General features: G+C 65.1%; 110 protein-coding genes, 1 tRNA gene and 2 pseudogenes (2 of these 113 cut by a window edge). 65 read left to right on the top strand and 48 right to left on the bottom strand.

Annotated elements, in window-relative coordinates; translation table 11 throughout:
• The 3 genes in view from fdxA to KVF90_RS02665 are tightly spaced (at most 10 nt apart) and all read right to left on the bottom strand, a layout consistent with a single transcriptional unit that may run on beyond the window.
• Positions 1-157, bottom strand: the 5' portion of a protein-coding gene (fdxA, locus tag KVF90_RS02675) for a ferredoxin FdxA (protein ID WP_264393304.1). 182 nt of this gene lie to the left of the window's left edge; only the first 157 of its 339 coding nucleotides appear in the window; the start codon lies at positions 155-157; its stop codon lies off the left edge, out of view.
• 10 nt (positions 158-167) lie between these two features.
• Positions 168-533 (bottom strand): RNA-binding S4 domain-containing protein, encoded by a 366-nt coding sequence (locus KVF90_RS02670; RefSeq protein WP_264393303.1) that lies wholly within the window; start codon positions 531-533, stop codon positions 168-170.
• On the bottom strand, positions 530-3,202 hold the full coding sequence (locus KVF90_RS02665; RefSeq protein WP_264394634.1) for a helicase-related protein: 2,673 nt from the start codon (positions 3,200-3,202) through the stop codon (positions 530-532). The genes KVF90_RS02670 and KVF90_RS02665 overlap by 4 nt, the downstream gene beginning before the upstream one ends.
• A 374-nt stretch (positions 3,203-3,576) precedes the next feature.
• Here KVF90_RS02665 and KVF90_RS02660 point away from each other — a divergent pair, with 374 nt between their 5' ends.
• From KVF90_RS02660 to KVF90_RS02645, 4 genes are read left to right on the top strand one after another with little or no spacing between them, the layout of a single operon-like run.
• Entirely contained in the window at positions 3,577-5,334 is a 1,758-nt protein-coding gene (locus tag KVF90_RS02660; protein WP_319641048.1) for a peptidoglycan DD-metalloendopeptidase family protein, read from the top strand.
• Positions 5,335-5,378: 44 nt separating this feature from the next.
• The gene (gene hemB / locus KVF90_RS02655) at positions 5,379-6,374 is read left to right on the top strand and encodes a porphobilinogen synthase (RefSeq protein ID WP_264393301.1); all 996 of its coding nucleotides are present in this window, start codon (positions 5,379-5,381) and stop codon (positions 6,372-6,374) included.
• Positions 6,367-6,933: a GNAT family N-acetyltransferase gene (locus KVF90_RS02650; RefSeq protein WP_264393300.1), complete on the top strand. Its 567-nt coding sequence runs from the start codon at positions 6,367-6,369 to the stop codon at positions 6,931-6,933. The genes hemB and KVF90_RS02650 overlap by 8 nt, the downstream gene beginning before the upstream one ends.
• Complete coding sequence (locus KVF90_RS02645; RefSeq protein WP_264393299.1) at positions 6,930-7,496, top strand: gamma carbonic anhydrase family protein; 567 nt, start codon at positions 6,930-6,932, stop codon at positions 7,494-7,496. Before KVF90_RS02650 ends, KVF90_RS02645 begins: the two co-directional genes overlap by 4 nt.
• On the opposite strand, the gene KVF90_RS02640 is transcribed toward KVF90_RS02645, so the two are convergent.
• The 3 genes from KVF90_RS02640 to KVF90_RS02630 all read right to left on the bottom strand — a co-directional run bounded on the left by KVF90_RS02640 (position 7,493) and on the right by KVF90_RS02630 (position 10,429).
• Positions 7,493-8,137 (bottom strand): YoaK family protein, encoded by a 645-nt coding sequence (locus KVF90_RS02640; RefSeq protein WP_264393298.1) that lies wholly within the window; start codon positions 8,135-8,137, stop codon positions 7,493-7,495. The two genes, KVF90_RS02645 and KVF90_RS02640, sit on opposite strands and share 4 nt — an antisense overlap.
• Entirely contained in the window at positions 8,137-8,652 is a 516-nt protein-coding gene (locus tag KVF90_RS02635) for a DUF1993 domain-containing protein (protein WP_264393297.1), read from the bottom strand. The genes KVF90_RS02640 and KVF90_RS02635 overlap by 1 nt, the downstream gene beginning before the upstream one ends.
• A 178-nt stretch (positions 8,653-8,830) precedes the next feature.
• Entirely contained in the window at positions 8,831-10,429 is a 1,599-nt protein-coding gene (locus KVF90_RS02630; RefSeq protein WP_264393296.1) for a cisplatin damage response ATP-dependent DNA ligase, read from the bottom strand.
• Positions 10,430-10,527: 98 nt separating this feature from the next.
• On the opposite strand from KVF90_RS02630, the gene KVF90_RS02625 reads away from it, so the two are divergent.
• Positions 10,528-10,833 carry a hypothetical protein gene (locus KVF90_RS02625; protein WP_264393295.1) on the top strand — a complete coding sequence of 102 codons (306 nt, stop codon included), beginning with the start codon at positions 10,528-10,530 and terminating at the stop codon, positions 10,831-10,833.
• Positions 10,834-10,990: 157 nt separating this feature from the next.
• Here KVF90_RS02625 and KVF90_RS02620 read toward each other — a convergent pair whose 3' ends face one another.
• From KVF90_RS02620 to KVF90_RS02605, 4 genes are all read right to left on the bottom strand, one after another.
• Positions 10,991-11,998 (bottom strand): ligase-associated DNA damage response exonuclease, encoded by a 1,008-nt coding sequence (locus tag KVF90_RS02620; protein WP_264393294.1) that lies wholly within the window; start codon positions 11,996-11,998, stop codon positions 10,991-10,993.
• Between the two features lie 136 nt (positions 11,999-12,134).
• A complete protein-coding gene (locus KVF90_RS02615; protein ID WP_264393293.1) occupies positions 12,135-12,635 on the bottom strand; it encodes a hypothetical protein in 501 nt (166 codons plus the stop codon).
• A gap of 14 nt (positions 12,636-12,649) precedes the next feature.
• Positions 12,650-15,010, bottom strand: a complete 2,361-nt coding sequence (clpA, locus tag KVF90_RS02610; RefSeq protein WP_264393292.1) for an ATP-dependent Clp protease ATP-binding subunit ClpA — start codon at positions 15,008-15,010, stop codon at positions 12,650-12,652.
• Between the two features lie 129 nt (positions 15,011-15,139).
• Positions 15,140-15,343 carry a DUF1192 domain-containing protein gene (locus KVF90_RS02605; RefSeq protein WP_264393291.1) on the bottom strand — a complete coding sequence of 68 codons (204 nt, stop codon included), beginning with the start codon at positions 15,341-15,343 and terminating at the stop codon, positions 15,140-15,142.
• A 101-nt stretch (positions 15,344-15,444) separates the two neighbouring features.
• On the opposite strand from KVF90_RS02605, the gene KVF90_RS02600 reads away from it, so the two are divergent.
• On the top strand, positions 15,445-16,473 hold the full coding sequence (locus KVF90_RS02600; RefSeq protein WP_264393290.1) for an NAD(P)H-quinone oxidoreductase: 1,029 nt from the start codon (positions 15,445-15,447) through the stop codon (positions 16,471-16,473).
• On the opposite strand, the gene KVF90_RS02595 is transcribed toward KVF90_RS02600, so the two are convergent.
• Positions 16,428-17,444: a helix-turn-helix domain-containing protein gene (locus tag KVF90_RS02595; RefSeq protein WP_264393289.1), complete on the bottom strand. Its 1,017-nt coding sequence runs from the start codon at positions 17,442-17,444 to the stop codon at positions 16,428-16,430. The two genes, KVF90_RS02600 and KVF90_RS02595, sit on opposite strands and share 46 nt — an antisense overlap.
• 98 nt (positions 17,445-17,542) lie before the next feature.
• Between KVF90_RS02595 and KVF90_RS02590 the strand changes: the two genes are divergently transcribed.
• The 5 genes from KVF90_RS02590 to KVF90_RS02570 all read left to right on the top strand — a co-directional run bounded on the left by KVF90_RS02590 (position 17,543) and on the right by KVF90_RS02570 (position 22,970).
• The gene (locus KVF90_RS02590) at positions 17,543-18,169 is read left to right on the top strand and encodes a glutathione S-transferase family protein (RefSeq protein ID WP_264393288.1); all 627 of its coding nucleotides are present in this window, start codon (positions 17,543-17,545) and stop codon (positions 18,167-18,169) included.
• An 88-nt stretch (positions 18,170-18,257) separates the two neighbouring features.
• Positions 18,258-19,175, top strand: a complete 918-nt coding sequence (locus tag KVF90_RS02585; RefSeq protein WP_264393287.1) for a UDP-2,3-diacylglucosamine diphosphatase — start codon at positions 18,258-18,260, stop codon at positions 19,173-19,175.
• A gap of 14 nt (positions 19,176-19,189) precedes the next feature.
• Positions 19,190-20,278, top strand: a complete 1,089-nt coding sequence (locus KVF90_RS02580; RefSeq protein ID WP_264394633.1) for a glycosyltransferase family 4 protein — start codon at positions 19,190-19,192, stop codon at positions 20,276-20,278.
• Positions 20,279-20,376: 98 nt separating this feature from the next.
• Positions 20,377-21,114: a DUF1013 domain-containing protein gene (locus tag KVF90_RS02575; RefSeq protein WP_264393286.1), complete on the top strand. Its 738-nt coding sequence runs from the start codon at positions 20,377-20,379 to the stop codon at positions 21,112-21,114.
• 191 nt (positions 21,115-21,305) lie between these two features.
• Positions 21,306-22,970, top strand: a complete 1,665-nt coding sequence (locus KVF90_RS02570; protein WP_264393285.1) for an AMP-binding protein — start codon at positions 21,306-21,308, stop codon at positions 22,968-22,970.
• 114 nt (positions 22,971-23,084) lie between these two features.
• On the opposite strand, the gene KVF90_RS02565 is transcribed toward KVF90_RS02570, so the two are convergent.
• Positions 23,085-23,453 carry a bactofilin family protein gene (locus KVF90_RS02565; RefSeq protein ID WP_264393284.1) on the bottom strand — a complete coding sequence of 123 codons (369 nt, stop codon included), beginning with the start codon at positions 23,451-23,453 and terminating at the stop codon, positions 23,085-23,087.
• 13 nt (positions 23,454-23,466) lie between these two features.
• A complete protein-coding gene (locus tag KVF90_RS02560) occupies positions 23,467-24,570 on the bottom strand; it encodes a M23 family metallopeptidase (protein ID WP_264393283.1) in 1,104 nt (367 codons plus the stop codon).
• A 313-nt stretch (positions 24,571-24,883) separates the two neighbouring features.
• Between KVF90_RS02560 and KVF90_RS02555 the strand changes: the two genes are divergently transcribed.
• From KVF90_RS02555 to KVF90_RS02515, 9 genes are all read left to right on the top strand, one after another.
• Entirely contained in the window at positions 24,884-26,161 is a 1,278-nt protein-coding gene (locus KVF90_RS02555; protein ID WP_264393282.1) for a glutamate-5-semialdehyde dehydrogenase, read from the top strand.
• Positions 26,125-26,850 carry a nicotinate-nucleotide adenylyltransferase gene (locus KVF90_RS02550; RefSeq protein ID WP_413677001.1) on the top strand — a complete coding sequence of 242 codons (726 nt, stop codon included), beginning with the start codon at positions 26,125-26,127 and terminating at the stop codon, positions 26,848-26,850. The genes KVF90_RS02555 and KVF90_RS02550 overlap by 37 nt, the downstream gene beginning before the upstream one ends.
• A gap of 174 nt (positions 26,851-27,024) precedes the next feature.
• Positions 27,025-27,378, top strand: coding sequence for a ribosome silencing factor (gene rsfS / locus KVF90_RS02545; RefSeq protein ID WP_264394628.1), 354 nt, complete (start codon positions 27,025-27,027; stop codon positions 27,376-27,378).
• A 139-nt stretch (positions 27,379-27,517) separates the two neighbouring features.
• Positions 27,518-27,940: a 23S rRNA (pseudouridine(1915)-N(3))-methyltransferase RlmH gene (locus tag KVF90_RS02540; protein WP_264393281.1), complete on the top strand. Its 423-nt coding sequence runs from the start codon at positions 27,518-27,520 to the stop codon at positions 27,938-27,940.
• A gap of 7 nt (positions 27,941-27,947) precedes the next feature.
• Positions 27,948-29,174, top strand: coding sequence for a murein hydrolase activator EnvC family protein (locus tag KVF90_RS02535; RefSeq protein WP_264393280.1), 1,227 nt, complete (start codon positions 27,948-27,950; stop codon positions 29,172-29,174).
• Positions 29,175-29,307: 133 nt separating this feature from the next.
• Complete coding sequence (locus KVF90_RS02530) at positions 29,308-30,669, top strand: S41 family peptidase (RefSeq protein ID WP_264393279.1); 1,362 nt, start codon at positions 29,308-29,310, stop codon at positions 30,667-30,669.
• 10 nt (positions 30,670-30,679) lie between these two features.
• Positions 30,680-31,132 carry a disulfide bond formation protein B gene (locus KVF90_RS02525; RefSeq protein ID WP_264393278.1) on the top strand — a complete coding sequence of 151 codons (453 nt, stop codon included), beginning with the start codon at positions 30,680-30,682 and terminating at the stop codon, positions 31,130-31,132.
• A 22-nt stretch (positions 31,133-31,154) separates the two neighbouring features.
• Positions 31,155-31,676 carry a demethoxyubiquinone hydroxylase family protein gene (locus KVF90_RS02520; protein WP_264394626.1) on the top strand — a complete coding sequence of 174 codons (522 nt, stop codon included), beginning with the start codon at positions 31,155-31,157 and terminating at the stop codon, positions 31,674-31,676.
• Positions 31,677-31,781: 105 nt separating this feature from the next.
• Complete coding sequence (locus KVF90_RS02515; RefSeq protein WP_264393277.1) at positions 31,782-32,333, top strand: hypothetical protein; 552 nt, start codon at positions 31,782-31,784, stop codon at positions 32,331-32,333.
• Between the two features lie 7 nt (positions 32,334-32,340).
• On the opposite strand, the gene KVF90_RS02510 is transcribed toward KVF90_RS02515, so the two are convergent.
• Genes KVF90_RS02510 through KVF90_RS02495 form a run of 4 tightly spaced genes read right to left on the bottom strand, consistent with a single transcriptional unit; the run spans position 32,341 to position 36,116 of the window.
• Positions 32,341-33,354, bottom strand: coding sequence for an NAD-dependent epimerase/dehydratase family protein (locus tag KVF90_RS02510; RefSeq protein ID WP_264393276.1), 1,014 nt, complete (start codon positions 33,352-33,354; stop codon positions 32,341-32,343).
• A 38-nt stretch (positions 33,355-33,392) separates the two neighbouring features.
• Complete coding sequence (gene fabI, locus KVF90_RS02505; protein ID WP_264393275.1) at positions 33,393-34,199, bottom strand: enoyl-ACP reductase FabI; 807 nt, start codon at positions 34,197-34,199, stop codon at positions 33,393-33,395.
• Positions 34,200-34,205: 6 nt separating this feature from the next.
• Positions 34,206-35,096 (bottom strand): YihY/virulence factor BrkB family protein, encoded by an 891-nt coding sequence (locus KVF90_RS02500; protein ID WP_264393274.1) that lies wholly within the window; start codon positions 35,094-35,096, stop codon positions 34,206-34,208.
• Positions 35,097-35,126: 30 nt separating this feature from the next.
• Complete coding sequence (locus KVF90_RS02495; protein WP_264393273.1) at positions 35,127-36,116, bottom strand: DnaJ C-terminal domain-containing protein; 990 nt, start codon at positions 36,114-36,116, stop codon at positions 35,127-35,129.
• A 182-nt stretch (positions 36,117-36,298) separates the two neighbouring features.
• Here KVF90_RS02495 and pdxH point away from each other — a divergent pair, with 182 nt between their 5' ends.
• Positions 36,299-36,955: a pyridoxamine 5'-phosphate oxidase gene (gene pdxH, locus KVF90_RS02490; protein ID WP_264393272.1), complete on the top strand. Its 657-nt coding sequence runs from the start codon at positions 36,299-36,301 to the stop codon at positions 36,953-36,955.
• Between the two features lie 28 nt (positions 36,956-36,983).
• Positions 36,984-37,790: a PhzF family phenazine biosynthesis protein gene (locus KVF90_RS02485; RefSeq protein ID WP_264393271.1), complete on the top strand. Its 807-nt coding sequence runs from the start codon at positions 36,984-36,986 to the stop codon at positions 37,788-37,790.
• A gap of 104 nt (positions 37,791-37,894) precedes the next feature.
• On the opposite strand, the gene KVF90_RS02480 is transcribed toward KVF90_RS02485, so the two are convergent.
• Complete coding sequence (locus KVF90_RS02480; protein ID WP_264393270.1) at positions 37,895-39,040, bottom strand: serine hydrolase domain-containing protein; 1,146 nt, start codon at positions 39,038-39,040, stop codon at positions 37,895-37,897.
• A 48-nt stretch (positions 39,041-39,088) separates the two neighbouring features.
• Between KVF90_RS02480 and KVF90_RS02475 the strand changes: the two genes are divergently transcribed.
• Positions 39,089-39,439, top strand: coding sequence for a hypothetical protein (locus KVF90_RS02475; protein WP_264393269.1), 351 nt, complete (start codon positions 39,089-39,091; stop codon positions 39,437-39,439).
• Here KVF90_RS02475 and mnmA read toward each other — a convergent pair.
• Positions 39,436-40,605, bottom strand: a complete 1,170-nt coding sequence (mnmA, locus tag KVF90_RS02470; protein WP_264393268.1) for a tRNA 2-thiouridine(34) synthase MnmA — start codon at positions 40,603-40,605, stop codon at positions 39,436-39,438. The genes KVF90_RS02475 and mnmA overlap by 4 nt on opposite strands.
• 146 nt (positions 40,606-40,751) lie before the next feature.
• On the opposite strand from mnmA, the gene KVF90_RS02465 reads away from it, so the two are divergent.
• The 6 genes from KVF90_RS02465 to KVF90_RS02440 all read left to right on the top strand — a co-directional run bounded on the left by KVF90_RS02465 (position 40,752) and on the right by KVF90_RS02440 (position 48,198).
• On the top strand, positions 40,752-41,201 hold the full coding sequence (locus KVF90_RS02465; RefSeq protein WP_264393267.1) for a hypothetical protein: 450 nt from the start codon (positions 40,752-40,754) through the stop codon (positions 41,199-41,201).
• Positions 41,198-41,497 carry a DUF1153 domain-containing protein gene (locus KVF90_RS02460; protein ID WP_264393266.1) on the top strand — a complete coding sequence of 100 codons (300 nt, stop codon included), beginning with the start codon at positions 41,198-41,200 and terminating at the stop codon, positions 41,495-41,497. Before KVF90_RS02465 ends, KVF90_RS02460 begins: the two co-directional genes overlap by 4 nt.
• A 133-nt stretch (positions 41,498-41,630) precedes the next feature.
• Entirely contained in the window at positions 41,631-41,900 is a 270-nt protein-coding gene (locus tag KVF90_RS02455; RefSeq protein WP_264394624.1) for a GlsB/YeaQ/YmgE family stress response membrane protein, read from the top strand.
• A gap of 169 nt (positions 41,901-42,069) precedes the next feature.
• A complete protein-coding gene (locus tag KVF90_RS02450) occupies positions 42,070-43,260 on the top strand; it encodes an efflux RND transporter periplasmic adaptor subunit (protein ID WP_264393265.1) in 1,191 nt (396 codons plus the stop codon).
• Positions 43,261-43,335: 75 nt separating this feature from the next.
• On the top strand, positions 43,336-46,857 hold the full coding sequence (locus KVF90_RS02445) for an efflux RND transporter permease subunit (RefSeq protein WP_264393264.1): 3,522 nt from the start codon (positions 43,336-43,338) through the stop codon (positions 46,855-46,857).
• A gap of 48 nt (positions 46,858-46,905) precedes the next feature.
• Positions 46,906-48,198 (top strand): DUF445 domain-containing protein, encoded by a 1,293-nt coding sequence (locus KVF90_RS02440; RefSeq protein ID WP_264393263.1) that lies wholly within the window; start codon positions 46,906-46,908, stop codon positions 48,196-48,198.
• 10 nt (positions 48,199-48,208) lie between these two features.
• Here the strand turns inward: KVF90_RS02440 and KVF90_RS02435 are convergent, their stop codons facing one another.
• The 4 genes from KVF90_RS02435 to sucC all read right to left on the bottom strand — a co-directional run bounded on the left by KVF90_RS02435 (position 48,209) and on the right by sucC (position 52,313).
• The gene (locus KVF90_RS02435; RefSeq protein WP_264393262.1) at positions 48,209-49,105 is read right to left on the bottom strand and encodes a hypothetical protein; all 897 of its coding nucleotides are present in this window, start codon (positions 49,103-49,105) and stop codon (positions 48,209-48,211) included.
• A gap of 71 nt (positions 49,106-49,176) precedes the next feature.
• On the bottom strand, positions 49,177-50,106 hold the full coding sequence (locus KVF90_RS02430; protein WP_264393261.1) for an electron transfer flavoprotein subunit alpha/FixB family protein: 930 nt from the start codon (positions 50,104-50,106) through the stop codon (positions 49,177-49,179).
• Between the two features lie 108 nt (positions 50,107-50,214).
• Entirely contained in the window at positions 50,215-50,961 is a 747-nt protein-coding gene (locus tag KVF90_RS02425; RefSeq protein WP_264393260.1) for an electron transfer flavoprotein subunit beta/FixA family protein, read from the bottom strand.
• Between the two features lie 152 nt (positions 50,962-51,113).
• On the bottom strand, positions 51,114-52,313 hold the full coding sequence (gene sucC, locus KVF90_RS02420; RefSeq protein WP_264393259.1) for an ADP-forming succinate--CoA ligase subunit beta: 1,200 nt from the start codon (positions 52,311-52,313) through the stop codon (positions 51,114-51,116).
• A gap of 126 nt (positions 52,314-52,439) precedes the next feature.
• Between sucC and KVF90_RS02415 the strand changes: the two genes are divergently transcribed.
• Positions 52,440-53,216: a 3'(2'),5'-bisphosphate nucleotidase CysQ gene (locus KVF90_RS02415; protein ID WP_264393258.1), complete on the top strand. Its 777-nt coding sequence runs from the start codon at positions 52,440-52,442 to the stop codon at positions 53,214-53,216.
• A 186-nt stretch (positions 53,217-53,402) separates the two neighbouring features.
• On the opposite strand, the gene KVF90_RS02410 is transcribed toward KVF90_RS02415, so the two are convergent.
• Entirely contained in the window at positions 53,403-54,098 is a 696-nt protein-coding gene (locus KVF90_RS02410; protein ID WP_264393257.1) for an OmpA family protein, read from the bottom strand.
• A gap of 199 nt (positions 54,099-54,297) precedes the next feature.
• On the opposite strand from KVF90_RS02410, the gene KVF90_RS02405 reads away from it, so the two are divergent.
• Positions 54,298-55,602: a hemolysin family protein gene (locus KVF90_RS02405; protein WP_264393256.1), complete on the top strand. Its 1,305-nt coding sequence runs from the start codon at positions 54,298-54,300 to the stop codon at positions 55,600-55,602.
• A 132-nt stretch (positions 55,603-55,734) separates the two neighbouring features.
• On the opposite strand, the gene KVF90_RS02400 is transcribed toward KVF90_RS02405, so the two are convergent.
• The 8 genes and pseudogenes from KVF90_RS02400 to gpmA form a co-directional block, all read right to left on the bottom strand.
• Positions 55,735-56,148, bottom strand: a complete 414-nt coding sequence (locus tag KVF90_RS02400) for a DUF3035 domain-containing protein (protein WP_264393255.1) — start codon at positions 56,146-56,148, stop codon at positions 55,735-55,737.
• A complete protein-coding gene (lspA, locus tag KVF90_RS02395) occupies positions 56,141-56,677 on the bottom strand; it encodes a signal peptidase II (RefSeq protein ID WP_264393254.1) in 537 nt (178 codons plus the stop codon). The genes KVF90_RS02400 and lspA overlap by 8 nt, the downstream gene beginning before the upstream one ends.
• The gene (gene ileS / locus KVF90_RS02390) at positions 56,674-59,577 is read right to left on the bottom strand and encodes an isoleucine--tRNA ligase (protein ID WP_264393253.1); all 2,904 of its coding nucleotides are present in this window, start codon (positions 59,575-59,577) and stop codon (positions 56,674-56,676) included. Before ileS ends, lspA begins: the two co-directional genes overlap by 4 nt.
• Positions 59,578-59,765: 188 nt before the next feature.
• Positions 59,766-60,693 (bottom strand): annotated as a pseudogene (locus KVF90_RS02385) (bifunctional riboflavin kinase/FAD synthetase).
• Positions 60,693-61,181 (bottom strand): dihydrofolate reductase, encoded by a 489-nt coding sequence (locus KVF90_RS02380; protein ID WP_264393252.1) that lies wholly within the window; start codon positions 61,179-61,181, stop codon positions 60,693-60,695. The pseudogene KVF90_RS02385 and the gene KVF90_RS02380 overlap by 1 nt, the downstream one beginning before the upstream one ends.
• Positions 61,178-62,245, bottom strand: coding sequence for a 5-(carboxyamino)imidazole ribonucleotide synthase (locus tag KVF90_RS02375; protein ID WP_264393251.1), 1,068 nt, complete (start codon positions 62,243-62,245; stop codon positions 61,178-61,180). Before KVF90_RS02375 ends, KVF90_RS02380 begins: the two co-directional genes overlap by 4 nt.
• Entirely contained in the window at positions 62,245-62,748 is a 504-nt protein-coding gene (gene purE / locus KVF90_RS02370) for a 5-(carboxyamino)imidazole ribonucleotide mutase (RefSeq protein ID WP_264394622.1), read from the bottom strand. The genes KVF90_RS02375 and purE overlap by 1 nt, the downstream gene beginning before the upstream one ends.
• Complete coding sequence (gene gpmA / locus KVF90_RS02365) at positions 62,748-63,434, bottom strand: 2,3-diphosphoglycerate-dependent phosphoglycerate mutase (protein ID WP_264393250.1); 687 nt, start codon at positions 63,432-63,434, stop codon at positions 62,748-62,750. The genes purE and gpmA overlap by 1 nt, the downstream gene beginning before the upstream one ends.
• A 407-nt stretch (positions 63,435-63,841) precedes the next feature.
• Here gpmA and KVF90_RS02360 point away from each other — a divergent pair.
• The 7 genes from KVF90_RS02360 to KVF90_RS02330 all read left to right on the top strand — a co-directional run bounded on the left by KVF90_RS02360 (position 63,842) and on the right by KVF90_RS02330 (position 68,906).
• Positions 63,842-63,916 (top strand) — tRNA-Thr (locus KVF90_RS02360).
• A 258-nt stretch (positions 63,917-64,174) separates the two neighbouring features.
• The gene (locus KVF90_RS02355; protein ID WP_264393249.1) at positions 64,175-65,365 is read left to right on the top strand and encodes a hypothetical protein; all 1,191 of its coding nucleotides are present in this window, start codon (positions 64,175-64,177) and stop codon (positions 65,363-65,365) included.
• 139 nt (positions 65,366-65,504) lie between these two features.
• Positions 65,505-66,269 (top strand): SDR family NAD(P)-dependent oxidoreductase, encoded by a 765-nt coding sequence (locus KVF90_RS02350; protein ID WP_264393248.1) that lies wholly within the window; start codon positions 65,505-65,507, stop codon positions 66,267-66,269.
• Between the two features lie 28 nt (positions 66,270-66,297).
• Complete coding sequence (locus KVF90_RS02345; RefSeq protein WP_264393247.1) at positions 66,298-67,266, top strand: thiamine pyrophosphate-dependent dehydrogenase E1 component subunit alpha; 969 nt, start codon at positions 66,298-66,300, stop codon at positions 67,264-67,266.
• Positions 67,266-68,252: an alpha-ketoacid dehydrogenase subunit beta gene (locus KVF90_RS02340; protein WP_264393246.1), complete on the top strand. Its 987-nt coding sequence runs from the start codon at positions 67,266-67,268 to the stop codon at positions 68,250-68,252. Before KVF90_RS02345 ends, KVF90_RS02340 begins: the two co-directional genes overlap by 1 nt.
• A gap of 1 nt (position 68,253) precedes the next feature.
• A complete protein-coding gene (locus KVF90_RS02335) occupies positions 68,254-68,487 on the top strand; it encodes a biotin/lipoyl-containing protein (RefSeq protein ID WP_264393245.1) in 234 nt (77 codons plus the stop codon).
• Positions 68,487-68,906 (top strand): nuclear transport factor 2 family protein, encoded by a 420-nt coding sequence (locus KVF90_RS02330; RefSeq protein ID WP_264393244.1) that lies wholly within the window; start codon positions 68,487-68,489, stop codon positions 68,904-68,906. Before KVF90_RS02335 ends, KVF90_RS02330 begins: the two co-directional genes overlap by 1 nt.
• 340 nt (positions 68,907-69,246) lie before the next feature.
• Here the strand turns inward: KVF90_RS02330 and KVF90_RS02325 are convergent, their stop codons facing one another.
• A complete protein-coding gene (locus tag KVF90_RS02325; protein WP_264393243.1) occupies positions 69,247-69,630 on the bottom strand; it encodes a hypothetical protein in 384 nt (127 codons plus the stop codon).
• Positions 69,631-69,702: 72 nt separating this feature from the next.
• On the opposite strand from KVF90_RS02325, the gene KVF90_RS02320 reads away from it, so the two are divergent.
• Complete coding sequence (locus KVF90_RS02320; protein ID WP_264393242.1) at positions 69,703-70,236, top strand: TetR/AcrR family transcriptional regulator; 534 nt, start codon at positions 69,703-69,705, stop codon at positions 70,234-70,236.
• A gap of 300 nt (positions 70,237-70,536) precedes the next feature.
• On the top strand, positions 70,537-71,400 hold the full coding sequence (locus tag KVF90_RS02315) for a sterol desaturase family protein (protein WP_264393241.1): 864 nt from the start codon (positions 70,537-70,539) through the stop codon (positions 71,398-71,400).
• 55 nt (positions 71,401-71,455) lie between these two features.
• On the opposite strand, the gene KVF90_RS02310 is transcribed toward KVF90_RS02315, so the two are convergent.
• The gene (locus KVF90_RS02310; RefSeq protein WP_264393240.1) at positions 71,456-72,232 is read right to left on the bottom strand and encodes a 2-keto-4-pentenoate hydratase; all 777 of its coding nucleotides are present in this window, start codon (positions 72,230-72,232) and stop codon (positions 71,456-71,458) included.
• Positions 72,233-72,399: 167 nt separating this feature from the next.
• Between KVF90_RS02310 and KVF90_RS02305 the strand changes: the two genes are divergently transcribed.
• The 5 genes from KVF90_RS02305 to KVF90_RS02285 all read left to right on the top strand — a co-directional run bounded on the left by KVF90_RS02305 (position 72,400) and on the right by KVF90_RS02285 (position 77,459).
• Positions 72,400-73,419: a LacI family DNA-binding transcriptional regulator gene (locus tag KVF90_RS02305; RefSeq protein ID WP_264393239.1), complete on the top strand. Its 1,020-nt coding sequence runs from the start codon at positions 72,400-72,402 to the stop codon at positions 73,417-73,419.
• Positions 73,420-73,522: 103 nt separating this feature from the next.
• Positions 73,523-74,155: an RpiB/LacA/LacB family sugar-phosphate isomerase gene (locus KVF90_RS02300; RefSeq protein ID WP_264393238.1), complete on the top strand. Its 633-nt coding sequence runs from the start codon at positions 73,523-73,525 to the stop codon at positions 74,153-74,155.
• A 24-nt stretch (positions 74,156-74,179) separates the two neighbouring features.
• Positions 74,180-74,935, top strand: a complete 756-nt coding sequence (gene kduD, locus KVF90_RS02295) for a 2-dehydro-3-deoxy-D-gluconate 5-dehydrogenase KduD (protein WP_264393237.1) — start codon at positions 74,180-74,182, stop codon at positions 74,933-74,935.
• Positions 74,936-74,944: 9 nt separating this feature from the next.
• Complete coding sequence (locus KVF90_RS02290) at positions 74,945-75,949, top strand: sugar kinase (RefSeq protein WP_264393236.1); 1,005 nt, start codon at positions 74,945-74,947, stop codon at positions 75,947-75,949.
• Positions 75,936-77,459 (top strand): carboxylesterase/lipase family protein, encoded by a 1,524-nt coding sequence (locus KVF90_RS02285; RefSeq protein WP_264393235.1) that lies wholly within the window; start codon positions 75,936-75,938, stop codon positions 77,457-77,459. Before KVF90_RS02290 ends, KVF90_RS02285 begins: the two co-directional genes overlap by 14 nt.
• A gap of 10 nt (positions 77,460-77,469) precedes the next feature.
• Here KVF90_RS02285 and KVF90_RS02280 read toward each other — a convergent pair whose 3' ends face one another.
• Positions 77,470-78,810 (bottom strand): polysaccharide lyase family 1 protein, encoded by a 1,341-nt coding sequence (locus KVF90_RS02280; protein ID WP_264393234.1) that lies wholly within the window; start codon positions 78,808-78,810, stop codon positions 77,470-77,472.
• A gap of 178 nt (positions 78,811-78,988) precedes the next feature.
• Here KVF90_RS02280 and KVF90_RS02275 point away from each other — a divergent pair, with 178 nt between their 5' ends.
• The 4 genes from KVF90_RS02275 (at position 78,989) to KVF90_RS02265 (ending at position 84,238) form a co-directional block, all read left to right on the top strand.
• Complete coding sequence (locus tag KVF90_RS02275; protein WP_264393233.1) at positions 78,989-81,763, top strand: TonB-dependent receptor; 2,775 nt, start codon at positions 78,989-78,991, stop codon at positions 81,761-81,763.
• Between the two features lie 76 nt (positions 81,764-81,839).
• A complete protein-coding gene (locus tag KVF90_RS02270) occupies positions 81,840-82,643 on the top strand; it encodes an alpha/beta hydrolase (RefSeq protein WP_319641047.1) in 804 nt (267 codons plus the stop codon).
• A 4-nt stretch (positions 82,644-82,647) separates the two neighbouring features.
• Positions 82,648-82,827, top strand: coding sequence for a hypothetical protein (locus KVF90_RS17370; protein ID WP_319641046.1), 180 nt, complete (start codon positions 82,648-82,650; stop codon positions 82,825-82,827).
• A gap of 115 nt (positions 82,828-82,942) precedes the next feature.
• Entirely contained in the window at positions 82,943-84,238 is a 1,296-nt protein-coding gene (locus tag KVF90_RS02265) for an MFS transporter (RefSeq protein ID WP_264393232.1), read from the top strand.
• Positions 84,239-84,272: 34 nt separating this feature from the next.
• Here the strand turns inward: KVF90_RS02265 and KVF90_RS02260 are convergent.
• A pseudogene (locus tag KVF90_RS02260) lies at positions 84,273-84,881 on the bottom strand (HNH endonuclease).
• A 143-nt stretch (positions 84,882-85,024) separates the two neighbouring features.
• On the opposite strand from KVF90_RS02260, the gene gluQRS reads away from it, so the two are divergent.
• The 5 genes from gluQRS to KVF90_RS02235 all read left to right on the top strand — a co-directional run bounded on the left by gluQRS (position 85,025) and on the right by KVF90_RS02235 (position 88,146).
• Entirely contained in the window at positions 85,025-85,855 is an 831-nt protein-coding gene (gene gluQRS, locus KVF90_RS02255) for a tRNA glutamyl-Q(34) synthetase GluQRS (protein ID WP_264393231.1), read from the top strand.
• 24 nt (positions 85,856-85,879) lie between these two features.
• The gene (locus tag KVF90_RS02250; protein ID WP_264393230.1) at positions 85,880-86,110 is read left to right on the top strand and encodes an HIG1 domain-containing protein; all 231 of its coding nucleotides are present in this window, start codon (positions 85,880-85,882) and stop codon (positions 86,108-86,110) included.
• 12 nt (positions 86,111-86,122) lie between these two features.
• Positions 86,123-86,698: a cob(I)yrinic acid a,c-diamide adenosyltransferase gene (locus tag KVF90_RS02245; RefSeq protein WP_264393229.1), complete on the top strand. Its 576-nt coding sequence runs from the start codon at positions 86,123-86,125 to the stop codon at positions 86,696-86,698.
• A gap of 79 nt (positions 86,699-86,777) precedes the next feature.
• Positions 86,778-87,647, top strand: a complete 870-nt coding sequence (locus KVF90_RS02240; RefSeq protein WP_264393228.1) for a 3-hydroxyacyl-CoA dehydrogenase NAD-binding domain-containing protein — start codon at positions 86,778-86,780, stop codon at positions 87,645-87,647.
• An 85-nt stretch (positions 87,648-87,732) separates the two neighbouring features.
• On the top strand, positions 87,733-88,146 hold the full coding sequence (locus KVF90_RS02235) for a hypothetical protein (protein ID WP_264393227.1): 414 nt from the start codon (positions 87,733-87,735) through the stop codon (positions 88,144-88,146).
• 44 nt (positions 88,147-88,190) lie between these two features.
• Here KVF90_RS02235 and KVF90_RS02230 read toward each other — a convergent pair whose 3' ends face one another.
• The gene (locus tag KVF90_RS02230) at positions 88,191-88,613 is read right to left on the bottom strand and encodes a hypothetical protein (RefSeq protein WP_264393226.1); all 423 of its coding nucleotides are present in this window, start codon (positions 88,611-88,613) and stop codon (positions 88,191-88,193) included.
• Positions 88,614-88,654: 41 nt separating this feature from the next.
• Complete coding sequence (gene mutS / locus KVF90_RS02225) at positions 88,655-91,327, bottom strand: DNA mismatch repair protein MutS (RefSeq protein WP_264393225.1); 2,673 nt, start codon at positions 91,325-91,327, stop codon at positions 88,655-88,657.
• Between the two features lie 146 nt (positions 91,328-91,473).
• Between mutS and KVF90_RS02220 the strand changes: the two genes are divergently transcribed.
• Positions 91,474-93,735: an NADP-dependent malic enzyme gene (locus KVF90_RS02220; RefSeq protein WP_264393224.1), complete on the top strand. Its 2,262-nt coding sequence runs from the start codon at positions 91,474-91,476 to the stop codon at positions 93,733-93,735.
• 132 nt (positions 93,736-93,867) lie between these two features.
• Here the strand turns inward: KVF90_RS02220 and KVF90_RS02215 are convergent, their stop codons facing one another.
• Positions 93,868-94,368 carry a ferritin-like domain-containing protein gene (locus tag KVF90_RS02215; RefSeq protein WP_264393223.1) on the bottom strand — a complete coding sequence of 167 codons (501 nt, stop codon included), beginning with the start codon at positions 94,366-94,368 and terminating at the stop codon, positions 93,868-93,870.
• A gap of 141 nt (positions 94,369-94,509) precedes the next feature.
• Here KVF90_RS02215 and KVF90_RS02210 point away from each other — a divergent pair, with 141 nt between their 5' ends.
• Together KVF90_RS02210 and KVF90_RS02205 are read left to right on the top strand one after the other, a co-directional pair.
• Positions 94,510-94,896 carry a hypothetical protein gene (locus tag KVF90_RS02210; RefSeq protein WP_264393222.1) on the top strand — a complete coding sequence of 129 codons (387 nt, stop codon included), beginning with the start codon at positions 94,510-94,512 and terminating at the stop codon, positions 94,894-94,896.
• A gap of 123 nt (positions 94,897-95,019) precedes the next feature.
• On the top strand, positions 95,020-95,784 hold the full coding sequence (locus KVF90_RS02205) for a DUF3108 domain-containing protein (RefSeq protein WP_264393220.1): 765 nt from the start codon (positions 95,020-95,022) through the stop codon (positions 95,782-95,784).
• Here the strand turns inward: KVF90_RS02205 and trmB are convergent.
• Positions 95,757-96,497: a tRNA (guanine(46)-N(7))-methyltransferase TrmB gene (trmB, locus tag KVF90_RS02200; RefSeq protein WP_264393219.1), complete on the bottom strand. Its 741-nt coding sequence runs from the start codon at positions 96,495-96,497 to the stop codon at positions 95,757-95,759. The two genes, KVF90_RS02205 and trmB, sit on opposite strands and share 28 nt — an antisense overlap.
• A gap of 125 nt (positions 96,498-96,622) precedes the next feature.
• Here trmB and KVF90_RS02195 point away from each other — a divergent pair, with 125 nt between their 5' ends.
• Positions 96,623-97,450, top strand: a complete 828-nt coding sequence (locus tag KVF90_RS02195; RefSeq protein ID WP_264393218.1) for a helix-turn-helix domain-containing protein — start codon at positions 96,623-96,625, stop codon at positions 97,448-97,450.
• A gap of 165 nt (positions 97,451-97,615) precedes the next feature.
• Here the strand turns inward: KVF90_RS02195 and ctrA are convergent, their stop codons facing one another.
• The 3 genes from ctrA to lptB form a co-directional block, all read right to left on the bottom strand.
• The gene (ctrA, locus tag KVF90_RS02190) at positions 97,616-98,311 is read right to left on the bottom strand and encodes a response regulator transcription factor CtrA (protein ID WP_054119309.1); all 696 of its coding nucleotides are present in this window, start codon (positions 98,309-98,311) and stop codon (positions 97,616-97,618) included.
• A 204-nt stretch (positions 98,312-98,515) separates the two neighbouring features.
• Positions 98,516-100,018: an RNA polymerase factor sigma-54 gene (gene rpoN / locus KVF90_RS02185; RefSeq protein WP_264393217.1), complete on the bottom strand. Its 1,503-nt coding sequence runs from the start codon at positions 100,016-100,018 to the stop codon at positions 98,516-98,518.
• A gap of 10 nt (positions 100,019-100,028) precedes the next feature.
• Complete coding sequence (lptB, locus tag KVF90_RS02180) at positions 100,029-100,805, bottom strand: LPS export ABC transporter ATP-binding protein (protein ID WP_264393216.1); 777 nt, start codon at positions 100,803-100,805, stop codon at positions 100,029-100,031.
• 252 nt (positions 100,806-101,057) lie between these two features.
• Between lptB and KVF90_RS02175 the strand changes: the two genes are divergently transcribed.
• Positions 101,058-101,435, top strand: coding sequence for a hypothetical protein (locus KVF90_RS02175; protein ID WP_264393215.1), 378 nt, complete (start codon positions 101,058-101,060; stop codon positions 101,433-101,435).
• Positions 101,436-101,667: 232 nt separating this feature from the next.
• Here KVF90_RS02175 and ppa read toward each other — a convergent pair whose 3' ends face one another.
• A complete protein-coding gene (gene ppa / locus KVF90_RS02170; protein ID WP_264393214.1) occupies positions 101,668-102,198 on the bottom strand; it encodes an inorganic diphosphatase in 531 nt (176 codons plus the stop codon).
• Between the two features lie 105 nt (positions 102,199-102,303).
• On the opposite strand from ppa, the gene hisS reads away from it, so the two are divergent.
• The 6 genes from hisS to metK all read left to right on the top strand — a co-directional run bounded on the left by hisS (position 102,304) and on the right by metK (position 109,549).
• Entirely contained in the window at positions 102,304-103,650 is a 1,347-nt protein-coding gene (hisS, locus tag KVF90_RS02165; RefSeq protein WP_264393213.1) for a histidine--tRNA ligase, read from the top strand.
• The gene (gene prfA, locus KVF90_RS02160) at positions 103,647-104,717 is read left to right on the top strand and encodes a peptide chain release factor 1 (RefSeq protein ID WP_413677000.1); all 1,071 of its coding nucleotides are present in this window, start codon (positions 103,647-103,649) and stop codon (positions 104,715-104,717) included. Before hisS ends, prfA begins: the two co-directional genes overlap by 4 nt.
• A gap of 10 nt (positions 104,718-104,727) precedes the next feature.
• Positions 104,728-105,549, top strand: a complete 822-nt coding sequence (prmC, locus tag KVF90_RS02155; RefSeq protein ID WP_264393212.1) for a peptide chain release factor N(5)-glutamine methyltransferase — start codon at positions 104,728-104,730, stop codon at positions 105,547-105,549.
• Between the two features lie 271 nt (positions 105,550-105,820).
• Entirely contained in the window at positions 105,821-106,621 is an 801-nt protein-coding gene (locus KVF90_RS02150) for a DUF4167 domain-containing protein (protein ID WP_264393211.1), read from the top strand.
• A gap of 6 nt (positions 106,622-106,627) precedes the next feature.
• Positions 106,628-108,238 (top strand): apolipoprotein N-acyltransferase, encoded by a 1,611-nt coding sequence (gene lnt / locus KVF90_RS02145; RefSeq protein WP_264393210.1) that lies wholly within the window; start codon positions 106,628-106,630, stop codon positions 108,236-108,238.
• Between the two features lie 99 nt (positions 108,239-108,337).
• Positions 108,338-109,549 (top strand): methionine adenosyltransferase, encoded by a 1,212-nt coding sequence (metK, locus tag KVF90_RS02140; RefSeq protein ID WP_264393209.1) that lies wholly within the window; start codon positions 108,338-108,340, stop codon positions 109,547-109,549.
• A 24-nt stretch (positions 109,550-109,573) separates the two neighbouring features.
• On the opposite strand, the gene KVF90_RS02135 is transcribed toward metK, so the two are convergent.
• The 4 genes from KVF90_RS02135 to KVF90_RS02120 form a co-directional block, all read right to left on the bottom strand.
• Positions 109,574-109,993 carry a hypothetical protein gene (locus tag KVF90_RS02135; protein WP_264393208.1) on the bottom strand — a complete coding sequence of 140 codons (420 nt, stop codon included), beginning with the start codon at positions 109,991-109,993 and terminating at the stop codon, positions 109,574-109,576.
• A 60-nt stretch (positions 109,994-110,053) separates the two neighbouring features.
• Complete coding sequence (locus KVF90_RS02130) at positions 110,054-110,452, bottom strand: hypothetical protein (RefSeq protein WP_264393206.1); 399 nt, start codon at positions 110,450-110,452, stop codon at positions 110,054-110,056.
• A gap of 75 nt (positions 110,453-110,527) precedes the next feature.
• Positions 110,528-111,070, bottom strand: coding sequence for a GbsR/MarR family transcriptional regulator (locus KVF90_RS02125; RefSeq protein WP_264393205.1), 543 nt, complete (start codon positions 111,068-111,070; stop codon positions 110,528-110,530).
• 83 nt (positions 111,071-111,153) lie between these two features.
• Positions 111,154-111,204 carry the 3' end of a CaiB/BaiF CoA transferase family protein gene (locus tag KVF90_RS02120; RefSeq protein WP_264394619.1) on the bottom strand. Its footprint extends 1,122 nt past the window's final position, so the window shows 51 of its 1,173 coding nt (coding positions 1,123-1,173); its start codon lies off the right edge, out of view; it ends in the stop codon at positions 111,154-111,156.

Raw genomic sequence — 111,204 nt, 5'->3', positions numbered from 1 at the left:
CGGCCGGGCATTCCGGCTCGCACACGCCGCAATCGATGCACTCGCTGGGATTGATCACCAGCATGTTCTCGCCTTCATAGAAGCAGTCGACCGGGCACACTTCCACACAGTCGGTGTACTTGCACTTTATGCAGTCTTCAGTGACGACGTAAGTCATTGCGGCTCTTTCAAAGGAAGTCTTCGGGTTCGTCCGGCGGATGATCCGCCAAGGAAGGCGACGCTGCTATGGTCATTTGCCCTTTACGGTCAAGCCCGTCAGAATCAACCTCCCGATAATGCGAAGCCGCCTGTGCGGGAGAGCCGCGCCGATCGGGCAGGGCGGTAAGCTCGATCACCCGTACGTTCGTGCCCAGCGCCAAAGTCAGCACGTCCCCGATACGGGCCTGCTCCGATCCGCGCAGCACATGCTTTCTGTTGCGGCGCAAAGCGTGGGTATCGATCAGTGCCTGCGCAGCAGACCGGGTGCGGGCGAAGCGGAGATAGACCAGCAGGCGGTCGATCCTGAGCGACTGTCCCGCACCCTCCGCCGTCATCCCTTGAGCAGGTCCGCCAGCTTGTCGAAGGCACCCCCGGCGCGGGCCGGGCCGGTGTCTGCGACGGGTCTAGGGGGGGTCTGGGCCGGTCTGGCGGGCCGCTGACCGCCTTCACGCGGGGGTCTGGATTTGTTGTCCGGCCGGTCGCCGCCCTTGCGTTCCTTGCCGTCGGCACTCTTGTCGGGACGCCCCTTGCTGCGGGGCCGGGCGCGTTCCTGGGCGCGGTCGGGGCGACCATCCTTGCGATCCGGACGGCGCTCCTCGCGTTCACCGGGGCGGCGCGGGCGCCAGTGCCAGCGATCGGGCGCGGCGGGGCCGTGTGCGCCTTCAGGCAGAGTGCGGGCGCGGTCGCAGCGGAAGCCTGCGCTGCCGAGCAAGCGGCGCGCATTCTCCGCCTCCAGCCCGACCGAAACGGCCAGCGACAGGTCGACCCGGAAGGGCCGGTTGCGCTCCTTGGGGTGGGCCGCCGTTACCGCAGCACGCGCCTCGAAAGCGGCACGCAGAATCTTCTCGGCCAGATCGACGCGGATCGCCTGCGCGCCGGCATAGCGGTATCCTGCGGGAAGGCGTCCCTTGGCCCAGCTCCCCTCGGCGAGCACCGGCAGCATCGCGTCCTGCACCGGGCGCAGATCAAGGCCCAGTGCGTGGAGCAGCTTGCGCGGCGCGGGCTTCAGCAGCGGCGCATCGAAGATATCGAGCGCGCCGAAGGTGATCCCGAGCTTGCGCAGATAGGGGCGCATTTCCTTGGGCAGGTTTTCCAGCCCCGCTTCCTCGCGGCTGATCACGCCGCGCGCTTCGATCAGGGTGATGACCAGCGCGCGCGCCTGCGACCCGGCATTGGGATCGCGCGCGGCTTCGGCCAGCTTGCGCAAGGGTTCAAGCGGTTCGAGCTGCTTGTCGAGCCATGCGGCAAGGCCCGCCTCCAGCTTGGCCTTCGCGGCTTCTGGCAGCAGCACGACATCGCGGGTCAGGGCGAGCTTCGGTGTGCCGAAATTGCCCGAACCGGGATGCCCGGGGAAGGAGATGTCGGCCAGCGCGCGGCTTTGCCAGCGGATCGCCCCGCCCGAGATTTCCAGTTCGGTGATGCCCTGCGACAGCAGCCAGTCTGCGCGGCGTTCCAACAATGCGGGCAGCGCTTTCTCTCCGGCGGCCAGCAGCATCCGCCGGTCGGCGACGCCCGCATTCGGGTCGACATGGAAACGGAAGCCTTCAAGCCGGCCGATGCTTTCCCCTTCCACGGTGAGGTGGCCATCGGGTTCAAGCGTGACGGGCAGCGCGCTTGCGTCCTGCCCCAGCGATTTCATCAAGAGTGTCGTCCTTCGGTTCACGAAGCGCTCGGTCAGCCGCGCGTGCAGCGCATCCGAAAGCTTCGCCTCGACCGCGCGTGCGCGTGCGGCCATTTCGTCGCGTGCCAGCACCCAATCGGGCCGCTGGCAAATGTAAGCCCAGCTGCGAATCGCCGCAATCCGCCCTTGCAGCGTGTCGATGTCGCCTTGCATCCGGTCAAGCTCGGCGATGCGTGCGGCGACGAAATCCGCGCCGAGATAGCCGCCGCGCAAGTCCTCCCACAGCCGCGCGACAAAGCGTGCATGCTGTTCGACGCCGAGGCTGCGGAAATCGGGGAGCGAGCACGCCTCCCAGAACCGTCGCACCGATCCAGCGCCACGCACGGAATCGGCGATGGGGTCTGCGGCGAGACGGCGCAGCACCGCCATGTCGATGGCCTCGGGCGCGGCTTTGAGCACGGCGTGATCGGGCCGCGCCTCCAGATCGGCGATCAGCGTTTCAAGCCGGTCGAAGCGCGGATCGGCATCACGCCAGAACAGGTGGGTGAGGGGCGCGAACTTGTGCTCCTCGATCGCGTAGACTTCCTCGTCGGTGAATTCGAGTGGTTCGCCATCACCTTTTCCGGTGCCCGAGAGTGTTCCGAAGGTGCCATCGCGCTGGTGCCGCCCCGCGCGTCCGGCGATCTGCGCCATCTCCGAGGGGGTGAGCCGCCGCTTGCGCCGCCCGTCGAACTTGCTCAGCGCGGCGAAGGCGACATGATCGAGATCGAGGTTCAACCCCATGCCGATAGCATCGGTGGCGACGATGTAATCGACCTCACCCGACTGGAACATGGCGACCTGCTTGTTGCGCGTTTCGGGCGAGAGCGCCCCCATCACCACCGCCGCCCCGCCGCGGAAGCGCCGCAAGGCTTCGGCCATAGCGTAGACCTGCTCGACGCTGAAAGCGACGACGGCAGAGCGCTTGGGCAGGCGCGACAGCTTGCAGACCCCCGCATGGCTCAATGTCGAGAAACGCGGGCGGCTGGTCACTTCCGCCTTGGGGATCAGCGCCTTGACCATCGGTTCCAGGGTGGCCGAGCCGAGGATCATCGTCTCCTCCCGCCCGCGTGCGTGGAGCAGCCGGTCGGTGAAGATATGCCCGCGTTCGGGATCCGCGCCCAACTGCGCCTCGTCGATCGCGACGAAGGCGACGTCTCCCGCCGTGCGCGGCATGGCTTCGGCGGTGCAGAGGAAATAGCGCGCGTCGGGCGGTTCGATCCGTTCCTCGCCGGTGATCAGCGCCACCTGCTTGTCGCCCTTGATCGCGCGCACCCGGTCATAGACCTCGCGCGCCAGCAGCCGCAGCGGAAAGCCCATCATGCCAGAGGAGTGGCCGCACATCCGTTCGATGGCGAGGTGCGTCTTGCCGGTATTGGTCGGCCCGAGCACCGCACGCACCCGCTCGTCGCGAGCGGCGTCTCTGGCGGTGTTGCCCCGCAACGAAGCGGGACGGGCGGGCGGGGGAACTGGCACAGTGCGGGCGGTTCTGTCAGGCTTGACCGGAGCGGGCAAGGCCATGCGTGGGGGGCAGACCCATCTACGCACAACACCTTACCGCATGCGCAATGCGGCTGGTCGCTGGTTAACGCCGGATTTACTTTGTTCTGGCAGAAAAATGCGACAAGGCGGGTTCCGGGGTGCGCCCTCGGGTCGTGTCATGATCGCCCCGACAGGGCACCGCTTTCGGGGCAGGAATGTTGGATCAAGCGCGCAAAGTGAATGACGGAGGCGATCCGGACGACGCCGCGCTCGTGGATGGTGACGCGTCGGAAAGCCGCGCCCTCGTGCCTGTTACGCCCGGTGCGATCGATCCGGAAACCGCGCGCGACCTCCTCCCCTATCTGCGCAATTCGCGGCAGCTCGCCAAGCCGACCCAGGCGCAGAAGGCGAAGCGCAAGCTTGCCGCGCGGTTCGATGCGCTGGCCGCGCGCTATGAAACATGGCGTCTTGACGCCTCCGGCTGGTTCGACCGGCTCGACCTTGCCCCTGACCTTGCCGAGCAGATCGGCAGCCGCCGCTGGTTGCGCGGGCTGGGCACGATGGTGGGGCTGGGCGTGGTGGCGCTTGCCTTCTGGCCCGATCTCACCCCGCTGGAAGCCCGCCCCGCGATGCCGCAGGGCGATGCCATCCAGAGCGAATTGCGCAGCCAGATGATCCTGCCGCTCGCACTCGGCGCAGACAGTGGCCGGCGAATGGGGCCGACCACCGCGGTGATCCCGCTCAAGAGCGCGCCCGAACGGCCGCAGATCCAGTTCGTCGTCACGCTCGCGCCGGGCGACAGCTTTGCCTCGATGCTGCGCCGCGCCGGGGTTGCCCCCGGGGATATCGACCGTGCCGCTGCGCTGGTCGGGCAGGCGGTGGCGGTTGGCGACATCGCGCCCGGCACGCAGATGGACCTGGTGCTTGGCCGCCGTCCGGGGCCGAATGTGCCGCGCCCGCTCGACAGTCTTGCCTTCCGCGCGCGGTTCGATCTGGAACTTGAACTCGCACGCTCCGGCGTGGGCGTGGTTGCCGAGGACGGCACCCCTGTCGCGCCAACGGGGCCGCTGGCGCTGAAGCGCAACATCATCCGCGTCGACGAAACCCCGCTGCGGGTGCGCGGGCTGGTCGGTTCCAGCCTCTACCGCTCGATGCGGCAGGCCGGCGTCCCCGCCAGCGCGGTGCAGGAATATCTCAAGGCACTCGACGCGCAGATCGACATGGACCGCGAAGTCCGCGCGAACGACGAATTCGATGTCATCATCGCCTATCGCCGCGCCGCCACGGGCGAACGGCAGGCGGGGCAATTGCTCTATGCCGGGGTTGACCGCAATGGACAGCCGCGCACCCAGCTGATGCGCTGGGGCGGCGAGGGCCGCTTCTACGAAGCCTCGGGCGTGGGCGAGCAGCGGCGCGGGCTGCTGGCGCCGGTGCCGGGGCCAATCACTTCGAACTTCGGGATGCGCCGCCACCCGATCCTCGGCTATACCCGGATGCACGCCGGTATGGATTTCAAGGCGCGCTATGGCACCCCGATCGTCGCGGTGAGCGACGGGCGGGTCAGCGCGGCGGGCCGCTCGGGCGGCTGCGGCATCGCGGTGCGGCTGGAGCATAGCGGCAATCTTTCCACCCGCTATTGCCACATGAGCCAGATGGCGGTGCGCGCCGGCCAGACGGTGCGGCGCGGACAGGTGATCGGCTATGTCGGCTCGACCGGCCTCTCCACCGGCCCGCACCTCCATTACGAGATGTATCGCGGCGGGCGGGCGATCAATCCGGCGACAGTGCAGTTCGTCAACCGCGCGCTGCTTTCCGGCACCGAGCTGATCGATTTCCGCCGCCAGCTGATCAGGCTCAAGGAAATCGAGGTCGGCGCGGCGCTGCTCGATCTCGCCCCGCAGCCGGGCGAGACCAAGGAGCCGGTGCGCGAGATCGAGAAGGTGGATACGGCGCGTCGAGGGACACGCGGCGAGACACCGGGCGCGACGCTGTAACCGGCACTTGTCGTCCGGCGCGGATTGCGCGTAAGTCTGCGCGCATGACCGGAAGCTATCCCAACACCCGCCTTCGCCGCACCCGCGCCACCGGCTGGAGCCGCGCGCTCCACCGCGAAACCGTGCTCACCCCCGCCGACCTGATCTGGCCGCTGTTCGTCACCTCGGGCAAGGGGGTGGAGGAGCCGATCGCCACGCTGCCCGGCGTCTCGCGCTGGTCGGTCGATGGAATTGTGGCGCGCGCCAAGGAAGCGGCGGCGCTTGGCATTCCGGTGGTGGCGCTGTTCCCCAACACCCCGCGCGAATTGCGCAGCGATGACGGGGCCGAGGCGCATAATCCCGACAACCTGATGTGCCAGGCGATCAAGGCGATCAAGGACGCCTGCGGGGACTCCATCGGCGTGCTGACCGATGTGGCGCTCGATCCCTATACCTCCCACGGGCAGGACGGGCTTGTGAATGACGCGGGCTATGTCGTGAATGACGAGACGGTCGCCATGCTGGTCGATCAGGCGGTCAATCAGGCGAATGCGGGCGCGGACATCATCGCGCCTTCCGACATGATGGACGGCCGCATCAAGGCGATCCGCATGGCGCTGGAGATGAACGGGCACCCCAATGTCCAGATCATGTCCTACGCCGCAAAATATGCCAGCGCCTTCTATGGCCCCTTCCGCGATGCGGTGGGGAGCGGCGGGCTGCTGAAGGGCGACAAGAAGGCCTACCAGATGGACCCCGCCAACGCGGACGAAGCGATGCGCGAAGTCGCGCTCGACATCGCCGAGGGCGCGGATTCGGTGATGGTGAAGCCGGGCCTTGCCTATCTCGACATCATCTACCGCGTAAAGCAGCGCTTCGACGTGCCGGTCTTCGCCTATCAGGTGAGCGGCGAATACGCGATGATCGAAGCCGCGCAGGCCGCCGGGATCGGTGACCGGGACGCGCTGGTGCTGGAAAAGCTGATCGCCTTCAAGCGCGCCGGGTGCAGCGGGATTCTGACCTATCACGCCGCGCACGTCGCCCGCCTGCTCAATGGCTGACAGCGAGACGGAATTCCGGCACGAAACCGCGCGCCTCATCCTGCGCGACTGGCGCGAGGATGACTGGCCCGAGTTCTGGCGCACCACCAACACGCCCGCGGTGATGCGCTGGCTTGGCGGTGTGCAGGACGAGGCTGCACGCGCGGCTGCACAGACGAGGGTGGAAGGGTACCGCAACGATCACGGCCACACTTTCTGGGTGATCGAGCGCAAGGATGATGCCGCGCTGCTCGGCTTTTGCGGATTGAAGCGTTCCAACCAGCCGGGCGGGCCGCAGGGGATGATGGAGATCGGCTGGCGGCTGCGCGAGGATGCCTGGGGGCAGGGCTATGCCAAGGAAGCCGCCGCCGCCTCGCTCGCGCTGGCCTTCGAGAGGTTCGGCGTGGACGAAGTGATCGCGCTTACGGTCCAAGGCAACACCGGCAGCTGGGGCCTGATGCGCCGGTTGGGGATGGAGCGGCGCCCGGACCTCGATTTCGACAGCGCCGATTTCGATCCCGAAAACCCGCGCATCATCATCCACGCCATCGCCCGTGACACTTGGGAGAGCCAGCCATGACCATTAGACCCGGCGTCAATATCATCCCGATCCACGGCAAGACGCCGCGCATCCACGACACCGCCTTCATCGCCCCCGGCTGCACGATCATCGGCGATGTCGAAATCGGCGCGGGTTCATCGATCTGGTACAATTGCGTGCTGCGCGCCGACGTGTTCAGCATCCGCATTGGCGAGCGTACCAATGTGCAGGACGGGAGCGTGCTCCACTGCGATCCGCCGCGCCCGGGCGACCCTGATGGCTGCCCACTGGTGATCGGCGATGATGTGCTGATCGGCCATATGGCGATGGTGCACGGCTGCAGGATCCATGATCGCGGCTTCGTCGGCCTCGGCGCGATTGTCATGAACAAGGCGGTGATCGGCTCAGACGCGATGTTGGCCGCAGGCGCGATGCTCACCGAGCGCAAAGTGATGGGCGAACGCGAGCTATGGGCGGGCCGCCCGGCGGTGAAGCTCCGCGATCTGCCCGAACCCGCCATTGCCGGAATGCGGGTGGGCGTCGCGCACTATGCCGAAAATGCCAAGGCACATGCCGAGGCCGTTGCCGCCGCGCTGGGCTAGGCTGTGGGCTGCCGTTCGACCATGAAGGCAAAGCCCCACAGCGCCAGCGCACAGGCAAAGGCCGCGAGCGCCGCCCATGCGGGCGCGATCAGGCACAGCGCTCCGCCCGCAACCGCGCCGAGCGCGAGCGCGCTCCACAGCAACCCGTAACCACGGGTCGAAGCGAGCGGCTGACCACCCCAGCGCGCCGCGATCCCCTGACCGAAGCGCACCAGCGCCCCGGTCATATAGGTAACGCCCACCGTCACCTCGCCATCGCGGGCAAAGACATTGTTGGCGACCCCCATCGCCATCGCCGCCAGCGCGAGGAAGGGGATGGGGTATCCCGCCGTCAGAAGCGCGGCCCCGATCCCGAGCAGTGCGGCCACCAGCCCCAGCAGCGTGCGCTTGTGCCGCCCCGCAACCCGCCGCCCGATCATCGCGCCGCCAATCACACCGGCAAGGAAGGCCGCGATCAGCCCCAACGGCGCCAGCGCCAACGCCGGTCGCTCCATCACGCCCACCCCCATCCGCGTCGTGTTGCCCGACATGAAGGAGGTGAAATACCCGCCCGCGACCACGAACCCCGTGGCATCGACCAGCCCTGCCAATCCGGCGAGGCCAAGCGCAAGGCGTTGGCGCGCGGGATCGTAGCGGTGCATCAGGCGGCGCTGGGCTGTTTCATATATTTCATCATGTAGCCGACATAATCGATCTTGCCGATGGCGAGGCCCTCGGCGCGCAAGATGGAATAGGCGGCCATCAGGTGGAAATAGAACTGCGGCGTTGCCCAGTCGCGGCAATATTCGTGCGCCTGCATGACGAAGGTCATGTTGTTGGGGAGGGTGAACTCCACCATGTCGCCCGCAGCGGGCCAGGTCGCGGGATCGGTGGAGGCGACCAGCGCCTTTGCGGCGGCAATCCGTTCGTGCGCCTCGGCGAAGGTGGCGATGTCGCTGTCATCGGAGGCATGCTCCGCAGTCCCGAGCCGGTTTAGCGCGGTCACCACCTGATCGATGGTGAAGCGGATCTGGGTGTGGAGCGGGAACATGTCATCGGTCAGCTTGGCTTGCAGCAGCGCATCGCCCTTCTCGTGGCTTTCCACCTTGGTGACGAGATGATCGAGGGTGCCGAGCATGTTGGCATAGGTGGCGAGCGCGGCGGTGGCGTAGGACATTCTTCTCTCCCGTTGTGTGCGGGGGAGGTAGGCGGCGCCCAGTCCTTTATCAACGCCGCCTCTTCGTCATTGCGAGCCGCAGGCGAAGCAATCCACGACCCGACCGCGCCGCAAGGGGCAAGGGCAGGCCATGGATTGCTTCGTCGCCTCCGGCTCCTCGCAATGACGAGGGGAGAAATCAGTCCTTGATTAGCGCACGAAGACTCCAAATCCGGTCCGCCTCGTGCGCGGGCTTGTCCCAGCGGATGCGGTGGATTCGGGGGAAGCGCATCGCGAGCCCGCTCTTGTGGCGTTTCGAGGTGTGCACGCTGTCAAACGCCACCTCGAACACCAGTTCGCGCTTCACCTCGCGCACCGGGCCGAACTTGTTGATGGTGCTCTGCCGCACGAACTTGTCGAGCTGCTTCAATTCCGCATCGGTGAAGCCGGTATAGGCCTTGCCGACCGGCAGCAGCTCCGCGCCTGCGTCAGGATCGCCGTTCCAGCAGCCGAAGGTGAAGTCCGAATGGAAGCTTGAACGCTTCCCGCTGCCGCGCTGGGCGTACATCACCACGCAATCGATCAGCAGCGGATCGCGCTTCCACTTGTACCACAGCGCCATCTTGCGGCCTGCGACATAGGGACTGTCGCGATGCTTGAGCATCAGCCCCTCGATCGCCTCGTCGCGCGCTGTGTCGCGGATCGCGGCGAGGGCGGCGAAATCCTCGGCCTCGACCAGCGCGGAGAGATCGAAATGGCTGGCGGGCAGGCGCGGCATCAGGCCTTCCAGAGTCGCGCGGCGCGACTTCCACGGATGCTCGCGCCAGTCGGTGCCCTCCAGTAGCAGGACATCATAGAGCCGCACGAAGGCGGGAAATTCCTTCAGCATCTTGCTGGAAACGGTCTTGCGCCCGAGCCGCTGCTGGAGCGCATTGAAGCTTGCCGCACCGCCTGCTTCGCCCCCCTGCGCGGAGCCGCGCACCAGCAATTCGCCATCGAGCACCGCGTCGACGGGCAGGACATCCAGCAATTCGGGGAAGGTCGCCGAGATATCGTCGCCCGACCGCGAATAGACCCGCGTTTCCCCGCCCGCGCGGACCAATTGGACGCGGATTCCGTCCCATTTCCACTCGGCGGCATAGTCGGCCAGATCGACTTGCGTCTCTTCAAGCGGGTGGGCGAGCATGAAGGGGCGGAAGCGCGGGACGCCCGCCAGATCGGGCGCAGGGCCGCCATCCGCGCCCCAGGCGAACAGCTCGGCATAGGGCGGGGCGAGCGCGTGCCAATATTCCTCGACCTCCTCCACCGCCACATCGAAGGCCAGCGCAAAGGCCGTCTTGGCGAGCCGCGCCGACACGCCGACGCGCATGCCCCCGGTGGCGAGCTTGATCAGGGCATAGCGGCCCTTGGCATCCATCCGGTCGAACAAGGCTGGCAATTCTTTGGAGGCAGTCGCGCGGGTGAGGGCGGCAAGGCGCTCCACCACCTCGGCCAGCGAGAGTTCGGGCTGCGGCGGCGCATCCTCCGGCTCGGGCCACAGCAGGCTCGCAGTCTCGGCCGTATCGCCTACGAAGTCGCGGCTCAGCGCCCATAAGAGCGGATCGACCCGCTCCATCATCAGATTGCGCACGGTCGAGGATTTCACCGCCGGGAAGTCCAGCCCGTCGGTCAGCGCGGCGAGCGCCCAGCCGCGATCCGGGTCAGGCGCGTCGCGCAGATAGGCCGCGATCAGCGCCAGCTTGCGGTTGCGGCTGGTGGTGTAAACCAATGCGTCGAGCAGGGCGGCGAATTCCTCCATCAGCGCGCCCCGCAGTATTCATTGCGCAGCCATAATGATGCGCTAGAGGGCGTTGCTGACATTGATGTCAGCCCAGTTGCCAACAAGGATACCGCCCCATGAAGTTTGCCTCGCTTGCCGCCCTCGGCCTTGCTCTTGCTGGCGTGACTGCGCCTGTCGCCGTTCTCGCGCAGGACGCGCCGGCACCGGCCGCCGCTTTCTCGATCGACACCCCGATCGAGGCGCTGATGGCTGACGAACGTGCCAAGGCTGTCGTGGTCAAGCATCTGCCGGGGATCGATCAGCACCCGTCCTACGAAGATTTCAAGGCGCTGAGCCTCAAGACCCTCGCGCCGTTCTCGCAGGGCCTCATCAACGAGGACGTGCTGGCCAAGATCAGCGCCGATCTGGCCGCGATCAAGTAAGCTAGGTACCCCCTCCTTTTCAAAGGAGGGGGTAGGGGGTGGTGGCGCGGCGCGGAAGCGGCGCGCGTGCCATAGGCACCACCCCGCTGCGACTAGCGAGCGAGCTCGCAAGTCTCGCGCCCCTCCTCTGAAAAGGAGGGGGGACAGCGCTCGATTGCTAATCATCCTCGTCCTCGTATCCCACCAGCGCCAGCGCACGCGCGCGGCGCTGGTTCAATTCGCACCAGCGCAGCAGCGCTTCCTCGCGGCCGTGGGTGATCCAGGTTTCCTGCGGGTTGACCTGTTTGATGGTGGCGGTGAGCTCGTTCCAGTCGGCATGGTCCGATATGACCAGCGGCAATTCGACCCCGCGCTGACGCGCGCGGGCACGCACCCGCATCCACCCGCTCGCCATCGCGGTGACCGGATCGGGCAGGCGGCGGCTCCAGCGATCATTCAGCGCCGAGGGCGGGGCGAGCATGATGTGGCCGCGCATCGCCTCCTTTGATGGCGCATCGCTGACTAGCCGCAGGTCGCCCAGCGCCACGCCGTGATCCTCGTAGAGCCGGCACATCGCCTCCATCGCCCCGTGGAGCCAGATCGTGTCGCTGTGCCCCGCCGCCCGCAGTTCCGCGATCACGCGCTGCGCCTTGCCCAGCGCATAGGCGCCGACGAGGATGCAGGACTCCGGGTTATCGGCGCGTGCATCCAGCAGCTTGCCGATTTCCTCGCCGATAGGCGGGTGGGTGAAGACCGGCAGACCGAAGGTCGCTTCGGTGATGAAGATGTCGCAGGGGGTGACCTGGAACGGCGCACAGGTCGGATCGGGTGCGCGCTTGTAGTCGCCGGTGATGATGACCCGCTCACCGCCAAGTTCGAGCAGGATCTGCGCCGAGCCGAGCACGTGGCCTGCGGGGAGGAAGGTCGCGCTGACCCCGCCGCCGATCGGCACGGTTTCGCCATACTCGACCGGCTGCGCGCCGTCCGAAGTCGCGTAGCGCAACTTCATGATCGCCAGCGTTGCCGGTGTCGCGATCGTCACCCCATGCCCGCCGCGCGCGTGATCGGCATGGCCATGCGTCACCAGCGCCCGCGGCACAGCCCGCGAGGGATCGACCCAGATATCGGCGGGGACGACATGGATGCCCCACGGTTCGGGCCGGATCCAGGAGAAGGGCGCAGTCATGGAGGAGATACGGTGCTTGGCTGGATTAGGTTCCGCCTCGTGCCCACCCCTAACCCCTCCCGCAAGCGGGAGGGGGACTGGTTGGCGCTGATACTCCCCTCCCGCTTGCGGGAGGGGCTGGGGGTGGGAATGACTCTCAACCCTTGGGCAGTGGCGCGAGGCTCCCCCAGCAGCTCTCGTCGCTGACGAGGCGCGCGGGCTTGCCGTCGGGCCCTTCGAAGGTGGCCGGGGGCTCGCAAGTGAGCGCGATCCCGCTGTTGAAGAACATCAGCACGAAGCCGGATTCATCCTTCGGATAGTCCGCCGGTTCGCTCCGGCTGCCCATGCAATCGGGCGCGCCGTTGGTCGTTAGCGAGGTGGTGTAAAGCCAGCGGTCGCCATCTGCGGCTTCGGTGCGCCAGCGCTTGGTGACACGTTCCTCGCCGCTTTCGATAAGCGCCGTCCCGTCGGCGTTGAAGCGCCACACCTCTGCGCAGACCGCCTTGCCGTCCGACCGCTTGGCACGCGTTTCGAAGCGCCAACTGCCGACTTCGGCGAGATGGGCGGCCGTCGCCTCGGGCGTGAGGTCTGCGGGCTGCGCGGAAATGGGAACGGCGGGCGCCCATAGGAGCGCGCCCGCCGTCACCAGTGTCATCATCTTGCGCAACCTGGTCAGCCTTCGTCAGCTTCCGGCGCGGGCTTCTTCGCCGGGGCCTTCTTCTTGGTCGAGACCTTCTTCGCGGGCTTCACCTTGGGCGGGGCCGGGGTCATTTCGAAGGACGGCTTGTTGTCCTTGATGCTGACATGCACCTCGCCGCCGTCGGCCAGCTTGCCGAACAGCAGTTCCTCGGCGAGCGGCTGCTTGATCTGGTCCTGGATCAGGCGAGACATCGGGCGCGCGCCGTAGAGCTTGTCGTAGCCCTTGTCCCCCAGCCACGCGCGGGCGTCGCTGTCGAACTGGATGTGGACGTTCTGTTCGGCCAGCTGCAACTCGAGCTGGAGGATGAACTTGTCGACCACGCGGGCCACGATGCTCTTGCCGAGATAGGCGAAGGGCACGATCGCATCGAGACGGTTGCGGAATTCGGGGGTGAACATCTTGTTCACTGCCTCGGTCCCCGCATCGGCCTTGGACACATCGCCGAAGCCGATCCCGCTGCGCGCCATGTCGGACGCGCCGGCATTGGTGGTCATGATCAGCACCACATTGCGGAAATCGACTGTCTTGCCGTGGTGATCGGTCAGGCGGCCATTATCCATCACCTGCAACAGGATGTTGAACAGGTCAGGGTGGGCCTTCTCGATCTCGTCGAGCAGCAGCACGCAATGCGGGTTCTGGTCGATCGCATCGGTCAGCAGACCGCCCTGATCGTAACCGACATAGCCCGGAGGCGCGCCGATCAGGCGCGACACGGAATGCCGCTCCATATATTCCGACATGTCGAAGCGCTTCAGCTCGATCCCCATGATGGTGGCGAGCTGGCGGGCAACCTCCGTCTTGCCGACGCCGGTGGGGCCGGAGAACAGGAACGAGCCGATCGGCTTGTCCGGATCGCGCAGGCCCGCGCGCGCCAGCTTCATGGCGGTGGAAAGCCGCTTGATCGCCTCGTCCTGACCGAAGACGACGTGCTTCAGATCGCGTTCGAGATTCTCGAGCGCCTTCTTGTCATCCTTGCTGACCGATTTGGCCGGGATGCGCGCCATCGTCGCGATGACCTGTTCGATCTCGCGTGCGGTAATGGTTTTCTTGCGGCGGCTGGGCGGGACGAGCATCTGCATCGCGCCGACTTCGTCGATCACGTCGATCGCCTTGTCGGGCAGCTTGCGGTCATTGATGTAGCGCGCCGAAAGCTCCACCGCGGTCTTGATCGCCTCGGGCGTGTACTTGACCTTGTGGTGATCCTCGAAGGCCGAACGCAGACCTTTCAGGATCTTGATCGTGTCCTCGATGGTCGGCTCGTTCACGTCGATCTTCTGGAACCGGCGCAGCAGGGCGCGGTCCTTTTCGAAGTGGTTGCGGAATTCCTTGTAGGTGGTCGATCCGATGCAGCGGATCGCACCGCTCGACAGGGCGGGCTTCAGCAGGTTCGAGGCATCCATCGCCCCGCCGCTGGTTGCGCCCGCGCCGATCACGGTGTGGATCTCGTCGATGAACAGCACCGCATTGGGCATGGCCTCAAGCTCGGTCACGACCTGCTTCAGCCGCTCTTCGAAATCGCCGCGATAGCGCGTGCCGGCGAGCAGCGCGCCCATGTCGAGCGAGTAGATCACCGCTTCGGCCAGTACTTCGGGCACATCGCCTTCGACGATCTTGCGTGCCAGGCCTTCGGCAATCGCGGTTTTCCCGACGCCGGGATCGCCGACATAAAGCGGGTTGTTCTTGGAACGGCGGCACAGGATCTGGATGGTCCGGTCAACTTCCGGCCCACGCCCGATCAGCGGGTCGATCTTGCCATTCTCGGCCTTGGTGTTGAGGTTGACCGTGAACTGGTCGAGCGCCGTTTCCTTCTTGTTGCTCGATGTTTCCTTGGTCTGCGCGGCTTCCTCGGCCTTGTCGGCGCCTTGCGGGGTCTTGCCACCCTCGATCTGGCGGCCGCCCTTGCCGATGCCGTGGCTGATATAGCTCACCGCATCCAGACGGCTCATGTCCTGCTGTTGCAGGAAATAGACCGCGTAGGAATCGCGTTCGGAAAACAGCGCGACCAGCACGTTGGCGCCGGTGACGGTGTCCTTGCCCGAGGACTGGACGTGCAGGATCGCGCGCTGGATCACCCGCTGGAAGCCGGCCGTGGGCTGCGGATCGGCGCCGTCTTCGGTCTTGAGCGACTGGTATTCCTGATCGAGATACTGCTTCACCACCTCGCCCAGTTCGGCCAGGTCGACACCGCAGGCAGCCATCACGGCGGCTGCATCTTCATCATCGATCAGCGCCAGCAGCAGGTGTTCGAGCGTGGCATATTCGTGCCGCCGCTCGGACGCATTGCCAAGCGCATTGTGCAGCGTGCGTTCGAGGTTCTGGGCGAAGCTGGGCATGGGAGAGGCCTTTTCAGCGGGAGGTTGCTCGTGGCGAGCGAGCGGAGAGAGCCATTTTCCGACAATATGGGTGCGCTTGCGCGAATTGCGAATCCTCTGAAGATGATACGCGCGAGAAGCAAAAAGGGTTCATCCGCCGCCCTTTCCGAACAGCGCATCGGCGGCGGCGCGGTGCGCGGCAACCTTGCTGTGATGCGCCTTGACCCGCGCAATCTCGGCTTCGAGAAGCGCGATCCGTTCATCCAGCTCGGATTGCGAATAGGGGCCGAGATCCTCGCCCGCGAGGCGACTCGCCGCGTCTCCGCTGGGCCGGGGGCGATCTGGTTCTTCCATTGCGTCGCAGCATCAGGCCCAAGCAGCTTGCTGTCAATCGGCGACGCGGTTATTCGCGACATCAAGTTGGTTAATGTGCGGGTTTTGGGGGCAGACGGGTAATGGTCGCAAGTAACGGGTTGAGCTTGCCGGAGACCATGACCGCGGTCGGCTTCGACGCGCCGGGCGGGCCGGGGGTGTTGCGGCTCCAGACCTCGCCCCTGCCGCGCGTGCGCCCGGACGATGTGCTGATCCGCGTCGCCTATGCCGGGGTCAACCGCCCGGACTGCCTGCAGCGCGCCGGGATGTACCCCGCCCCGCCGGGTGCTTCGCCGCTACTGGGCCTGGAAGTCTCGGGCGAGATCGTCGCGGTCGGCAATGAAGTCCCGCGCGAGATGATCGGGCAATATGTCGCCGCCCTCACCCCGGGCGGGGGCTATGCCGAATATTGCGCCGCGCATTGGCAGCATTGCCTGCCCGTTCCCGAAGGCATGATGCTGGCTGAAGCCGCCGCCTTGCCCGAAACGCTGTTCACCGTCTGGCACAACCTGTTCGAGCGCGGGTTGGCGCGCGATGGCGAGACGGTGCTGATCCACGGCGGCACCAGCGGCATCGGGACGATGGCGATCATGCTGGGCAAGGCCTTCGGGCTCGAAGTGATCGTTACCTGCGGTGACACGGCCAAATGCGCCGCCGCGACCCGCATCGGCGCGGATCTGGCGATCAATTACCGCGAGACCGACTTTGCCGAGGCGGTGATGGCCCACACGGGCGGCAAGGGTGTGAACATCGTGCTCGACATGGTGTCGGGCGATTATGTCGCGAAGAACCTCAAATGCCTCGCCGAAGATGGCCGCCATGTCACCATCGCGGTGCTGGGCGGGGCCAAGGCCGACCTCAATATGGCGCTGGTGATGATGAAGCGGCTGACGCTGACTGGATCAACGCTGCGCCCGCGCTCCGACAACTTCAAATCCGCGCTCGCCGACGAGATTGCCGATAACGCCTGGCCGCTGTTCGCCGATGGCGAGCTGTCCCCGGTGATGGACATGACCTTCCCCCTCGCCGAAGCCGCCGCCGCGCATGCGCGGATGGAAGCGGGACATCACATCGGCAAGATCGTGCTGGCAGTGGCGGGTGATCCCGTCTGAACGCCACCCGGCGCGAAATTGCGCCGGTAAGCGGTGGGCGAACAGCCCAGCTGGCGGCGGAAGTTCTGCTGGAGGCTGGTGGCCGAGCCGAAGCCCGATAGTTCCGCAATCCGTTCAATAGGCAGGTTGGTGGTCTCGAGCAGCTCGCGCGCCCGGGCGATCCGCGCCTTCAGGACATAGGTCCCCGGTCCGCACCCCGCCCGCGTTGTGAAGGCCCGCGCCACCGTCCTCAGGCTCATCCCCGCTTCGCTGGCGAGGCGGCTGACCGGCCAGTCCTCGGCCGGGCGCGAGAGGATCTGCGTCATCAGCGCAGCAACGCGGTCGGAAGGGGGCGGGGCGCGCATCGAATCGTCATATTGCCGCTGATCGCCCTCGCGCTGGGCGGGCAGCACGAGGCCCTTTGCCACCGCATTGGCCCGCGCCACCCCGAAATCGCGGCGCACCATATGCAGCAAGAGGTCGATCCCCGCCGCCGAGCCTGCCGATGTCAGGACGTCACCGCAATCAGCGTAGAGAATGTCCGCCGCCACCGCGACGCGCGGGTAGCGCCGGGCGAGCAGCGAGGCATAGCGCCAATGTGTCGTCGCGCGCCGCCCGTCGAGCAGGCCGAGTTCTGCCAGCAGAAATGCGCCCGAACAGATCGAAGCGAGCCGTACGCCGCGGGCATGGGCTGCGCGGCAGGCCTCGGCAATGGGGGCGGGCACGGTGCTGTCGCCGGTCGGCCAGCCGGGAATGACGATGATATCCGCCTCCGCGAGCAGCGACAGGTCGCCATCGACCGAGATGGTCCAGCCCTGACCGGTGCGGATCGGCTGGCCATCGACTGAGGCCAGCGCGAAGCGATACCAATCCGCGCCGAACTCGGGCCGGGGCAGGCCGAAGATCTCGGCCGGGATGCTCAGTTCGAACATCGGCGCACCATGAAATCCCAGCGCAACCGCGAAAGGCCCCCGGCACTGGTCATTCGCCATTGGCAGAATCCTTATTCGGAATGGCAATCCGGCCAATTGTCACGCCCCGCCATTTTGCGCAACAGCTTGCCTCAGCGATCAATCACCGGAGCACCGCAATGGCACCTCTCACCCTCCACGAAGACCCCCGCAGCGGGAACTGCTACAAGATCAGGCTCACCGCCGCGCTGCTCGGGGTGCCGCTGACGACGCGCAGCTATGACATCACGAAGGGCGAGACCCGCACGCCGGAGTTCCTTGCGCAGGTCAACGCCAATGGCCGCATTCCGGTGCTGCAGATCGGGGAGGGCGCCGATGCGCGCTTCCTGCCCGAGAGCAACGCCGCTTGCTGGTACCTCGCCCACGGCTCCGCGCTGATCCCGGCGGAGCGCTTTGCGCAGGCGGACATGCTGCGCTGGATGTTCTTCGAACAGTATAATCACGAACCCAACGTGGCCACCTTGCGGTTCTGGCTGAGCATCATGGGCGAGGCCAACCTCTCGCCCGAACAGCGCGCGCTGGTGGGGGCGAAGCGTGCGGCGGGAAATGCGGCGCTGGCGCTGATGGACAGCCACCTGGCAGGCCACGCCTTCTTCTGCGGCGACACACCGAGCCTCGCCGATATTGCGCTGTTCGCCTACACCCATGTCGCGGAGGAGGGCGGCTTCCGGCTCGGCGATTATCCGCACATCCAGTCATGGATCGCGCGGATACAGGCGCTTTCCGGCTTTATCCCTATGATTTGACGCGGAACCGTCACGCCGTTGTGAATCGCCTGTAACAATTGCCTGCCATGGGGGTGCCAGCGAGAGATGACGCTCGAGGGTTCCCCCCATGACCAGTGCCGACCTGTCCGATCTGATCAACACCAACATTGCGAGCCTCCCGCTCAGCCCGCCGCGCACGCCCGAACCGGAGGGCAACACGCGCCGCCGCTACCGCACGATCTGGATCAGCGACGTCCATCTGGGCACCAAGGGCTGCAATGCCGACCTGCTGATCGACTTCCTCGACAATGTCGACAGCGAGACGATGTACCTCGTTGGTGACATCATTGATGGCTGGCGGCTGAAGAAGAAGTTCTACTGGCCCGCCGCGCATAACGACATCGTGTGGCGCATCCTCAAGCGCGCGCATCGCGGCACGCGGATCGTCTACATCCCGGGCAATCATGACGAGATGTTCCGCCAGTTCACCGGGCTGAACTTCGGCGGGATCGAGATCCGCCGCGCCGCCTTCCACGACACCGCTGATGGCCGCCGCCTGATGGTGCTGCACGGCGACGAGTTCGACGCGGTGATGCTGTCGCATCGCTGGCTCGCCTTCGTCGGAGACCATGCCTATCATTTGATGATGAAGTTGAACCTCGTCGTGAACCGTGTGCGCGGGTGGCTGGGCAAGCCCTACTGGTCGCTCTCCAAGGCGGCCAAGCACAAGGTCAAGAACGCGGTCGAATTCATCGGCAAATACGAGGAAGTCGTCGCCCGTGCGGCGGGCGAGCGCGGGGTCGACGGGGTGGTGTGCGGCCACATCCACACCGCCGAATTCCGGATGTTCGAACATAATGGCAAGCCGGTCGAATACTGGAACGATGGCGACTGGGTGGAAGGCTGCAATGCGCTGGTCGAACATCCCGACGGGCGGATGGAAATCCTCCACTGGCCCGAGGAGATGAAGCGCCGCACCGCCGTGACCGATGCCGATGCGCCGGTCGATATCCGCGCTGCCCGCCCTGCGCGTGAGGCTGCGTGAACCGTTACACGACGATCCGTCCCGATGGTGCCGCGCTGATCCCGCCTGCGAACGGCCCGGCCTCGATCGCCATTATCACCGATGCCTGGCACCCGCAGACCAACGGGGTCGTCCGCACGCTGTCCACCACCTGCGAGGTGCTGCGCGGCTGGGGGCATCAGGTCACGGTGATCTCGCCCGAAGGGTATCCTTCGATCCCTGCGCCGACCTATCCCGAAATCCGCCTCGCGCTGACCGCGCCGGGGGCGGTGGGGCGGCAGCTGGCACGGATCGCGCCCGATGCGGTGCATATCGCCACCGAAGGCCCGCTGGGCCTTGCCGCGCGGCGATATTGCCTGAGGCGCAAGGTGCCCTTCACCACCGCCTATCACACCCAGTTCCCCGATTACCTTTCGCGCCGCACCGGCCTGCCGGCGCGTGTCTTCTGGCCCTATATCCGCTGGTTCCACCGCCCGGCCGCACGCATCATGGTCGCCACCGAGACGATCCGCGCGCAATTGCGCGAACAGGGGCTGACCCGGCTCACCCATTGGAGCCGCGGTGTCGATCTCTCCTGCTTCTCGCCCGATGCGCCGCCGCCGCCCGAATATGCCGCGGTTCAGGGCCCGATCCTGCTCTATGTCGGGCGGGTCGCGGTCGAAAAGAATATCGAAGCCTTCCTCGCCTGTCCCTATCCCGGCACCAAGGTGGTGGTCGGCGATGGCCCGGCGCGCGCGGCATTGCAGGCGAAGTTTCCGCAAGCGCTGTTCCTCGGCAAGCGCAGCGGGGTGGAACTGGCGGGCTGCTATGCGGGCGCGGACGTATTCGTCTTCCCGAGCCGCACCGACACCTTCGGGCTTGTGATGATCGAGGCGCTGGCCTGCGGGACGCCGGTGGCTGCCTTCCCGGTGCCGGGGCCGCTCGACATCGTGACCGATGCGGTCGGCGCCCTGTCCGAAGACCTCACCCGCGCGATCGACGCGGCGCGATATTGCGACCGCGCGGCCTGTGCGGCCTATGGCGCGGGTTACTCGTGGGATGTGGCCACGCGGCAGTTCCTGTCGGGCCTGGCGGCACTGGAGGAAGAGGAAGCGGAGTCGCTTGCAGCGCTTCCTGCGTTCTGACTCCCTTTTCCTTGCCGTTTCCCCGTTGATCGCCTATCTAGCGCTGTAATGCGGCCGCTCCGAAAGGGGCGGCCCTTCTATTTTCAACGGAGATTCCCATGGCTACCAAGGATCAGCCCAAGCCGCTGATGCCGCACGCCACCGCGACGTGGCTGGTGGACAATACCGCGCTGTCGTTCGAGCAGATTGCCGAGTTCTGCGGTCTGCACATCCTCGAAGTGCAGGCGATGGCCGATGATCTTGCGGGCAGCAAGTACACCGGCCGCGATCCCGTGCACGCGGGCGAGCTGACGCAGGGCGAAATCGAGCTCGGCCAGGCCGATTCGACCTATTCGCTCAAGATGCACAAGGCGCCGGTCGAAGTGACCCGTACCAAGGGCCCGCGTTACACCCCCGTGTCGAAGCGTCAGGACAAGCCCGATGGCATCGCCTGGATCCTGCGCAACCACCCCGAAGTGTCGGACGCGCAGATCAGCAAGCTGATCGGCACCACCCGCAACACCATCGGCGCGCTGCGTGACCGCACCCACTGGAACATCTCGAACATCCAGCCCAAGGATCCGGTGACCCTCGGCCTGTGTTCGCAGCGTGAACTGGATGCGATGGTCGCCAAGGCCGCCAAGCGCGCCGGGATCGTCGAAGATGCGGATGCGCCCGTGCGCAGCGACCGCAATGATCGCGAAAACCTGATCGCCGAACTGCGTGCCGAGCGTGACGCCAACGTCAAGGCCGCAGGCGCCGCCGCACAGGAAGCCGAGGCCGCAGAATGGCTTGCCGCGCGCCGCGCTGCCGAAGCTGCCGAGAAGAAGATCGATCCCGAGAGCGGGTTCATCTGAGGCCGCACGCTTTCTGAATAAGTTCGTCGCCCCGTGCTTGACACGGGGCTTGGCTAACTTCGGATCTGAACGCCGAAGAAAAAGCCGAGCCCCGTGTCAAGCACGGGGCGACGCGGTTTTGGGGTGATGAAGTGACGCGAACCCCGCAGTTTCGCTTGTGCGCCAAGCCAATGTGAGTCACTATTATTGACATGACTGTCAGTAGTAGCGCCGCCTATCACCACCCCCTTCCGCTGGATACCGTGTTCGAGGCGATGAGCCTTCCGGCGATGTTCGAGCGCACGATGCGCGCCAATCCGGAAGCGCCATTCCTGCATTTTCTGGGGCGGACCTACAGCTACCACCACATCTTCACACAGGCGCAGGCCTTTGCCGCTGGCTTGCAGGCGATCGGCATCGCCAAGGGCGACCGGGTCGGCCTGTTCCTGCCCAATGTGCCGATCTACGCCGCAGCCTATTACGGCGCGATGATGGCCGGCGCGGTGGTGGTGAACTTCTCGCCGCTCTATTCGGTCGAGGAACTCGCCTGGCAGGTGGGCGATAGTGGTACGCGGGTCCTGGTGACGCTCGATGTGCCCGAACTCTACAAGACAGCGCACAAGGTGCTCGAAGGCTCATCGCTGGAGACGCTGGTGGTGGGCAGCCTTGCCGACATGCTGCCGTGGTACAAGGGCATTGCGCTCAAGCTGCTGAAGCGCAGCCAGATTGCCAAGGTTGCCTATGGCCCCGCAGTGCGCAGCTGGACGGAGATGACGCCGGGGCGTCCCTGCGCGCCGGTCGAAGTCACCGCGCAGGATCTCGCCCTGTTGCAATATACCGGTGGAACGACCGGGCGGCCGAAGGGCGCGATGCTCGGGCATGACCAGCTTTCCGTGAACGCGCAGCAGGTCGCCGCGCTCAACCCCTTCGGCAATGCCACCGCCGAGGTGTTCATGGGGGCGCTGCCGTTCTTCCACGTCTTTGCCAACACCGCGCTGCTCAACCACGCCTGCGTGACGGGCGCGTCGATTGCGATGGTGCCGCGCTTCGAGACGAAGCAGGTGCTCGCCACGATCCAGAAGTACCGCTGCACCGGCTTTCCCGGCGTGCCGACGATGTTTCAGGCGATGCTCGATCACCCCGACCTCGCCAAGACCGACCTTTCCAGCCTCAAGGTCTGCATTTCCGGCGGCGCGCCGATGCCAGGCCCGGTGCATGTCCGTTTCGAGGAGACCACCGGCGTGCGTCTGGTCGAAGGCTATGGCCTCACCGAAAGCGCGGGCGTCGTTTCGGCCAACCCCTATGACGGCACCCGCAAGCGCGGGACGATCGGCCAGCTGATCCCGGGGACCGAAGTGGTGTTGCTCGACAAGGAAGACGCGTCACAGCTCGCGCCCGAAGGCGAACCGGGCGAACTCGCCGTCCACGGCCCGCAGATCATGCGCGGCTACTGGAACCGGCCTGAGACGGATGCCGAGACCTTCGTGGAGCGCGGCGGCAAGCGCTACCTGCGCACCGGCGATGTCGCGCGGATCGATGCCGAGGGCTTCCTCGAGATCGTCGACCGCATCAAGGACATGATCGCGGTGAACGGGTTCAAGGTCTTCCCCAGCGTGGTCGAGGATGTGATCCTCGAGAACCCCGCCGTGAAGGAGGCGCTGGTGATCGGTGTGCCCGACGAACAGCGCGGCGAGGTGCCGCGCGCCTATGTGACGCTGAACGAAGGCGCGGCGGCAACCGGCGCGGAACTGGCGGCTTGGCTCAACGCCAAGATCGGCAAGCACGAGCGCGTGGATCAGGTGGTGGTGCGCGAAAGCCTGCCCAAGACCATGATCGGCAAGCTGGATCGCAAGACGCTGCGCGCCGAGGTGCTCTAGACCCTGTCCAGCGCGGACCAGACCCCCGCTAGACCCCTTCCAGCCACGTTCACACCCCTCGCAGCGCCTGTGCTGCAAGGATGTTTCACGTGAAACATTGCGGTTTGGGGCGGCTTATTCCGCCGCCTCGACACGCGCGGTCGGGACAGCCTTGACCGCCTGGCGTGCATTCGGCGCAAAGCGGCCATCGACCTGCGCGCCCTGTTCGATCGTCAGCGCATCATAATGCACATCGCCATCGATCTGCGCGCTCTTGAGGATCACGAGTTCGCGGGCGGTGATCGATCCGGAAACCTTGCCCGAAAGCCGCGCGCTTTCAGCCACCACGGCGCCGTGGATGCTGCTCTTCTCGCCTTGGACCAGCGCGGCGCACTTGATGTCGCCTTCGATGGTGCCGTCGATGTGCAGATCGGCGGTGGCGCTGATATCGCCCTTGATCACCACATCCGCGCCGATCACCGAAAAGGTCGAACCCGAGGCCATGAAACTGCTCCTGTTAGCGGGCCGCGGGGGCGGCGGGGCGGTCAGATCCGGTTCGGCGGACTTCCTTGAGAACATCGGGGGCAGCCTCCAGAAACGGGCGCGGATTGACCGCGCGGTCATTGATGCGGACTTCGAAATGCAGGTGCGGACCCGTAGAGCGACCAGTGCTGCCGAGACCGCCGATCGTGGCTCCGGCGGCGACCGGCTGGCCGACCTTCACGCCGATCCGCGACAAGTGGGCGTAACGGGTCAACATCCCGTTACCATGCGTGATCTCGATTGTCTGGCCATAGCCCGATTTCCATCCGGCAAAGCTGACCCGCCCATCGGCGGCGGCGAAGATCGGTGAACCGATGGCGCCCTTGAAGTCGATCCCGGCATGCATTGCGCCGTGACCATTGAAGGGATCGCGGCGATAGCCGAAGCCCGAGGTGATATTTTCCACGCTGGCCGGCACGACCTGCGGAATGCCGTCCATCGCGCGTTCGAGCACCGCCATACGCGCGAGGCTGAGGCCGAGGCGTTCAAAGCGCGGGTCGATATCGTCGCCCCCGCCCATGATCGCTTCGAAAGGACCGCCCATGGCGGCTTGCGTCTGGCGGCTCATGGCCTTGGGATCGAGGTTCAGCTTGCGCATCGCGGCCTCGGCGCGGCGGGCGCGGGCATCGGCGAAACGCGTGAGCCGCTCGGCAAAGGCGAGCTGGCGGGCTTCGATTTCGGCAAGACCCTTGGCCTGGGGGATCAGTGCGCTGACCTTCTTCACTGTCGCGCCGGCTTCTGCGGTCGAATCGGTGATGGTGCCGCTGGCCGCGCCTTCCTTGACCATGTCCTCGGGCAGCATCCGCGCCATTTCTTCGAGGAATTCCTGACGTTCCTGAAGATCGTCGACCACCTTGTCGAGATTGCCGCCATAGGCCTTCAGACGCTCGCTGGCGGTGGCGACCCGTGCCTTTTCCTCAACGAAGGAGGCAAGATCGGATTCGGCGCGATACTGGCCCCAGGCCATGACCGCGAGCGCGACAAGCCAAAGGAAGGCGACCGCGACCACACCAGCGGCAACGCGGATCTGCAGCTTCGACGAAAGCTTGATAAAGCGCACCTGACCATCGGCGCGCATGAAGAACTCACGATCAGGGAACCACTGCCGCAGCCGGTCTCCCCACGTTTGTGTGGTATTCCTGTCTGACAATTGCGGCCCCGATTATTTTATGTGTGCCCCACGGCGCGCCGCTAACAGGCAGACCACCTATGGTCGAATCCTACGTCGCCATCACAGGTGAATCGGTGTGGATTCACGGTGAAGTGATCGGGTTTGATGCGGTTAATGCAATACCGGTGTGACAGGCCTTGCGAATCCTCCGCATCCCGAGCGAATCGCCAATGCGTCGACGGGCCTGACACTTGGCCGCGCGAATGCTAGACGGGCCATCATGAACCAGACCGCGCCTCTTTCTCCCGCCGATCCCGAAGCGCTGGTGACGGGCCTCGCCAAGGCCGCACGAATCGCCCAGCGCCAGCTTGCCGCAATGCCGAGCGCCGCGCGCGCCGCCGCGCTCCACCGCGCGGCCGAAGCGCTGCGGGCGGCGACGCCAGCGGTGCTGGAAGCCAATGCTCTCGATCTGGCAGCGGGTGAGGCGAACGGGTTGTCGAAAGCGATGCTCGACCGGCTGGCGCTTGACGAGGCACGGCTCGCCAGCATTGCCGATGCGGTGGCGGCGGTCGCCAGCCTGCCCGATCCGGTGGGGCAGGTGATCGACCGGTCCGAGCAGCCCAACGGGCTGAAATTCCAGCGTATCCGCGTTCCCATCGGCACGATCGGGATCATCTACGAAAGCCGCCCCAACGTCACCGCCGATGCCGCCGCGCTGTGCGTGCGCGCGGGCAATGCGGCGCTGCTGCGCGGGGGGAGCGAGGCGGTGCATTCCAACCGCGCGATCCATGCTGCCCTCGTCGAAGGTCTGGTGGCGGGCGGCGTCCCGGCTGATGCCGTGCAACTCATCCCCTCGCAGGACCGTGCCTGCGTCGGCGCGATGCTGACCGCGAGCGGCCTGATCGACATGATCGTGCCGCGCGGGGGCAAGAGCCTCGTCGCCCGCGTGCAGGCTGATGCGCGGGTGCCGGTGCTCGCGCACCTCGACGGCATCTGCCACACGTACATCCATGCGGCGGCCGACCCTGCGATGGCGGAGCGAATCGCGCTCAACGCCAAGCTGCGCCGCACCGGAATCTGCGGGGCGATGGAGACACTGCTGATCGATTCGGCCTTCCCGCAAGGCCCCGCGCTGGTAAGCGCGCTGATTGACGGGGGCTGCGAAGTGCGCGGTGATGGACGCACCCAGGCGCTCGACCGGCGGGTGATCCCTGCGAGCGCCAATGACTGGGACACCGAATATCTCGACGCGATCCTCTCGGTCGCGGTGGTCGACGGGCTGGAGGACGCGCTGGCGCATATCGCCCGCCATTCCTCGGCGCACACCGATGCCATCGTGACGTCGGACGATGTGGTGGCAGAGCGTTTCCTCACCGAGGTCGACAGTGCCATCGTCATGCACAATGCCTCCTCGCAATTCGCAGACGGGGGCGAATTCGGCCTTGGCGCGGAGATCGGGATTGCCACCGGACGGCTTCACGCGCGCGGGCCTGTCGCGCTGGAGGGGCTGACGACCTACAAGTGGCAGGTCCGCGGCGCGGGCCAGACCCGCCCGTAACCGCCTTGGCGTCACGCTCCACCTATACCGGCCTCCTTGGCGGCAGCTTCAATCCCGCGCATGGCGGGCACCAGCGAATCACGCTGTTCGCCCAAGCGGCGCTGGGGTTGGACGAGACCTGGTGGCTGGTTTCACCCGGCAATCCGCTGAAGCCGCAGACGGGGATGGCCCCGCTCAAGGCGCGGCTGCTGTCTGCCCGCAAACAGGCCCGCCGCGCACGGATCGTGCCGACCGCGATCGAGCAGCAGCTTGGCACGCGCTACACCGTGGAGACTCTCGCCAAGCTCGTCCGGCGCTACCCCAAGCGGCGCTTCATCTGGCTGATGGGGAGCGATAATCTCGCCCAGTTGCACCGCTGGAAGGACTGGCGACGCATCGCGCGGACAATGCCGATTGCGGTAATCGCCCGCCCCGGCTATGATGGTGCCGCTATGACGAGCCCCGCCATGGCCTGGTTCAGACGCTATCGAGTGTCTGCCACCAGTATTCGGAAACGGGGGCAATGGAGCGCACCGGCCCTGGTGTTATTGCGTTTCGATCCAGATTACCGCTCGGCCACGGCGATTCGCCGTGCCAATGCCGGGTGGGCCGCGAATTATCTCGGCCAAGGTTCGGATCGGACGCATCGAATGGCACCGGTGCGTGATCGGCTGACATTCCGCAAAGTCCGCTCAGAGGAGGACGCATGAGGCGCTGTACCGGCGTTTCGGCTCGTTCTTTGGCTGGCCTGCGTGGTGTGTGCTTCCTTCGCCCTGAACTCTGGAGATACGTGATTGCCGATGACCGAAGCCTTGATCGCATCCCTGCCGCAGGGCGCGGTGCAAGCCGCCGCCCAGCTTTCCCAGTCGCTGGGCAAGCCTGAAATGGGCGCTGCAGCCCTGCACCAGCTGGTGCTCGCACAGCTTGACGATGATCAGGCGCAGGAAGTTGTCTCGATCCCGCTCGAAGGGAAGAGCTCGATTGCCGATCACATGGTGATCGCCAGCGGTCGTTCGACCCGTCAGGTCGCGTCGATGGCGCAGAAGCTGGCCGAGAAAATCAAGCACGCCGGGTTCGGCCACGCGCGGATCGAAGGCCTTCCGGCTGCCGACTGGGTGCTGATCGACGCGGGCGACGTGGTCATCCACCTGTTCCGCCCCGAAGTGCGCACCTTCTACAACCTTGAACGCATGTGGTCGTTCGAGGGGTCGGAAGCGTCGATGTTGGGGCGTAATTAGTTTTCTTTACGAGGGCGCCTCCGCGCCCTCGTCCTCGGCGCTGTTTCGAGCCCTTCGGGCTCGAGCGCCTGCGGCTCGCGCCGTGCGCTCGCGGCCCGCTTTGCGGGCCGAATCAGCGCCCACAGCATAGGGTGGCGTTTTGCTTCTCCACATCATCGCTCGTGGCAAAATCGGTCGCTCGCCCGAGGGCGAGTTGGTCGATCGCTATGCCAAGCGCCTGACTTGGCCGGTGAAGTTCACCGAATGGCCCGATACCGGCGCTGGCAAGGTGGCTGATCCGTTGACGCCCTGCCGCACGGTGCTGCTCGACGAGCGCGGGAAGGCGATGTCTTCGGAGGATTTTGCCCATCTGCTCGGGCGCTGGCGCGATGAGGGCGTGCGCGAGACGCGCTTCATGCTGGGCGCGGCGGATGGCCATTCCGATGCCGAGCGGGCGAGCGCCGACCTGCTGCTCGCCTTTGGCCCGGCGACCTGGCCGCACATGATGGCCCGCGCGATGTTGATGGAACAGCTCTACCGCGCCACCACGATCCTTGCAGGGCATCCCTATCATCGGGCATGACGCCATCATGCCACGGCACATCGCTCTCGCATTGCTGACCATGACCGGCACCGTTGCGGCGCTGGCCTTCGCTTTGCCCGCAACGCTGGCAGCCCCGGCGACAACGCTGCTCGAAGCGGACGATGCCGAAGCCGCGCTCGCCCGCGCCACCCGCGAAAGCCGCCTTGCCGAAACCCGCGCCGCGCGCCTGACTGCCGAGGCCGAAGCCGCGACCGAGGCCGCAACCCGCACCGCCAGCGAAGCCGCCGCGCTCGCCGCGCGCATCCAGCAGGCGGAAGCCGAGATCGAAGTCGCCCGCGCGAAGCTCACCATCGCCAAGGGCCAGCGCGCCACCCTGACCGCGCGTCTTGCCGCCAAGCAGGAGCCGACCGCGCGCCTCGCTGCCGCACTTCAGACTGCCTCCCGCCGCCCGCTGGCGCTGTCCGCCTTGCAGCCGGGGTCATTGCAGGACGTGGTCCATGTCCGCGCCGTACTGGGGAGCGCTGTGCCGCAAATCCGCAAGCGCACCGCCGCGCTGCGCAGCGATCTTGATCGGGGCCGCGCACTGGAAGCGCAGGCCGCACGCGCGCTCACCCAGCTGCGCGACGGCGAGAGTGCCTTGCGCCAGCGCCGCAGCCAGCTTGCCGCGCTCGAACAGCAGCAGCGCATCGCCTCGCGCACCGCCAGGGGCGCGGCTCTGCGCGAGGGCGAGCGCGCGCTGGCACTGGCCGAGGAAGCGCGCGATCTTGATGGACTGGTCGACAAGCTGGGCGAAGTCGCCGCGCTGCGCAGCGAGCTTGCCGCGCTCCCCGGACCGGTGCTGCGCCCTGCCGATCTTGCCGCAGCCTTGCCGCCCGAGCCTGCGCCCGCCCCCAGCGCGAGCGCGCCGCCGCCCGCCGATTTCCAGCTTCCGGTACAGGGCCGCACGTTGACCGGGTTCGGTGCCAAGCGGGAAAGCGGGCTGGCATCGACCGGGTTGACGCTCGCTCCGGCCCAAGGCGCGCAGGTCGTTGCCCCGGCACGCGGGCGGGTGGCCTTTGCCGGCGCCTATCGCGGCTTCGGGCGAATCGTCATCATTGAACACGCGGGCGGCTGGACCAGCCTCGTCACCGGGCTGGAACGCGTGGACGTCGCGGTGGGCGATAGTGTGATCGGTGGCAGCCCGGTGGGGCGGGCGAGCGGCGCAGCGCAGCCGGTGACGATCGAATTGCGGCGTGACGGAAAGCCCGTCAATCCCTTGCAATATCTACGATAAATTCACGAGTTGGGGTCGAGGCCGACGCGGCCTTGTCCCGCGCAGGCACGTTTGCAGGACGCCCTTCGCTCTCATCTGGCGTTCAGCCCGGCAAACCTATACATTCGCGTGACAAAGGAGCCTTGCCCGTCACATGAAAATCGCCGCTCTCCTGCGCAGCGCCGCGCTGGTCACCGCCGTCGCGCTGATTCCCGCCACCACTGCCACCATGGCGCAGGTCGATGGCCGCGCCGGGCCTGAATTTGCCAAGCTCTTCGCGGTGTTCCAGCGGGTGAAGGCGAGTTACGTCGAACCGGTCGAGGATGACGTGCTGATCCGCGGCGCGATTGACGGGATGCTGGCCGCGCTCGACCCGCACTCGGCCTATCTCGACGGGAGCGATCTCCAGCGCCTCGAAACCATGATCGACGGGCAGTATTCGGGCCTCGGCCTGTCGGTCGTGATGGAGGATGGGGCGGTCAAGGTCGTCTCGCCGTTCCGCGGCAGCCCGGCCGAAGTCGCCGGCATCAAGGCGGGCGATTTCATCACGCACCTTGATGGCAAGCTGATCGTCGACACCAAGCTGGATGACGCCGTGGCGCAGATGCGCGGGCCGAAAGGCACCTCGATCCAGCTCACCATCTTCCGTCCGGGCCGCACCGAACCGCTTGAGGTGAACGTGACGCGCGGCGTGATCGAGCTGGAGCCGGTCACCTCCGAACTGGCGTCGGGCAATATCGGCGTCATCACCGTCAACGAATTCTCCGCCAATGTCGGCGCGGATGTCTTTGCCGCGTGGCAGGAGATCAAGAAGAAGGCCCCCGGCGGGCGCGTCAGCGGGCTGGTGCTCGACCTGCGCAACAATCCGGGCGGCAGCCTCGATGAATCCGTGGCGCTCTCCGACCTGTTCCTGACCGATGGACGGATTGTCAGCCAGCGCGGGCGCGCGCGGGGCGAGACGATGCTCTATGATGCCGAGACGGTCTATCGCGGCGACATGGCCGAAGGCGTGCCGATGATCGTGCTGATCAACGCAGGCTCGGCCTCGGCTTCGGAAATCGTCGCGGGCGCATTGCAGGACCACCGCCGCGCGCTGATCATGGGCGAACGCAGCTTCGGCAAGGGTTCGGTGCAGTCGTTGCTGCCGCTGGGCAAGGACGCCGCGCTGAAACTGACGACCGCGCGCTATTACACGCCCACGGGCAAATCGGTGCAGGAAGGCGGGATCAAGCCGGACATCACTGTGCCGCAAATCTCGGACCCTGACTTCGTGCTGCGCCAGAAGTACCAGACCCGCGAGAGCGATCTGCGCGGGCACCTGATCAACGAGCTTGGCATCAAGGACGAAGAGATGGAGGCGGACAAGATCGCCGATCCGCGCTTCCAGCTGACCGCCGCCCAGCTTGAGGAGCAGGGGGTCAAGGACTTCCAGCTGAATTACGCGATGGATACCCTGCGCCGCACCACCAAGAGCACCGTGGCGCTGCGTCCCGCTGTGCGTCCGGCCAAGCCGTAAGGGCCGACGAATGGACAATCTGGGGAAGGCCCGCGCGCTCGCCGTGCTGGTCCCGGCGGTCTTGCTGGGCGGGGCTTACGTGTCGCAATACGGCTTCGGCCTGTACCCGTGCGAAATGTGCTGGTGGCAACGCTACCCGCATTTCGCGGCGCTCGGGCTGGGCATTGCCGCTTACTGGCTGAAGCCGCCGCAGGTGTGGACCGCGCTGGCAGGGTTGGCGATCCTCACCTCTGGCCTGATCGGCGGATTCCATGCGGGGGTCGAATATCACTGGTGGGAGGGGATCACCGCCTGCACCGCTCCGGCGTCGGGCGTGAACGTCCTCGATTTCAACGCCGCGCCGCTGATCCGCTGCGACGTGGCGCCGTGGACTTTGTTCGGTATTTCGCTCGCGGGCTTCAATTTCCTGATTTCGAGCCTTGCGGGTGCGGCCATTGTGGCGCTGGCTGCGTATCGCAAGTAAGGGGTTGGCAAAGGAGCCGATGATGCAACGCGATGAACTCCACCGGATGATCCGGGTCGACCAGGCCGGCGAATTCGGCGCGACCCGCATCTATGAAGGCCAGCTTGCCGTGATGGGCGATCGCGGGCCGCACTCGGCCGAGATCCGCCATATGGCGGCGCAGGAAGCCGAGCACCGCGCCAAGTTCGATGCCCTGCTCGCCAGGCGCGGCGTGCGTCCGACGGCGCTCCATCCCTTCTGGTCGGCGGCGGGCTATGCGCTGGGCGCTGGCACAGCGCTGCTCGGCCCGGAAGCCGCAATGGCCTGCACCGCAGCGGTCGAGACTGAAATCGACAAGCATTACACCGAGCAGCTCGAGCGGCTCCAGGCGACCGGAGCCGACCCCGAGCTCGCCGAAATGATCGAGGCGTTTCGTGCCGAAGAGCTGGAGCATCTCGATGCGGCCATGGCGAATGGTGCCGAGCGGGCGCCTGCCTATCCGCTGCTGGCGGGTGTGATCCGTTTGGGGTGCCGTATCGCCATCCGGCTGAGCGAGCGGGTCTGATTACTCCCTTCACCGCGCGTTCAGTCCCCGCCCACTAGACAAGCGGTCCCGCGCGGGGGCATGGCTTTCGCCGACGTCCGCGTACCGATAGAGGATCACAGCGCCATGAAGCATCTGATCGCCCCCGCTGCCGCTCTTGCCGCGCTTGTCGCCGTCGGCAGCCCAGCTGTCGCGCAAAGCGCCGACGAGAAGATCAACATGGTCATCGCCTATAGCGAAGCCGAATGTCCCGTCGCCAAGCCGGGCGAAGTGGTGATCTGCGAAATTCTGGTCGAGGCCGACCGGTATCGCATCCCCTCCAACCTGCGTTACAGCGATTCGCCGGAGAACAGGTCGCGCGCGGGGCTGGTCGAAGAGATCAAATATGTCGGCGATTTCGGTGCGATGAGCTGCAGCCCGGCGGGCGCGGGCGGGTTCACCGGCTGCACGCAGAAGTTCATCGAAGCCGCCTACAAGGACCGCGCCGAGGAAGACGGCGTGCGCTTTGGCAAGCTGATCGAGGAAGCGCGGGCCGAGCGTCTCTCCACCATCGATGCCGATGCCGCCGCGGAGCAGGAGCGGGTCGAGATGATCGAGCGCGAATATATGCAGCGGCTGGAGCGTGAGCGCGCAGGCGAGGTGCCGGGTGAAGGCGCCCTGCCGCAGCCGCCCAAGTAAGCCAGCCTTACACTCTGTAATAATCCCGATACCACGCCACAAACCGCGCCACCCCTTCGCGGAACGGGGTCTGCGGCGCATATCCGGTCAGGGATTTGAGCAGTGACGCATCAGCCCAGGTCGCGGGCACATCGCCCTGCTGCATCGGCATGAAGTTCTTCACCGCCTCGCGCCCGCATTCCTCTTCGATGGCGGTGATGAAGTCCATCAGGCGCACCTTGTCGCCATTGCCGATATTGACCACACGGTACGGGGCGACGGGGGAGAGGCTGTCACCCTCGGCGATGTCCTCGGGCGTCTCGGGCCGCACCGGGGCCGCGTCGATCAGCAGGCGGATGCCGCGCACCAGATCGCTGACATAGGTGAAATCGCGGTACATCTCGCCATTATTGTAGATGTCGATCGGCGTGCCTTCGAGGATCCCGCGGGTGAACTTGAACAGCGCCATGTCGGGCCGTCCCCATGGGCCGTAGACCGTGAAGAAGCGGAACATCGTCACCGGCAAGTCCCAGAGGTGCGCGTAGGAATGCGCCATCGCCTCGTTCGCCTTCTTGGTCGCGGCGTAGAAGGTCAGGGGCGTGTCAACTTTCTGGTCCTCGCCGAAGGGCATCTCGGTGTTCGCACCGTAGACCGAGCTGGTCGAAGCCATCAGCAGATGATCGACGCCAAGCTCGCGTGCGCATTCCATGACGTTGAAGGTGCCGATGAGGTTCGCGTCGACATAAGCGCGCGGGTTCTCGAGCGAGTAGCGCACCCCTGCCTGCGCGGCGAGGTGGACGATCACATCGGGCTTTTCCGCCAGCGCCAGCGCGCGCAGGGTGTCGAGATCCTCGAGCATCCCTTCGGTGCAGGTGAAGTGCGGGTGCTGGAGCAGCATCTGGTGCCGCCGCTGCTTGATCCGCACATCATAGTAATCGGTCATGCCGTCATAGCCGACGACGCTGAAGCCTTCCTCCAGCAGCAGCTGCGAGAGATGAAAGCCGATGAAGCCGGCCGTGCCGGTGACGAGAACCTTGCGCATAAACCGAGCCTTAGGCGAGGGGTTTCAGGAAAGCACCCTCAAGAAAGCGCGATATCGGGTGCGTCTTCCTGCTTCATGCCGACCACATGGTAGCCCGCGTCGACATGGTGCGTCTCGCCGGTGACGCCGGAGGCAAGGTCGGACAGCAGGTAAAGCCCTGCGCCGCCGACATCCTCGATCGTGACATTGCGGCGCAGCGGCGCGTTCAATTCGTTCCACTTCAGGATGTAGCGGAAGTCGCCGATCCCGCTCGCCGCCAGCGTCTTGATCGGCCCTGCGCTGATCGCGTTGACGCGGATGTTGCGCGGGCCAAGGTCATTGGCGAGATATTTGACGCTGGTTTCCAGTGCCGCCTTGGCAACGCCCATGACGTTGTAATGCGGCACGACCTTTTCCGCGCCGTAATAGCTCAGCGTCAGGATCGCCCCGCCGGTATCCGGCATCATTGCAGACGCACGCTGGCTGATCGCCACCAGCGAATAGGCCGAGATGTTCATGGTATTCAGGAAATTCTCGAGGCTGGTGTCGACATAAAGCCCCCGCAGCTCGTTCTTGTCGGAATAGCCGATCGCATGGACAACGAAGTCGAGCGTGTCCCAGCGCTGTTTCAGCGTTGCGAAGGCTGCGTCGAGCGATTCCATCCGCGCAACGTCGCATTCGAAGGTGAAATCGCTGCCCAGTTCGGCGGCGAGCGGGATCACCCGCTTGGCCAGCGCCTCGCCCTGATAGGAGAAGGCCAGTTCGGCCCCCTGCTCGGCGAGCTTCTTGGCGATGCCCCACGCCAGCGACTTGTCATTGGCAAGACCCATGATCAGGCCGCGCTTTCCTGCCATCAAACCGTTCATTGATGCCTACTCCTTGGATGGCTCGGCGGACGGCAACGATTCCAGCGCCAACGCCGCATTCAGCTGCGCGCCAATAACGAGGCCGAGACCGACGAGCCAGAAAAACAGCAAAGTGACGATACTTCCGGCAAGACTGCCGTAGGTGACGTCATAGGAAAATGCGCTCCGCAGCAGCACTGGCAGCGCCGCTGTGACCGCCAGCCACCATGCTGTGGTGAACACCGCGCCCGGCCATTTCGGCCATCGTCTGCCGCGATAGCGGGACGGGGTGAGGGTGATGAACAATACCCACAGCGACAAGGCAAGCCCGAGCCCGGGCAGGATTCGCGACAGGCTGAGCGTGTCGATCCATTCGGCAAGCTGCGGCGCGGCGGCCCGGATCACCTCCTGCGCCCCGCCGATCAGCACCTGCGCGAACAGCGAGAGCATCAGCATCACCACCGCCGCAAGGATCAATCCGGCCGAGAAAAGGCGGGTCTTCCAGAAAGCGCTCACATTCTTGGTGCCATATGCGCGGTGCAGGATGTCGCGGATCGTTTCGATCAGGCTCGAAACGGTCCACAGGCCAACTGCTCCGCCCGCCCACAACAGCCAGCCCGAGCGCGCATAGATCACCGTCTCGGCGACCGGCACGATCACCGTGGCGACCGAACTCGGCATGGCCCGCGCGACGGACAGAACAATCGTCTGCGCATTCTCGCGCCCGCCGATGATGTCGAACAGCGCCGCGCCGAGGATGAAGAAGGGAAATATTGCCAGCATCGACAGGTAGGCGAGGTTGCCCGCGTGGATGAACCCGTCGTTGAAGGTGTGGACCGCAACGCGGCGGGTCACCGCCCAGACACGCTGTCTCCCGCCGGAATGCGGGGCTGACGCTGGATTGTCGGTTGCGGTCATAAAGTCAGCCCTCCGGCTGGCGTGCGGCCCTTACAGGCCGAACTTCTCGCGGGGGCGGGCAGGGTCGATCCAACCCTCAAGCCGTTCTTCAAGCGTTGCGAGATCGGCAGGGAGCTGAATCTCCAGCGTGACCAGTTGATCGCCGCGCTCGTGCTTGCCGTCGATAAGCGCGCCGTTCTTCTTGGTCCAGCCCTTACCGCCCAGACGAAGAACTGTTCCGCCGGAGCTGCCGGGTTTGATCGTCAGCATCACCGCGCCGTCGACTGTCGGGCACTTGACCTTGGCCCCGCGCACCGCCTCGTCGAGGGTAATCGGCAGGTCCATGCGGATATTGTCGCCCTCGCGCCGGAAGAAGGGATGGCTGCCGACATCGACCATCACGATCCCGTCGCCATTGCCGCCGGGGCCGGCGTGACCCTTGTCCTTCAGGCGCATCATCGTGCCGTCTTCGACGCCTGCGGGGAGCTTCAGGTTGATCGCCTTGCCGTCTGCCAGCGTGATGCGCTGGTCACGCCCCGCAGCGGCATCGACGAACGGCACGGCGAGCCGGTACTGGATATCACCGCCGCGCTTGGGCGGGGGTGGCGGCGGCTGACGGCCGAAACCGCGCTTGGGTTGCTGCTGCTGGCGGTTGCGCCCGCCGAACAGGCCTTCGAACAGATCGCCCAGATCGACGTCTTCGGTGCCGAACCCGCCAAAATCGCCGCCCGCTCCGGGCCCGCCGCCAGGCCCTGCGCCATAGGTGCCGCCCCGGCTATATCCGCCGCGTGCGCCCATCCCGGCGAAGGGATTGGCGGGATTGCCCTCGCCATCAATCTCGCCGCGATCATATTGCGCGCGCTTGGCCTTGTCCGACAGCAGATCATAGGCCCGCGTCACGACCGAGAATTTCTCGGCCGCCTTGGGATTGTCCTTGTTGCGATCGGGGTGCAGCTCCTTGGCGAGCTTGCGATAGGCGCTCTTGATGTCCGCCTCCGAAGCGGTGCGCGCAATGCCAAGGGTGCTGTAAGGATCAGCCATAGCGTGTTAGCTAGGTGAGACAGTCGCCATGCGCAAGCTTGGGCTGGATGCAAGACACAGGCCTGCGCGGATTCAAGGCATCGACAAGCGACGTTTCAGCTTCGCCCGGTAACCGGCTTGCGCCTTTTCGCGGGGCACTCACGTAGCTATGAGCCATGCCGCAGCCACACAGGAACGCAACAATGTCCGACGCCACCCCCCTTGATGACGCCCAGCTTGCCGATTCTGTGCTTCCTGCGGGCGCCGATCCCTTCGTGCTGTTCGAGGAGTGGTTCGCCGCTGCGCAGGTGGGCGAGCTGAACGATCCCAATGCGATGGCGCTCGCCACAGCCACCCCCGATGCCGCGCCCTCGGCGCGGATGGTGCTGCTGAAGGGCCACGGCAAGGGCGAGATCGCAGGCGGCGGCTTCACCTTCTTCACCAATGCCGAAAGCCGCAAGGGCACGCATATCCGCGCCAACATGCAGGCTGCGCTGCTGTTCCACTGGAAGAGCCTGCGCCGCCAGATCCGTATCGAAGGGCCGCTGGTCGAGGTCAGCCCGGAACGCGCCGACGCCTATTTCCACTCGCGCCCCTACAAAAGCCAGGTCGGCAGCGCGGCGAGCGACCAGTCGCGCCCGCTGCCGGAGCGGCAGACCTATCTCGACCGCGTGCAGGAACTCTGGGCCGCGCACGAGGCCGAAGGGAAAGTGCCGCGCCCGCCGCATTGGACGGGATTTACTTTGTGCCCGACAAGAATCGAATTCTGGATCGATCGCGACAACCGGCTGCATGACCGCCGCGAATTCATCCGCGAGAGCGCCGACGCCCCGTGGTCCGACACGCTTTTGTACCCCTGATTAGGCTCTATCCCCAAGGACGCCCCTGATGCCCCAGAAAATCCCCTATTGGCATGTCGATGCCTTCGCTTCGCAACCCTTTGGCGGGAACCAAGCGGCTGTGATGGTGCTCGACGAATGGCTGCCAGATGATGTGCTGGTGAAGATCGGCGGCGAGAACCTGTTCGCCGAAACCGCCTTCGTGGTGCGCGACACCACCGGCGAAGCGGATTGGGAGCTGCGCTGGTGTACGCCGACTTACGAAATCGCGCTGTGTGGCCATGCGACGCTGGCGAGCGGGCATATTCTGCTGACGCGCGACGCCGAAGGACAGGCGCTTGAGCGGATCACCTTCCGCACCCGCAAGTCTGGCATCCTGGAAGTGGTGAAGGCGGCGGGTGCTTACGAACTCGCGCTGCCCGCCATTGAAACTGCGCCGCGTGATTATCCCGAAGCGGTCGCGCTGCTCGGGGCCACGCCGGTCGAGGTGTGGCGCAACGACACCCGCTACAACGTCTTCCTGTTCGAAAACGAGGCGGAGATCCGCGCACTCGATCCCGATATTCGCGGGCTGGGGGCACTGGGGACCGACCAGTTCATCTGCACCGCTCCCGGTGACACAACCGACATCGTCAGCCGCGTCTTCGTCCCCGGCGGCGGGGTGGACGAGGACTCTGTCACCGGATCGGCCCACGCGGTGCTGACACCGTTCTGGGCAAAGCGGCTGGGGCGCGACAGCTTCACCGCGCATCAGGCGTCAGCGCGTGGCGGCGATCTGACCTTGCGGCTTGATGGCGACAGGGCGTGGCTTGGCGGGCCGTGTGTGACCGTGGTCGAGGGCGCCTTTTACCTCTGAGGCAATCGGTCGCGAAGCGACCGCAAGGGCGACCGCCCGCCCGCAGCGACGCTGGCGAAGCCATCATGAGCGAGGATTTCGCAGCCCGGATGGGCTGCGGAACACTAGGAACTCGGATAGAGCTCCAGCACATCCGCCGCCTGTTGCAGCATCACCGGACGCTCGGCGCTGTCCGAATGGCCGAGCCGCACCAGTGTTACCCGCTGGCTGGGCGAGACCAGCACATATTGCCCCATATGCCCGATCAGGCTGAACAGGCTTTTGGGCGCACGGTCGGGGAACAGCGGGTGCTCGCCTGCGGGAACGCCGGGAATTGGCCGGTTGAGCCAGATCTGGAAGCCGTAATGCGGGCTGGCAGGGCTGGGCGTCACCATCGCCTCGACCCAGCGGATCGGCACAAGCTGCTCGCCCGCCGGGGCGCGGCCTTTCAGCCGAAGGAACTCGCCCAGCTTGGCCCAGTCGCGCGCGCTGGCATGCATCAGGCTGCCACCGATCAGCGTGCCCGACGCGTCGAATTCCGGCACCATGCTGGTCATGCCGAGCGGGCCGAACAAGCGCTGCTGGAGATAATCGGCCACCGCCTTGCGCCGCGCCTCGGGCCGGTCACTGGTGGTGAGCGCGCGCGCGGCGATATCGGCAAGGATCACGCTGGTGTTCGATGAATATTCGAACTGCTTGCCCGGCTCCGCCTCGAGCGGCTGCTCCTGCGCCCACTTGGCCATATTGTCGCGCCCGTCGAGGAACAGCATCCTGACCTCGGAGGATTCGTAGGGCGGATCGCCCGCCTCGGTATGGCGCAAGCCGCTGCGCATCTGGAGCAGCTGGCGCAAGGTGATCTCGGCGCGCGGATCGCCCGGGCGCTGCCACAGCGGGACAGGGGCGGGGGCGTCAAGCGCAAGCAGCCCGTCCGAAACCAGCATCCCGATCAGCACGCCGGTGACGGTCTTGGCCATCGACCAGCTGATGAAGCGCGTGTCCTTGTCATAGCCCGGCGCGTAACGCTCCGCGGCGAGCTTGCCGTTGGCCATCACCACCACGGCGCGTGTTTCGCCCACGCCCGGTGCGGTGAAAACATCGTCGATCGCGCGTGCCAGCTGGTCCTTGGGTGCGCCTGCGTCCGTGGTGACGGCGGCCAGCGCATCGGGCGAAAGCGCCTTTTCGACAGGCGGTGCATCACCGCACGCGGCCAGCGCAAGCAGGGCTGGCGCGAGCAGGATCGCGCGATTAAGGACGGCGGGTGGCAGGGTCATCGCGCCCTCATTTCCCGATGCGCTCGGGTTTGGCAATGGGGCTTGGCAATGGCGAAATCACCTTCTTCCCGCTCTGCGCGCCGCCCGCGCTATGGATTGTGGCTGCTGGCGGTCATTGCGCTGGCCGTGGGCGGTGCAGCCTGGGCCTTCCGCGAGCCGATCAATGGCTATGGCAGCATCGCTTCTGCCTATTCGGCACGGGTGGCGTGTTCGTGCCGCTATGTCGCGGGCCGCAGTCTGGAAGATTGCCGCAAGGACAAGCTGTCCGGGATGGAAGCGGTCACACTCGTCGATGATGATGAGACGAAGAGCGTCACCGCGCGCTTCCCGCTGGTGGCTGAAGCGACCGCGACCTACCGCAAGGGCTATGGCTGCGTGCTGGAGCCTTGGGAGGGTTAAGCGGTGACCGCCTCGGTCGAATCGATCCAGCCGCCGCCGATCACGCGCTCGCCTGCATAGATCACCGCGGCCTGCCCAGGCGCGACGCCAAATTCGGGCGCATCGAAGCGGATCGTCACCGCCGCGCCATCGCCCAATGCGCCTTCCAGCGTCACCGGCACCGGCTTGGCGAGACTGCGCACCTTCGCGGTCAGCGGCACATCCGGCAAAGGCCCGATGCGGTTGGTTTCGGTCAGCCGCGCCGCGCTCACCGCCAGCATCCGCTTCGGCCCGACCCGCACCTGGCGGGCCGCGGCGTCGAGCCCGATGACGTAAAGCGGTTCCGGCTGGCCGCCGATTTCGAGGCCCTTGCGCTGGCCGACGGTGAAGTGGACGATGCCCTTATGCTCGCCCAGCGTCTCGCCGGTTGCCGCATGGACGATGGCTCCCGGCGCGGCGCCTTCGGGGCGCACCTTGGTGACGATCTTGGCGTAGTTGCCATCGGGCACGAAGCAGATGTCCTGACTATCGGGCTTGGCCGCGTTGCGCAGGCCTGCCGCCTCCGCCAGCTCGCGCACCTGCGGCTTGGGCATTCCGCCCAGCGGGAAGCGCAGGTAATCGAGCTGCGCTTCGGTGGTGCCATAGAGGAAGTAGGACTGGTCGCGTGCGGGATCGAAGGCGCGGTGCAGTTGCGGGCCGTCAGCCGTCATCACCCGCCGCACATAATGCCCGGTCGCGAGGCAATCCGCACCCAACTCCCGTGCCATGCGGAACAGGTCGGTGAACTTGGGGCCCATATTGCAGCGGATGCAGGGCACCGGCGTGCGCCCGGCGAGATATTCGTCGGCGAACTGCTCGACCACTTCTTCGCGGAAGGCGCTTTCGTGATCGAAGACATAATGCGCGATGCCGAGCCGGTCGGCCACGGCGCGCGCATCGCGAATATCGTCGCCAGCGCAGCACGCGCCCTTGCGGCCCGTGGCAGCGCCATAATCATAAAGCTGGAGCGTGATGCCGATCACCTCCGCGCCGCTCGCATGGGCTAGCGCTGCGACCACCGAGGAATCGACCCCGCCGCTCATCGCCACGACGATGCGGCAATCGGCGGCGGCGCGCGGCAGATCGAACAGCGCGGCGGCTTCGGGCCCGGTCAGCGGGCCGGCGTCGAGAAGGGCAGGGGTTTCCATGGGCGGCCCGCGATATAGCGAGCCTTTCCCCCCTTCGCCAGTGCCGCCAAAATTGGCCCAAACTTGCACCGCCCGCCAGCACTAATCCTAAGCCGGAGTAAATGCAGGCTTTACCGGATTTTGACGCAATCGCGCTAGCAAGGGGGATGATGTTCGAGAAAGCGAAGCCTATCAATGCGTCTCCAGGCGCTGCTGGCGGGGGACTTACCGCCGAGGAACGCGCGCGTTTGCGTGTTGCAGCCAATGGGGGCGGCGACGAGCGATTCGTCAGCCGCTCGGCACGGCGGGCGGGCGATGCCCTGCGCGCGGTCGAATGGAGCGAGATTACCGCCCGGCTCAACGCCGCGCGCGATCTGCGGCTGCTGCTGCGCAACGAATCGCGGGCTCCGATCGAAGCGGTTGCGGCCAGCTTCGGCGATGCGGCGGCTAGTTACTTCGCACTTCTCGAGGATAGCGAACCGCATGTTAACCCTGATGCTTTAGGGCAACCTAAAGCTCTGGGTGCAAAGGTTGGTTCCAGCGATGCGAACCGCCCGCGCGATGCAGCAGGACCCCGATCCGATGCGCCCCGCGGCGATGCGAGAGACAGGCAATGATTGAGAACCAGGACATCCGCCCCGCACAGGTTATCGGCCCCCTCGGCGAGCCGCTGACCCTTGCCGATCTGCCTGCTCCGGAAACCAAGCGCTGGGTCGTGCGGCGCAAGGCCGAGGTCGTGGCCGCCGTCAATGGCGGGCTGCTGACACTTGACGAGGCGCTCGCCCGCTACGGCCTGACGCTCGAGGAATTTGCCTCGTGGCAGCGGGCGGTGGACCGGTCGGGGATGCACGGTTTGCGCGTCACCAAGATCCAGCACTACCGCGACCTATACGAGCGCCAGCTGAAGTACTGACGCGCAGCGCTCGGTTTATCCCGCCACAATCACGCCCTGCCCGTAAAGCGTTGCGGGCAGTCGCTGATTCGCGTCACTCTCCGTCCTGAAGCGTCGCCGGTCGGCGCGCGGCAGCTTGCGGAGGATCGTGATGCTGGGAATCATCTGGTTCATCATCATGGGCGGCGTGATCGGCTGGCTGGCCAGCCTGATGATGCGGCGCGATGCCTCGATGGGCGTGCTGCTCAACATCATTGTCGGCGTGCTCGGCTCGTTCATCGGCAACAGCGTGCTGTCCTTCATCACCGGTGGCGGAACAATCGGCGCGTGGCCGCCGGATTGGTCGGGCGTGGTCGGCGCGCTGCTGGGTGCGGTGATATTGCTCGGAATCGTCAATCTGGTGCAGCGCGGCCGGGTGCGCTGAAATGTGTGCCGCCGCCCTTCGTCTAGGCTGAAAGTCATCGGTCGATCCGTAAGTTGCGGCAACAGCCACGGCATTCTATCAGGCGTTGCACTTGGTGACTTATGTAAGTAATACACTTGGCGATCGGTCAGGCGCTCTGCGCGGCACTGGTCCGGGTGAAGGAACGGCAATGAATTACGAGACGACGATCACGGCAGAAGCCGCCGACGGGGTGACCACCGAGTTTTCCGGTGCGCGCACGCTTGGCGCGCCTGCAATTCCGCGCTGGCTGATCGTCGGCGGACTCGGATTGTTTGTGCTGTTGCTGTTGATCGCGGGCTATTTTGCCCTCGCGGGCGGAGAGCCCGTGGCGGTTGATGACGACAATTCCCAATCGCCTTCGGTTACGGTCGTCACCCCCGGCACCACCACGGTGGCCGGCGAGATCGAAGCGCCCGGCACGCTTGCTGCGCGCCGCCCGATGCCGGTTGGCGTCGTTGGTGAAGGCGGGCAGGTGCTGCGCGTGACTGTCGATGCGGGTGACTGGGTGCAGCAGGGGCAGGTGCTGGTGGTGATCGACCGTTCGGTGCAGGTTCAGCAGGCCGCCGCCCAGTCCGCGCAGATCGAAGTCGCCAAGGCCGATGCCAATCTCGCGCAGGCCAATCTCGACCGCGCCCTGCAACTGGTGGCGCGCGGGTTCGTCTCCAAGGCCGATGTTGACCGGCTGACCTCCACCCGTGATGCCGCCGTCGCCCGCGTCAAGGTCGCCCAGGCGCAACTGGGTGAGCAGCGTGCGCGCAACCAGCGGCTCAACATCCTCGCGCCGGCGACGGGCTATGTGCTGTCGCGCAGTGTCGAACCCGGCCAGACGGTCGGCGCGGGCAGCCCGGCCCTGTTCACCATCGCCAGCGGCGGCGAGATGGAAATGCTCGCGCAGCTTTCCGAGGAACAGCTCGCCAAGATCTCGGTCGGAACTCCGGCGACCATCATCCCCACTGGATCTGACAAGCAGTTCACCGGGCAGGTCTGGCAGGTGGCCCCGGTGATCGATCAAGCCTCCCGTCAGGGTACGGCGCGTATTGCCCTGTCCTTCGCGCCTGAATTGCGCCCCGGCGGCTTTGCCACAGCGCGGATCAACAGTGGCAGCTTTACCGCAACGGTCCTTCCCGAAAGCGCGGTGCTGGCCGATTCCCAGGGCAGCTTCGTCTACGTTGTCGGCAGTGACAACAAGGCGGCGCGCCGCGCGGTCAAGACCGGCGCCGTGACCGCGCAGGGCATCGCGATCATCGGGGGTTTGACGGGCAAGGAACGTGTGGTGCTGCGCGCCGGCGGATTCCTCAACCCGGGCGAAACGGTCAACCCGCAAGTCCAGAAGAAGTAAGGCGTCCATCCCTGCTGCGGTTCGCCGCGTAACTGGCAGGGAGCACCGGATCGGCGAAATACAGGCAGGAATATCATGGCACTTCGCGACATCTCGGCCTGGTCGATCCGCAACCCGGTGATCCCGCTCGTCTTCTTCACCGGCCTGCTGTTTGCCGGGATCGTCAGCTTTATGCGGATGGACGTGACCAACAACCCGGACGTCGATTTTCCGGCGGTGATCGTCAACATCTCCCAGCCGGGCGCCTCGCCGACCGAAATCGAGAACCAGATCACGCAGCGGGTCGAAAGCGCGCTGCGCTCGATCAGCGGGGTCAATTCGATCCAGTCGACCGCACGCGAAGGTAGCTCGCAGACCTTCGTCGAGTTCGAGATCGGCACCAACCTGATCGAAGCGGTCAACGAGGTCGAGACAGCGATTGATTCGGTCCGCGGCAGCTTGCCCGACGGCATTCTCGAACCACAGGTCTCCAAGGTCGACGTCGTGGGCGAGCCGATCGGCTATGTCGGAGTCGAAGCCAATGACATGACGCTCGAACAATTGAGCTGGTTCGTCGACGACACCGTCGCCAAGCGGCTGCTCAAGATCGAGGGCATGGCCGAGGTTCAGCGCATCGGCGGGGTCGACCGGCAGATCGAGGTTATTCTCGATCCGTCGCGGATGCAGTCCTTTGGCGTTACCGCCTCGCAGATCAACGCCGCGCTGCGTCAGGGCAATCTCGACGCTGCGGGCGGTCTGGCCGAAATCGGCGGCACGCGGCAGTCGCTGCGGGTGCTGGGCAATTCGGACACCGCGTTCCAGCTTTCGCAGACCCAGTTGCAGCTTGGTGGCGGGCGCACCGTGCGGCTCGCCGATATTGCACAAGTGCGCGACGGCTATTCCGAGCGCACCTCGATTTCCGAGGTCGGCGGCAAGGAGGTCGTCAACTTCCTGATGAACCGCGCGCGCGGCGCATCGGACCTCACGGTCTATGATGCGGCGCTGGAGGAGATGGACAAGATCGAGGCCGAGAATCCGGGCGTCAAGTTCATCAAGTTCTCGACCAGCACCACCTATACGCGCGGCCAGTACAAGTCCTCGATGTGGGCACTGGTCGAAGGCGCGGTTCTGGCCGTGGTCGTGGTGTTCCTGTTCCTGCGCGATTGGCGCGCGACCTTCATCAGCGCGGTGGCGATCCCGCTTTCGGCAATCCCGACCTTCTGGTTCATGGATCTGCTCGGCTTCAACCTCAACTTCCTCTCGCTGCTCGCGCTCGCGCTGGTCGCGGGGGTGCTGGTCGACGATGCGATCGTGGAAATCGAGAACATCGTCAGACATATGCGGATGGGCAAATCGGCCTATCAGGCAAGCATCGACGCTGCCGACGAAATCGGCCTTCCGGTGGTCGCTACCAGTTTCTGCATCGTCGCGGTGTTCCTGCCGGTGGGCCTGATGCCGGGCATTTCGGGCCAGTTCTTCCAGAACTTCGGGATCACGGTGGTGGTCGCGGTGCTGATGTCGCTGGCCGTCGCGCGCATGGTGACGCCGCTGATGGCGGCCTATTTCCTCAAGTCCAAAGGCATTGCCGAACATGGCGAGGGGCCGGCGATCAACGCCTATATGCGGGTGCTGGCCTGGACACTCGACAAGGGCAAGATGACGGCGCGCCGCGCCGGACTGACCGGCCCGCGCAGGCGGGTAGCCTATGTATTCTCGCTGCTGCTGACCGTCATCGTTCTGCTGGTGGTGCCTGCGCTAGCCATGTTCGAATTCGCCAATGGCTCGGTGAGCGGTGCGTGGAAGGGTCTGATCGGGCTCGACGTGCACAAGCAGATCGCGACCGCGGTCTCCGCCGACACGAATGCGACCGTCCACAAGCTCGTCGCCAAGCTGTTCGAAATTGTGATCGTGCTGCTGGTTTCGCTGTTGTCCTTCCTTGCCGCCTTCGCCGCTTTCAAGGCGATCGAGGCACCAAGCGGCGGCGGCAGTGCCTTTGCCCGCAACCAGCGCTGGCTGACGGCACGATTCTACGACCACCGCATCTGGATGCTCGGTATCGGCTGGTTCTCCCTGCTGGTGACGATCTTGCTGTTCGGGCTGATCCCTGGCCAGTTCCAGCCCACGATCGACGACGAGAACAGCCGCGTCGAAATCGAAATGGTGCCCGGCACCACGCTCGCCGAAACCAAGCGGGTCGTGAACAGTGTCGCCAACCGCTTGCGCGGCGAGCCCGAGGTTGAACGCCTGCTCGAACGTATCCGGCTGGGCGATACCTCGTCGATCTTCGTCAAGCTCAAGGAAGATCGCGCCCGCTCGTCGGTCGAGTTCGAGCGCGAGATTGCGCCCGACCTCGCCAAGATTGCCGATGCGCGCGTGCGGTTCCAGTCGCAATCGGGCGGCTTCGGCTCGGGCCGCGACATGACCGTGATGCTGGCCGGCTCCGATCCGGTGCTGCTCGATCAGACCGCGGCGCGGCTTGTCGAGGAGATGCGCGGGCTCAACACGCTTGTTGCGCCGCGCATCAGCGCGGACTTGAACCGTCCCGAAATCATCATCACGCCGCGCGGCAAGATCGCTGCCGAACTGGGCATCACCACTGCTGCGCTGTCGCAAACGATCCGCATCGCGACCTTGGGCGAGATCGAGCAGAACGCCGCGCGCTTCTCGCTGTCGGACCGTCAGATCCCGATCGTCGTGCGCCTGTCGGCCGAGGCGCGCACGGATTACCGCACAATCGAGAACCTGCCCGTGCCGCTCGCCAATGGCGGATCGGTGCCGCTGAGCCGGGTGGCCGACATCACCTTCGGTTCGGGCCCGACCGCGATCCAGCGTTACAACCAGAACCGCCGTGTGCTGGTGGGCGCAGACCTTGCCTCCGGAGTGTTGAAGGGCGATGCGCAGGCGCAGATCGATGCGCTGCCGGTCCTCCAGAACCTGCCCCTCGGCGTGATTCGCGATGTGGTGGGCGAAGAAGAGTGGCAGCAGGAGCTGGTGCAGAACCTCATCATCGCTGTGACCGCTGGCGTGCTGCTGGTGTTTGCCGTGCTTGTGCTCCTCTACAAGCGGTTGATGAGTCCGCTGGTGAACATGACCTCGCTCGCGCTCGCCCCGCTCGGCGGTATCCTGCTGATCTGGCTGATCGGTCAGCCGAACTCGATGCCGGTGTATATCGGTATCCTGTTGCTGCTCGGCATCGTGTCGAAGAACTCGATCCTGCTGATCGACTTCGCGATCGAGGAGATGAACAAGGGAGTCGGCCAGATCGATGCGATCCTGGATGCGGGCCACAAGCGTGCGCAGCCGATCGTGATGACCACCGTGGCGATGACCGCAGGCATGGTGCCGGTGGCGCTGTCGCTTTCGGGCGACGGGGCGTGGCGCCAGCCGATGGGCATCGTGGTGATCGGCGGGCTGGTGCTTTCGACCCTGCTCACCCTGCTGATCGTGCCCGCGGGCTTCAGCCTGGCAGACAGCTTCGAAAAGCGCGTCGGCCCATGGCTGCGAGGGAAGATGCTGACCTACAAGCCGGGCGACGAAAACCGCGGCATCGAGGTCGCGGCCGACCGTCCGTTCCCGGGACTTGCCAAGCTCCCTCCCGGCCACGAACCGGCGGAATGACGCGTTAGGGCGTGACTGCCACGCCCCAACCGCGCTAAGGCCCTTGCTATGGCGACGCGCTCTCTGAGGCCCCTGACGTTCGGCGGCCAGCCGCTTACGGTCGACCGCGCAAGGCGGATGCGCTGGACGGCGACCGGGATGCTCGCTGCGATGGCGGTGCTGTTTATCGCCACCCATGGCCTTGCCACCACCGGCCACCCGGCTTGGGGCTATCTCAACGCCTTTGCCGAAGCGGCAATGGTGGGCGGCCTTGCCGACTGGTTCGCGGTCACCGCGCTGTTCCGCCATCCGCTCGGCCTGCCGATCCCGCACACCGCGATCATCCCCGAAAACAAGGACCGCATCGCCGAGACTATGGCGCAATTCCTGCGCGAGAATTTCCTCACCCCCGCGGTCGTCGCGCGGCGCATGGCGGGGATGAACATCGCCAAGGCAGCGGGCGAGTTCCTAGCAGCCTCGCCCGAACGCGGCGGCACCGACCACCGCTCACGCATCACCAGCGGTGCGGCGGAACTGCTGGCCGAGGTGCTCGAATCGCTCGATCCCGACCGGCTCGGCAATCAGGTGCGCTCTGGCCTCGCGGGTCAGCTGGCGAAACTCGACATCGCGCCGCTCGCCGGCCGGATGATCGAGACCACCATGGCCGACAAGCGCCACCAACCGCTGATTGATGGCTTCGTGCGCTGGGCCGGGCTGACGATCGAGGATAACGAGGAAACCCTGCGCGAGATCATCCACCAGCGCGTTGCGGGCGTGCTGCGCTGGGCGGGGATCGACAAGACCATCTCCTCCAGCGTGCTGGACGGGCTGTACAAGCTGCTGGCCGAGGTGCTGGTGAACCCCGACCACCCCCTGCGCGGCAAGATCGAGGAAGGTCTGGCGAAGCTCGGACAGGATTTGCAGCATGATCCCGAGACCCGCGCCAAGGTTGAGGAGATGAAGCGCGACCTGATTGCCAACCCCGCCGTGGCTGTATGGTGGACCGGCGTGTGGGAGCGCATCCGCCGCTCGCTGATTTCCCGCGCGCGCGATCCCGAAAGCGGCATGGGCGAGGAAATGCGCAACATGCTCTCTGAACTCGGACAGGTCCTGCAAGCGGACGAGCGCCTGCAACTCCAGATCAACCGCTTCGCCCGCCGCACGGCGGTTGGCGTGGCGACCCGTTATGGTGACCAGATCGTCCGGCTAGTGTCAGAAACGGTCAAGCGATGGGATGCCCGCACCATCACCGACCGCGTCGAAGGCGCCGTTGGCCGCGACCTCCAGTTCATCCGCATCAACGGCACGCTGGTGGGCGGGCTCGTCGGCATGACGCTGCACTTCATCAATACGGTGCTCTAGAGAGAGGGCTCTAGGTCCCGATCACCTTCGTGACGGTGATGGGTGCGCCGACGAAGATGTTGATGGTGATATGAGAGCGCATCGGCTGTCCGGCGGAATCCAGCCCCGGCTCCACCTGCGCCTTCGCAAGGCTCTTGCACATGCGCTCGGTGATCCTGGGGTCGGGGCTTTCGACCAGTGTGCAGCTTTCCACCTTGCCATCGGCCGAGGTGATCAGGCGGATGCGCAAGGCATCGGTGCCGTTGCCATTGTCCAGCTTTTGCCACGGAATGGTCTGGCCGAGCTTTTCGGTCACCGACTGCTGGTTCGCTAACTGCGGGCGACGGGTGGCGGTGCGGTGCTGTTCGGGATCGAGCCCCCAGGTGCCCAGCAGATCAAGCGTGCACTGGTTCATCACCTTGGCAGCGCCTTCGAGTGGCCCGGTTATCAGCCGCACTGTGCCGGGGCCATCGGAGACCTCGACAAACTGCACCTGCGCGGCGAGCGCCGTGTCGAGCAGCGCGGGGGCCTTGGCGGGGGCCTTGGGATCGGGCTTGGCCCCGGATTCGGCCAGCGCCACGCTGAGGTATAACAGCGAGCGGCCATAGCCGTCCATTGGGCCGACCAGCGGCTCCGCCTTCGTCGGCGCGCCGTCTGCAAGGAAGCGGACGGTGCTTTCCCTGCGCGCGCTGATAGAGCCGAAAGCAGGGCCGCCGAACAACAGAGCGAACCTTTCACCCGGCTCGTACTGCTCGAGGATCATGACATTGCGCGCGGACTCCGGCCCGAAGAAGCGCACCAGCCGGCACTTGTCCTTGGCGAAGTCCGCGACCCATTTGCCGCCCGGCGCGAGCACCACGGGCTCGGCGGCCGAGACAGGACTGATCGCGGCGGCAAGTGCGGCGAGGGTGGTGGCGACGTGGCGCATGAAAAAACCTCCGGCAGGCGCAGAACCTGCCGGAGGTTTCCCATATTTACAAGCTGCTAGAGCCGGGACGCTTACAGCGCCGCAGTCAACTCCGGCACGGCCGTGAACAGGTCGCCCACAAGGCCGATATCCGCGACCTGGAAGATCGGGGCGTCATCGTCCTTGTTGATGGCGATGATGACCTTGGAGTCCTTCATCCCGGCAAGGTGCTGGATCGCGCCGGAGATGCCGATCGCGAAGTAGACTTCGGGGGCGACGATCTTGCCGGTCTGGCCGACCTGGTAGTCGTTGGGGACATAGCCCGCATCGACCGCCGCGCGGCTCGCGCCGATGGCTGCGCCGAGCTTGTCGGCGAGCGGCGTGATCACGGCTTCGAAGGTCTCAGCATCCTTCAGCGCGCGGCCGCCCGAGACGATGATCTTCGCGCTGGTCAGTTCCGGACGCTCGCTCTTGGCGATTTCCGAGCTGACGAAGCTCGAGATGCCCGCTTCACCGGGGCCGCCCACAGCTTCGATGGTGCCCGAACCGCCCTCGGTTTCTGCCTTGTCGAAGGCGGTGCCGCGCACGGTGATCACCAGCTTGGCATCGGTCGATTCGACGGTGGCGATGGCGTTTCCGGCGTAGATCGGGCGGGTGAAGGTCTTGGGGCCTTCAACCGACAGAATTTCCGAGACCTGCATCACATCAAGGTGAGCGGCGACGCGCGGAGCCACGTTCTTGCCCTGCGTGGTGGCCGCCGCGAGGAAGGCGTCGTGGTGATCCATCAGCGCCGCAGCCAGCGGTGCGACGTTTTCGGCAAGGCCGTTGGCATAGGCGGCGTCGTCCGCAACGTGGACCTTGCCCACGCCCGCGATCTTCGCAGCCGCTTCGGCCACCGAGCCGCAATTGTGGCCCGCGACCAGCAGGTGCACTTCGCCCAGCTTCGATGCGGCGGTGACGACCGCGAGCGTCGCGTCCTGCACCTTGGTGTTGTCATGTTCGACGAGAACGAGAGTCTTCATTGAACTTACCTCTCACTTGAAACCCGTTCGCTTCGAGCGAAGTCGAGAAGCCTGTCTCGACTACGGGCTGCGCCCTCCGCTCGACACGAACGGGGGCGGGGTTAATCCTTAGGCGATGCCGAGCGTCTTGATCTTGCCAACCAGCTCGGCGACGTCGGCGACCTTCACGCCGGCCTGACGCACGGCGGGTTCCTGCACCTTCAGCGTCTTGAGACGCGGGGTAAGGTCGACGCCGTAATCGGCAGCAGTCTTGGTCGCGAGCGGCTTTTGCTTGGCCTTCATGATGTTCGGCAAAGAGGCATAGCGCGGCTCGTTCAGGCGAAGGTCGGTGGTGACGATCGCGGGCATGGCCAGCTTCACGGTCTGCAAGCCGCCATCGACTTCGCGCTTCACGATAACACTGTCGCCATCAACCTCGACGGTGTTGGCAAAGGTGCCCTGCGGACGGCCCATCAGGGCAGCGAGCATCTGGCCGGTCTGGTTCGAATCGTCCGAAATCGACTGCTTGCCGAGGATGACGAGGCCGGGGGCTTCCTCATCGGCAATCGCCTTGAGGATCTTGGCAACGGCCAGCGGTTCGACTTCCTCATCGGTCTCGATCAGGATCGCACGGTCAGCGCCCATGGCGAGCGCGGTGCGGAGCGTTTCCTGCGCCTTGGCCGGGCCGACGCTGATCGCCACGATCTCGGTAGCCGCACCCTTTTCCTTGAGGCGGATGGCTTCCTCGACCGCGATCTCGTCGAACGGGTTCATGCTCATCTTGACGTTGGCAAGGTCAACGCCCGTGCCATCGGCCTTGACCCGCGGCTTGACGTTGTAATCGATCACCCGCTTGACGGGGACGAGGATCTTCATGGGGCGTTCCTTCCTCTCAAAGAATCACGTGGCTGTTCAGCCTTGGCCGCCCGCCTAGCTTGCGTTTACGTAAACGTCAAGCGAGGCGGGCCGCGATTTGGCCGGGCAGAGAGGATACGTGTGCCGCCCCGCCCGGGATGTAGCTGCGCCTATCAGGCGGCCTTCTTCACCTCGGCCACGATCTTCTGCGCGGCGTCACCAAGGTTGTCGGCGGCCACGATCGCGAGGCCCGAATTGGCGAGGATCGCCTTGCCTTCGGCCACGTTGGTGCCTTCCAGACGCACGACCAGCGGAACCTGAAGGTTCACATCCTTGGCCGCCTGGACGATGCCGTTGGCGATCACGTCGCACTTCATGATCCCACCAAAGATGTTGACGAGGATGCCTTCCACCGCCGGGTCCTTGAGGATGATCTTGAAGGCTGCGGTGACCTTCTCGGTGGTGGCGCCGCCGCCCACGTCGAGGAAGTTCGCCGGGAAGGCGCCGTTGAGCTTGATGATGTCCATCGTCGCCATCGCGAGGCCCGCGCCGTTCACCATGCAGCCGATGTTGCCATCGAGCTTGATGTAGGCGAGGTCATATTCGCTGGCTTCGACTTCGGCCGGGTCTTCCTCGGTCTCGTCGCGCAGGGCTTCGATATCGGGGTGGCGGTAAAGCGCGTTACCGTCGAAGCTCATCTTGGCGTCGAGCACCAGCAGCTTGCCGTCTTCGCTTTCGACCAGCGGGTTGATTTCCAGCATCTCGCAATCGGTGGCGATGAAGGCGTCATAGAGCTGCTTGGCGAGCTTCTGCGCCTGCTTGTTGAGATCGCCCGTCAGCTTCAGCGCAAAGGCCACGGCGCGGCCGTGGTGCGGCTGGAAGCCCTGTGCGGGATCGACGCTGAAGGTGGTGATCAGTTCGGGCGTGTCATGCGCGACGGTCTCGATGTCCATGCCGCCCTCGGTCGAAACGACGAAAGCGACGCGGCCGGTGGCACGGTCGACCAGCAGCGAGAGGTAGTATTCCTTGGCGATGTCGACGCCGTCGGTGATGTAGAGGCGGTTGACCTGCTTGCCCGCATCCCCCGTCTGGATGGTGACCAGCGTGTTGCCGAGCATTTCCTTGGCGTGGGCTTCCACTTCCTCAAGGCTCTTGGCGAGGCGCACGCCGCCCTTGGCGTCCGCGCCCAATTCCTTGAACTTGCCCTTGCCGCGCCCACCAGCGTGGATCTGCGCCTTCACGACATAAAGCGGCCCGGGGAGCTTCTTGGCGGCCTCGACCGCTTCGGCGACGGTCAGCGCGGCATGGCCTGCCGGGATTGCGATCCCGTGCTGGGCGAGCAGTTCCTTGGCCTGATATTCGTGGACGTTCATGGCGTAGTGATCCCTTCTTGCAAATCCTGGGGAGAGGTTTGTCTGCGGGCGGCCTAAGCACGGATCGACAGGCTTGAAAAGTGCCTGAAGCACGGCCAACACGGAGGCCCGTCATGATTGCCAAAAATGATAGACCGTGATCACCTTCTGGCCATTGTCCGCGAGGCGGGCAGGATTGCCCATTCGCGCTGGCCGGGGGCGGGGCATGACTTGCACAGCTGGGACAAGACCCCGGGCAATCCGGTCAGCGAGGCCGATCTCGAGGTTGACCGCTTCCTCAAGCGCGAGCTGCACCGGTTGCTGCCGTCTGCCGCGTGGCTTTCCGAAGAAACCGCCGACGACAAGGTGCGCACGCAGAGCGGGCTGATCTGGCTGGTCGATCCGATTGACGGCACCCGCGATTTTGTCGGCGGACGGCCGGGCTGGGCAGTGTCGGTGGCGCTGGTCAGCTCTGGCCGGCCGCTGATCGGCATGCTCGCCGCGCCTGCCCGGGGCGAGGAGTGGGTGGCGGTCGCGGGGCAGGGCGCGACGCTCAACGATGTGCCGATCCGGGCCAGCCAGCGCACCACCTTTGCAGGCGCGAGGGTGCCGACACACAGCCTTCCCAAGGACGATTCGGACCTCGTCGCGGTGGAGCAGCCCAATTCGATCGCCTTGCGGATCGCGATGGTGGCGGATGACCGGGCAGACCTCGTCGCCACGCTTCGCTGGGGCTTTGAATGGGACATCGCCGCCGCGACCCTGATCGCGCGCGAGGCCGGGGCCGAGGTCACCGACGCGTTCGGTGGGCCGCTGGCGTATAACAAGCACGACCCCCGCGATTTCGGGGTGCTGGTGTGTTCGCCCGCCATCCACGCCGCGGCGGTAGAGCGGCTGGCAGAGCGGGCCAAGGCGCTGCGGTAAAAAGAAGAAACGGATTTCGCGCAAAGGCGCGAGCGATCTTGTGCGGCGAAGCTGCGGATCTGTGTCACGCGAAGACGCGAAGGTTACGCGCCGGGCTGAACCGTGGCATTCCCTCTTCGCGTCTTCGCGTGAAAAAACTCAAGAGCGAGGCGGGAGCGCTCTCGCACCCCCGCCACACCTCTCGTCTTAGTTCCCCCGCGCCGCGCTCACATCGTCCTGGCTGACCGGGATGATCTTGATCTCGACACGGCGGTTGAGCGGTTCGTTGACGTTGTCGCCGGTCTTGACGCGCAGGTAATCATACTGCTCGCCATAGCCCTTGGTCGCCATCCGGGCCCGCGCCACGCCGCGCGCCGCAAGGTAATCGGCGACGGCCTGTGCCCGCTGTTCCGACAGACGCTGGTTGGTCGCGTTCGATCCGGTCGTGTCGGTGAAGCCGTAAACGTCGATCAGGCTGTTGGGGTACTTGATCAGGCTTTCCGCCACGTTGTTGAGCGTGTCCGAGAAGCCGGGGTTGATCGCGGCCGAACCGGTGGCGAAGGTCACGCCGTCGGGCAGGCGCACCAGAATGGCTTCCTGATCGCCGACTTCCTCGACATCGACGCCGCTGCCGACGGTCTGTTCCTTCAGTTCCTTGATCTGGTCGTCATACTGCTTGCCCAGCACCGCGCCGGCCGAACCGCCGATGCCTGCGCCGATGATGCGCCCGGTGTCTCCACCGATCGCCCCGCCAAGCAGGTAGCCCAGCGTGCCGCCAAGGCCGGTGCCGATGGCGGTGCGCGAAATCTTCTTTTCGCCGGTGTTGGGATCGGTCACGCAGGCAGTGGTGCCCAGCAAAGCGATCGCGGCGGTGCCCGTAAGCAGGATACGCGAAATAGTCATGTGAAGTGCCTCCCTCTTGTGTCTTGGCGACGATGCCATGCAGCCCCTTTGGCGGCAAGGCGTCACGCCGATTGGACTAGTGGCTCCTGTGACCAGTTTCATTGACCCATGTTGAACAAAGCGGCTGTGGGTGCCTTATCGCCGACCGCCGCCCGGTTGCATGGCTGGCAACACCGCCAGTTTGTGCTAGCGGAGGCGCGTGACACCTTTTCCCTGGTCAGACCTTGCCATTATCTTCGTGCTCATCGTCATCAATGGCGTGTTCGCGATGTCGGAGCTTGCCATCGTCTCGGCCAAGACCAGCACGCTCGAAACGCGCGCCGAAGCCGGATCGACGAGTGCACGGATCGCGATCAGCCTTGCGGCCAATCCCGGCAAGTTCCTGTCGACCGTGCAGATCGGCATCACCCTGATCGGGATCATCAACGGCGCCTATTCCGGCGCGAGCCTTGGCGGACCGGTGGGCGAGCGGCTCGCAGCGCTGGGCGTGCCGCTGGAATATGCCGAGGAGAGCGGTTTCGCGGTGGTGATTGCCATTACCACTTACCTCAGCCTGATTATCGGCGAGCTGGTTCCCAAACAGCTTGCCTTGCAGGTGGCGGTTCCGGTGTCGCTGGTGATGGCCCGCCCGATGGCGTTCCTGGCCAAGGCCGCCGCGCCCCTGGTGTGGTTGCTCGATTCCAGCTCGGCGGCGATCATCAGCCTGTTCGGCATCCGCCGCGGGGACGAAGGCAGGGTCACCGCCGAAGAATTGCAGATGATCTTCGCCGAAGCGACCCGATCGGGCGTCATCGAGGACGAGCAGCGCCAGCTGTTGACCGGCGTGGTGCGCCTTGCCGAGCGTCCGGTGCGCGAAATGATGACCCCGCGCAAATTGGTCGACTGGATCGAGGCCGATGCCGATATCGCCGCGATCCGCGAGACGATCGAGGGCAGCACCCACTCGCTGTTGCCCGTCGGCGAAGGTTCTCCCGACACGATCCTCGGCGTGGTGAAGGTGCGCGATGTGCTTGCCGCGCTGGTCGCCAGCCGCCCGGTCGCCCTGCGCGACATGATGCGCAAGGTCGAGGTGGTGCCCGATCAGCTCGACGCGATGGACGCGCTGCGGGTGCTGCAATCGGCAGAAGTCGCGATGGCTCTGGTGCACGACGAATACGGGCACTTCGAAGGGATCGTGACGCCGGTCGACCTGCTCACCGCGATCGTCGGCAATTTCGCCAGCGATAGCGACGACGGCGATCTGCCTTCGGTGGTCGAGCGCGAAGACGGTTCGCTGCTGGTGTCGGGCTCACTGTCGGCCGATGCGCTATCCGACCGGTTGGGGCTCGAATATGGCGAGGACCGCGAGTTCGGCACGGCTGCGGGCTATGCGCTGTCGGTGATGAAGAAGCTGCCGGGCGAGGGCGAGTATTTCATCGACCAGGGCTGGCGCTTCGAGGTCGTCGACATGGATGGCCGCCGGATCGACAAGCTGCTGGTGAGCCGGGCCCACGAGGGGGATTAAGTTTTTTGCTGCCCCGGCGGTTTGCGCTGGAATCGGTCGCGCCAGCGACCGCAAGGCCGACCGGCCGCCCGCAGCGACGGGGCCTTCAGGCCCCGTGAGCGAGGATTTCGCACGCCGGAGGCGTGCGGAACATCAAGAAGGGATAACCGTGCTTGCCGCTTGCCCGTCGCCTTCCGGCGCGGCGATGATGTCGCGGGTCACCCGGCCCTTGGCGACGGTGTTGGTGCCGGTATCGCCGACTTGGCTGCGGATGCTCGGCGCGGCCGCGCCGGCGCGGTCGATCAAGCTGGCTTCGACGCGGCTGCGCGGGGCCGGACCGCCGAACAGGGCATCAAGCGCCTGTTCGGACGCGGTACCCTCAGCCGGGCGCGGGGCGCCGGGGGCGGGCGGGGTCAGCGTGAAATCGGGCGGCACAACCAAGGGCGCCTGACGCTGCACGGCGAATTCGTCCGGCCGTGCGCGATCGAACACCCCGCCGCCGCCGCCACAGGCAGCCAGCATCGCCGAAGCGCCAGCCAACAGGATCAGGGGTGCAAACTTACGCATCTTGTCGCTCTCCACGGGGCGCTTCCCCGGTTTCGGTGTCCGCCTTGTCGCGCACCAGCAGGCTGCGGGCAAGGATAATGACGACGCCAATGGTGATCGCGGCGTCGGCAATGTTGAAGATCAGGAAGGGCCGGAATGTTCCGATGTGGAAATCGGCATAGTCGATGACATAGCCCAGATCGAAGCGGTCACGGATATTGCCCAGCGCCCCGCCGAGGATCAGCGCGAGCCCGGCGATCTCACCCATGGCCTTTTCGCGCATCATCCACACCAGCACGACCAGCGCGATGCCTGCGGTGAGCGCCACCAGCAGCCAGCGGGTTTCCATGTCATAGGCCTGGAACATCCCCAGCGAGATGCCCTTGTTCTCGGTATAGGTTAGGTCGAAGAAGGGGAGCAGGTCGATCCGCCCCACCTGCCGCAGCGCCAGCGGGCCGACCACGTACCACTTCACCGCCTGATCGACGATCGCGATCAGGGCGGCGATGGCGAGGCCGATCAGCCGGTTGCGGGTGAACAGCGCGCTCATGCGGCACCGTCCATAACGCTGACCACATCGTCACAGCGACCGCACAGCGCGCCGTCATCCGCCACGTCGGGCAGATGGCGCCAGCAGCGCGAGCACTTGTGGTGGGCGGTCTTGGTGACGATCACGGCATCGCCCTGCCCGCGGGTGACTGTCGCGGTGATGAACAGCTCGGCGAGTTGTTCGTCGCTGACACCTTCGGGCACCATGCTGGCGGGGACGACCACTTCGGCCTCGAGGCTGGAGCGGATGGTCTTGTCGCGGCGCAGCGGTTCGATCGCTTCGTTGACGGAATCGCGAAGGGCGCGCAGCTGCGCCCACTTGGCATTCTCGACCACCACGCCCGGCACGCTCGGCCATTCGAGCAGGTGGACAGACCCGCGCTGGCCGGCGTCATCCTCCTCGCCGTCCTCGGGATAGCGGCTCATCCACACTTCCTCGGCGGTGAACACCAGCACCGGCGCGGCATAGCGCACCAGCGCGTGGAACAGCAGGTCGAGCACGGTGCGATAGGCGTTGCGCGTGGTCGAATCCGGGCCGTCGCAATAGAGCGAGTCCTTGCGGATATCGAAGAAGAACGCCGAAAGGTCCTCGTTGCAGAAATCGACCAACAGGCGGGTGTAGAGGTTGAAGTCGTAAGCCTCCGCCGCCGCCTTCAACTTGCGATCGAGGTCGGCCAGCAGCGCCAGCACATAGACTTCGAGCTCGGGCAGTTCTCCCGAATCGCTCATATCGCCCACAAACCCGTCGAGCGCGCCGAGCAGGTAGCGGAAGGTGTTGCGCAGCTTGCGGTACTGGTCGCCCACGCCTTTGAGGATTTCATCGCCGATGCGGTGATCCTCGGTGAAATCGACCGAAAGCGCCCACAGCCGGATGATGTCCGCGCCGTAGGTCTCCATCACCTTGAGCGGATCGACCGTGTTGCCGAGGCTCTTGGACATCTTCTTGCCCTTGGCATCCATGGTGAAGCCGTGGGTGAGAACCTGATCGTAAGGCGCGCGGCCGCGGGTGACGCAGCTTTCAAGCAGCGAGGACTGGAACCAGCCGCGATGCTGGTCGCTGCCTTCAAGGTAGAGGTTGGCGGGCCATTGCAGGTCCGGCCAGCGCCCCGACTCCAGCACGAAGGCATGGGTGCAGCCGCTATCGAACCACACGTCGAGAATGTCGGTGACCATCTCGAACTCTGCGGGGTCGTAGTCCGGGCCGAGGAACGCCGCTTTGTTGGCGCTGTTCCACGCGTCCATGCCATCCGCGTTCACCGCCGCGACGATACGGGCGTTGACCTCGGCGTCTTGCAGGTACGAACCATCCGGCCGCACGAACAGCGTGATCGGCACGCCCCATGCGCGCTGGCGGGAGAGCACCCAGTCGGGCCGCCCCTCGACCATCGCGCCGATGCGGTTGCGGCCCTTTTCGGGGATGAACTGGACGCGGGCGATTTCGGCAATGGCCGTGTCGCGCAGCGTGGTGCCGTCACCCAGCGGCTTGTCCATCGGCACGAACCACTGCGGGGTGCAGCGGAAGATCACCTTGGCCTTGGAGCGCCACGAATGCGGGTAGGAGTGCGCGTAGTCCGCACTCGCGGCGAGCAACGCGCCCGCTTCGCGCAGGTCCTCGCAGATCGGGCCCCCAGTCCCTTCAGAATTGGGCGGCGCGTTAAACTTGGGGTTGATGACGCTCATGCGGCGCTCATCCGCCGCGCCCAGCCAGCCCCAATCGTCGCGGTAGCGCCCGTCGTCCATCACCGCGAAGACGGGGTTGATCCCGTTCGCCTTGCACAGGTCGAAGTCGTCCTCGCCGTGGTCGGGCGCCATGTGGACGAGGCCGGTGCCGCTGTCGGTGGTAACGAAATCGCCGGGGAGCAGCGGGCGCGGCGCGGCGTAGAACCCGCCGAGGTGGTGCATCGGGTGGCGGGCGAGGGTTCCGGCGAGTTCGGAACCTTTGCCTGCCCACAATTCGACGTCATTACCATCGGACAGCCGATCGTCGAGGTAGCCGCCGTTCGCTCCTGCGGAGCGTCCGCGCACACCCATGGCGCCCTGCAATTCCTTTGCGACCAGAATTTTCAAACCGGAGGTTGTTCGGAGCAAGACGTATTCAACCTCGGGCCCGTAAGCCAAAGCCTGGTTCACCGGGATCGTCCACGGCGTCGTCGTCCAGATCACCGCGTGGGCGCCGACCAGCTCCGGAATGGGCGATTCAACAATCTCGAACGCCACGTCGATCTGGGTCGAGGTGATGTCCTCGTATTCGACCTCCGCCTCGGCGAGCGCGGTCTGTTCGACCGGGGACCACATCACCGGCTTCGATCCGCGGTAGACATTCCCCGCCTCGGCCAGCTTCAGAAGCTCGGCGACGATCACCGCCTCGCTCTCCTTCTGCATGGTGAGGTAGGGGTGGTCCCAATCGCCCATGATGCCGAGGCGCTTCAGCTGCCCGCGCTGCGCATCGACCCAGCGTTGCGCATAGGCGCGGCACTCGTCGCGGAACGCCTTGACCGCCGCCTCGTCTCGGCCCGCGCCGGTGAGGACGGGCTTGGCCTTCTTCTCCTTGCGATACTGCTCCTCGACCTTCCATTCGATGGGGAGGCCGTGGCAGTCCCAGCCGGGCACGTAAGGCGCATCGCGGCCCAGCAGGTTCTGGGTGCGGCAGACCATGTCCTTGAGGATGTGGTTGAGCGCATGGCCGATATGCATGTCGCCATTGGCGTAGGGCGGGCCATCATGGAGGATGAACTTCTCGCGGCCGCGGCGTGCGGCGCGCAGGGCGTCATAGAGGCCAATCGCTTCCCAGCGCGCGGCAATGCCCGGCTCCTTCTGCGGAAGGCCGGCCTTCATCGGGAACTCGGTCTTCGGCAGGAAGACGGTGTCCCGGTAATCGCGCTGCGTGCTGTCGTCGCTCATGATGCGGCGGGCCTTAGCGGGCGTGCGGGGTTTGCGCAATTTGTCTTGGTGGGAACGGGTGTTTCACGCGAAGACGCGAAGATGTCGGCCGTTCCGGCGCAGCCGAACACAACATCAGGCAATTGGTTCATGGAGGGTGCTCGGCCTGCGGCCAGCTGCAACCTCTTCGCGTCTTCGCGTGAACAAATTCAACCGAGCAGGCGCCGCGCCTCGGCGCAATCCTTGTCCATCTGCTCGATCAGGGCTTCAAGGCTATCGAACTTCGCCTCGCCGCGCAGGAAGTGGTGGAAGGCGATCTCGATCTCCTGTCCGTAAAGGTCGCCGGAGAAGTCGAAGAAGAAGGGTTCGAGCAGCTCCTTGGGCGGTTCGAACTGCGGGCGGATGCCGATATTGGCCGCGCCGTGCAGCACCTGTCCGGTCGCCAGAATGCGGCCCGTCACGGCGTAGATGCCGTATTTGGGCCGCAGGTAATTCTCGACGCCGAGGTTCGCCGTCGGATAGCCGATGGTGCGCCCGCGTTTGTCGCCATGTTCGACGATGCCGCGGATCGCGAAGGGCCGGGTCAGCAAGCGTGCGGCTTCCTGCGGGTCGCCTTCGCGCAGGGCCTGACGAATGCGGCTGGAGGAGACGACCTCGTCGCCCTCGCTGACCGCCGCGACAACGCGCGATTGCAGGCCCAATTCGCCGCCGAGGGTGCGCAGCAGATCCACATTGCCCTTGGCACCCTTGCCGAAGGTGAAATCGCCCCCCCGTCACCACCCCGTGCGCGCCGAAGCGGTCGATCAGGATGGCGCGGATAAAGTCCTCCGCGCTCTTCCCCGCCAGTTCGGCGTCGAAGTGGAACACCAGCATCGCGGTTGCCCCCGCGGCGAGGTAGAGTTCCTGCCGCTGTTCGAGCGTCGTCAGGCGGAAGGGCGGCACATCGGGCCGGAAGAAGCGCACCGGATGCGGATCGAAGGTGGCGATGATCGAGGGGCGACCCTCGGCCTGCGCCCAGCGGATCGCTTCACCCGCCACGGCCTGATGGCCGCGATGGAACCCGTCGAAATTGCCGAGCGCGATGATCGCGCCGCGCAGCGCCTCGGGCATGGAATCGCGATGATCGAGCCAGCGCATCAGCTTGCGACCTTGCGATAGGTGAGGAAGGAGAAGGCGGGGTAATCGCCCTCGGCCGCGTGATCCTCGCGCGCCACCTCGTGCCAATCGGGGCCGAGTTCCGGCATGAAGGTGTCGCCCTCATAGTCGGCATGGATCCTGGTGAGTTCGACTCTGTCAGCGCGCGGCAAAAAGGCTTCGAACACCGCCGACCCGCCGATGATGGCGATCGTCTCGCCCCCCGCGAGCGCCACTGCATCGTCGAGCGTGGCGGCGGTCTCTGCTCCCTCGGCAGCCCACCCGGCATCGCGGGTCAGCACGATATGGCGGCGACCCGGCAGCAGACCGGGCAGGCTCTCGAAGGTCTTGCGGCCCATCACCATCGGCTTGCTCATTGTCAGCGCCTTGAACCGCTTGAGATCAGCGGGCAGCCGCCACGGCAGATCGTCGTCGAGCCCGATCGCGCCATTGGCGGCGCGCGCGTAGATCAGCACGATCTCGGGGGTCATTTCAGCGCGTGTCCGACGCGGGTGACGTGGCCCATCTTGCGCCCTTCACGCGCTTCGGCCTTGCCGTAGAGGTGCAGGTGCGGCTCGCCCGGTTCAGCGAGGATGGCGTGGGCGCGCAGGGCATCGTCGCCGACGATGTTGCGCATCTCGATGCTGGCGAAGCGGGTCTTTGTGCCCCCCAGCGGCAACCCGCAGATCGCGCGGATGTGGTTTTCGAACTGGCTGGTGGCCGCGCCCTCGATGGTCCAGTGGCCAGAATTGTGCACCCGCGGGGCCATCTCGTTGAACACCGGGCCTTCCCGCGTGGCGAAAAACTCCAGCGTCAGCACCCCGACATAGCCGAGCGCGTCGGCGACCTTGGCGGCAAGCTGGCGTGCGGCGGGCACCTGCGCCTCGACCATCGCGCCCGCCGGCAGGACCGAAAGCGACAGCATCCCGCCTTCGTGGAGGTTGGCGGTCGAATCCCAGAACTTCACTGTCCCGTCCTGCCCGCGCACAAGGATCACCGAGAACTCCGTCTCGTACATGACGAAGCCTTCGTAGATGCAGGTGACGCCGGGGAAGGCGATGCCGCCCGCTTCCAGCACGGAACGCACCCGCCATTGGCCCTTGCCGTCATAGCCATCACGCGCGGTCTTGAGGATGCCGGGGGTGCCGACGCTGGCGAGCGCTGCGGCAAAATCGGCCTCGCTCGAAACCGCGCTGTAGGGCGCGGGTACCCCGCCAAGGCTGGCGGCAAAGGCTTTTTCGCTAAGCCGGTCCTGCGCGACCTGAAGCGCGCGCGGAGGGCAGGGGAGCAAGGCGTCAGGGATCGCGGCAACCGTGCCGAGGGGGACGTTTTCGAACTCCCAGGTTACCACATCGCAAGCTGCCGCGAACCGTGCGAGCGCAGCAGCGTCATCCCAGTCGGCAGTGATGAAAGCGGTGCAGGCATCAGCCGCGACATTGTCGCCCTCTGGCGCAAAACCCACCACCTTGTAGCCGAGCTGCAAGGCGGCGACGGCCATCATCCGGCCCAGCTGCCCGCCGCCCAGAATGCCGATAGTGGAGCCGGGCGCGAGCATCAGCGTAAAGGTTCTTCGGCCGGCGTTTCGGCCACGGCGGCGCTCTTGGCCGCGCGCCAGTCCTGCAACCGTTCGGAGAGAGCCTCATCTGAAAGCGCGAGGATCGCGGCGGCCAGCAGGCCCGCGTTCTTCGCCCCGGCCTCGCCGATGGCGAGCGTGCCGACGGGAATGCCGCCCGGCATCTGCACGATCGAGAGCAGGCTATCCATGCCGCTCAAAGCCTTGGACTGCACCGGCACGCCCAGCACCGGAAGATGCGTCATGCTGGCGATCATGCCGGGCAGATGCGCCGCGCCGCCTGCGCCTGCGATGATGACGCTGAAGCCTTCGCCCTCGGCCCCCTTGGCAAAGGCCACCATCCGGTCAGGCGTGCGGTGCGCGGAGGTGATGCGCGCCTCGTAAGGCACTTCCAGCTCGTCCAGCACCTCGGCGGCGGCCTTCATGGTCGGCCAGTCCGACTGGCTGCCCATCACGATCGCGACCTTGCCCCCGGTGGCTTCCATCATGCGTCCTTCAGATAGTACCGCTCGCCGGGCACCATATCGGCCCCGAACTCATAGATGATCGGCTGGCCGGTGGGAATCTCGAGGTCGGTGATGTCCGCATCCGAAATGCCCGACAGGTGCTTGACCAGCGCGCGCAGGCTGTTGCCGTGGGCGGCGATGATCACCGTCTCGCCACTGGTCAGCACCGGGAGGATTGCGCTTTCCCAATAGGGCAGCACGCGTTCGATCGTCAGCTTGAGGCTCTCGGTCGAAGGAATGGGGATCCCGGCATAGCGCGGGTCAGCCGCGAGATCGAACTCGCTCCCCGCCTCGAGCACCGGCGGCGGCACGTCGAAGCTGCGGCGCCAGATCAGCACCTGCTCGTCGCCATGCTTCTCGCGGGTCTCCTGCTTGTCGAGCCCGGTGAGCCCGCCATAGTGCCGCTCGTTCAGCCGCCAGTCCTTGGTCTCGGGGATCCACAGGCGGTGGGCGGCTTCCAGCGCCAGATGCAGCGTCTTGATCGCGCGGGTCTGGAGCGAGGTGAAGGCGTAAGAGGGCAGCACGCCCTTGTCGCGCAGCAGCACGCCTGCCGCCGTGGCTTCGGCCACACCTTGCTCGGTCAGGTCAACATCCCACCAGCCGGTGAAGCGGTTTTCGAGGTTCCACTGGCTCTGGCCGTGGCGGACGAGGATGAGCTTGGGCATTCTAACTCCGTCTTGCCGCGCCGCCCGCTCCCCCACCCTTCCACCCGGATGGTAACCCGGCAGGCTCCGGGTGGAAGGGTGGGGGAGCGGGCGGCCTGGTCCTCTCACTACATCAGAGCGCGGGGGGTTAGCTTTCGCGAGGCGGATTGGGAAGCGTTTCTGTTGGTGATTCGCCAATCGCGCGCGCCTGCGCTTTGCGCCGCCGCAGGTTCTCGCGCAGCTTGGCCGCGAGACGCTCCGCGCGGGCTTCCGCATGCGACATATTCTTGCGAGGCTCTTCACTCATATGAAACGCCTTGCAGATTAGAGGCGCCGCCATCAAGGCCGCGCTCACGCAGCGAAGCGATAGCGCAACAAGAACGTTGACAATGCAGGGCGGCACGACAATAGGGCGCGCCTTGTCCGGCGCTGCTGTAGCTCAGTGGTAGAGCGCACCCTTGGTAAGGGTGAGGTCGGGAGTTCAATCCTCCCCAGCAGCACCATCTTCGCCCCAGCGGGGGCGAAGATGAGTCCTTGTGGTTTCACCGGCGCGTCCGCGCCGACGTCCTCGGCGCCAATCCTCCACTTCGCTACGCTTCGTTCCGGGCACCTGCGGCTCGCTGGCTCCATTCTAGAGTCGCATTGCCATGCTCAATGCCATTGCAGATCAGATATACATAGGTGTGTGTGTGCGGATCAGTAGACGTCCAGATCGGGGTGGGGCATGAAGGGAAGAACCCTAAGGACTTCCAGGAGTTTGCATGTCTCTACTTAGCCTTTGGCATTCAAAACCTGAGACCTTTAATGCCTACGCTATCCGGCAAATAGTTGCGATTGCAGGCGATGGAAAGCTGAGAGACAGCTCTCTATGCTCATCGGAATTGCGCGACTTTCTCAAAGAAGTTGATTCAGATGCTTTAGCCAAGTTTACCGACGAGTGCTTGGTCGACACATTTGAAAACAGCGGCTTGGTTTTGCAGGACGTTGTCAACGAAATGGGCCGACGTTTGGAGTTCTTGGTTGAAAATGGCCTGTATAGGGGAAAGCCAGGTTCCGTTGGCTTCGACGGCATTTGGCAAGGGGACGGGGCAGATTTGGTCGTTGAGGTGAAAACCACAGACTTGTACAATGTTAAGCTCGAAACAGTCGCTGACTATCGGAAGAAGCTTATTGCGCAAGGGACCGTTTCTCCTGATTCGGCCGTTCTTTTTGTTGTCGGGCGCCAAGATACAGGTTCTCTCGAGGCTCAAATCCGAGGCTCACGTCACGCTTGGACTATGAGGGTCATCGGGGCAGATAGTTTGCTTCGCTTGCTCAAGCTTAAAGAGAAATCTTCCTCTGACCAGATCGTGAAGCGGATCCAGGCTCTCCTGCAACCTGTAGAATACACCCGACTTGATGGGTTTGTTGACCTGATGTTTGACGCTACGGTCGATGTGGAAAGTGCCGAAGCCGACGAACTCGAGGAGGGTGACGCCGGCAGCGTCATTACGAGTGAAGGGCCGAAAATCCAAAACCCAACCTCGAAAGGACTATTGGAGGCCAAACGTTCTGAAGCCATCAAGGCCCTTGGGGATAAGCTTGGTTGTAAACTCGTGCGGGAGCGACGTGCATCTTACTCATCGCCTAACGATACTGTCCGGGCCGTCGCGGTCATTTCTAAACGGTACGAAAACAAGGCAGAACCCTATTGGTATGCCTATCATCCAACTCAGGATCAATTTCTCGCCGAGGCTAACAGCGGGTACTTTGTGCTCGGCTGCGTTGATCTAGATCGAGCGTACGCAATCCCGTTGGAAAAAATGAGACAGTATACTTTGTCTCTATACCAAACGACCTTGGAGCACAGGCAATACTGGCACGTAAAAGGTCGCCCGATCGATGGAAAGTATCATCTGGTGCTGAAGGGCGGCGACCTGGTATCCTTGGAGGAGTACGCAATCGATCTCTAGATCGCTCGTCATCGTGATGTGTCAAGCACGGGCCGACGGCCAGGGCGTGCTTTCAAACCCCCCAAAATTGACGATACGCCCCGCCCCCCCCACTCGGCTATCCCCTCAGCCTGTAAAGCTAAAGCCGGGGAGAGGCGCTATGGATCTGGGACTCAAGGGCAAGAAGGTCATCATGAACGGCGGGGCGCATGGCCTCGGGCTTCAGTCGCTCAAGCTGTTCGCTGCCGAGGGCGCGGATGTTGCCTTCTTCAGCCGCAAGGAAGACAAGATCGCCGCGGCCGTGGCCGAGATCGACGCGGCCGGGCCGGGCAAGGTGTTTGCCGAGGTCTTCGACATGGCGACCGGCACCGAAGCCTATCAGGCGTGGCTTGAGAAAGCGGTGAAGGAACTCGGCGGCTGCGATATCTTCGTCCACACCGCCAGCGCCTCGGGCACCGGCGGGGCGGGGGACTGGCAGGCCTGTCTCGACATGGACATCAAGGGCGCGGCCTATGCGGTCGAGACCCTGACGCCTTATCTGGAAGCCTCGGGCACCGGCTCGATCGTGATGCTGTCCTCGACCGCCGCGCTCGAGACCTTCATCGCCCCCAACCCGTTCAACGCGCTGAAGGCCGCGCTGATCACCTATGCCTCGCAGCTTTCGCAGGCCTACGCCTCCAAGGGCATCCGGGTGAACACCGTTTCGCCGGGAGCGATCTATTACAAGGGCGGCAACTGGGAGATCATCGAAGAGCACATGAAGCCGCTCTACGATGGCACCCTCGCCAAGATGCCGATGGGCCGCTTCGGCGAGCCGGTGGAGGTCGCCAAGGCGATCGTCTTCGTCGCCAGCCCCGCGGTGCCTTACATGACGGGGGCGAACATCGTCGTCGACGGCGGGTTCACCCAGCGCGTCCAGTTCTAATTCCCGCTTACCGCTAAAGGTGACACACATGGCCCAGATCGACCGCGACAAGCTGCTCGACATCTACACCCGCACGATGAAGGTGAACCGCACCGACGAGAAGTTCCGCGAGCTGCTGATGGGCGGCAAGGTGGCGGTGATGTATTACTGCGTGCGCGGGCAGGAGCTGGTCTCGGCCGCGGCGATGGCGGCGCTCGAGAAGGAAGACTACGTCGTCTGCACCTATCGCGGGCAGGGCGAGCAGACCGCCAAGGGCATCCCGATGGAGAAGTGGTGGGGCGAATGCCTCGGCAAGGCGACCGGCACCTGCAAGGGCAAGGGCGGCACCATGCACATCACCGATCCCGACACCGGCATCATGGTCACCACCGGCGTGGTCGGCTCGGGCCTCCCCATCGCCAACGGCCTTGCGATGGCGAGCCAGAACAATGGCGATGGCCGCGTGACGCTGGTGAGCTTCGGTGACGGCGCGGCCAATATCGGCGGCTTCCACGAAGCGATGAACATGGCCCAGCTCTACAAGCTGCCGGTCATTTTCCTGTGCCAGAACAACCGCTATGGCGAACACACCGCCTATGCCGATCACACCGACAGCCCCAACATCGCCACCCGCGCTGCGGGTTACGGGATGAAGGGCGTGACCGTTGACGGCAATGACGTCCACCAGATCTACCCGGCGATGCAGGAAGCCGTCGCCCGCGCCCGTGCTGGCGAAGGGCCGACGCTGGTCGAGGCCATGTGCTACCGCATGATGGGCCACTTCTTCGGCGCGGACTTCAGCTACATGCCGCCCGAGCATATCGCCGAGATGAAGGCCGAAGACCCGCTGCCCAAGCTGCGCAAGGTGATGCTGGAGCACCAGTTCACCGAGGAAGAGCTGGACGCGATCGTCGCCGATATCAATGCGCAGATCGATGCTGCTGTGGAGCACGCGCTCAACGCGCCGCTGCCCGATACCGATGAAATCTACAAAGACGTGCTCGAGGAGACCGCCTGATGGCCCAGATCACCATGACCCAGGCGCTGAACCTCGCAATCGACGAGGCGATGGCCGAAGACGCGGGCGTGTTCTGCCTTGGCGAAGACGTCAGCGCCAAGCAGGGCGGCGGGGTGTTCAAGGTCACCTCGGGTCTGACCGAGAAGTATGGCGAACACCGCATCCGCGCGACGCCGATTTCGGAAACCGCGATCATCGGTGCAGCGGTTGGCGCGGCTCTGGCCGGGCAGCGGCCGATTGCCGAAATCATGCTGATGAACTTCGTCGGCGTCTGCATGGACCAGATCGTCAACCACGCGGCCAAGCTGCGCTTCATGTCGGGCGGGCAGACGCCGTGCCCGATGGTGATCCGCACCACCACCGGCGTCGGTGTCGGCTTCGGCGGGCAGCATTCGGACATGCTCGAAGCGTGGTTCGCCCACGTCGCAGGCATCCATGTCGTCACGCCCAGCAACGCCGCCGATGCCCGCGGGCTGATGCGGGCGAGCATCGACGCCAACGACCCGGTGATCTTCATCGAGAACATCCTGTGCTACGGCCTGAAGTCGGAAGATCCCGGCCCGGGCTACCGCGTACCGCTCGGCAAGGCGGCGATTGCGCGTGAGGGCACCGACATCAGCCTCATCACCTATGGCCGCACGGTTCTGGATGCGCTCGCCGTGGCCGATGATCTCGCCAAGGAAGGCATTTCGGTCGAGGTGATCGACCTCAGAACTATCGCTCCGTATGACGAGGCGACCGTTCTGGCATCGGTGCGCAAGACCGGCCGTGCGATCACCCTGCACGAAGCCGTGCGCCCGTTCGGCACCGGGGCGGAGATTGCCGCCAACATCCAGGAAAAGTGCTGGGACAGCCTCAAGGGCCCGGTGCGGCGCATCGGCGGGACGTTCTCGGCCGTTCCCTTCGCCTCGCACCTCGAGCAGGCATGGATTCCGCAGAAGTCGGACATGATCGCACAGATCAAGGCATCGGTAGGTAAGGTCTAGAATGGCATCGGAAATCCGCATCCCCAAGCTCGGCATGAGCGCGGTTGAAATGACCCTCGTCGAATGGATGTTCGGCGAGGGCGAGCGCGTGGAGAAGGGCGACATCATCTACACGGTCGAGACCGACAAAAGCACGACCGAGATCGAGGCGCAGGCCAGCGGGATCATCCATCCAACCGGCGAGGAAGGTGCGGTCTACAAGGTCGGCGACCTGATCGGGACGATTGAGGAGTGATGTCCTCAAGTAGCGAAGCGGTAGGACAACAAGGACTCACGCCGAGGGAACTTCTGTCGAGGGTCTATGCCACCGCCGGCACGCGCGACTGGAACGCGGTCGAGGCGCTGATCCACCCCGATTTCGTGCTCTACGAAGCGAACTCGCTGCCCTTCGCGGGCGAGTGGCGGGGCAAGGACGCGCTGCAGCGCTGCGCTGCGGCGATGTATGGCACCTGGGCCGATACCAAGCTCGAGATGCTCGATTGCACGGGGGGTGACACCTGGGCGGTGATGGTGATCCGTCTCACCATGCACCCCAAGGATGGCTCCGCGCCCTTCACCCAGACCATTTGCGAGGCCGGGTGCTTCGAGGACGGCCTGCTCCGCGAGCTGCGCATCCATTACTTCGATGCGGCGGAGATCGCCGCGCGGGCGTGAGGGGGTTTCTGCTTCCGGGAAGTCCGCGATCGGGCGAGCGTGTCTGGAAGTCGGTGGTTTAGGACTGACCGCCTTCCTTGCATCGCGACGGTAAGATGGGGAGCGCAAATCTGTTGGCAGAGCGCAATCACGCCAACCTTTGCGATACAATTCGGAGATTAGCCACTTTGGGCAACGGCTGGAAATTGCTCCAGACTTTCGCCTGACGCAACACGGCAGCACACCTCAAGCACGCCCCCGTAGTATATTGGGAACGAGGTCGCAGTTGCGCTTTCCAATTAGCCACACCGATGATGAAGCCGCTAGAATCTACCATGTCTGCAGCCGCCTGTTTCCATTGCTAACCTACTAAAGCGATGAAGATAGCAGCAGTCGAAATCGCGTAAGGCACCCAGCCCATATGGCGTCCCTTCGTTCCCCAGAAATTGCCTAGCGCGGCAAAGAGGAACGAAGTTCCGGCAAGGAGACCGACCATCATCTTTGCCTCGGACCCGAGCCAGATTGCGGCAGCTACGAGGGCCATGCCGCTGAGAAACCAATTGTAGGCACTGAAATCCAGCAACAGCGGAACCAACCTTTTGACCGGCTGCGAAATGGCTGGTTCTGCCTGGAAGAGGCTATTGATAGGGGCCGCCATCAATCGGCGCACCAACAGACCGTGAATCAGGGCGACACCGCCGCCGATGGCGCCTGCTGCCATCAATGCAATATCCTGCCATGCCATAAACCATACACCTCTGTATGGTCACTACCCCGCTCCTTGCTATCGGTCAATACACTTGTGTATGGTTACCTCATGACGGATCGACTTACCAAATCGGCTTGGATCAAGCATGGCCTCAGCGTGCTTGCAGACCACGGAATTGACGCAATCAGGGTCTTGCCGCTCGCCAAATCAATGAATGTGAGCCGAGGGAGCTTCTATTGGCACTTTGGCGATCTGGAGGATTATAGGTCCGAGCTTCTGAAAACATGGCAAAAGATTGCGACCGACCGGATAATCCGCGATCTGGCCAAGCACGCTGACAGCCATCGCCTGAAACTACTGCTGACGCGGGCCTTTGTGGCGGAACGTGGGTTAGAGCAGGCTGTTCGCGCTTGGGCGTCGCAAGACCGTAAAGTGGCCTCCATTGTCGCAACGATCGATGCTCAGCGTGTTGATTATATTGCGCAACTCCTGGAAAAAGCTGGGCTCAATTCAAAACTCGCCCAAGGTCGAGCCACATTCATTTATTGGGCTTATCTTGGGCAAGGCGCGGTTTTGTCAGATAGGCACAAAGCGGTTGACGAAGATACGATCAACCAAATCAGTAGTTTACTAGAAAACTGACGATGACCTTCGCCCCACGACCGTTTGCTACCCGTCGAACCAAATGCCGAACCGCTTACATTGTCGCGATCGTCAATTTGTGGGAGTTGAGCGTCCGATTCACATAGATCGACCGCCAAAACCTGCCCGTTCGCTCCCGGCCCAAGAGCAGCTGAATGATTTGGGCTGAACGAACGGCCGGTCTCGCCCAGTCGGACGTTGCCAATCCCCTCCCTCTCGACCCTCTGCGCAGAATGGCGTATTCTCTCCGCCGCTGACGCCGCCATAGAGCAGGCCGCGATCCGAATAGGGGATGATCCGGTGAAACAGTCGCTCATCAATCTGCTGCCGCCTGCCACTGTCGCGGCGATCCTCGCCTTCTGGGGGCTTGCGCCTGCCGCATGGACCCAGGGGCCGTGGGCGATCATGGCGGTTGGCCTTGGCACGATCGCCTTTGTCCAGCTGCTCGAACTGGTGTTCGAGCGGCACGAGGGCTGGCGCATCAACACCCGAGAGCTGGCGACCGATATCTTCTATGTCGCCTTCGGCTATGGCGTGATCGGCTTCATGACCGACACGCTGGTCAACGGGCCGCTGGGCGAATTGAAAGAGGCATGGGGCATCGCCACCCCGTGGCTCGCGGCCAGCCCCTTCCTTGTGCAGGTGCTGGTGGTGATGTTCACCTTCGAATTCGGCCAGTACTGGATGCACCGCGCGATGCACAACTGGACGCCGCTGTGGCTGACCCATGCGCCACATCACCACATCACGCAGCTCAATGCGATGAAGGGCTTTATCGGCAATCCGATCGAGCTTTTCCTGATCAGCCTTGGCGTGATTTCACTGCTTGATGTGGACCTCAACGCGCTGTTCGGCGCGATCACCGCTTCGGGCGCGATTGCGGTCTATGCCCATGCCAATGTGCGCGCCGATCCGCCGATCTGGTTCGGCTTCTTCTTCACCACCATCCGCAACCACAGCCTGCACCACACCGCGCTGTCTTACGAGGACACGCGCTGCAATTACGGCAACTCGGTGATCTTCTGGGACCGCGTGTTCGGCACCTACAAGGAGGGTGAGAGCGAGGTTGTCGGGCAGGATGATCGCAAGCGGCTGTCGATCAAGGAACAATGGCTCTTCCCGCTGCGCCCGTGGCTGGAGAAGAACAAGGCAGCCGAGGGGTAGGGCGCAGGCTCCTTAAGCCGCCACGTCAGCACGTGCCGCGGCCAAGGCCCTGCCTTCAGCCGATCAACGCCTCGACCGAACCGATCCCGCTGAAGCTGGCCGTGACTTGGCTGCCGGGTGAAACCTCGTGCACACCGGTGATCGCACCGCTGGAAATCCACCAGCCGGGCTTGAGGGCGATCCCGCGGCTCAGCAGGTTGCCGATGAGAAAGCGTGCCGCGCCGAAGGGGCCGTCGAGCATCGTCGCGGTCGTCGCCCGGCCCGCGATCCTGCCATCGATCGCCAGCGATACCTCGACCTCTTCGAGCCGATCCCAGCGGTCGCGTTCGACAATCTGTCCCAGCAAGAGTCCGGCATTATTGCCGTGATCGGCAATCGTGACGCATGGCCCGTCGGCATTGATCCGGGGATAGGGTGACGAGGCGATCTCGATGCCGATGCGCACTTCGTCGATCCAGTCCATCGCGGCATCCGGCGTGGCCGGAAGCGGCCCGGGCTGAGGCGCAAGGCGGAGCATGAATTCGGCTTCGGCGGCGGCAAATCCGTTGCGAAAGGTCTGGAGCCGGCAGGGCTCGGCGGTGGCCATCAGGATCGTGTCGCTGAACGCCGGGCCGACCAGCCGGTCCGCGCCTAACACGGCATCGCTGGGCGGTTTGATCCTCCCGACTTTCCAGCCGCCGACCTCCCGCTCCCACAGCGAAAGTGCGCAATCCTGCACGGCATAGGCGCTGGCGAGATCCTGCGGGGGACGACCCGGAAACTGCGTGAGAGCTGTCCCGCTGCGGCGCGCCGCGACGAACGCGCCAGCAATGTCGCGAGCTTCGGAAAGCACAAAAATCCTCTCGTCGTCCTTCCCCACGCGATGAGCCTTGGCGAAAAAGGAAACCGGTGTCAAAAGCTTTCTTCGCGCGTTTCGGGTGGATCGCAGGAGCCGGTTTTGCATTCGCCGAATTGCCCTTTAGAAGGGCGCGAGCAAGGAAAAGGCGTTCAACACCGACGATGCCCAAATCGAACAAGACGCCAACGATCAATGATGTGGCCCGGCTTGCCGGCGTATCGAAGAAAACCGTCAGCCGGGTGATCAACCGGTCGGCGTTGCTCAGCGAGGACACCCGCACCAAGGTCGAAACGGTCATCATGGAACTGGGCTATGTGCCCAATCCGCAGGCGCGCGCGCTGGCGCTGCGCCGCAATTTCCTGCTCGGCCTGCTGCACGACAACCCCAACGCGCAGACCGTGCTGAACTTTCAGGAAGGCGTGCTCGACGCGATCCGCGACACTGAATTCGCGCTGGTGGTACGCCCCGTTGATCGCCACGCGCCAACGATGATCGACGACATCCGCCGTTTTCTCGAACAGCAGCGGCTTTACGGCGTGCTGATCCTGCCGCCGATTTCGGAAAATGACGCGCTGGCGCAGCTGTGCGTGGAGATGGGCTGCGGTTATGTCCGCATGGGTTCTGCGATGCTGGACGACGAGGACCATATCGTCGCTTCGAACGATCGCGAGATGGTGGGGCAGGCGGTCGATTATCTGGTTGAACTGGGTCACCGGCGGATCGCGCTGATCGAAGGGCCCGAGGGCTTCCGGTCAGCCTTTGAACGGCGCGAGGGATTCCTTGCCGCGATGCAGGCGCACGGATTGCCCGTCCCGCCCGAAGCGCGCGCGCAAGGCACCTACCGCTTCGATTCGGGGATGGCCGCGGCCAGCCGGCTGCTTGATGCGGCAGAGCGGCCAACCGCGATCTTCGCCAGCAATGACGAAATGGCGTCGGGGGCGTTCCACGCCGCCCGCCAGCGTGCGCTGAAGGTGCCGGACGACCTTTCGATCATCGGGTTCGACGATTCGCCGATTGCCGCCCATATCTGGCCGCCGATGACCACGGTGGGCTGGCCGGTGCGCGAAATGGGCCGCGCCGCCGCGCTCAAGCTGGTCGCGCCGGATGACGAGGCGGCAGGCCAGTTCCGCTTCCCCGCGACGCTGGTCAAGCGCCAGTCCGTCGCTCCGCCCCGCAGTTGAACGCAGCGCCATAAATCGCGGTTGAAACCGTGGGCACAATGCGGCTAAGTGAGTCTATGACACCGGTTTCCTGAAGGAGGCCACGGGTACAAGAGGACCAGCCATGAAGATCGCGCTCATCTCCGAAAACAGCCAGGCCGCCAAGAACGGCATCATCCATCAGGCGCTGACCGCCGTGGCCGAACCGCTGGGTCACCAGGTCTTCAACTACGGGATGTACACCGCAGAGGATTCGGCATCGCTGACTTACGTGATGAACGGGCTGCTGACCGGTATCCTGCTGAATTCGAAGGCCGCCGATTTCGTCGTGACCGGTTGCGGCACGGGCATGGGCTCGATGCTCGCCTGCAACGCCATGCCCGGCGTGTTCTGCGGGCTGGTGATCGATCCCACTGACGCATTCCTGTTCAGCCAGATCAACGCCGGAAATGCCATTTCCATGCCCTATGCCAAAGGTTTCGGCTGGGCGGCGGAGCTGAACCTTGAAGATTGCTACCGCAAGCTTTTCGAAGGCGAGCCGGGCGCCGGTTACCCCAAGGAACGCGCCGCGATCATGGCAACCAATCGCGGCAAGCTGGCCGATCTCAAGGCGGCGAGCTGCCACGATATGCTGACCGTATTGCAGACCGTCGATCAGGACCTGCTGCGCGCCGCGATTGCCGGAGAGCGCTTCGCCGAATACTTCTACGCCAATTGCCAGGACGACCAGATCGCCGCCTATCTCAAGAGCATCTAATCGCCAGCACGGGGAGGGCAGGCAATGGGCATTTCCTTCGATCTGACCGGCAAGCGCGCGCTGGTGACCGGCGCCAATACCGGCATCGGTCAGGCGATTGCGGTCGCTCTGGCTCAGGCGGGCGCCGATATCGCGCTGGCCGGACGCAGCGCGCCCGCCGAAACCCTGGCGATGATTGCGGCGAGCGGGCGCAAGGCCGTGGATCTGCGCGCCGACCTGTCCTCGATCGCGCCGGTGCAGGGGCTGGTCGACAATGCGGTGGAAGTGCTGGGCGGGCTGGACATCCTCGTCAACAATGCCGGGATCATCCGCCGCAACGATCTGGCGGACTTCACCGAGGATGACTGGGACGCGGTGATCGACACCAACCTCAAGACGCTGTTCTTCCTCAGTCAGGCCGCAGCGCGCGTGATGATGGGGCAGGGCGCGGGCAAGATCATCAACATCGCCTCGCTGCTCAGCTTTCAGGGCGGCATCCGTGTGCCGAGCTATGCGGCAGCGAAATCGGGCGTGGCGGGGCTGACCAGAGCGCTGGCCAACGAACTCGCGCCCAAGGGCGTGCAGGTCAACGCCATCGCGCCCGGATATATCACCACCAACAACACCGCCGCGCTGCAAGCGGACGAGACCCGCAACCGCCAGATCATGGAGCGCATTCCGGCAGGCCGCTGGGGCCGCCCGGAGGACATCGCCGGGGCGGCGGTGTTCCTCGCCTCGCCCGCGTCGGACTATGTCACCGGACATATCCTCGCGGTCGACGGCGGCTGGCTGGCGCGGTAATCCCGGCCCATGACAGTCACCTGCTTTGGCGAGATATTGCTGCGCCTCTCGCCGCCTGACCGGCATTTGCTGGTGCAGGCGGGGAGCCTCGACATCGTCGTCGGCGGGGCTGAGGCGAATGTCGCCTCGGCGCTGGCGGCGCTGGGCCACGCGGTGCGCTTTGCGGGCGTGGTGAGCGACAATCCGCTGGGCGACAAGGCGCTGGCGGCCCTGCGCGGCTGCGGGATCGATACCAGCCATGTCGCCCGCGCACCCGGACGCATGGGGCTCTATTTTCTGGAGGCAGGCTCCGGCCCGCGTCCGGCGGCGATCACCTATGACCGGGCGGGCAGTGCCTTTGCCTGCGCTGCGCCCGAAAGCATCGACTTTGCCGAGGCGCTGGCGGGCGCGCAGCTGCTTCATTGCGGGGGGATCACCCCGGCGCTCGGCCCCAAGGGCGTGGCTCTGGCCAAGGCAGCGCAGGAGGCGGCGCGGTCAGCGGGCGTGCCGATCTGCTTTGACGGCAATTACCGCGCGCAGCTTTGGGCGGCGTGGGATAGCGATCCGGCGTCGATCCTGCGCGAGCTGGTGGCTGACGCGACGATCCTGATCGGCAATCACCGCGATATTGCGCTGCTGCTGGGGCGACCGTTCTCCGGCGAGGGCGAGGAGCGGCGGCGCGAAGCGGCCGAGGCGGCTTTCGACGCTTTCCCGAACCTTGAACTGATCGCCTCGACCGCGCGGCATCTGGTGACGAGCGACCATCACCGCATATCGGCGCGGGTCGACGCCCGCGCGGGCGGCGTGCAGACCGACGAGATCGACGTCACCGGCATCGTCGACCGGATCGGCACCGGTGATGCCTTTGCCGCAGGTGTGCTCGACGGCTGGCTTGATGGCGGCGATCTGGCGGTGATGGCAGGCCGCGGGCTGGCACTCGCCGCGCTCAAGCATAGCATCCCCGGCGATATGTGCCCGGTCAGCCGCGCCATGCTGGACAGTTTCAGCGCGGGCGCGGACGATGTCCGCCGCTGAGGGCCTCTCCCGCCGCGCCGTGCTGGCGGGCGGAGTGGCAATGATCGGTGCGGCAGGGGTGACGGGACGGGCTACAGTGATCCGCCTGCCGGAAGTGCGCGCGCCTTCGGGGCATTATATCGGGAGTTTCATCACCGATCCGGCTGACCCCGTGACGGTGCGTGCCCACCGCTTCGCCGGCATCCGCTATGCCCGGGCAGCGCGGTTTCAGCCTCCGGTGCAGGTCGTCTCAAGCGCGCCGATGGCGGAACAGGCCCCCGGCTTCGGCCCGGCCTGTCCGCAACCCGGCAAGGCCTACCGGCCGCAGTCCGAGGACTGCCTGTTCCTGAATGTCTGGGTTCCGGCAAGAGGAGGGCAGGGCCTGCCGGTGATGGTCTATGTCCATGGCGGAGCCTATTCCAGCGGCAGCGTCACCGATCCGCTCAATGACGGAGCGGCGCTGGCGGCGCGGGGCGATGTGGTGGTGGTGACGGTCAATCACCGGCTGCACGCGCTCGGCTACCTCTATCTGCCTGATCGCTTTCCCGACAGCGGGAATGCCGGGCAGCTGGATCTGATCGCGGCACTGGAATGGGTGCAGCGGAACATCGCGGGTTTTGGCGGCGATCCGGGCAATGTCACGCTGTTCGGCCAATCCGGCGGCGGTGCAAAGATCGCCACGCTGATGGCAATGCCGGCGGCGGCGGGGCTGTTCCACAAGGCCATCACGATGAGCGGCCAGCAGGTCACCGCTTCCGGTCCGATCAATGCCGCGCGCCGTGCGCAGGCCTTCCTTGCTGCGCTCGGAGCGGGGTCAGACCCCCTCCAGGCCCCTCTCGACACCCTGTTGCAGGCGCTGGATACCCCCGATCCGGTGCTGGGCGGCAGGGTCTATTTCGGGCCGGTGGTGGATATGCGGAACGTGCCGCGCCACCCCTTCTGGCCCGATGCCCCGCCGCAATCGGCGCACATTCCCATGCTGCTGGGCAACACCGTGGCCGAAACCCGCGCCTTCTATCCGGCGGACGGCAAGGTTCTGAAAGGGTTGGACTTCGACAATCTGGCGGAGCGGATCACACCCGAGATGCGGGTCGATATCCACCCCGGCTGGGTGGTCGAGCAGTTCCGTGCCCGCTATCCAGAAGACGCGCCGGTAGAGCTGTTCCACCGCATCGTCACCGCCGCACGCAGCTGGCGCGGGCAGGTGGAGGAGGCCGAGGCGCGCGCGCGGGACGGGCGGGGCAACACCTTTGTCTATCAACTCGATTTCGAGCAAGCCCGGCACACCGACGATATCGGACTGGCCTTCGGTACCACGCCCGACGCCACCCCCGCGCAGGCCGCCATGAGCGCAACCATGATGGATGCCTTCGTCCGCTTCGCCCGCAGCGGCGATCCCGGTTGGCCCGCCTATGATCTGGCCGCACGCCAGACGATGATCTTTGATCAGCAGAGCATAGTCGTCAGCGATCCGCGCCAGTGGGAGCGCGAGCTGTTCGCCCGCGTGCCTTACGTCCAGCCGGGAACCTGAATAACAACGGTTACTTGCTGCCGGTCCGCATCTGGCGGTCACGGGGTGAAAGATGCTCCTGCGCGCCGGGCTTCTGGCCGGGATAGGCGCCCGATTTCGGCATCATCGTGGCCAGATCCCAGTCGGCTTCGACGAATGGCGCAGCGGTCGCCTCGATCACGGGATAACCGCCGACTTCACTCTCGTCATCGATCACCTCGCCGCGGCCTTCCGCGATGAAGAACAGCACCCGCAGTTCCTCGCTGCCGCGATCCCACGGACGCGCCCCGGCAGTGGCGAGCAACGTCGTCTCGACGTCCTCGGCAGGCAGGATGCGGTAGCCGTCAAGGCTGGCAAGCGGTGCTTCGGCCTCGATCAGCTTCGCCTGCGTCTTGCCGTAGCGCCCGAATTGCGGGAGCGGGTTATCGAGCCGGTCGACCGCGATATTGTCGCGCCCGTAAAATGCGAGATCGCCCACTCCGCCAAGCATCAGGAACGGCAGGCCCGGATCGGTGTCGTTACCCCCGCGCATCACGTTGCCGACAGCAGTGATCTCGCCCGTGACATGGGGCTGGCCCGCCCATTCGAGGTCCATCAGGTTGTAATGCACCGCGCGGCGCTGCGGGTTGTAGATCAGGTTGTTGACCATCAGCACCTGCGCGCCGCCCTTCACCAGCGGGTTGCGTTCGACATTATGGGCCCAGATGTTGCGATCAAAGACGATACCGGTGGCATTGTCGTGCACCAGTGAGCCCTTGGAATGTTCGCCCTTGGGATGGCTGGAATCCGCCAGGCCCTCAGCCGCGAGGTTCAGGCGGAACACGATGTCGCGGCTGGTGCCGGCGCGCCATTCCTCCACCGTGGCACCGGTGAAGCGCGGGCCGGAGGCGGACATGTTCTCGTCAATCCCCCACAGGAACGTGCAGTTTTCGACCACGACCCGCGCCGCACGGACTGTGGAAAGCGCGTCGGCCTCCCACCCGCTGCGCTTGGGCTGGCCATCGGCGCCGGTCAGCACGCGGATGTGTTGCAGCTTCACGTCATGGGTCTTGATGTCGATCCCGCCCTTGATGATCGTGATGCCCGGCGCGGGCGCGGTTTGCCCGGCGATGGTGACGAAGGGCTTGTTGATGTCGAGGCTGGTGCGACCGAGATCGATTGTGCCGGCCACTTCGAAAACGATGATGCGGGGGCCATTGGCCTTGATCGCGGCGCGCAAGGACCCGGGCCCGTCTGCCGCAAGTGTGGTGACCCGGATAATCCGGCCGCCCGCGCCGCCCTGCGTCGGGTCCTGGGGATGCGCGAAAGCCTGTTGCGGCAAGAACACAGCGATCAGCAGCAAGGCCGCCAGATTGGCGAAAAATCCGCGCATTTCCGTCACTCTCCCAAGTTCTCAGGGGCTGCTTGACAGAATCCACAGGGCATGGCAATCCATAATGACACCGGTTACCAAAATCGGGGATCAGGGAGAGGTGGGGTTACGCCGGTCGCTTGCCGACCGCTGCGGAAACCGGTGTCACTCTCTCGGGGTTAAAGAGGGAGTAGGCTGCGTGTCACAGAATTCCGGGATGTTCCGTTTGAAGTCCGCCCTGCTGCTGGGCGGCGCCGTTTTCATGCCTGCCGTTGCGGCCGCGCAGACCGCGCCCGCAGCAAGCCAGCCTCCGGTCTCGGTGACCACTCCCGATCAGGATGGAGACGACACCGGCGAGATCGTCGTTGCCGGTTTCCGCGGCAGCCTCAACGCCGCGCTGGGCCAGAAGCGTGAAGCGGTCAACGCCGTGGACGTGATCCTTGCCGAGGACATTGCCGATTTCCCCGATCTCAACCTTGCGGAATCGATCCAGCGCATCCCCGGCGTCTCGATCGACCGTGACAATGGCGAAGGCCGCACCATCACCGTGCGCGGCCTCAACCCCGATTTCACGCGCGTGCGCATCAACGGCATGGAGACATTGTCGACCACGGGTTCGACCGATTCATCGGGCGGCACCAACCGCGGGCGCGGTTTCGATTTCAACACCTTCGCTTCCGAGCTGTTCCGCAGCATCAAGGTGTCGAAGTCGCCCAATCCCTCGACCGAAGAAGGTTCGCTGGGCGCGGTGGTCGACCTCGCGACCTCGCGCCCGCTCGATTACGGCGCGGGCCTGACGCTGGCCGGTTCGGCGCAGGCGCTCTACAATGATGCCTCGCGCAAGGTGAACCCGCGGATCGCCGCGCTCGCCAGCTACGCCAACAATTCGGAGACCTTTGGCGCGCTCCTCTCGGTCGCCTGGACCCCGCGTGACATTGTCGAGGAAGGGTTCAGCACCGTGCGTTTTGCGGGCAACCCCGTGCCCGCCACCGGGGCCGCGCAGAGCTTCGCGCAGCGCAACGCCTTCCAGAACGAGGCGGCCTTCCCGCAAGCCGCCACCGCCTTCTTCCCGCGCATCCCGCGTTATGGCGTGCTGACATCCGATCAGGACCGGCTTGGCATCACCGGCGCATTCCAGTTCGCCCCGTCAGAGCGGACCACGGTCAGTCTCGATCTGCTCTACTCGCGCTTCGCCGGCACGCGGCGCGAGGAGTTTCTCGAGGTCATCTCCTTCAGCCGCAATACCGCTGACGGCATCCGCCAGACCGATGTCGTCTCGCTCGAAATTGATCCCGCCACCCGTAACCTTGTGCGCGGCACCTTCGATGATGTTGATGTGCGGATCGAAAACCGGCTCGACGATATGGAGACCGAGTTCAAGCAGGCGACGCTTGAACTCGATCACCGCTTCTCCGACCGCTTCAAGGTGCGGGTGCTGGGCGGCATTTCGGAATCCGATTTCAACATTGCCCGCCAGACGACGATCATCGCCGATGCGCTCAATGTCGATGGCTATTCCATCGACTTCACCGGCAGGCCGAACACGCCGGTCATTGATTACAATATCGATGTCACCAACCCGGCGAACTTCCTCGTCAACGAGGTGCGCGATCGCCCGCAATCGACGCTCAATGAATTCAGCACGCTGGCTGTCGAAGGCGATTGGGAGCTGAGCGACAGCTTCAGCGTCCAGGCGGGCGGTTCCTACAAGCGGTTCGGCTTCGAATCGACCGAATCCCGGCGCGACCGGGTGCTGACCGCGACCACTGTGGTGCAGCCCTTCATCCTGACTGCGAACGAATCCGGCCGCGCCAACATGACCTCTGGCGCGCCGGGTGCGGCAGGCAATGACCGGACCTGGGTGGTGCCCGATATTGATGCCATCGCCGCGCGGGTCGGGCTCTATACCGGCAACTTCCCGCTGGTGCGGCAGGACGGCGCGGTCAACGAGGTGGTCGAAAACGATTACGCAGCCTTCCTGCAAGGCTCGCTCGACACGACGCTCGGCTCATGGGGTCTGCGCGCGGTGGCCGGTCTGCGCTATGTCCGCACCGAGGTGGACGCGACCGGCATCCTCAGCACCAACACCGTCACCGTCGCCAACACCTATACCGATTGGCTGCCCTCGGTCTCGGTCGTGCTCGAGCCGACCGACGCATTGCTGATCCGCGCCAATGTCGCGCGGCAGATGGCCCGCCCGACGCTGGCGAGCCTGACCCCCGGGGGCACGCTCAATCCGTTTTCGCAGACCCTCAATTTCGGCAATCCGCAGCTTGATCCCTTCCGCGCCAATTCATTCGATATCGGGGTGGAGTGGTATTTTGCACCGGAATCGCTGCTGTCTGTTGCGGTGTTCTACAAGGATATTGCGACCTTCGTGACCCGCGAGACGGCCTCGGTCCCCTTCAATACTCTGGGCCTGCCCGACAGCTTACTCGCCGGTTCTCCCGCCGAGCCGGATGACATCTTCATCGTCCAGCGCAACATCAATGGCGAGGGGGGCGAGCTCAAGGGGATCGAGATCCAGTACCAGCAGCCCTTCACCTTCCTGCCCGGTGTGCTGAAGAACTTCGGCTTCCTCGGCAATGTGACGCTGCTCGATTCCGACGTGAACTATGGCACCGCCAACGCCCCGCTGCGTGAGCAGCTGACCGGCCTGTCGCGGACCGGGTTCAACACGACGCTCTATTACGAGGACAAGAAGTTCAGCGCCCGCGTTTCGGGGGCCTATCGCAGCGACTTCCTCACCCTCGTACCCGGACGCAACGGCAACGACATCGAAGGGACGCGCGCGACCTTCAACGTCGACGCCGCGATGAGTTACGCGATTACCGACAACATCCGCGTCACGATCGAAGGGATCAACCTTACGGACGAGGTTCGCCCGCAATTCGTCGACAGCGTGGGGGATCGTCCGGTGACCTTCCACCGCACCGGACGGACGGTGCTGATCGGCGCGCGTTTCACGCTGTGATCCATCGGGCGGCGTGGGCCAGGCCGGCACGGCCGCGCCAGCGCCGCCTTGTCCTTGTGCTTGCCGGGATGGGCCGTTGATCGATCGTCGCACAGCCTTGGCGGGCATCGGGATTGGTGCTGCTGCTCCGGCGCTCGCCCGTGCGGCGACGCCTGCATCTGCCGCGGCCTTGGCAAACCAAATCGAGCCGGACGATTGGGTGGCGCTCTGGCCGGAGACGGCACCGGGTGCACCAAGCGTGCTGCCCGAGGAACAGATTGTCGAACGGTCCACCAATCCGGCGAGCCCGGACCGGATCATGCAGGCCATTGCCCGGCCGCGCATGGCGGTGTTCCGACCCGCCCGGCCAGACGGCACCGCTGTGCTGATCGCGCCGGGCGGGGGCTACCGCCATGTGGTGATCGACAAGGAAGGCTTCGAGATGGCGCGCTGGCTGGCGGCGCGCGGGATCACCGCCTTTGTGCTGTTCTACCGCCTGCCGCATCAGGGCTGGGCAGCAGGGCCGGATGTCGCTCTGGCCGATGCGCAGCGGGCGATGCGCCTGATCCGGCACAGTCACGCCGCGTGGCGTATTGATCCGCAGCGGGTATCCGTGATGGGCTTTTCCGCTGGCGGTCATGTCGCTGCCTCGCTCGCCACGCGCTTTGCCGACGGGACCTATGCGCCGCTTGATACCGCCGATGCGCTTCCGGCCCGTCCTGATGCGGCGGCGCTGATCTATCCCGTGATTTCGATGCGCGCCGGTCTTGCCCACCCCGGCTCGCGCGAGAGGCTGTTAGGCATCGCCCCCCCCTGCGATGCTCGAACTGGCGCATTCGCCCGACCAGCAGGTCCCGGCGGATGCGCCCCCTTTCTTTATCCTCCATGCCGAGGACGATGACGCCGTGCCGGTCGGCAACGCGCTGGCGATGCGCGATGCGATCAAGGCACGCGGTATTGCGGTCGACACACACCTCTACGCTGCAGGCGGGCACGGCTTCGGCATCAGCCGCGCGGCGGGCAAACCGGTTGCCGTCTGGCCGGAGGCTTGGCTTGCCTGGGCCCGATCGAAGGGGCAGGCATGACAGCGGCGTCACCAATTGCGAACATATCGTCACCTTTGCGACCAACAGGGCCCGCGCAGGCCGCATTCCGCGATTTTCGCTTTACCGCATTGTGATTCAACAGAAAGATCAGGCGATGGATCAGGCTACAATGACTCAGGATAGCGGGGCTCCGGTCAAGACCGGACGGTATCGCTGGGCGATCATCGCGCTGCTGTTTCTGGCGACCACGGTCAATTACATCGACCGCACGATGCTGGGGCTGCTGGCACCTGATCTGGGCCGCGAGCTTGGCTGGGACGAGAGCGACTACGGCAACATCGTGCTCGCCTTTCAGGCCGCCTATGCGCTCGGCTTTCTGGTGATGGGCGGGCTGATCGACCGGTTCGGGCCGAAGGTCGGCTATGCCATCGCCATCGCCGTGTGGACCCTCGGGCATGCGGCGCACGGCTTTGCCAGTTCGATAGCCGGGTTCATGGCGGCACGCATGGTGCTCGGCGCGGGCGAGGCCGGGCATTTCCCCGCGGTCGTGCGCGCCAGCAGCGAATGGTTTCCGCAGAACGAGCGCTCCTACGCGATCGGCTGGGTCAACAGCGCCACCACCTTCGGCGTCATCCTTGCCGCACCGACGATCGCCTTGTTCATGACCGTGTTCGGGCTGGGGTGGCGCGAGACGTTCATCGTCTCCTCGCTGTTCGGCGTCACGCTTCTGGCACTGTGGTGGTGGTTGTACAGCAACCCGCGCGAGAGCGGACGGGTCAGCGCGGGCGAGCTCGCCTGGATCGAACATGATCCCCCCGAACCCGTGGAGCAGCTCGGCTGGGGGCGGATTGCCCGCCATCGTTCAACCTGGGCCTATGCGAGCGCCAAATTCCTGACCGATCCGGTGTGGTTCCTGATGCTGTTCTGGCTGCCCAAATATTTCGACAGCACCTTCGGCGTCGATCTGAAGGTCATCCTGCTGCCGATGATCATCATGTACCTGCTGTCCGATGTGGGAAGCATCGGCGGCGGCTGGCTGTCATCGCGGCTGATGCAAGGCGGGCGAAGCGCCAATTTCGCGCGCAAGGTGACCATGCTGGTGTCAGGCTGCTGCGTGCTGCCGTTGCTTTTCGTCACCAGCCTCGACAATATGTGGGCGGCAGTGGCGCTTATCGGCCTTGCCCTGGCGGGGCACCAGTCGTTCTCGTGCAACCTGCTGTCGCTGCCGCCGGACATGTTCCCGAGGCGCGCGGTGGGATCGGTGGTCGGGCTGGGCGGCTTTGCCGGAGGCGTGGGCGGGATGATCATGGCCGCATCGGTCGGCGCGATCCTCGATGTGACTGCGGGCAATTACACCGTGATATTCGCCGCCTGCACCGTGGTCTATTTCCTCGCGGTGGTGGTGATCCACCTGCTCACGCCCAGACTGGCGCGGGTGGAGGCAGTCTGAACGCCGTGGCTTGAGCGTGGAGCGTAACCCGGCGTTACGCCTCCAGCTCGACATCCCAGTACAGCCAGTCCCGCCACGTTTCGTGCAGGTAGCCCGGAGGGAACAGCTTGCCGTGCTGTTGCAGCTGCCAGCTGGTCGGGCGGATCGGGGCCTTGTGCAGCGACATGCCCGCCTGTTTCGGCGTGCGCCCGCCCTTCTTCATATTGCAGGGCGCGCAGGCGGTGATGATGTTCTCCTACGTGGTGCGCCCGCCCAGCCGGCGCGGGGTCACGTGGTCGAAGGTCAGATGTTCGTGGCTGCCGCAATACTGGCACTGGAAGCGGTCGCGCAGGAACACGTTGAAGCGGGTGAAGGCGGGAAATTCGCTCTGCTTCACATATTGCCGCAGCGCGATCACGCTGGGGATTTTCATGTCGAAGCTGGGCGAGTGCACCTCGCGGTCATAGCTGGCGACGATGTCCACCCGGTCGAGGAACACCGCCTTGATCGCGGTCTGCCACGGCCACAGGCTCAGCGGGTAATAGGACAAGGGGGTGTAATCGGCGTTGAGCACCAGCGCCGGGCAGGCCGAAAGATTGCGCGTCGGGTCTTCATCGACCCCGCGGAACTTGGCCACCTTCTCGATCAGTTCGGCATTGAACACGGCTAGCGTTGCTCCCTGATTGATCTGCATCCTGACCTGACAGGACAAAGAGTCAAACCCGTTACAGGGTGGGTATCCACAGGGACACGCTGTGGAGAGCCTGTGGATAGCGCAAGATTGTGTCCTGTGGCATGGCCGACACGATGAACGCAGCGCCTCCTCTGGTGACCCGTTTCGCGCCGAGCCCCAACGGGTGGCTGCATCTCGGCCATGCATTGAGCGCCATCATCGCGCATGATCTGGCGAAGGCCGGGGGCGGGCGGTTCCTGCTGCGGATCGAGGATATTGACGGGCCGAGATCGCGCCCCGAACTGGCCGACGAATTCCGCCGCGATCTGGAATGGCTGGGGCTGGAATGGGACGAGGTGCCCGCGCAATCGACCCGCCTTGCCAGCTATGCCGAAGCCGCCGCAGACCTGAAGGCACGCGGGCTGCTCTACCCCTGCACCTGCACCCGTTCCGAGATCGAAGCGGCGGGAGCGCTGCCGGGGCTTGAGGGGCTAATCTATCCCGGCACCTGCAAGCATCGCGCGCCTGATCCATCCCGCCCCGCAGCTTGGCGGCTCGATGCAGCCAAGGCGCTCGCTGAAACCGGCCCGCTGGTGTGGGCGGACGATCTGGCGGGGCCGGTCACGGTCGACCTGTCGGGCCTCGGCGATGTGGTGCTGGTGCGCAAGGATCTGCCCGCCAGCTACCATCTCGCCGTCACGCTCGACGATGCGGCGGACGCCGTGACGCTGGTGGCACGCGGGGCCGATCTGTTCGCGGCGAGCCATGTGCATCGCACGCTGCAAGCGCTGCTCGGCCTGCCCGTGCCGCGCTGGCATCACCACCCGCTGTTGATGGGCGAGGACGGGGAGAAACTTGCCAAGCGCCGTGGCTCTCCCGCGCTGGCTGAACGGCGCGAAGCGGGCGAGGACGGGCGCATGCTCGCCGGACAACTCAGGTTGCAACAATTGGTGCTTGGAACCTAGCGCCCGAGCGACCATTATAAGCCCATGAACGTTTTCCTCATCCTTGTGCTTGTCGTCCTCATGGGGCTGACCGCTTATTCGCTGATCCGCGGCATTATCGCCTTCCTGCGTACGACCAAGATCGACCTCGAAACGGGCGAAGGCTCCACCGCGACCGATATGCAGCTCGCCCAGAACAAGGCGATGTTTGCCCGCATCAAGTATCAGGGGCTGGCGATCGCGGTGGTGGCCATCCTTCTGGCGGTTTCCCGCTAAGCCCTTCGCCTGATGGTCAAGCTCAACAAGATTTACACCCGCACCGGGGATGACGGGACCACGGGGCTCGTCGATGGCTCGCGCTGCCCGAAGCATTCCGCGCGGATCGCCGCGATGGGGCTGGTGGATGAAGCGAACTCCGCCATCGGCCTCGCCATCTGCGCGCTGACCGACGATGCCGAGCGCGCGCTGCTGACGCGGGTGCAAAATGACCTGTTCGATCTGGGCGCCGATCTTGCGACACCGGCACAGGATGATGACTTCACCCCTTCGGAAATGGTGCTGCGCATCGTCCCGGCGCAGCCCGAGTGGATCGAGGGGCAGATCGACGCGCTCAACGAACGGCTTGAGCCGCTGACCAGCTTTGTCCTCCCCGGCGGGAGCGAGGCGGCGGCGCGCGTCCATGTCGCCCGCGCCACGACCCGTGCGGCCGAGCGGGCGATGGTGATGCTGGCAGCCGAGGTGCCGGTCAATCCGGCGGCGCTCGCCTATATTAACCGCCTTTCCGACCTGCTGTTCGTGCTCGCCCGGGTGGCGAATGATGATGGCCGCGCGGATGTGAAGTGGGTCCCGGGCGCAAACCGCTAGCCAAATAGGCTGCTAGCCAGCCGCATTCTTCCCCGCTAGGGCGGCGCTCTTGCTGCACTTGCGAAGGACGACACCACCCATGCGCAACATCGCTGTTATCGGAGCCGGACAGATGGGCACCGGCATCGCCCAGACCGTTGCCGCCAACGGCATGAAGGTCATGCTGACCGACGTCGACCTCGCCCGTGCGGAAGCGGGCAAGGCCAATGTCGAAAAGGCGCTGGCAAAGCTGATGGGTCGCGGCAAGATCGAAGCCGCCGAGGCCGAGGCGCTGCTCGCCCGCATCACCCCCGTTGCCGATTACGCCCCCTTCGCCGAGGCCGACCTGATCATCGAGGCCGCGACCGAGCGCGAGGAGATCAAGAACGTGATCTTCGAGAGCGCGGGCAAGGTGCTCAATTCCGCGGCGATCATGGCATCGAACACCTCGTCGATCCCGATCACGCGCATGGCCAACCACTCGCCCGATCCGGCGCGCTTCATCGGGCTGCACTTCTTTAATCCGGTGCCGGTGATGGGCCTGATCGAGGTGATCCCCGGCCTCGCCACCGCAGCCGACACCACCGACCGGGTCACGGCCTTCGCCAAGGGTCTGGGCAAAGAAGTGGTGCTGAGCCAGGACGAACCCGGCTTTGTCGTCAACCGCATCCTGCTGCCGATGATCAACGAGGCGGTCTTCGTGCTCGGCCAGTCGACGGCGGGGATCGAGGATATCGACAAGGGCTGCCGCCTTGGCCTCAACCACCCGATGGGGCCGCTGCAACTGGCCGATTTCGTCGGCCTGGACACCTGCCTCGACATCATCAACGTGCTCTACACCACCACCCGCGACAGCAAGTACCGGCCCGCACCGCTGCTGGTGAAATATGTCGAGGCCGGGTGGCTGGGCCGCAAGACCGGGCGCGGCTTCTACGACTATACGGGCGAAGTTCCGGTCCCCACTCGCTGATCCGTCGCACGCGCCGCGCGGCTTGCCGAAAGCGATGCAACAATTCTCCTCTCCGCCCGGTCAGGTGCGGTGAAGGAGAAGCGCGATGATCGACCAAGACAAGAACGAGCCCGCCCGTCCCGAAGGCCTGCCGACCGAACTGCACAATGACGAGCAGGATGGCCACGGCGAACAGGCACAGGACGTGGCCGAGGATGCCCGCCACGAGGACAGCCGCACCTCCAGCCCGCTCGAAAGCACCAAGGCGCCATCAAACGACTACGATCCCGCCCCTGACAGCAAAGCCGATCTTATTGAAGAGATGCGGCGCATGGAAGGCGAGGGTCGCATCGACATGTCGGCCTATGCCGGCGAGCCCAACCATGATGACGAGCCCGAGACCTTCGGCGGGGAAACCACCGACGACCATGACGAGGAATGGCAGGCACCCGGCGAAGGTGATCCCGTCGAGATACCCGTGCCCGATGACGATGACGCTTTGGGCGACGAGGAAGAATAGCTGCCTGCAAGCGAGGCGGACTGCGTTTCGCCTCGCTTGGCCGCTTACTCGGGCTCGATCGTCATCTCGCGTTCGGAAATGAATGGCTCGCCGGTGGGGAAGCTCGAGCCGCGCTCGACCACTGTGGCGGTCGGGGAAAGCCGCGCTGTCATCGGGTTGCCGACATTTCTGGCTGGTGTGGCGGAGCCCGGCGTGGCGGCGCCTTGCGCAGGGCCCCCGCCATAATCGCCGAACACCGAAGGCGCGGCGCTCGCCTCGGCTGCGGGAGGCTGGTCGCCCTCACTCTGCGATTCGGCATAGGCTTGCGCGTTGCTGGCGATCTGGTCACGGCGGGCCTCGACGAGGCTGGTCACCTTGCCGACCACGCCGCCGTCTTCCGAAGTGCCGACCATCGACACTGCGCTGATCAGTGTGAGCACCGCGAAGATGAGCGCATATTTGCTGTTCTGGAAAACGGCTTTGTACATGACAGGGCCATAACCGGAATGCGGTTAATCCTTGGTTGCCGTCAGTGCCCCGAAGGGCCGCCGCCCTTGGGCAGTCCGCGTTTCCATTCGTAAAGCAGGTCGAGCGCCTCACGCGGGGTCAGCGCGTCGAGATCGGCGGTGCGCAGGGCGTCGGCCAATTGCTGTTCGGGCGATGCGGGCGCGGACTCGGCGGCATGCAGGTTGGCGAACAATGGCAGGTCGCCCAACCCCGCCGCAATCCCGCCGGTCGCCTCGCGCGTCGCTTCGAGCTTTTCGAGCACCGCCTTGGCCCGCGCCACCACCGGCGCAGGCACACCGGCAAGCCGCGCGACGGCGAGGCCATAGGACCGGTCCGCGGGGCCATCGGCCAGCTCGTGCAGCAGCACCAGATCGCTCTGCCATTCACGCGCGCGAACGTGGTGGAGCGAGAGCGCCTCGCAGGTCTCCGCCAGACGGGCGAGTTCATGATAATGGGTGGCGAACAGGCAGCGGCAGGTGATCTGCGAATGCACCGCCTCGGCCACCGCCCAGGCGAGCGCCAGCCCGTCGTAGGTCGACGTGCCGCGCCCGACCTCGTCGAGGATCACGAAGCTGCGCGGCGTGGCCTGCGCGAGGATCGCCGCTGTTTCGACCATCTCGACCATGAAGGTGGAGCGCCCGCGCGCCAGATTGTCCGCCGCACCGACCCGGCTGAACAGGCAGTCGACGAGGCCGATCCGGGCCGCGCTTGCAGGCACGAAGCAGCCCGCCTGCGCCAGCAAAACGATCAACGCATTCTGGCGCAGGAAGGTCGACTTGCCGCCCATGTTCGGCCCGCCGATCAGCCACAGGCGGTCCGCCGCGCCAAGGACGCAATCATTCGCCACGAACCGTTCGCCTGCCTTGGCGAGCGCCGCTTCGACCACCGGATGCCGCCCGGCGGTGATGGCGAGGCCTGACCCTTCGGAAATCTCGGGGCGGCACCAATCCGCTTCGCTCGCCCGCTCGGCATTGCCCGCGGCAACGTCGATCCGGGCGAGTGCGGCGGCAGTGGCGGCGATGGCCTCGCGCGCGGCGGCGACTGCGAACACCAATTCCTCAAAATGCGCCTCTTCCGCCGCCAGCGCATGGCCGCCCGCCTGGGCGATGCGCGCAGCTTCCTCGTGCAGTTTCAGCGAGTTGAACCGCACTGCGCCAGCCATCGTCTGGCGATGGGTGAAGCCGCTGTCCGGCGCCATCAGCGCATCGGCATGGCGCGCGCCAACCTCGATGAAATATCCCAGCACCCCGTTGTGGCGGATCTTGAGCGTGGCGACGCCGGTCTCGTCGCGGTAGCGGGCTTCCATTGCCGCAATCGCCCGGCGCGCATCGCCCGACGTTGCCCGCAATTCGTCCAGCGCCGCATCATAGCCGTCAGCGATGAACCCGCCGCTGGAGCGCTCTGTCGGGGGCGTCGGCACTAGCGCGCGGGCCAGCCAGTCGGTCAGCGCCCCGTGTCCGGTCAGGCGCGACAGCACCTGATCGAGCAGCGCGGGCCGATCCGGCGCGCCGCTGAGCCAGTGATGCAGGCGCATCGCTTCCGACAATCCGTCGCGCAGTTGGCCGAGATCGCGCGGGCTGCCCCGTCCCGCCACCACGCGTCCCAGCGCGCGGCCGAGGTCCGGAATGGCGCGCAGCGTGTCGCGCAACTGCGCGCGCTCGATCGGGCGGTCGTGCCAGAACTGCACCAGCGCGAGGCGCGCCTCGATGGCCGCGGCATCGAGCAACGGGGCGGACAGATCCTCGGCCAGCAGCCGCGACCCTGCGCCGGTGACGCAGCGATCCACCGCGCCGATCAGGCTGCCCGCCCGGGAGCCCCCGTTGGTGCTTTCAAGGATTTCGAGGCTCGCCCGGGTCGCCGCGTCCATTGCCATGCCCGATTGCGCCTCACGCGCCACCGGAGGGAGCAACAGCGGCAGTTTCCCGCGCCCGACATGGTCGAGATAGGCGATCAAGCCGCCCGCCGCCGCCAGCATCGCGCGGGTGAAAGCGCCAAAGGCATCGAGCGTCGCCACACCGTGCACCGCCTTCAGCCGCTCGGCCCCGGCATCGCTCGCGAAGGTGCTGCGCGGGCGGTAGATGGCCTCATCGGGGCCATGTTGCCAATCTTCCGGCACCACGACTTCGCTCGGAGAAAGCCGCGCCAACGCCGCGCCCAGCTGATCCGCCGCGCATTCTTCCAGCACCATCGCACCGGTCGAGACGTCCACAGCGGCAATCCCGATGCTCCCGCGCAATTCCGCCAGCGCCGCCAGCACATTGGCGCGGCGCGGTTCGAGCAGGGCTTCCTCTGTCAGCGTCCCCGCCGTGACCAGCCGCACAATCGCGCGGCCCACCAGCACCTTGGAGGACGGCGTGCCTTCGCGCTTGGCCCGCGCCTTGGCTTCGTCCGGCGTTTCGACCTGTTCGGCAATCGCCACCCGGCAGCCGGCCTTGATGAGCCGCGCCAGATAGCCCTCTGCCGAATGCACCGGCACCCCGCACATCGGGATCGGTGCGCCGCCATGTTCGCCCCGCGTGGTCAGCGCGATGTCGAGAATCTGCGCCGCCGTGCGCGCGTCCTCGAAGAACAGCTCGAAGAAATCGCCCATCCGGTAGAACAGCAGCGCATCGCCCGCTTCCTCGCGCAGGGCGAGGTATTGCGCCATCATCGGCGTCGGTTTGCCGAGCGGCTTGGGGTCATCGAGGGCGGCCATTCCTTCGCCTAGCGCGGGCTGACCCGATTCGGAAATCTTGACACTTGCAGCTTTCCCCCGACCCCTTGCGATTTCCGGCCTATCGCATCGGCCTGTGTGAGGCTAAGCGGCGCATGACGTTACGGACTGCAATAGGGATCAGCAGCATGGCCGAAGAGAATAAGGGCGGGTTCACCGCGCGCGAGGCTCTGTTCTATCACGAGACCATCCGCCCCGGTAAGCTCGAGATTGTCGCGACCAAGCCGATGACCTCGCAGCGCGACCTTTCCCTCGCCTATTCGCCCGGCGTGGCCGTGCCGGTGGAAGCCATCGCCGCCGATCCCTCGCTCGCCGCGCGCTACACCGCCAAGGCGAACCTTGTGGCGGTGATCTCCAACGGCACCGCGATCCTCGGTCTGGGCAATCTCGGCGCGCTGGCGTCCAAGCCGGTGATGGAAGGCAAGGCGGTGCTGTTCAAGCGCTTTGCCGACGTGGATTCGATCGACATCGAGCTCGACACCGAAGACCCCGAAGCCTTCATCAACGCGGTCGCACTGATGGAGCCGACCTTCGGCGGCATCAATCTTGAGGATATCAAGGCCCCCGAATGCTTCATCATCGAAGCCGCCCTGCGCGAGCGGATGAAGATCCCGGTGATGCATGATGACCAGCACGGCACCGCGATCATTACCGCCGCCGGTCTGCTCAATGCCTGCTACATCACGGGCCGCGATTTCCGTGATGTGAAGGTGGTGGTGAACGGCGCAGGCGCGGCGGCGATTGCCTGCACCGCGCTGATCAAGGCGATGGGCGTGCGCCATGAAAACGTGATCATGTGCGACCGGACCGGCCCGATCACGCCCGGCCGCGACGGCATGGACCAGTGGAAGAGCGCCCACGCGGTCGAGACCTCCGCCACCAGCCTTGAAGAGGCATTGGTGGGCGCGGACATCTTCCTCGGCCTGTCCGCAGCGGGCGCATTGAAGCCCGACTGGGTGAAGAAGATGGCAGACAAGCCGATCATCTTCGCCATGGCCAACCCCGTGCCGGAAATCATGCCGGACGAAGCCAAGGCGATGCGCCCCGATGCGATCATCGCCACCGGGCGCAGCGATTTCCCCAATCAGGTCAACAATGTCCTCGGCTTTCCCTTCATCTTCCGTGGCGCGCTGGATGTGCAGGCGACCACCATCAACGAAGAAATGAAAGTCGCCGCCGCCCACGCCATCGCGGAACTGGCGCGCCGTCAGGTGCCCGAGGAAGTCGCGTCGGCCTATGGCAAGAACCACAAGTTCGGCACCGATTACATCATCCCCGCGCCCTTCGACCCGCGCCTGATCGAGGTGGTGTCCTCCGCCGTGGCCAAGGCGGCGATGGATTCGGGCGTCGCCCGCGCGCGGATCGAGGATTTCGACGCCTACCGCGTCGCGCTGCGTTCGCGCCTGAACCCCACCACATCGGTGCTTTCGGGCGTCTACGAGATTGCCAAGGCGAACCCGAAGCGGATGGTGTTTGCCGAAGCCGAGGAAGAAGTGGTGCTGCGTGCCGCGATCCAGTTCCGCGATTTCGGCTATGGCACGCCCATTCTGGTGGGCCGCACCAAGGCGGTGCTCGACAAGCTGCACCAGCTTTCGGTCGGCGATCCGGGCAGCTTCGAAATCCAGAACTCGGCCGATAGCGAGCACGTGCCGGAGATGGTCGATTATCTCTACAAGCGGCTCCAGCGGCGCGGATATACCGAGCGCGATGTGCGGCGCATGGTCAATCAGGACCGCAATGTCTTCGCTTCGCTGCTGGTGGCGCTGGGGCATGGCGACGGGATCATCACCGGGATGACCCGCACCTTCGCCCAGACCGTGCGCGAGGTGAACCTGGTGCTCGACCCCAAGGTCGGCGCGCTGCCGTTCGGCATTCACATGATGATCGGCAAGAACCACACGACGTTCCTTGCCGACACCACGATCAACGAACGGCCCAACGCGGCGGAACTGGCGCATATTGCCAAGGAAACGGCGGCGGTCGCCCGGCGCATGGGGCATGAACCGCGGGTGGCGTTCCTCAGCTACTCGACCTTCGGCAACCCCTCGGGCCAGTGGCTCGGCGCCATCCGCGAAGCGGTGGCGATCCTCGACCGCGAGGATCCGGGCTTCGAGTACGAAGGCGAAATGGCGCCCGATGCCGCGCTCAACCCCAAGGTCATGGCGCTCTATCCGTTCAGCCGCCTGTCCGGTCCGGCCAATGTGCTGATCATGCCGGGGCTGCAATCGGCCAACCTTTCGGCCAAGCTGCTGCGCGAATTGGGCAGCAATGCCACGATCGGGCCGATGATGATCGGAATGGCCAAGCCGGTGCAGATCGTGCCGATGACCGCGAGCGTGCCCGATGTGTTGACACTGGCAGTGCTCGCAGGCGCGGGCGTGGTCGGCTGAGACGGCGTCTTGCGGAGGTGCAGGCGGGTATAGACCCCCGTTAGACCCCCCTTAGACCCCTTCCAGACCCCCTTCAGCATGGCGCCTGCGTCACTGTTTCACGTGAAACAATGACGCAGGCCGCCTGTCCGGTCAGGCTTCGGCAGCCGCCGGGTTGACCTCGCCCGAAGCGATAGCGGTCATCTTCTTGTCGCCGCCGCGGGTGTCCTCGAGGCACTGCGCGAGCACGCTGGCGTCATTCTCCAGCCCAAGCCGGCGCGCAAAGGCGGCCACCGTCCCGTAGCCCGAGATGCCGTAATGCGTCATCCGCTGGTACTGCGCGATGATCGATGCATCGCGCACATCCTCGTCCGAGAAATCCGCTTCCACACCATGCGCGCGGGCTTCGGCGACAAGGCCTTCCATGCCGCGGCAATGCTCGCCGCGCGGGTTGGCATTATGGTTTTCGATCAGGGTCTTGAGATGGTCCATGCCCTGTTCGATGCCATCTGCCCCGGCCTCAAGCGCGGTGCGCAACTGGGCAGAGCTCGCCGCGTCCTTCAGCTCGCGGGTCGCCTTCAGGGCCTGACGGTTGGCGCTGTAGAGGTCCTGAAGCTGGTCGATATAGAGATCCTTCAGCGTGCTGATGGTCATGGTGTTCGTCTCCGGTGATAGCATAAGCCCCCATCAGGTCTTGGGCCGCATCCAGCGCAGATGTCCTGTCATGGGTGTGGTATTCTGCCGTGACAGGACGAGGCGCAGGGGCGTTGCGGCAAAGCGAAGGGAGGGCAGGCGATGCGGGTGGCAATGGCAGGGGCGGCCTACTGGGCGATTGTTTTTGCGCTGGGGTTTGTGCTCGGCACGCTGCGGGTGCTGTGGGTTGCCCCGGCGATTGGTCTGCTACCCGCGACTATGCTCGAGTTGCCGGTGATCCTGACCGCAAGCTGGTTCGCCGCGGGATGGCTGGTGCGCCGATTTGCGATTGCGAGCCGCGGCGAGGCGCTTGCCGCAGGCGCGCTTGCCTTCGCCATCCTGATGGCGGCGGAGTGCGCGCTCGCTTCGGTCCTGACGGGACAGAGCCCGGCGCAATGGCTCGCAGGACCGCGACAGCCACACGCGCTGCTGGGGCTGGCAGGGCAGGTGGTGTTCGCGCTGATGCCGTGGTGGCGGGTGAGGCGATAGCCGGTCAGCCGTCCTTCAAAGGACCGCGTTGTGCCCCGGTGCCCCTAAGTTTCGGAGCTTAAATGAACCAGTTCCTTGCTTTTGTTCCCAGTGGCCCGCTCGAGATGCATTTTGATACTCAAGATGAATCCCGCGCCTGGCGCGCTCGGACAATTTTCTGACCGAATATTCGCTCCAAACCAGAAGGCGGTTCTCATGCTTCTGACTTTTCTCGCAGCCATCGCCGGAACCACAGTTGAATACACCGACATGCAGGGAGCGCGCCTTCAGGAGGGGGATGCGTGTTATTCCATCTCCGCAGGAAACACGCGCATCGGGACGACGCGTCAGACCATAACGGCTTCGGATGAAGGTGGGGTGCCGGTATGGGACATCGTGGTTCATCAGAGCGCAGGTGGGGGTGCGTTCGATATGCGCGATCACTTCGTTCTTGCTCGCGATTCGATGCTGCCCGTCCGTATGGAAAGTGCGCGCGGGCGCGAACGCAGTGAACGTGGCTGGCACCGCGTCAGGGTGACCTACGCCAACAACCGGATTCAGGGGACGAAGGAAACAGCCGATGGCGTCACAACGCTGGATGAGCCGCTGTCGGCCCCTGTGTGGGACGGCAATCTTTGGGGCGCGACCTTTGCTGCACTTCCGCTTGCCGAAGGCGGAAGTTACGCAATTCCATTCTGGCAATACGACAAAGGCTTCGGCACGTTCACGGTTCGCGTGATCGGCAGTGAAGACGTCGATACGCCCGATGGCCCCATGTCTGCATGGATCGTTGAGGCAGGTGATCGGCCAGAAGCGCTGCTTCGATACCAGATCGCCAAGGACCCGCGGAAGGAACTCGGGTACCGATCGGATCGCGGTGCTCAACAGATTGATGGGGCCTGCCAGTAAGCTTTGCGCCGGAACCGGAAGTACCAGACCTCGTGCCCGTACACGGTCCGCGCCTTGTGCTCGTAGCGCGTCTCGGGCCAGCCTGAGGGGCGCACCTGCCAGTCGGCGGGCTTCTCCACCACCCACTCGAACAGGTCGGTGTGGCGCTGCATCACCATCAGCGCGTGGCGCAGGTACACCGCGTGGTCGGTGCCGAAGCGGAACTCGCCCCCGGGCTTCATCTTCTGCGCCATCAGCCGCACCGGCCCGTCATTCATCATCCGACGCTTGGCATGGCGGGCCTTGGGCCAGGGATCGGGGTGCAGCAGGTAGAGCATCGTCAGCGCGCCATCGGGAATGCGCGCCAGCACCTCCAGTGCGTCGCCATGATGCAGCCGCACATTGGCGAGCCGCTGCTCCTCGATATGGGTGAGCGCCTGCGCGACGCCGTTGACGAAGGGTTCTGCACCGATGAAGCCGTGATCGGGCAACAGATCGGCGCGGTAGGCGAGATGCTCACCCCCGCCGAAGCCGATCTCGAAATGCAGCGGGCGCCCATGACCGGGGGCGTCACCAAACAGCACGGCGCTCGTCACCGGCCCTTCGGCAGGCACGCTGATTTTCGGCAGAAGGTTGTCGACCAACCCCTGCTGCTTGGTGCGCAACTTCTTGCCGACGCTGCGCCCGTACAGCCGGGCAATGGTGGTCGGATCGCCTTCCTTGAACGCTGTCATGGGCGGGGCGCTTGGCAGGTGCTCCGCCGCAAATCAAGCGCGGGCCGCCTGCGATACGCACCACCCGCCGCACTTCCAAAAAAATCGTGCTGGACGTTTGGACGGCCCCGTGATGATCTGAGCCCATGTCGATCCCGAAGCCCCTCACCGGTTCGCCCGCGACCCTCAGCAACACCGAGCTGGAAATCCTGCGCCTGCTTGCCAGCGGGCACACGACCAAATCGATCGCGGCAAGTCTCGGCCGGTCCGAAACCGCCATCAATGAACGGCTGCGCGTTGCTCGTCGCAAGACCGGTGCGTCCAGCAGCCGCGAATTGGCGCGTCTGCTGGACGCCCAGAAAATCTGGGACGAAAATATTGATCTGTCGCGCCGCGATGGTTCTGCCGACAGTCCGGCACGGCCCCGCAACCCGGGGTTCGAATGGACGAAAGGACAGATTGCCATGCTTATCCTGCTACCCGCCGCCGCGCTCGGCCTCGCCGTTACCGCCAACACTGTCACGCAGCATCAGCCTGCAACCACTCAGAGCCATGCTGCTATGTCGGCTGCCACTTCGCCGCTGGTCGGGCGCTGGGCGCTTGATGTCGCCCGCATCCCGGCTGACGAGCGTCCGCAAGGCGTGAAGATCGCATTCGCCCAAGTGGGCGGTGAACAATGGACCACCCGGGTCGAGATCACGGACGCGGACGGCACGGTGCGCCACGCCGATTCGACTGCAAAGGTGGACGGCGTGCCGGTTCCCGTCAGCGGCACCATGGCGTTCATCGACACGGTATCGCTGCGCCACCCGGCTGCGGACACGCTGGTGATGACGTTGAGCAAGAATGGCGCGCCGGTTTCGACGCGGGTCTATACCGTCGCCAAGGACGGCAAGTCGATGACCGAGACGATCATCTGGGCGAACGGTGAAATGCCCGAACCCAAGACCACAACCTTCACCCGCATCGGCTGAAACGCAGAGCGCCCGGAGCCAAGGCTCCGGGCGTCTACAATGTCAGTAGTGATCTGATCCGGCCCGCAAGGGCCGCGAGGCCACGGGGCCGAGCCGCAGGCGCTTAAGCCCGCAGGGCTTGAAACAGCGCCGAGGAGGCACCCGCGGAGGCGGGCGCCCAATCAATTACGCCGCTTCGACCACCGTCTCGTCGTCGCGCAGGACATAGCCGCGGCCCCAGACGGTCTCGATGTAATTTTCACCGCCGCAAGCCAGCGACAGCTTCTTGCGCAGCTTGCAGATGAACACGTCGATGATCTTGAGTTCGGGCTCGTCCATCCCGCCATAGAGGTGGTTGAGGAACATTTCCTTGGTCAGCGTGGTGCCCTTGCGAAGCGAGAGCAGCTCCAGCATCGCATATTCCTTGCCGGTCAGGTGCACGCGGCTGCCGTCGACTTCGACCGTTTTGGCGTCGAGGTTCACGGCGAGTTTGCCGGTGCGGATGACCGACTGCGAGTGACCCTTCGAACGGCGCACCACGGCATAGATGCGGGCGACCAGTTCTTCGCGGTGGAACGGCTTGGTGACGTAATCGTCAGCGCCGAAGCCAAAGCTGCGGATCTTCGAATCCATTTCGCTGATGCCCGAAAGGATCAGCACCGGGGTCTGCACCTTGGCGACACGCAGCTTCTTGAGCACGTCATAGCCATGCATGTCAGGCAGGTTCAAATCGAGCAGGATGATGTCGTAATCATACAGCTTGCCCAGATCGAGGCCTTCCTCGCCGAGGTCGGTCGAATAGACATTGAAGCCTTCGGTGGTGAGCATCAGCTCGATTGCCTTGGCAGTGGTCGGTTCGTCTTCGATGAGCAGAACGCGCATTTTCGTCCCCTGTATGTCCCCGTGGTAACCCCTGCTTAGGAGAGGTTGCCGTCTGTTAACCACGCCACTTCTCACCAAAAAAGGTTAATAAGAAGTTTAGGTCGTTAACTTTTTGGAGTGAGTCTTTCGAGTCACACCCCCGTGTGGGGGAATTCTGTCGCTGGGATAGACCTTTACGGAGGAGCCGTCGCCTCCACGAAAGTACTAAGATGCGCCTGCCAGCTTCTTGGCCCGCCGCCGCTCCGCGCTCGATCCCAGCCCGATCGCCTCGCGGTATTTGGCCACCGTGCGCCGGGCAAGGTCGAAACCCTCTTTCTGGAGCATTTCGGCAAGCTGCTGGTCGGAAAGGATGTTTTTCGCGGTTTCGGCATCGATCAGCGCCTTGATCCGCGCCTTGATCGCCGCGCTCGACGCGCCTTCACCATCGGCGGAGGCAACCCCGCTGGTGAAGAAGTATTTCAGCTCGAACGTCCCGCGCGCGCAGGCGAGGTATTTGTTGCTGGTGACGCGGCTGACCGTGCTTTCGTGCATCTCGATCTTTTCGGCGACCTCGCGAAGCGTGAGCGGGCGCAGTTCGGAAACGCCGCGGCGGAAGAACCCGTCCTGCTGCTTCACGATCTCGGCCGCGGTCTTCAGGATCGTCTTCTGGCGCTGGTCCAATGCGCGAATCAGCCAGTGCGCGTCTGCCAGCTTCTCCTTGAGCCAGCCCTGCGATTCCTTGTTCGCCGCCCCGGCGTTCAATTCGAGGAAATAGCCGCGGTTGACGATCAGCTTTGGCAGCGTCTCCTCGTTGATCGCGATGTCCCAGCCCCCGGCAGCGTTGGCGGTGACGAGGATGTCCGGCACCACGGTGCTGCTGTCGGAAGGGACGAAGGCCAGGCCGGGGCGCGGATTGTAACTGCGCAATTCGCGCAGCATGTCGGCGAAATCCTCGTCATCGACGCGGCACAGGCGCTTGAGGCGATCAACTTCGCCCCGCGCCACAAGGTCGAGATTGGAGATCAGCGCCGCCATGCAGGGGTCATAGCGGTCCGCTTCGCGCGCCTGGATGGCGATGCATTCGGCAAGATTGCGCGCGCCCACGCCTGAGGGATCAAGCGATTGCACCAGTGTCAGCGCGGCTTCGGCCTCGAACAATTCGACACCCAGATCGTCAGCGACTTCGTCGAGCGGCGTGCCGAGATAGCCTGCATCGTCGAGCAGGCCGACGATATGGCGGGCGATGAAAGCGGTGCGGGGGTCATTCGTCAGCGCGCCGATCTGCCCTTCAAGGTGCTCAGCCAGCGTCACCTCGGCGGCGCGCAGCTGCTCCCAGTCGGGCATGTCGTCAAAGTCGCCGCCGCCTGCCGACGCCGCCGCGCCCCATTCGGCATCGCGGGCTCCCCGCGCATCGCCATCGCCGGTGTCCCAGTCGCGGTCGACAGAGGCGAGGTCGAGCGGGGCATCACCTTCACCGCCGCCCGCCAGCATCAGTTGATCGGCAGGGGCATCCTCACCCGGCGGGGGGGCGAGCTCGATCCGCTCGGGCTCTGCGCCGCTGTCTGCCGGGCCGCCGGTGTCGAGCAGCGGATTGGCATCCAGCGCCTCCGCGATGAAGGTTTCGATCTCGAGGTTGGAGGCCGCCAGCAGCTTGATCGCCTGCTGCAATTGCGGCGTCATCACCAGCGATTGCGATTGCCTCAGGTCAAGGCGGGGACCTAACGCCATCGTTCAGGGCCTAGAGCGTGAAGCTCTCGCCGAGATAGAGCCGCCGCACGTTCTCGTCGGCGACGAGTTCCTGCGGGGAACCGGCAAACAGCACCTGCCCGCCATAGATGATGCAGGCGCGGTCCACGATATCGAGCGTCTCGCGCACGTTGTGGTCGGTGATCAGCACGCCGATGCCGCGCGCCTTCAGATCGCGCACCAACTCGCGGATGTCGCTGATCGACAGCGGGTCAATGCCCGCGAAGGGCTCATCCAGCAGCATGATCGAAGGCTTGGCCGCCAGCGCGCGCGCAATCTCGCAGCGTCGCCGCTCCCCGCCCGAAAGCGCCATCGCCGGCGATTCGCGCAGCCGGGTGAGGCCGAATTCCACGAGCAGGCGTTCCAGTTCGCTTGCGCGGGTGGCCTTGTCGGGCTCGACCAGTTCGAGCACGCAGGCGATGTTCTGTTCCACAGTCATGCCGCGGAAAATGCTGGTTTCCTGCGGCAGGTAACCGAGGCCGAGGATCGCACGGCGATACATCGGCAGCTTGGTCACATCCTCGCCATCCATCAGGATCCGGCCCGAATCCGGCTTCACCAAGCCCATGATCGAATAAAAGCAGGTGGTCTTGCCCGCGCCGTTGGGGCCGAGCAGCCCGAGCACCTCGCCCTTCGCCACGGTCAGGGAGATGTCAGAGAGCACCGAGCGCTTGTCATAGCTCTTGGCGATCGAGATGACCTCCAGCCCGCTGCCGAGCGGCTGGACGGCAGCCGGATTCGGCGCATGGGAAAGGGTGGTGGTGCTCATCAGGATTTCGTCTTTAGCACCCTTGGAGCGCCAGAAAAGGGTTGCTGGGCGTTTGGCAGGATTTTTGCTTAGTGTTGAGGCAACCCTGGGTCAGGGGTAGGGCCATTGCGCTTGCTTGTGGGTTTTGAGCAACTTGCATTGGCACCCATGCGTCCGGCGCAACATTATGACCGCAGCGCACGACATGTTGCAACTCCGTGACGGCTGAGCGATACTGCGTCATCAGCAATCAACCGTTGGGGAGCGGCAGATATGGTGAATTCAGACAAGCGCGCCAAAGCCCATGTACTTTCCGGCAACAAGGTGCGCGACTGGCGCAAGGCGATGAGCGACCACGTGGCTTATGGCCTGCTGGTCTATACCGCGCTCCAGATCTTCGTCACCGTCAAGGCCCTGTCAGAGGGCTCCTCGACCGCGCTGCCTTATCTGGCGCTGATCGTGCTGGTTTCGGCGATCATCCCTGTGTGCCGCTGGTTCGAGAAACGCTGGGCCGGCCTTGATGACGTGCAGGCGGCGGATCCCGGCTTCGCGCCGGCATTCAAGCGCGACGCCATAACGCTGTGGGCGCTGGCCATCGGGCTGCCCTTCGGCATCACTCTGATCTTCAAGATGCTGTTGAGCCTATTCTGAGTCCCGCACGCCATCCGGCGTGCGAAATCCTCGCTCTCGCGGCCTGAAAGCCGCATCGCTGCGGTCGCCCGGTCGGGCTTGCGGTTGCCAAGGCAACCGATGCCAGCGCATCCCTTTAATGTTCACACTGGTTCGGCTCTCAGGGCCGCGAGCGCACGCGCGCGAGCCGCAGGTGCCCCGTGACGTCAGCCACGGGAACAGCACTGAGGATGCAGCCGCGGCGGCGACTGCACTACTTGGAAGCGTATCTTTCGATCGCTTCGATCGTGATCTGGCGCGCTTCGGCAGCGTCGCCCCACTTGCCCACGCGCACCCACTTTTCGGCTTCCAAGTCCTTGTAGTGCGTGAAGAAGTGCTCGATCTGCTGGAAGATGATGTTCGGAAGATCGCTCGTCTCGACCACGTCGGCATAATAGGGGAACGTCTCGTTGACCGGCACGCAGATCAGCTTCTCGTCGCCGCCCTGCTCGTCTTCGAGGTTCAGCACGCCGATCGGGCGGGCACGCACCACGCAGCCCGGGATGAAGGGCGAGCGCGAGATCACCAGCGCATCGAGCGGATCGCCATCAGGCGAAAGCGTGTGCGGCACGAAACCGTAGTTCGCCGGATAGCGCATCGGCGTGTGCAGAATACGATCGACGAACAGGGCGCCGCTTTCCTTGTCGAACTCGTACTTCACCGGCTCGCCGCCGGCCGGCACTTCGATGATCACGTTGAGATCGTCGGGCGGGTTCACGCCGGTGGGGATCTTGTCGATGCGCATGATTGTTCTCTTTTGCGGATGATCGGTGTGAGAGGTAACGCGCGGCCCCTTAATGCGTGCCGCAGGATTGCGAAAGAGCCTGTGTAAGCCTAATCGCGCACCCCTATGAGCAAGAAGACACCCCAAGCCATCCGTGGCACCCAGGATATCTTCGGCGCCGATGCCGAGGCTTTCGCCTTCGTGGTCGAGACGTTCGAGCGCGTCCGGCGGCTCTACCGCTTCCGCCGGGTCGAGATGCCGGTCTTCGAAAAGACCGAGGTGTTCGCCCGTTCTCTGGGCGAGACGACCGATGTCGTGTCGAAGGAGATGTATTCCTTCGACGATCGCGGCGGCGAAAGCCTGACCCTGCGCCCCGAATTCACCGCCGGGATCGCGCGCGCCTTCCTCACCAATGGCTGGCAGCAATATGCGCCGCTGAAGGTCGCCACCCACGGCCCCCTGTTCCGCTACGAGCGCCCGCAGAAAGGCCGCTACCGCCAGTTCCACCAGATCGACGCCGAAGTGATCGGCGCGGGTGAGCCGCAAGCGGATGTGGAACTGCTGGCGATGGCGGATCAGCTGCTGCGCGAGCTTGGCATCCATGATGTCACCCTGCACCTCAATACGCTGGGCGATGGTGAAAGCCGTGAGGCATGGCGGGCGGCGTTGATCGAATACTTCCGCGCCGTGAAGGACCAGCTGTCAGAAGAATCGCAGGAGCGGCTGGAGAAGAATCCGCTGCGCATCCTCGATTCGAAGGACCCGAGGGACAAGCCGTTCCTTGCCGACGCTCCCAAGATCGACGCGTTTCTGTCAGAGGAGGCGAGCGCCTTCTTCGCCGCCGTCACCAGCGGGCTGGATGCGGCGGGCGTGAAGTGGGTGCGGGCCGAAAGCCTTGTCCGCGGGCTGGATTACTACCGCCACACCGCGTTTGAATTCATCCCTGATGAGGGGAGTGCTTCGGCGGCAGCCTTGGGCAGCCAGAGCACGGTTCTGGGCGGTGGGCGTTATGACGGGCTGATGGAGTCGCTCGGCGGCGCGCCGACGCCTGCGGTGGGCTGGGCTGCGGGAATCGAGCGGCTGGCGATGCTGGTCGGACAGAGGCCCGAAGAGCCCATCGAGATCGCCGTAATCCCCATGAACGAGGGCGCGTTGCTAAAGGCGATCGAAGTGGCGCAGGAATTCCGTCTATCCGGATTTTCGACCGAGATTTTTGCGCGCGGTAACGTCAAGAAGCGCTTCAATCGCGCCGATCAGGCTGGAGCTATGGCCGCCATGATCATCGGCGATGACGAGATTGCTTCGGGCACGCTGCAATTCAAGAATCTGGCGACCGGCGAACAATCGACCGTCGACCTCGCAGGGTCGGTCGAGCGTGCCTGGGAACTGCGGCTGGATCGTGATGCCGGCGGAATCGATACCATGCTGGGCGATCTGGAAGGCGCCGTCGACGCGTTGGATGACGCAAATTGACAGCGATCCCCCCCGAACGCCTTGACCAGATCGCGCACCGCTTTGCGGAGCTGGAAGCGCGCATGGCCTCGGGCACGCTGGAGGGTGAGGCCTTCGTCCGCGCCTCCCGCGACTATGCGGAACTCGAACCCGTCGCCAAGATCGCAGCCGAGGTGAAGGCGGCGCGCGAGGAAATGGCGGGGCTGGCCGAAATGCTCGCCGACCCCGAGATGAAGGCGATGGCCGAGGACGAGCTCGCCCAGATCAAGGCCACCCTCCCCGATCTCGAACGCCGCCTCGCTATCGCGCTGCTGCCGCGTGACAGCGCGGACGCCAAGCCCGCGATGCTCGAAATCCGCGCCGGCACCGGGGGCGATGAGGCCGCGCTGTTCGCCGCCGATCTCTACCGCATGTACGAACGCTACGCCGCCGAGCAGGGGTGGAAGGTCGAGGCGGTCAGCATCAACGCCAGCGATATTGGCGGCTTCAAGGAAGTGATCGCCAACGTCACCGGCACCGGCGTCTTCGCCAAGCTGAAATTCGAAAGCGGGGTCCACCGCGTCCAGCGCGTCCCCGTGACCGAAAGCGGCGGACGCATCCATACCTCGGCGGCGACTGTGGCGGTGCTTCCCGAGCCGGACGAAGTGGACGTCTCGGTCGAGGAGAAAGACCTCAAGATCGACGTCTACCGCGCGTCCGGAGCAGGTGGTCAGCACGTCAACACCACGGATTCGGCGGTGCGCATCACGCACTTGCCGACGGGCACCGTGGTCACCTGTCAGGACGGGCGCAGCCAGCACAAGAACAAGGAAAAGGCGATGCAGGTGCTGCGCACGCGGCTCTACGATGCCCAGCGCGAAGCCACCCAGGGCGCCGAGGCCGAGGCGCGGAAGGCGATGGTCGGTTCTGGCGACCGTTCCGAACGCATCCGCACCTACAACTTCCCCCAGGGCCGCGTTACCGATCACCGCATCGGGCTGACGCTGCACAAGCTTGAAGAAGTGCTCGCCGGACCGGGGCTGGGCGAGCTGGTCGATGCGCTGATCGCCGAGGACGAAGGCAAGCGGCTGGCGGCGTTAGCCGAGTGATGGGGGCTGAGTGACCGTCGGCGAAGCGATCCGCGCCGCTGCCGAGCGCCTCGCACCTGTCAGCGACACCGCACGGCTGGATGCGGAGCTGCTGATGGCCCATGCGCTCGGTTCGACCCGTTCGGACATGCTGCTGCGGGCGATGCGAGATCCTGCGCCAGAGGGTTTCGCCGCGCTGATCGAACGCCGCATGGGCCATGAGCCGGTCGCCTACATCATCGGCACGGCCGAGTTCCACGGCCTCACCCTCGCCGTCACCCCCGCCACCCTGATCCCGCGCGGGGACAGCGAAACACTGGTCGAAGCGGCGCTGGAGCATGCAGGGGAGGCGGGCCGGGCAATCGATCTCGGCACGGGAACGGGCGCACTGCTGCTCGCCCTGCTGTCAAACCGGGCGGGCTGGCATGGTGTGGGCGTGGACGCCTCGCAGGCCGCGCTTTCTGTCGCAGGCCGGAACGCCGCTTCGCTCGGCCTTGCGGAGCGGAGCGTCTGGCGGTGCCGTGATTGGCGCAACCCCGGCTGGACAGACGATCTGGCCAGCTTCGACCTGATCCTCTGCAACCCCCCCTACGTTGAAGAAGAGGCCGTGCTGGACCGCCAAGTGCGCGACTTTGAGCCCGCCAGCGCGCTCTTCGCTGGCCCCGAGGGGCTGGACGATTACCGCATCCTGATCCCCCAGCTGCGCGCGCTGATGAACCCGCAGGCGGTCGTTATTTTGGAAATCGGTGCGAATCAGGCGGAGCAGGTGAGCGCGCTTGCGGCAGCATCGGGCTTTGCCGCCGATCTGCGCCGCGATCTCGCCGGGCGCGCGAGGGCGTTGATCCTAAGGTGAAGGAAAAACAAGGCAGGGGTTGGCAAACCGGTTTTGCATCGCTACGTCCTTATCAGGCCAGACGATCTGCGAAGGGCGCAAATCGCTAGGCCAAGCTCCTAAACTTAGCTGATACGGCCGTCAGGGCACGACCCCGACTGCGGCAGCGCGGAGCGCGCGGCACGCTATGGCAAGGCCATCGCCGGGACCATGCGTGACGAAGGGCAAGGGGTCTGTTGACCGCGCGGGCAAAGAGTTTTTCGCGCCAGGTCGCTGATAAGGAACGTTTTCCTTGAATAACAATAACAACAACCGGAATAACCGTCGTCGCGGTCGCGGAAATCGCAACCAAGGCGGCAACCCCAGCCAGCTCAACCGGATCGACAGCCGGGCGCGTGGCAATGCCCCGCAGATGCTCGACAAGTACAAGAAGCTCGCGCAGGACGCCCAGCATAACGGCGACCGGGTGCAGATGGAGTACTACCTCCAGTTTGCCGACCACTATTTCCGGGTGATTGCCGACAACAAGGCCCGTCTGGACGAACAGCGCGGCGGTGTCGGCGGGAATCCGCGTCGCAACGACGAGCGCGAACAGGCCGAGGACTTCGAAGACGATTTCGATTTCGACCGTGGCCGTCGCAGCGAAGCGCCGACGCGCTCGCCCTACGAACAGCCCGACAACGAATCGCGCGGCGACGTGATGGAAGGCGAACCGGGGCAGGAAGGCGAAGCCTTCCTCACCGAAGATCGCGGCAATGATCGCGGTGATGACCGTGACGGCAACCGCGACGATAACCGCCAGCGTGGCCCGCGCCGCCAGCCACAGCAGCGCAAGCCTCGCGAAGAGGGACGTGACGGCGGGCGCAGCGAGAAGCGGGCTGATCGTCCTGAACGCGCTGAGCGTCCCGAGCGCACTGAGCGTCCGGAGCGCGTTGCAGAACGCACCGAAAAGCCCGGGCGTGGCCGCAAGCCGCGCAAGCCCGCCGATGATGATGGCCGCGGCGTGATCGACAGTTCGATCCTCCCGCCCTCGATCCGCGGCGATGACACCGGGTCCGGCGAAAGCGGCGGCGCGCTCGAAACGGTCGAGTAAGCTGCCGTGATCGAGCGGCTGGCCGCAGTGCCTGCGTTGGCGCAGCGCTTTCCGGCGCTTGCCGCGATCGTGCTGGGGCTTATCGCCGCCTGCGCCTACCCGCCGCTGCACCTGTGGCCTTTGGGCCTCGCCGCGCTGGCGGGGTTCGTGTGGCTCGTTTTCGCCGCGCCCACCAAGCGCGCGGCGCTGTGGGTCGGGTGGTGTTTCGGCTGGGCGCATCTGACGCTCGCCAACAACTGGATCGCCACCGCCTTCACCCATCAGGCGAAGATGCCCGAATTTCTCGGGTGGCTGGCGGTGCCGCTGCTGTGCATCTATCTCGCGATCTATCCCGCATTGGCCGCACTAGCGGCGCATGTTCTGGCCCGTCGTCAGCCGCTGTGGGCCTTCGGTCTGGTGCTGGCGGGCGCGTGGGTCGTCACCGAATGGCTGCGCGGATGGGTGTTCACCGGATACCCTTGGCCGCCCTTGGGGCTGATGCTGCTCGGGACGTGGGACACGCCGGGCTTGGCGCGATACATGACAATCACCGGCACATATGCGTTGTCAGGGCTCACTCTCCTGATCGCGGCTGTGTTGCTTGCGGGCCTTGTCTCACGCCGTTGGGTCAATACGGGCGGCCTTGCGCTGCTGCTCATCGTGGGCATGATCGCTCCGCTGAAGGAGCGCGCCCCGCAGACGGAAGGCGTTCGCTACACCCTTGTCCAGCCCTATATCCCGCAGTCGGAAATCAACGACGGCTCCAAGTTCGAGGAGCAATTCGCCCGCCTCACCCGCCTGACCGCACCTTCGCGCGATCAGTCGCGCCTTGTGCTCTGGCCGGAAAGCGCGGTCCCCGACTATCTCGAGGAAGGCTATCCGGAGCGATACTATATCCAGATGACCGCGGACGCTGACCCGGTGGTAGCGCGGCGGCGGATCGGCCAGGTGATCGGCCCGCAATCGACGCTGCTCGCGGGCGTGGTCAACCTCAACATCGGCACAGGCCCCTCCGGCGTGCCCGCGGCGGTCAGCGCGCGCAATTCCGTGATGGCGATCAACGGCAAGGGCGCAATCCTTGCGGGCTACGACAAGGCGCATCTGGTGCCCTATGGCGAATACCTGCCGCTGCGCCCGATCCTTGAACCGCTCGGCCTGTCGCGGCTGGTGGCGGGCAGCATCGATTACCTGCCCGGCCCCGGGCCGCGCACGCTCGACCTCGGCGTCCATGGCAAGGCGGGGGTGATGATCTGTTACGAGATCGTCTTCTCGGGCGCAGTCGCCGACAAGGCCAATCGCCCCGATTACATCTTCAATCCCTCGAACGATGGCTGGTTTGGCAGCTGGGGCCCGCCGCAGCATCTCGCGCAGGCACGGATGCGCGCGATCGAGGAGGGACTGCCGGTGCTGCGTTCCACCACCACCGGGATCAGCGCCGTGATCGACGCCAGTGGCGTGGTGCGCGGAACAATCCTGCAGGGGAAGGCGGACAAGCTTGAAGGTTTCATCCCCAAGGCCAAGCCCCCGACCCTGTTCGCGCAGTTCGGCCACGGACTGACACTGGCATGGGCTGCGCTGCTGCTTCTCCTCGGCCTTGGCCTGCCGAGAGTGCTTGCGCTCATCCGCGCGCGCCGCTAGGGCGAACGGGAAAACGCGCGGACATAAAGGTTTCCTTATATCTCTATAAGTTGTCCTTCTTCCCGCACCGATCCGCCCATTCCAGCCCCCGGGGTATTCATGCGCACCAACTATCTCTTCACCTCCGAAAGCGTCTCCGAAGGCCATCCCGACAAGGTCGCCGACCAGATTTCCGACGCGATTGTCGACCTGTTCCTCTCGAAGGACGCCGAAGCGCGCATCGCCTGCGAAACCCTTACCACCACGCAGCTGGTGGTGCTGGCCGGCGAAATCCGCTGCAAGGGCGTGTTCGAGAACGACGAATGGGCGCCGGGCGCCGAAGCCGAGATCGAAAAGACCGTCCGCGATACGGTGAAGCGCATCGGCTACGAGCAGGACGGCTTCCACTGGGAGAAGTTTGAATTCATCAACCGCCTGCACGGCCAGTCGGCGCACATCGCGCAGGGCGTGGACGCGGGCGAGAACAAGGATGAAGGCGCGGGCGACCAGGGCATCATGTTCGGTTACGCGACCGACGAGACCCCCGGCCTGATGCCGGCGACGCTCTATTACAGCCACAAGATCCTCGAGCGTATGGCGGCTGACCGCCACTCGGGCGCGGCGCCTTTCCTCGAGCCCGACGCCAAGAGCCAGGTGACCCTGCGTTACGAAGGCTCGATCCCGGTGGCGGCGACTGCGGTGGTCGTCTCGACCCAGCACAAGGCCGGATATGACGAAAACGAACCGGCCAAGCAGGCCGAGCTCGAAGCCTATGTGAAGGGCGTGATCGCCGACGTGATCCCGGCCGAGCTGCTGCGCGAAACCGAGTACTTCATCAACCCCACCGGCAGCTTCGAAATCGGCGGACCGGATGGCGACGCGGGCCTGACGGGCCGCAAGATCATCGTCGACACCTATGGCGGCGCAGCCCCGCACGGCGGCGGCGCGTTCAGCGGCAAGGATCCGACCAAGGTTGACCGTTCGGCGGCCTATATCACCCGCTACCTCGCCAAGAACGTGGTGGCCGCTGGTCTTGCCACGCGCTGCACCATCCAGATCGCCTATGCGATCGGGGTGTCGAAGCCACTGTCGCTCTATGTCGACACGCACGAAACCGGCACCGTGGGCGACGACGTCATCGAACAGGCGATCCTCGGCATCGCCAAGCTCGGCGGCCTGACCCCGCGCAGCATCCGCACGCATCTTGGCCTCAACAAGCCGATCTACCGGCCGACCGCCGCCTACGGCCACTTCGGCCGCACCGCGGAAGGCGACTACTTCCCGTGGGAACGGCTTGATCTGGTGGACGATCTGAAGGCCGCACTGGCCTGATCCTGATTGAGGCGCTGGACCCGCTTAGCGGTTCAGCGCCTCACGCCACCGGCCCCAAATGGTGCCGGTAACAAGACCCGCAAGGGTCCCCGGCAGCGCGAAGAACAGGGATTCTTCGCTAAGCTCGCCAGCCATGGCCGTGACAATTGCAGCAGGCACGAAAGCGCCGAGAAGCATCCCCGCCGCCGCATAGGTGCGGCTTCTGTCCTGACCGCTGCCAGACAAGATCAACGTCAAGGGCAGGCCTAACAGCACTGCCGATGCGAGCACGATCGCGCCCGAAAGCATCAGGGGGTAGGCAAGCACCAGCGCGGTCTCGCCAAGGCTCCGATATTCCAAACCGGCAAACGCCAGCGGGATCATGAACAGCACCGTGTAGGGTGCAGCCCCGGCTACCGTTCCCCAACCCACCGCGCGGGCGAAAGCTGTAAAACCGTTGGTCATCTTGCGTTCCTTTCCATCGGTGGAACAGGCGGCGCGGTGGCCGCCCGTCCTTACCGGTCGTTACGCCTCGGGCGCAGCGGGGCGCGCGTTGGCGGCCCACTGCTCCTCGCGGAACCACGCCCCGACCTTGCGGCCGAACTTGGCGATCGCGTTCATGTTGAAGAAGTGCATGGCGCCCAGCACCAGCACCGCGAAGCCGACTTTGCTCGACAGGTAGCGGATCGCTTCGGGCACGCTTTCCGGCGGCTTGCCGAATTGTAGCGCCAGCAGGATGAAGCCGAGGTTCACCAGATAGAAGCCGACCACCAGCAGATGGTTGGTCGAACGGGCCAGCACTTGATCATGGCCGAAGCAATCGACCAGAAACACCTCGCCGTTCTTCGACAGGGTGCGCGCCACCCACACCGTCAGCCCGATGCTGATGGCAAGGTAGGCGAGATAGCTCAGGGATTCATGCATCGATACCTCCTGTTGTTTCTGTAAACACCGAAATAGACGGGCAAGCGGAAATGATGGTGGGTCTGGCCTCCTGTGTCAGTTGCGGGATTTTCCGGGGATCAGGCGTGCGACCCGGCCGCCCAGCTTCATCAGCGTGACGAGGGTCGATTTGGGCAGGCTGCGCACATCGTCGTACCAGTGTGCCAGCGTCCCGATGAATTCGTGCATCCGTCCGATCCGCTCGATTACGTGCGGCGGCACATCACTGCGTGTCGCCATGTCGGCGCTCAACTGCCGCAGGGCAGTAATGGTCGGGTCGATCTCACGCTTCTTGCGCTCGCTGACGATCCGGATGAGCATTTCCCACAGGTCGGTTTCCGCGACGAAGTGGTCGCGCCTGTCGCCCTCCACATGGGTGCGACGGATGATGCCGTAGGATTGCAGCTCCTTGACCCCGGTCGAGACGTTGGACCGCGCAAGACCAAGCGTCTCGCAGATTTCCTCGGCGTGAAGCGGACGATCGCTCAGATAGAGCAGCGCATGGATCTGCGCGACCGAGCGGTTGACCCCCCAATGCGTCCCCATCTCCCCCCAATGGAGGATGAAGGATCTGGCTTCGGGAATGTCATAGACTCGCATCGCATCACCAATTTCTGTAAAAACAGAAATAGCTGACACGGATTGGGAGTCAAGTGGGAAAGCGCCAGTGCGTTGCCTGCCCCTTAGCGGGGAGGGTCGTCAGCGCCGTGGATCGGTGAGGGGCGGTCGAGCGC

The organism is Porphyrobacter sp. ULC335 (assembly GCF_025917005.1).
Classification (GTDB): domain Bacteria; phylum Pseudomonadota; class Alphaproteobacteria; order Sphingomonadales; family Sphingomonadaceae; genus Erythrobacter.
The sequence above is the reverse complement of the archived record's forward strand: the minus strand, read 5'-3'. Positions and strand labels throughout refer to the sequence as shown.

Excerpts from the sequence above, each read along its gene's own strand:
- KVF90_RS02605 (WP_264393291.1), bottom strand. The coding sequence starts at position 15,343 with ATGGAAGAACCAGATCGCCCCCGGCCCAGCGGAGACGCGGCGAGTCGC.
- KVF90_RS02345 (WP_264393247.1), top strand. The coding sequence starts at position 66,298 with ATGGCCCAGATCGACCGCGACAAGCTGCTCGACATCTACACCCGCACG.
- rpoN (WP_264393217.1), bottom strand. The coding sequence starts at position 100,018 with ATGGCGTTAGGTCCCCGCCTTGACCTGAGGCAATCGCAATCGCTGGTG.
- KVF90_RS02585 (WP_264393287.1), top strand. The coding sequence starts at position 18,258 with ATGACCAGTGCCGACCTGTCCGATCTGATCAACACCAACATTGCGAGC.
- KVF90_RS02330 (WP_264393244.1), top strand. The coding sequence starts at position 68,487 with ATGTCCTCAAGTAGCGAAGCGGTAGGACAACAAGGACTCACGCCGAGG.
- purE (WP_264394622.1), bottom strand. The coding sequence starts at position 62,748 with ATGGAAGCCACCGGGGGCAAGGTCGCGATCGTGATGGGCAGCCAGTCG.
- clpA (WP_264393292.1), bottom strand. The coding sequence starts at position 15,010 with ATGCCCAGCTTCGCCCAGAACCTCGAACGCACGCTGCACAATGCGCTT.
- KVF90_RS02650 (WP_264393300.1), top strand. The coding sequence starts at position 6,367 with ATGGCTGACAGCGAGACGGAATTCCGGCACGAAACCGCGCGCCTCATC.
- KVF90_RS02630 (WP_264393296.1), bottom strand. The coding sequence starts at position 10,429 with ATGGAGGAATTCGCCGCCCTGCTCGACGCATTGGTTTACACCACCAGC.
- KVF90_RS02215 (WP_264393223.1), bottom strand. The coding sequence starts at position 94,368 with ATGACCATCAGCACGCTGAAGGATCTCTATATCGACCAGCTTCAGGAC.
- mutS (WP_264393225.1), bottom strand. The coding sequence starts at position 91,327 with ATGGCCGCCCTCGATGACCCCAAGCCGCTCGGCAAACCGACGCCGATG.
- KVF90_RS02635 (WP_264393297.1), bottom strand. The coding sequence starts at position 8,652 with ATGTCCTACGCCACCGCCGCGCTCGCCACCTATGCCAACATGCTCGGC.
- sucC (WP_264393259.1), bottom strand. The coding sequence starts at position 52,313 with ATGAACGTCCACGAATATCAGGCCAAGGAACTGCTCGCCCAGCACGGG.
- KVF90_RS02290 (WP_264393236.1), top strand. The coding sequence starts at position 74,945 with ATGACAGTCACCTGCTTTGGCGAGATATTGCTGCGCCTCTCGCCGCCT.
- KVF90_RS02305 (WP_264393239.1), top strand. The coding sequence starts at position 72,400 with ATGCCCAAATCGAACAAGACGCCAACGATCAATGATGTGGCCCGGCTT.
- ileS (WP_264393253.1), bottom strand. The coding sequence starts at position 59,577 with ATGAGCGACGACAGCACGCAGCGCGATTACCGGGACACCGTCTTCCTG.
- KVF90_RS02280 (WP_264393234.1), bottom strand. The coding sequence starts at position 78,810 with ATGCGCGGATTTTTCGCCAATCTGGCGGCCTTGCTGCTGATCGCTGTG.
- KVF90_RS02300 (WP_264393238.1), top strand. The coding sequence starts at position 73,523 with ATGAAGATCGCGCTCATCTCCGAAAACAGCCAGGCCGCCAAGAACGGC.
- KVF90_RS02245 (WP_264393229.1), top strand. The coding sequence starts at position 86,123 with ATGGTCAAGCTCAACAAGATTTACACCCGCACCGGGGATGACGGGACC.
- KVF90_RS02445 (WP_264393264.1), top strand. The coding sequence starts at position 43,336 with ATGGCACTTCGCGACATCTCGGCCTGGTCGATCCGCAACCCGGTGATC.
- KVF90_RS02375 (WP_264393251.1), bottom strand. The coding sequence starts at position 62,245 with ATGCTCGCGCCCGGCTCCACTATCGGCATTCTGGGCGGCGGGCAGCTG.
- KVF90_RS02325 (WP_264393243.1), bottom strand. The coding sequence starts at position 69,630 with ATGGCATGGCAGGATATTGCATTGATGGCAGCAGGCGCCATCGGCGGC.
- KVF90_RS02565 (WP_264393284.1), bottom strand. The coding sequence starts at position 23,453 with ATGGCCTCGGGTTCGACCTTTTCGGTGATCGGCGCGGATGTGGTGATC.
- KVF90_RS02410 (WP_264393257.1), bottom strand. The coding sequence starts at position 54,098 with ATGACTATTTCGCGTATCCTGCTTACGGGCACCGCCGCGATCGCTTTG.
- KVF90_RS02130 (WP_264393206.1), bottom strand. The coding sequence starts at position 110,452 with ATGCATGAATCCCTGAGCTATCTCGCCTACCTTGCCATCAGCATCGGG.
- kduD (WP_264393237.1), top strand. The coding sequence starts at position 74,180 with ATGGGCATTTCCTTCGATCTGACCGGCAAGCGCGCGCTGGTGACCGGC.
- KVF90_RS02400 (WP_264393255.1), bottom strand. The coding sequence starts at position 56,148 with ATGCGTAAGTTTGCACCCCTGATCCTGTTGGCTGGCGCTTCGGCGATG.
- KVF90_RS02495 (WP_264393273.1), bottom strand. The coding sequence starts at position 36,116 with ATGGCTGATCCTTACAGCACCCTTGGCATTGCGCGCACCGCTTCGGAG.
- KVF90_RS02510 (WP_264393276.1), bottom strand. The coding sequence starts at position 33,354 with ATGCGCAAGGTTCTCGTCACCGGCACGGCCGGCTTCATCGGCTTTCAT.
- fabI (WP_264393275.1), bottom strand. The coding sequence starts at position 34,199 with ATGAACGGTTTGATGGCAGGAAAGCGCGGCCTGATCATGGGTCTTGCC.
- trmB (WP_264393219.1), bottom strand. The coding sequence starts at position 96,497 with ATGACAGCGTTCAAGGAAGGCGATCCGACCACCATTGCCCGGCTGTAC.
- gpmA (WP_264393250.1), bottom strand. The coding sequence starts at position 63,434 with ATGCCCAAGCTCATCCTCGTCCGCCACGGCCAGAGCCAGTGGAACCTC.
- lspA (WP_264393254.1), bottom strand. The coding sequence starts at position 56,677 with ATGAGCGCGCTGTTCACCCGCAACCGGCTGATCGGCCTCGCCATCGCC.
- KVF90_RS02555 (WP_264393282.1), top strand. The coding sequence starts at position 24,884 with ATGAACCAGACCGCGCCTCTTTCTCCCGCCGATCCCGAAGCGCTGGTG.
- KVF90_RS02355 (WP_264393249.1), top strand. The coding sequence starts at position 64,175 with ATGTCTCTACTTAGCCTTTGGCATTCAAAACCTGAGACCTTTAATGCC.
- mnmA (WP_264393268.1), bottom strand. The coding sequence starts at position 40,605 with ATGGAAACCCCTGCCCTTCTCGACGCCGGCCCGCTGACCGGGCCCGAA.
- KVF90_RS02640 (WP_264393298.1), bottom strand. The coding sequence starts at position 8,137 with ATGCACCGCTACGATCCCGCGCGCCAACGCCTTGCGCTTGGCCTCGCC.
- KVF90_RS02220 (WP_264393224.1), top strand. The coding sequence starts at position 91,474 with ATGGCCGAAGAGAATAAGGGCGGGTTCACCGCGCGCGAGGCTCTGTTC.
- KVF90_RS02335 (WP_264393245.1), top strand. The coding sequence starts at position 68,254 with ATGGCATCGGAAATCCGCATCCCCAAGCTCGGCATGAGCGCGGTTGAA.
- KVF90_RS02195 (WP_264393218.1), top strand. The coding sequence starts at position 96,623 with ATGTCGATCCCGAAGCCCCTCACCGGTTCGCCCGCGACCCTCAGCAAC.
- hisS (WP_264393213.1), top strand. The coding sequence starts at position 102,304 with ATGAGCAAGAAGACACCCCAAGCCATCCGTGGCACCCAGGATATCTTC.
- pdxH (WP_264393272.1), top strand. The coding sequence starts at position 36,299 with ATGTCCGACGCCACCCCCCTTGATGACGCCCAGCTTGCCGATTCTGTG.
- KVF90_RS02175 (WP_264393215.1), top strand. The coding sequence starts at position 101,058 with ATGGTGAATTCAGACAAGCGCGCCAAAGCCCATGTACTTTCCGGCAAC.
- KVF90_RS02535 (WP_264393280.1), top strand. The coding sequence starts at position 27,948 with ATGCCACGGCACATCGCTCTCGCATTGCTGACCATGACCGGCACCGTT.
- ppa (WP_264393214.1), bottom strand. The coding sequence starts at position 102,198 with ATGCGCATCGACAAGATCCCCACCGGCGTGAACCCGCCCGACGATCTC.
- KVF90_RS02475 (WP_264393269.1), top strand. The coding sequence starts at position 39,089 with ATGGCGAAATCACCTTCTTCCCGCTCTGCGCGCCGCCCGCGCTATGGA.
- KVF90_RS02570 (WP_264393285.1), top strand. The coding sequence starts at position 21,306 with ATGACTGTCAGTAGTAGCGCCGCCTATCACCACCCCCTTCCGCTGGAT.
- rsfS (WP_264394628.1), top strand. The coding sequence starts at position 27,025 with ATGGGCGCTGCAGCCCTGCACCAGCTGGTGCTCGCACAGCTTGACGAT.
- KVF90_RS02285 (WP_264393235.1), top strand. The coding sequence starts at position 75,936 with ATGTCCGCCGCTGAGGGCCTCTCCCGCCGCGCCGTGCTGGCGGGCGGA.
- hemB (WP_264393301.1), top strand. The coding sequence starts at position 5,379 with ATGACCGGAAGCTATCCCAACACCCGCCTTCGCCGCACCCGCGCCACC.
- KVF90_RS02340 (WP_264393246.1), top strand. The coding sequence starts at position 67,266 with ATGGCCCAGATCACCATGACCCAGGCGCTGAACCTCGCAATCGACGAG.
- KVF90_RS02670 (WP_264393303.1), bottom strand. The coding sequence starts at position 533 with ATGACGGCGGAGGGTGCGGGACAGTCGCTCAGGATCGACCGCCTGCTG.
- gluQRS (WP_264393231.1), top strand. The coding sequence starts at position 85,025 with ATGAACGCAGCGCCTCCTCTGGTGACCCGTTTCGCGCCGAGCCCCAAC.
- metK (WP_264393209.1), top strand. The coding sequence starts at position 108,338 with ATGCGCACCAACTATCTCTTCACCTCCGAAAGCGTCTCCGAAGGCCAT.
- KVF90_RS02440 (WP_264393263.1), top strand. The coding sequence starts at position 46,906 with ATGGCGACGCGCTCTCTGAGGCCCCTGACGTTCGGCGGCCAGCCGCTT.
- KVF90_RS02125 (WP_264393205.1), bottom strand. The coding sequence starts at position 111,070 with ATGCGAGTCTATGACATTCCCGAAGCCAGATCCTTCATCCTCCATTGG.
- KVF90_RS02460 (WP_264393266.1), top strand. The coding sequence starts at position 41,198 with ATGATTGAGAACCAGGACATCCGCCCCGCACAGGTTATCGGCCCCCTC.
- KVF90_RS02645 (WP_264393299.1), top strand. The coding sequence starts at position 6,930 with ATGACCATTAGACCCGGCGTCAATATCATCCCGATCCACGGCAAGACG.
- KVF90_RS02560 (WP_264393283.1), bottom strand. The coding sequence starts at position 24,570 with ATGCGCGCCGATGGTCAGGTGCGCTTTATCAAGCTTTCGTCGAAGCTG.
- KVF90_RS02135 (WP_264393208.1), bottom strand. The coding sequence starts at position 109,993 with ATGACCAACGGTTTTACAGCTTTCGCCCGCGCGGTGGGTTGGGGAACG.
- KVF90_RS02250 (WP_264393230.1), top strand. The coding sequence starts at position 85,880 with ATGAACGTTTTCCTCATCCTTGTGCTTGTCGTCCTCATGGGGCTGACC.
- KVF90_RS02485 (WP_264393271.1), top strand. The coding sequence starts at position 36,984 with ATGCCCCAGAAAATCCCCTATTGGCATGTCGATGCCTTCGCTTCGCAA.
- KVF90_RS02380 (WP_264393252.1), bottom strand. The coding sequence starts at position 61,181 with ATGACCCCCGAGATCGTGCTGATCTACGCGCGCGCCGCCAATGGCGCG.
- KVF90_RS02450 (WP_264393265.1), top strand. The coding sequence starts at position 42,070 with ATGAATTACGAGACGACGATCACGGCAGAAGCCGCCGACGGGGTGACC.
- KVF90_RS02615 (WP_264393293.1), bottom strand. The coding sequence starts at position 12,635 with ATGATGACACTGGTGACGGCGGGCGCGCTCCTATGGGCGCCCGCCGTT.
- KVF90_RS02205 (WP_264393220.1), top strand. The coding sequence starts at position 95,020 with ATGAATCCCGCGCCTGGCGCGCTCGGACAATTTTCTGACCGAATATTC.
- KVF90_RS02515 (WP_264393277.1), top strand. The coding sequence starts at position 31,782 with ATGAAGCATCTGATCGCCCCCGCTGCCGCTCTTGCCGCGCTTGTCGCC.
- KVF90_RS02525 (WP_264393278.1), top strand. The coding sequence starts at position 30,680 with ATGGACAATCTGGGGAAGGCCCGCGCGCTCGCCGTGCTGGTCCCGGCG.
- KVF90_RS02240 (WP_264393228.1), top strand. The coding sequence starts at position 86,778 with ATGCGCAACATCGCTGTTATCGGAGCCGGACAGATGGGCACCGGCATC.
- KVF90_RS02500 (WP_264393274.1), bottom strand. The coding sequence starts at position 35,096 with ATGACCGCAACCGACAATCCAGCGTCAGCCCCGCATTCCGGCGGGAGA.
- KVF90_RS02595 (WP_264393289.1), bottom strand. The coding sequence starts at position 17,444 with ATGGCGAATGACCAGTGCCGGGGGCCTTTCGCGGTTGCGCTGGGATTT.
- KVF90_RS02430 (WP_264393261.1), bottom strand. The coding sequence starts at position 50,106 with ATGAAGACTCTCGTTCTCGTCGAACATGACAACACCAAGGTGCAGGAC.
- KVF90_RS02350 (WP_264393248.1), top strand. The coding sequence starts at position 65,505 with ATGGATCTGGGACTCAAGGGCAAGAAGGTCATCATGAACGGCGGGGCG.
- KVF90_RS02530 (WP_264393279.1), top strand. The coding sequence starts at position 29,308 with ATGAAAATCGCCGCTCTCCTGCGCAGCGCCGCGCTGGTCACCGCCGTC.
- KVF90_RS02425 (WP_264393260.1), bottom strand. The coding sequence starts at position 50,961 with ATGAAGATCCTCGTCCCCGTCAAGCGGGTGATCGATTACAACGTCAAG.
- KVF90_RS02575 (WP_264393286.1), top strand. The coding sequence starts at position 20,377 with ATGGCTACCAAGGATCAGCCCAAGCCGCTGATGCCGCACGCCACCGCG.
- KVF90_RS02265 (WP_264393232.1), top strand. The coding sequence starts at position 82,943 with ATGGATCAGGCTACAATGACTCAGGATAGCGGGGCTCCGGTCAAGACC.
- KVF90_RS02600 (WP_264393290.1), top strand. The coding sequence starts at position 15,445 with ATGGTCGCAAGTAACGGGTTGAGCTTGCCGGAGACCATGACCGCGGTC.
- KVF90_RS02415 (WP_264393258.1), top strand. The coding sequence starts at position 52,440 with ATGATAGACCGTGATCACCTTCTGGCCATTGTCCGCGAGGCGGGCAGG.
- KVF90_RS02210 (WP_264393222.1), top strand. The coding sequence starts at position 94,510 with ATGCGGGTGGCAATGGCAGGGGCGGCCTACTGGGCGATTGTTTTTGCG.
- KVF90_RS02480 (WP_264393270.1), bottom strand. The coding sequence starts at position 39,040 with ATGACCCTGCCACCCGCCGTCCTTAATCGCGCGATCCTGCTCGCGCCA.
- ctrA (WP_054119309.1), bottom strand. The coding sequence starts at position 98,311 with ATGCGCGTTCTGCTCATCGAAGACGAACCGACCACTGCCAAGGCAATC.
- lptB (WP_264393216.1), bottom strand. The coding sequence starts at position 100,805 with ATGAGCACCACCACCCTTTCCCATGCGCCGAATCCGGCTGCCGTCCAG.
- KVF90_RS02665 (WP_264394634.1), bottom strand. The coding sequence starts at position 3,202 with ATGTGCGGCCACTCCTCTGGCATGATGGGCTTTCCGCTGCGGCTGCTG.
- KVF90_RS02235 (WP_264393227.1), top strand. The coding sequence starts at position 87,733 with ATGATCGACCAAGACAAGAACGAGCCCGCCCGTCCCGAAGGCCTGCCG.
- KVF90_RS02620 (WP_264393294.1), bottom strand. The coding sequence starts at position 11,998 with ATGACTGCGCCCTTCTCCTGGATCCGGCCCGAACCGTGGGGCATCCAT.
- KVF90_RS02520 (WP_264394626.1), top strand. The coding sequence starts at position 31,155 with ATGCAACGCGATGAACTCCACCGGATGATCCGGGTCGACCAGGCCGGC.
- KVF90_RS02320 (WP_264393242.1), top strand. The coding sequence starts at position 69,703 with ATGACGGATCGACTTACCAAATCGGCTTGGATCAAGCATGGCCTCAGC.
- KVF90_RS02465 (WP_264393267.1), top strand. The coding sequence starts at position 40,752 with ATGATGTTCGAGAAAGCGAAGCCTATCAATGCGTCTCCAGGCGCTGCT.
- KVF90_RS02625 (WP_264393295.1), top strand. The coding sequence starts at position 10,528 with ATGAAGTTTGCCTCGCTTGCCGCCCTCGGCCTTGCTCTTGCTGGCGTG.
- KVF90_RS02435 (WP_264393262.1), bottom strand. The coding sequence starts at position 49,105 with ATGCGCCACGTCGCCACCACCCTCGCCGCACTTGCCGCCGCGATCAGT.
- KVF90_RS02590 (WP_264393288.1), top strand. The coding sequence starts at position 17,543 with ATGGCACCTCTCACCCTCCACGAAGACCCCCGCAGCGGGAACTGCTAC.
- KVF90_RS02230 (WP_264393226.1), bottom strand. The coding sequence starts at position 88,613 with ATGTACAAAGCCGTTTTCCAGAACAGCAAATATGCGCTCATCTTCGCG.